This window comes from Pseudomonas costantinii (genome assembly GCF_001870435.1).
Lineage (GTDB): Bacteria > Pseudomonadota > Gammaproteobacteria > Pseudomonadales > Pseudomonadaceae > Aquipseudomonas > Aquipseudomonas costantinii.
The window spans coordinates 113958-227222 of the sequence record NZ_MDDR01000016.1; the positions used below are offsets into that span (position 1 = coordinate 113958).

General features: G+C 59.8%; 110 protein-coding genes and 1 tRNA gene (2 of these 111 running past the window's edge). 50 read left to right on the forward strand and 61 right to left on the reverse strand.

Going from position 1 to position 113265, the window contains the following annotated elements:
• The 3 genes in view from mfd to BFL40_RS08935 are tightly spaced (at most 11 nt apart) and all read left to right on the forward strand, a layout consistent with a single transcriptional unit that may run on beyond the window.
• On the forward strand, nt 1–1911 hold the 3' portion of the coding sequence (mfd, locus tag BFL40_RS08925; protein ID WP_071483619.1) for a transcription-repair coupling factor. It extends 1539 nt beyond the left edge of the window; the window shows 1911 of its 3450 coding nt (coding positions 1540–3450); its start codon lies off the left edge, out of view; the stop codon is at nt 1909–1911.
• A gap of 11 nt (nt 1912–1922) precedes the next feature.
• Nucleotides 1923–2492, forward strand: coding sequence for a CsiV family protein (locus BFL40_RS08930; RefSeq protein ID WP_071483620.1), 570 nt, complete (start codon nt 1923–1925; stop codon nt 2490–2492).
• 9 nt (nt 2493–2501) lie between these two features.
• On the forward strand, nt 2502–5207 hold the full coding sequence (locus BFL40_RS08935) for a DEAD/DEAH box helicase (protein ID WP_071483621.1): 2706 nt from the start codon (nt 2502–2504) through the stop codon (nt 5205–5207).
• Between the two features lie 112 nt (nt 5208–5319).
• Here BFL40_RS08935 and nagZ read toward each other — a convergent pair whose 3' ends face one another.
• The gene (nagZ, locus tag BFL40_RS08940; protein ID WP_071483622.1) at nt 5320–6330 is read right to left on the reverse strand and encodes a beta-N-acetylhexosaminidase; all 1011 of its coding nucleotides are present in this window, start codon (nt 6328–6330) and stop codon (nt 5320–5322) included.
• 153 nt (nt 6331–6483) lie between these two features.
• Nucleotides 6484–7191 (reverse strand): TetR/AcrR family transcriptional regulator, encoded by a 708-nt coding sequence (locus BFL40_RS08945; RefSeq protein ID WP_071483623.1) that lies wholly within the window; start codon nt 7189–7191, stop codon nt 6484–6486.
• A 263-nt stretch (nt 7192–7454) separates the two neighbouring features.
• Here BFL40_RS08945 and lexA point away from each other — a divergent pair, with 263 nt between their 5' ends.
• Complete coding sequence (gene lexA / locus BFL40_RS08950; protein ID WP_003172575.1) at nt 7455–8063, forward strand: transcriptional repressor LexA; 609 nt, start codon at nt 7455–7457, stop codon at nt 8061–8063.
• Nucleotides 8064–8073: 10 nt separating this feature from the next.
• Nucleotides 8074–8547 carry an SOS-induced cell division inhibitor SulA gene (sulA, locus tag BFL40_RS08955; RefSeq protein ID WP_071483624.1) on the forward strand — a complete coding sequence of 158 codons (474 nt, stop codon included), beginning with the start codon at nt 8074–8076 and terminating at the stop codon, nt 8545–8547.
• 222 nt (nt 8548–8769) lie between these two features.
• On the opposite strand, the gene BFL40_RS08960 is transcribed toward sulA, so the two are convergent.
• The 7 genes from BFL40_RS08960 to BFL40_RS08990 form a co-directional block, all read right to left on the reverse strand.
• Nucleotides 8770–9003, reverse strand: coding sequence for a hypothetical protein (locus tag BFL40_RS08960; protein ID WP_032889274.1), 234 nt, complete (start codon nt 9001–9003; stop codon nt 8770–8772).
• Nucleotides 9004–9133: 130 nt separating this feature from the next.
• On the reverse strand, nt 9134–9655 hold the full coding sequence (locus BFL40_RS08965; protein WP_071483625.1) for a DUF6586 family protein: 522 nt from the start codon (nt 9653–9655) through the stop codon (nt 9134–9136).
• 126 nt (nt 9656–9781) lie between these two features.
• Nucleotides 9782–12403 (reverse strand): type I DNA topoisomerase, encoded by a 2622-nt coding sequence (gene topA, locus BFL40_RS08970; RefSeq protein ID WP_071483626.1) that lies wholly within the window; start codon nt 12401–12403, stop codon nt 9782–9784.
• A gap of 114 nt (nt 12404–12517) precedes the next feature.
• Nucleotides 12518–12754 carry a DUF1653 domain-containing protein gene (locus tag BFL40_RS08975; protein WP_071483627.1) on the reverse strand — a complete coding sequence of 79 codons (237 nt, stop codon included), beginning with the start codon at nt 12752–12754 and terminating at the stop codon, nt 12518–12520.
• 97 nt (nt 12755–12851) lie between these two features.
• The gene (gene fadA, locus BFL40_RS08980) at nt 12852–14027 is read right to left on the reverse strand and encodes an acetyl-CoA C-acyltransferase FadA (RefSeq protein WP_024074080.1); all 1176 of its coding nucleotides are present in this window, start codon (nt 14025–14027) and stop codon (nt 12852–12854) included.
• Between the two features lie 29 nt (nt 14028–14056).
• On the reverse strand, nt 14057–16204 hold the full coding sequence (fadB, locus tag BFL40_RS08985; RefSeq protein ID WP_071483628.1) for a fatty acid oxidation complex subunit alpha FadB: 2148 nt from the start codon (nt 16202–16204) through the stop codon (nt 14057–14059).
• A gap of 480 nt (nt 16205–16684) precedes the next feature.
• The gene (locus BFL40_RS08990; protein ID WP_071483629.1) at nt 16685–17122 is read right to left on the reverse strand and encodes a hypothetical protein; all 438 of its coding nucleotides are present in this window, start codon (nt 17120–17122) and stop codon (nt 16685–16687) included.
• 105 nt (nt 17123–17227) lie between these two features.
• On the opposite strand from BFL40_RS08990, the gene BFL40_RS08995 reads away from it, so the two are divergent.
• A complete protein-coding gene (locus BFL40_RS08995) occupies nt 17228–17668 on the forward strand; it encodes a universal stress protein (protein ID WP_071483630.1) in 441 nt (146 codons plus the stop codon).
• Between the two features lie 95 nt (nt 17669–17763).
• Here BFL40_RS08995 and BFL40_RS09000 read toward each other — a convergent pair whose 3' ends face one another.
• Nucleotides 17764–19680, reverse strand: coding sequence for an ATP-binding cassette domain-containing protein (locus BFL40_RS09000; protein WP_071483631.1), 1917 nt, complete (start codon nt 19678–19680; stop codon nt 17764–17766).
• A gap of 213 nt (nt 19681–19893) precedes the next feature.
• On the opposite strand from BFL40_RS09000, the gene BFL40_RS09005 reads away from it, so the two are divergent.
• A complete protein-coding gene (locus tag BFL40_RS09005) occupies nt 19894–21822 on the forward strand; it encodes a transglycosylase SLT domain-containing protein (protein WP_071483632.1) in 1929 nt (642 codons plus the stop codon).
• A 64-nt stretch (nt 21823–21886) separates the two neighbouring features.
• Here BFL40_RS09005 and BFL40_RS09010 read toward each other — a convergent pair whose 3' ends face one another.
• The gene (locus tag BFL40_RS09010; RefSeq protein WP_071483633.1) at nt 21887–23662 is read right to left on the reverse strand and encodes an ABC transporter transmembrane domain-containing protein; all 1776 of its coding nucleotides are present in this window, start codon (nt 23660–23662) and stop codon (nt 21887–21889) included.
• Nucleotides 23663–23917: 255 nt separating this feature from the next.
• On the opposite strand from BFL40_RS09010, the gene BFL40_RS34050 reads away from it, so the two are divergent.
• Nucleotides 23918–24091, forward strand: a complete 174-nt coding sequence (locus BFL40_RS34050; protein ID WP_027604248.1) for a PA1571 family protein — start codon at nt 23918–23920, stop codon at nt 24089–24091.
• Between the two features lie 53 nt (nt 24092–24144).
• On the opposite strand, the gene pdxB is transcribed toward BFL40_RS34050, so the two are convergent.
• Nucleotides 24145–25287, reverse strand: a complete 1143-nt coding sequence (gene pdxB / locus BFL40_RS09015) for a 4-phosphoerythronate dehydrogenase PdxB (RefSeq protein ID WP_071483634.1) — start codon at nt 25285–25287, stop codon at nt 24145–24147.
• Nucleotides 25288–25427: 140 nt separating this feature from the next.
• On the opposite strand from pdxB, the gene BFL40_RS09020 reads away from it, so the two are divergent.
• On the forward strand, nt 25428–26822 hold the full coding sequence (locus tag BFL40_RS09020; protein WP_071483635.1) for an MATE family efflux transporter: 1395 nt from the start codon (nt 25428–25430) through the stop codon (nt 26820–26822).
• On the opposite strand, the gene tusA is transcribed toward BFL40_RS09020, so the two are convergent.
• Complete coding sequence (tusA, locus tag BFL40_RS09025) at nt 26819–27070, reverse strand: sulfurtransferase TusA (protein WP_071483636.1); 252 nt, start codon at nt 27068–27070, stop codon at nt 26819–26821. The two genes, BFL40_RS09020 and tusA, sit on opposite strands and share 4 nt — an antisense overlap.
• Before the next feature lie 27 nt (nt 27071–27097).
• Entirely contained in the window at nt 27098–28174 is a 1077-nt protein-coding gene (gene rlmM, locus BFL40_RS09030; RefSeq protein WP_071483637.1) for a 23S rRNA (cytidine(2498)-2'-O)-methyltransferase RlmM, read from the reverse strand.
• Between the two features lie 190 nt (nt 28175–28364).
• Here rlmM and acnA point away from each other — a divergent pair, with 190 nt between their 5' ends.
• Nucleotides 28365–31106 carry an aconitate hydratase AcnA gene (acnA, locus tag BFL40_RS09035; RefSeq protein WP_071483638.1) on the forward strand — a complete coding sequence of 914 codons (2742 nt, stop codon included), beginning with the start codon at nt 28365–28367 and terminating at the stop codon, nt 31104–31106.
• 90 nt (nt 31107–31196) lie between these two features.
• Here acnA and BFL40_RS09040 read toward each other — a convergent pair whose 3' ends face one another.
• Together BFL40_RS09040 and cysK are read right to left on the reverse strand one after the other, a co-directional pair.
• On the reverse strand, nt 31197–32135 hold the full coding sequence (locus BFL40_RS09040) for an aspartyl/asparaginyl beta-hydroxylase domain-containing protein (RefSeq protein ID WP_071483639.1): 939 nt from the start codon (nt 32133–32135) through the stop codon (nt 31197–31199).
• A gap of 237 nt (nt 32136–32372) precedes the next feature.
• Nucleotides 32373–33347 (reverse strand): cysteine synthase A, encoded by a 975-nt coding sequence (gene cysK / locus BFL40_RS09045; RefSeq protein ID WP_071483640.1) that lies wholly within the window; start codon nt 33345–33347, stop codon nt 32373–32375.
• 211 nt (nt 33348–33558) lie between these two features.
• On the opposite strand from cysK, the gene BFL40_RS09050 reads away from it, so the two are divergent.
• Both BFL40_RS09050 and BFL40_RS09055 read left to right on the forward strand, forming a co-directional pair.
• Complete coding sequence (locus tag BFL40_RS09050) at nt 33559–34404, forward strand: AAA family ATPase (RefSeq protein ID WP_003210690.1); 846 nt, start codon at nt 33559–33561, stop codon at nt 34402–34404.
• Nucleotides 34405–34415: 11 nt separating this feature from the next.
• Nucleotides 34416–35594: a vWA domain-containing protein gene (locus BFL40_RS09055; protein WP_071483641.1), complete on the forward strand. Its 1179-nt coding sequence runs from the start codon at nt 34416–34418 to the stop codon at nt 35592–35594.
• Nucleotides 35595–35741: 147 nt separating this feature from the next.
• Here the strand turns inward: BFL40_RS09055 and BFL40_RS09060 are convergent, their stop codons facing one another.
• The 3 genes from BFL40_RS09060 to BFL40_RS09070 are packed head-to-tail and all read right to left on the reverse strand — an operon-like array spanning nt 35742 to nt 38088.
• Entirely contained in the window at nt 35742–36650 is a 909-nt protein-coding gene (locus BFL40_RS09060) for a 5-oxoprolinase subunit C family protein (RefSeq protein WP_071483642.1), read from the reverse strand.
• A complete protein-coding gene (locus BFL40_RS09065; protein WP_071483643.1) occupies nt 36647–37351 on the reverse strand; it encodes a 5-oxoprolinase subunit B family protein in 705 nt (234 codons plus the stop codon). The genes BFL40_RS09060 and BFL40_RS09065 overlap by 4 nt, the downstream gene beginning before the upstream one ends.
• Nucleotides 37348–38088 carry a 5-oxoprolinase subunit PxpA gene (locus tag BFL40_RS09070; RefSeq protein WP_071483644.1) on the reverse strand — a complete coding sequence of 247 codons (741 nt, stop codon included), beginning with the start codon at nt 38086–38088 and terminating at the stop codon, nt 37348–37350. The genes BFL40_RS09065 and BFL40_RS09070 overlap by 4 nt, the downstream gene beginning before the upstream one ends.
• Nucleotides 38089–38263: 175 nt before the next feature.
• On the opposite strand from BFL40_RS09070, the gene BFL40_RS09075 reads away from it, so the two are divergent.
• Nucleotides 38264–39184, forward strand: a complete 921-nt coding sequence (locus BFL40_RS09075) for a LysR family transcriptional regulator (protein WP_071483645.1) — start codon at nt 38264–38266, stop codon at nt 39182–39184.
• 47 nt (nt 39185–39231) lie between these two features.
• On the opposite strand, the gene BFL40_RS09080 is transcribed toward BFL40_RS09075, so the two are convergent.
• The 3 genes from BFL40_RS09080 to BFL40_RS09090 are packed head-to-tail and all read right to left on the reverse strand — an operon-like array spanning nt 39232 to nt 41129.
• A complete protein-coding gene (locus BFL40_RS09080; RefSeq protein ID WP_071483646.1) occupies nt 39232–39774 on the reverse strand; it encodes a DUF2937 family protein in 543 nt (180 codons plus the stop codon).
• Between the two features lie 11 nt (nt 39775–39785).
• Nucleotides 39786–40562 (reverse strand): class II glutamine amidotransferase, encoded by a 777-nt coding sequence (locus BFL40_RS09085; RefSeq protein WP_071483647.1) that lies wholly within the window; start codon nt 40560–40562, stop codon nt 39786–39788.
• Between the two features lie 30 nt (nt 40563–40592).
• Nucleotides 40593–41129, reverse strand: coding sequence for an MFS transporter (locus tag BFL40_RS09090; protein WP_071483648.1), 537 nt, complete (start codon nt 41127–41129; stop codon nt 40593–40595).
• A gap of 21 nt (nt 41130–41150) precedes the next feature.
• Here BFL40_RS09090 and BFL40_RS09095 point away from each other — a divergent pair, with 21 nt between their 5' ends.
• The gene (locus BFL40_RS09095; protein ID WP_071483649.1) at nt 41151–43205 is read left to right on the forward strand and encodes a S9 family peptidase; all 2055 of its coding nucleotides are present in this window, start codon (nt 41151–41153) and stop codon (nt 43203–43205) included.
• A 10-nt stretch (nt 43206–43215) separates the two neighbouring features.
• Here the strand turns inward: BFL40_RS09095 and BFL40_RS09100 are convergent, their stop codons facing one another.
• Nucleotides 43216–43500 carry a hypothetical protein gene (locus BFL40_RS09100; protein WP_071483650.1) on the reverse strand — a complete coding sequence of 95 codons (285 nt, stop codon included), beginning with the start codon at nt 43498–43500 and terminating at the stop codon, nt 43216–43218.
• Nucleotides 43501–43578: 78 nt separating this feature from the next.
• Between BFL40_RS09100 and BFL40_RS09105 the strand changes: the two genes are divergently transcribed.
• Nucleotides 43579–44265, forward strand: coding sequence for a spermidine synthase (locus BFL40_RS09105; protein WP_058411058.1), 687 nt, complete (start codon nt 43579–43581; stop codon nt 44263–44265).
• A 1025-nt stretch (nt 44266–45290) separates the two neighbouring features.
• Here BFL40_RS09105 and BFL40_RS09110 read toward each other — a convergent pair.
• Nucleotides 45291–46211 carry a ParB/Srx family N-terminal domain-containing protein gene (locus BFL40_RS09110; protein ID WP_071483651.1) on the reverse strand — a complete coding sequence of 307 codons (921 nt, stop codon included), beginning with the start codon at nt 46209–46211 and terminating at the stop codon, nt 45291–45293.
• Nucleotides 46212–46361: 150 nt separating this feature from the next.
• Here BFL40_RS09110 and BFL40_RS09115 point away from each other — a divergent pair, with 150 nt between their 5' ends.
• The 3 genes from BFL40_RS09115 to BFL40_RS09125 all read left to right on the forward strand — a co-directional run bounded on the left by BFL40_RS09115 (nt 46362) and on the right by BFL40_RS09125 (nt 47792).
• Complete coding sequence (locus tag BFL40_RS09115) at nt 46362–46736, forward strand: YajD family HNH nuclease (RefSeq protein WP_003210675.1); 375 nt, start codon at nt 46362–46364, stop codon at nt 46734–46736.
• 170 nt (nt 46737–46906) lie between these two features.
• Nucleotides 46907–47374: an RNA methyltransferase gene (locus BFL40_RS09120; RefSeq protein ID WP_003189607.1), complete on the forward strand. Its 468-nt coding sequence runs from the start codon at nt 46907–46909 to the stop codon at nt 47372–47374.
• Nucleotides 47375–47441: 67 nt separating this feature from the next.
• On the forward strand, nt 47442–47792 hold the full coding sequence (locus tag BFL40_RS09125; RefSeq protein ID WP_071483652.1) for a YgaP family membrane protein: 351 nt from the start codon (nt 47442–47444) through the stop codon (nt 47790–47792).
• A gap of 36 nt (nt 47793–47828) precedes the next feature.
• On the opposite strand, the gene BFL40_RS09130 is transcribed toward BFL40_RS09125, so the two are convergent.
• Together BFL40_RS09130 and BFL40_RS09135 are read right to left on the reverse strand one after the other, a co-directional pair.
• Nucleotides 47829–49049 carry a hypothetical protein gene (locus BFL40_RS09130; RefSeq protein WP_071483653.1) on the reverse strand — a complete coding sequence of 407 codons (1221 nt, stop codon included), beginning with the start codon at nt 49047–49049 and terminating at the stop codon, nt 47829–47831.
• 13 nt (nt 49050–49062) lie between these two features.
• Complete coding sequence (locus BFL40_RS09135; RefSeq protein WP_003172524.1) at nt 49063–49512, reverse strand: YcgN family cysteine cluster protein; 450 nt, start codon at nt 49510–49512, stop codon at nt 49063–49065.
• Nucleotides 49513–49665: 153 nt separating this feature from the next.
• On the opposite strand from BFL40_RS09135, the gene BFL40_RS09140 reads away from it, so the two are divergent.
• Nucleotides 49666–50259, forward strand: coding sequence for a nitroreductase family protein (locus tag BFL40_RS09140; protein ID WP_071483654.1), 594 nt, complete (start codon nt 49666–49668; stop codon nt 50257–50259).
• A 78-nt stretch (nt 50260–50337) separates the two neighbouring features.
• On the opposite strand, the gene BFL40_RS09145 is transcribed toward BFL40_RS09140, so the two are convergent.
• The 5 genes from BFL40_RS09145 to BFL40_RS09165 all read right to left on the reverse strand — a co-directional run bounded on the left by BFL40_RS09145 (nt 50338) and on the right by BFL40_RS09165 (nt 54994).
• Entirely contained in the window at nt 50338–51270 is a 933-nt protein-coding gene (locus BFL40_RS09145) for a D-2-hydroxyacid dehydrogenase (protein WP_071483655.1), read from the reverse strand.
• 108 nt (nt 51271–51378) lie between these two features.
• The gene (locus BFL40_RS09150) at nt 51379–51672 is read right to left on the reverse strand and encodes a YcgL domain-containing protein (protein ID WP_071483656.1); all 294 of its coding nucleotides are present in this window, start codon (nt 51670–51672) and stop codon (nt 51379–51381) included.
• Nucleotides 51669–52802 carry a ribonuclease D gene (gene rnd / locus BFL40_RS09155; protein ID WP_071483657.1) on the reverse strand — a complete coding sequence of 378 codons (1134 nt, stop codon included), beginning with the start codon at nt 52800–52802 and terminating at the stop codon, nt 51669–51671. The genes BFL40_RS09150 and rnd overlap by 4 nt, the downstream gene beginning before the upstream one ends.
• Nucleotides 52803–52924: 122 nt before the next feature.
• Nucleotides 52925–53524, reverse strand: a complete 600-nt coding sequence (locus BFL40_RS09160; RefSeq protein ID WP_071483658.1) for a class I SAM-dependent methyltransferase — start codon at nt 53522–53524, stop codon at nt 52925–52927.
• A gap of 99 nt (nt 53525–53623) precedes the next feature.
• Nucleotides 53624–54994, reverse strand: coding sequence for a glutamine synthetase family protein (locus BFL40_RS09165; protein ID WP_071483659.1), 1371 nt, complete (start codon nt 54992–54994; stop codon nt 53624–53626).
• A gap of 414 nt (nt 54995–55408) precedes the next feature.
• On the opposite strand from BFL40_RS09165, the gene BFL40_RS09170 reads away from it, so the two are divergent.
• The gene (locus BFL40_RS09170; protein WP_071483660.1) at nt 55409–56182 is read left to right on the forward strand and encodes a transporter substrate-binding domain-containing protein; all 774 of its coding nucleotides are present in this window, start codon (nt 55409–55411) and stop codon (nt 56180–56182) included.
• A gap of 50 nt (nt 56183–56232) precedes the next feature.
• Nucleotides 56233–57072: a cache domain-containing protein gene (locus BFL40_RS09175; RefSeq protein WP_071483661.1), complete on the forward strand. Its 840-nt coding sequence runs from the start codon at nt 56233–56235 to the stop codon at nt 57070–57072.
• 786 nt (nt 57073–57858) lie between these two features.
• On the opposite strand, the gene BFL40_RS09180 is transcribed toward BFL40_RS09175, so the two are convergent.
• Both BFL40_RS09180 and pobA read right to left on the reverse strand, forming a co-directional pair.
• Complete coding sequence (locus BFL40_RS09180) at nt 57859–59376, reverse strand: MDR family MFS transporter (RefSeq protein ID WP_071483662.1); 1518 nt, start codon at nt 59374–59376, stop codon at nt 57859–57861.
• A gap of 74 nt (nt 59377–59450) precedes the next feature.
• Nucleotides 59451–60635: a 4-hydroxybenzoate 3-monooxygenase gene (gene pobA, locus BFL40_RS09185; protein ID WP_174555614.1), complete on the reverse strand. Its 1185-nt coding sequence runs from the start codon at nt 60633–60635 to the stop codon at nt 59451–59453.
• Nucleotides 60636–60823: 188 nt separating this feature from the next.
• Between pobA and BFL40_RS09190 the strand changes: the two genes are divergently transcribed.
• The gene (locus BFL40_RS09190) at nt 60824–61702 is read left to right on the forward strand and encodes a helix-turn-helix domain-containing protein (protein WP_071483664.1); all 879 of its coding nucleotides are present in this window, start codon (nt 60824–60826) and stop codon (nt 61700–61702) included.
• On the opposite strand, the gene BFL40_RS09195 is transcribed toward BFL40_RS09190, so the two are convergent.
• Nucleotides 61695–61874 carry a hypothetical protein gene (locus BFL40_RS09195; protein ID WP_071483665.1) on the reverse strand — a complete coding sequence of 60 codons (180 nt, stop codon included), beginning with the start codon at nt 61872–61874 and terminating at the stop codon, nt 61695–61697. The two genes, BFL40_RS09190 and BFL40_RS09195, sit on opposite strands and share 8 nt — an antisense overlap.
• A gap of 100 nt (nt 61875–61974) precedes the next feature.
• Complete coding sequence (locus BFL40_RS09200) at nt 61975–62880, reverse strand: LysR family transcriptional regulator (protein WP_071483666.1); 906 nt, start codon at nt 62878–62880, stop codon at nt 61975–61977.
• Between the two features lie 105 nt (nt 62881–62985).
• On the opposite strand from BFL40_RS09200, the gene BFL40_RS09205 reads away from it, so the two are divergent.
• Together BFL40_RS09205 and BFL40_RS09210 are read left to right on the forward strand one after the other, a co-directional pair.
• Nucleotides 62986–63852 (forward strand): MBL fold metallo-hydrolase, encoded by an 867-nt coding sequence (locus BFL40_RS09205; RefSeq protein ID WP_071483667.1) that lies wholly within the window; start codon nt 62986–62988, stop codon nt 63850–63852.
• 34 nt (nt 63853–63886) lie between these two features.
• A complete protein-coding gene (locus tag BFL40_RS09210) occupies nt 63887–64501 on the forward strand; it encodes an NAD(P)-dependent oxidoreductase (RefSeq protein ID WP_071483668.1) in 615 nt (204 codons plus the stop codon).
• A 95-nt stretch (nt 64502–64596) separates the two neighbouring features.
• Here the strand turns inward: BFL40_RS09210 and BFL40_RS09215 are convergent, their stop codons facing one another.
• A complete protein-coding gene (locus BFL40_RS09215) occupies nt 64597–65469 on the reverse strand; it encodes a LysR substrate-binding domain-containing protein (protein ID WP_071483669.1) in 873 nt (290 codons plus the stop codon).
• A 111-nt stretch (nt 65470–65580) separates the two neighbouring features.
• On the opposite strand from BFL40_RS09215, the gene BFL40_RS09220 reads away from it, so the two are divergent.
• The 4 genes from BFL40_RS09220 to BFL40_RS09235 all read left to right on the forward strand — a co-directional run bounded on the left by BFL40_RS09220 (nt 65581) and on the right by BFL40_RS09235 (nt 71061).
• Nucleotides 65581–67206 carry a 5-guanidino-2-oxopentanoate decarboxylase gene (locus BFL40_RS09220; protein ID WP_071483670.1) on the forward strand — a complete coding sequence of 542 codons (1626 nt, stop codon included), beginning with the start codon at nt 65581–65583 and terminating at the stop codon, nt 67204–67206.
• Entirely contained in the window at nt 67203–68645 is a 1443-nt protein-coding gene (locus BFL40_RS09225) for an aldehyde dehydrogenase family protein (RefSeq protein WP_071483671.1), read from the forward strand. Before BFL40_RS09220 ends, BFL40_RS09225 begins: the two co-directional genes overlap by 4 nt.
• 155 nt (nt 68646–68800) lie before the next feature.
• On the forward strand, nt 68801–69988 hold the full coding sequence (locus BFL40_RS09230) for a CynX/NimT family MFS transporter (RefSeq protein ID WP_071483672.1): 1188 nt from the start codon (nt 68801–68803) through the stop codon (nt 69986–69988).
• 137 nt (nt 69989–70125) lie between these two features.
• Nucleotides 70126–71061 (forward strand): LysR family transcriptional regulator, encoded by a 936-nt coding sequence (locus BFL40_RS09235; RefSeq protein WP_071483673.1) that lies wholly within the window; start codon nt 70126–70128, stop codon nt 71059–71061.
• A gap of 124 nt (nt 71062–71185) precedes the next feature.
• Here BFL40_RS09235 and BFL40_RS09240 read toward each other — a convergent pair whose 3' ends face one another.
• The 3 genes from BFL40_RS09240 to BFL40_RS09250 form a co-directional block, all read right to left on the reverse strand.
• On the reverse strand, nt 71186–71548 hold the full coding sequence (locus tag BFL40_RS09240; RefSeq protein ID WP_071483674.1) for a 5-carboxymethyl-2-hydroxymuconate Delta-isomerase: 363 nt from the start codon (nt 71546–71548) through the stop codon (nt 71186–71188).
• A gap of 69 nt (nt 71549–71617) precedes the next feature.
• Complete coding sequence (locus BFL40_RS09245) at nt 71618–72805, reverse strand: low temperature requirement protein A (RefSeq protein WP_071483675.1); 1188 nt, start codon at nt 72803–72805, stop codon at nt 71618–71620.
• Nucleotides 72806–72831: 26 nt separating this feature from the next.
• Nucleotides 72832–73767, reverse strand: a complete 936-nt coding sequence (locus BFL40_RS09250; protein WP_071483676.1) for a LysR substrate-binding domain-containing protein — start codon at nt 73765–73767, stop codon at nt 72832–72834.
• 129 nt (nt 73768–73896) lie between these two features.
• Here BFL40_RS09250 and BFL40_RS34055 point away from each other — a divergent pair, with 129 nt between their 5' ends.
• Nucleotides 73897–74073, forward strand: coding sequence for a hypothetical protein (locus BFL40_RS34055; RefSeq protein WP_176999756.1), 177 nt, complete (start codon nt 73897–73899; stop codon nt 74071–74073).
• On the opposite strand, the gene BFL40_RS09255 is transcribed toward BFL40_RS34055, so the two are convergent.
• The 4 genes from BFL40_RS09255 to BFL40_RS09270 form a co-directional block, all read right to left on the reverse strand.
• Nucleotides 74028–75353 carry an MFS transporter gene (locus tag BFL40_RS09255; protein WP_071483677.1) on the reverse strand — a complete coding sequence of 442 codons (1326 nt, stop codon included), beginning with the start codon at nt 75351–75353 and terminating at the stop codon, nt 74028–74030. The genes BFL40_RS34055 and BFL40_RS09255 overlap by 46 nt on opposite strands.
• Before the next feature lie 311 nt (nt 75354–75664).
• Nucleotides 75665–76597, reverse strand: coding sequence for a 3,5-dioxohexanoate:acetyl-CoA acetone transferase (kce, locus tag BFL40_RS09260; RefSeq protein WP_071483678.1), 933 nt, complete (start codon nt 76595–76597; stop codon nt 75665–75667).
• 67 nt (nt 76598–76664) lie between these two features.
• The gene (locus BFL40_RS09265; RefSeq protein ID WP_071483679.1) at nt 76665–77453 is read right to left on the reverse strand and encodes an SDR family oxidoreductase; all 789 of its coding nucleotides are present in this window, start codon (nt 77451–77453) and stop codon (nt 76665–76667) included.
• A complete protein-coding gene (locus tag BFL40_RS09270; protein WP_071483680.1) occupies nt 77450–78172 on the reverse strand; it encodes a GntR family transcriptional regulator in 723 nt (240 codons plus the stop codon). The genes BFL40_RS09265 and BFL40_RS09270 overlap by 4 nt, the downstream gene beginning before the upstream one ends.
• Nucleotides 78173–78323: 151 nt before the next feature.
• On the opposite strand from BFL40_RS09270, the gene BFL40_RS09275 reads away from it, so the two are divergent.
• Both BFL40_RS09275 and BFL40_RS09280 read left to right on the forward strand, forming a co-directional pair.
• Nucleotides 78324–78893, forward strand: a complete 570-nt coding sequence (locus BFL40_RS09275) for a hypothetical protein (protein ID WP_071483681.1) — start codon at nt 78324–78326, stop codon at nt 78891–78893.
• On the forward strand, nt 78890–79279 hold the full coding sequence (locus BFL40_RS09280; RefSeq protein WP_071483682.1) for a VOC family protein: 390 nt from the start codon (nt 78890–78892) through the stop codon (nt 79277–79279). Before BFL40_RS09275 ends, BFL40_RS09280 begins: the two co-directional genes overlap by 4 nt.
• A 17-nt stretch (nt 79280–79296) precedes the next feature.
• Here the strand turns inward: BFL40_RS09280 and BFL40_RS34060 are convergent, their stop codons facing one another.
• Entirely contained in the window at nt 79297–79443 is a 147-nt protein-coding gene (locus tag BFL40_RS34060; RefSeq protein ID WP_162843039.1) for a hypothetical protein, read from the reverse strand.
• Between the two features lie 198 nt (nt 79444–79641).
• On the opposite strand from BFL40_RS34060, the gene BFL40_RS09285 reads away from it, so the two are divergent.
• Nucleotides 79642–80946 carry an MFS transporter gene (locus BFL40_RS09285; protein WP_071483683.1) on the forward strand — a complete coding sequence of 435 codons (1305 nt, stop codon included), beginning with the start codon at nt 79642–79644 and terminating at the stop codon, nt 80944–80946.
• A complete protein-coding gene (locus BFL40_RS09290; RefSeq protein ID WP_071483684.1) occupies nt 80946–81704 on the forward strand; it encodes a substrate-binding domain-containing protein in 759 nt (252 codons plus the stop codon). Before BFL40_RS09285 ends, BFL40_RS09290 begins: the two co-directional genes overlap by 1 nt.
• On the opposite strand, the gene BFL40_RS09295 is transcribed toward BFL40_RS09290, so the two are convergent.
• Nucleotides 81696–82598 carry a LysR family transcriptional regulator gene (locus tag BFL40_RS09295; RefSeq protein ID WP_071483685.1) on the reverse strand — a complete coding sequence of 301 codons (903 nt, stop codon included), beginning with the start codon at nt 82596–82598 and terminating at the stop codon, nt 81696–81698. The genes BFL40_RS09290 and BFL40_RS09295 overlap by 9 nt on opposite strands.
• A 344-nt stretch (nt 82599–82942) precedes the next feature.
• Here BFL40_RS09295 and BFL40_RS09300 point away from each other — a divergent pair, with 344 nt between their 5' ends.
• The 3 genes from BFL40_RS09300 to BFL40_RS09310 are packed head-to-tail and all read left to right on the forward strand — an operon-like array spanning nt 82943 to nt 84502.
• The gene (locus BFL40_RS09300; RefSeq protein ID WP_071483686.1) at nt 82943–83224 is read left to right on the forward strand and encodes a ribbon-helix-helix domain-containing protein; all 282 of its coding nucleotides are present in this window, start codon (nt 82943–82945) and stop codon (nt 83222–83224) included.
• Nucleotides 83221–83559: a type II toxin-antitoxin system RelE/ParE family toxin gene (locus tag BFL40_RS09305; RefSeq protein ID WP_071483687.1), complete on the forward strand. Its 339-nt coding sequence runs from the start codon at nt 83221–83223 to the stop codon at nt 83557–83559. The genes BFL40_RS09300 and BFL40_RS09305 overlap by 4 nt, the downstream gene beginning before the upstream one ends.
• Nucleotides 83560–83611: 52 nt before the next feature.
• Complete coding sequence (locus tag BFL40_RS09310) at nt 83612–84502, forward strand: SMP-30/gluconolactonase/LRE family protein (protein WP_071483688.1); 891 nt, start codon at nt 83612–83614, stop codon at nt 84500–84502.
• A 211-nt stretch (nt 84503–84713) separates the two neighbouring features.
• Here the strand turns inward: BFL40_RS09310 and BFL40_RS09320 are convergent, their stop codons facing one another.
• Genes BFL40_RS09320 through BFL40_RS09330 form a run of 3 tightly spaced genes read right to left on the reverse strand, consistent with a single transcriptional unit; the run spans nt 84714 to nt 88299 of the window.
• A complete protein-coding gene (locus tag BFL40_RS09320) occupies nt 84714–85739 on the reverse strand; it encodes a histone deacetylase family protein (protein ID WP_071483690.1) in 1026 nt (341 codons plus the stop codon).
• A gap of 11 nt (nt 85740–85750) precedes the next feature.
• Nucleotides 85751–86980, reverse strand: a complete 1230-nt coding sequence (locus tag BFL40_RS09325) for a Zn-dependent hydrolase (protein ID WP_071483691.1) — start codon at nt 86978–86980, stop codon at nt 85751–85753.
• Nucleotides 86980–88299, reverse strand: coding sequence for an MFS transporter (locus BFL40_RS09330; protein WP_071483692.1), 1320 nt, complete (start codon nt 88297–88299; stop codon nt 86980–86982). Before BFL40_RS09330 ends, BFL40_RS09325 begins: the two co-directional genes overlap by 1 nt.
• 157 nt (nt 88300–88456) lie before the next feature.
• Here BFL40_RS09330 and BFL40_RS09335 point away from each other — a divergent pair, with 157 nt between their 5' ends.
• The 3 genes from BFL40_RS09335 to BFL40_RS09345 all read left to right on the forward strand — a co-directional run bounded on the left by BFL40_RS09335 (nt 88457) and on the right by BFL40_RS09345 (nt 91384).
• Nucleotides 88457–89398, forward strand: coding sequence for a LysR family transcriptional regulator (locus tag BFL40_RS09335; protein WP_071483693.1), 942 nt, complete (start codon nt 88457–88459; stop codon nt 89396–89398).
• Nucleotides 89399–89510: 112 nt separating this feature from the next.
• Entirely contained in the window at nt 89511–90332 is an 822-nt protein-coding gene (locus tag BFL40_RS09340) for an SDR family NAD(P)-dependent oxidoreductase (protein WP_071483694.1), read from the forward strand.
• 26 nt (nt 90333–90358) lie between these two features.
• Nucleotides 90359–91384 (forward strand): AraC family transcriptional regulator, encoded by a 1026-nt coding sequence (locus BFL40_RS09345; protein ID WP_071483695.1) that lies wholly within the window; start codon nt 90359–90361, stop codon nt 91382–91384.
• Between the two features lie 99 nt (nt 91385–91483).
• On the opposite strand, the gene BFL40_RS09350 is transcribed toward BFL40_RS09345, so the two are convergent.
• Both BFL40_RS09350 and BFL40_RS09355 read right to left on the reverse strand, forming a co-directional pair.
• Nucleotides 91484–92035, reverse strand: a complete 552-nt coding sequence (locus tag BFL40_RS09350) for a tetratricopeptide repeat protein (RefSeq protein ID WP_174555584.1) — start codon at nt 92033–92035, stop codon at nt 91484–91486.
• Between the two features lie 237 nt (nt 92036–92272).
• Entirely contained in the window at nt 92273–92521 is a 249-nt protein-coding gene (locus BFL40_RS09355) for a hypothetical protein (protein ID WP_071483696.1), read from the reverse strand.
• 314 nt (nt 92522–92835) lie between these two features.
• On the opposite strand from BFL40_RS09355, the gene BFL40_RS09360 reads away from it, so the two are divergent.
• Nucleotides 92836–94062, forward strand: a complete 1227-nt coding sequence (locus tag BFL40_RS09360) for an MFS transporter (RefSeq protein WP_071483697.1) — start codon at nt 92836–92838, stop codon at nt 94060–94062.
• 302 nt (nt 94063–94364) lie between these two features.
• Here the strand turns inward: BFL40_RS09360 and BFL40_RS09365 are convergent, their stop codons facing one another.
• The 5 genes from BFL40_RS09365 to BFL40_RS09385 all read right to left on the reverse strand — a co-directional run bounded on the left by BFL40_RS09365 (nt 94365) and on the right by BFL40_RS09385 (nt 99236).
• Entirely contained in the window at nt 94365–94748 is a 384-nt protein-coding gene (locus tag BFL40_RS09365) for a 5-carboxymethyl-2-hydroxymuconate Delta-isomerase (protein WP_071483698.1), read from the reverse strand.
• Between the two features lie 61 nt (nt 94749–94809).
• Nucleotides 94810–95640 (reverse strand): phytanoyl-CoA dioxygenase family protein, encoded by an 831-nt coding sequence (locus BFL40_RS09370; RefSeq protein WP_071483699.1) that lies wholly within the window; start codon nt 95638–95640, stop codon nt 94810–94812.
• Nucleotides 95641–95680: 40 nt separating this feature from the next.
• A complete protein-coding gene (locus BFL40_RS09375; protein ID WP_071483700.1) occupies nt 95681–97060 on the reverse strand; it encodes an MFS transporter in 1380 nt (459 codons plus the stop codon).
• A 10-nt stretch (nt 97061–97070) separates the two neighbouring features.
• Nucleotides 97071–98228, reverse strand: a complete 1158-nt coding sequence (locus BFL40_RS09380; RefSeq protein WP_071483701.1) for a hypothetical protein — start codon at nt 98226–98228, stop codon at nt 97071–97073.
• 21 nt (nt 98229–98249) lie between these two features.
• Complete coding sequence (locus tag BFL40_RS09385; RefSeq protein WP_071483702.1) at nt 98250–99236, reverse strand: aldo/keto reductase; 987 nt, start codon at nt 99234–99236, stop codon at nt 98250–98252.
• A gap of 314 nt (nt 99237–99550) precedes the next feature.
• Here BFL40_RS09385 and BFL40_RS09390 point away from each other — a divergent pair, with 314 nt between their 5' ends.
• The 8 genes from BFL40_RS09390 to BFL40_RS09425 all read left to right on the forward strand — a co-directional run bounded on the left by BFL40_RS09390 (nt 99551) and on the right by BFL40_RS09425 (nt 107572).
• Entirely contained in the window at nt 99551–101206 is a 1656-nt protein-coding gene (locus BFL40_RS09390; RefSeq protein WP_071483703.1) for a GH3 family acyl-acid amido synthetase, read from the forward strand.
• Between the two features lie 15 nt (nt 101207–101221).
• Complete coding sequence (locus tag BFL40_RS09395; protein WP_071483704.1) at nt 101222–102100, forward strand: alpha/beta hydrolase; 879 nt, start codon at nt 101222–101224, stop codon at nt 102098–102100.
• The gene (locus BFL40_RS09400; RefSeq protein WP_071483705.1) at nt 102087–103280 is read left to right on the forward strand and encodes an enolase C-terminal domain-like protein; all 1194 of its coding nucleotides are present in this window, start codon (nt 102087–102089) and stop codon (nt 103278–103280) included. Before BFL40_RS09395 ends, BFL40_RS09400 begins: the two co-directional genes overlap by 14 nt.
• Entirely contained in the window at nt 103277–104998 is a 1722-nt protein-coding gene (locus tag BFL40_RS09405) for a thiamine pyrophosphate-binding protein (RefSeq protein ID WP_071483706.1), read from the forward strand. The genes BFL40_RS09400 and BFL40_RS09405 overlap by 4 nt, the downstream gene beginning before the upstream one ends.
• 10 nt (nt 104999–105008) lie before the next feature.
• The gene (locus tag BFL40_RS09410; RefSeq protein ID WP_071483707.1) at nt 105009–105881 is read left to right on the forward strand and encodes a sugar transporter; all 873 of its coding nucleotides are present in this window, start codon (nt 105009–105011) and stop codon (nt 105879–105881) included.
• Nucleotides 105874–106194 (forward strand): Dabb family protein, encoded by a 321-nt coding sequence (locus BFL40_RS09415; RefSeq protein WP_071483708.1) that lies wholly within the window; start codon nt 105874–105876, stop codon nt 106192–106194. Before BFL40_RS09410 ends, BFL40_RS09415 begins: the two co-directional genes overlap by 8 nt.
• Nucleotides 106181–106891, forward strand: a complete 711-nt coding sequence (locus BFL40_RS09420; protein WP_071483709.1) for an SDR family oxidoreductase — start codon at nt 106181–106183, stop codon at nt 106889–106891. Before BFL40_RS09415 ends, BFL40_RS09420 begins: the two co-directional genes overlap by 14 nt.
• 108 nt (nt 106892–106999) lie before the next feature.
• On the forward strand, nt 107000–107572 hold the full coding sequence (locus BFL40_RS09425) for a TetR/AcrR family transcriptional regulator (protein WP_083374592.1): 573 nt from the start codon (nt 107000–107002) through the stop codon (nt 107570–107572).
• A 269-nt stretch (nt 107573–107841) separates the two neighbouring features.
• Here the strand turns inward: BFL40_RS09425 and BFL40_RS09430 are convergent.
• The 5 genes from BFL40_RS09430 to dapA all read right to left on the reverse strand — a co-directional run bounded on the left by BFL40_RS09430 (nt 107842) and on the right by dapA (nt 111530).
• A tRNA-Ser gene (locus BFL40_RS09430) sits at nt 107842–107931 on the reverse strand.
• Nucleotides 107932–108014: 83 nt separating this feature from the next.
• Nucleotides 108015–108728 carry a phosphoribosylaminoimidazolesuccinocarboxamide synthase gene (gene purC, locus BFL40_RS09435; protein ID WP_071483711.1) on the reverse strand — a complete coding sequence of 238 codons (714 nt, stop codon included), beginning with the start codon at nt 108726–108728 and terminating at the stop codon, nt 108015–108017.
• A 27-nt stretch (nt 108729–108755) separates the two neighbouring features.
• Nucleotides 108756–109514: an MBL fold metallo-hydrolase gene (locus BFL40_RS09440; RefSeq protein ID WP_071483712.1), complete on the reverse strand. Its 759-nt coding sequence runs from the start codon at nt 109512–109514 to the stop codon at nt 108756–108758.
• A 4-nt stretch (nt 109515–109518) separates the two neighbouring features.
• Nucleotides 109519–110634: an NlpB/DapX family lipoprotein gene (bamC, locus tag BFL40_RS09445; RefSeq protein ID WP_071483713.1), complete on the reverse strand. Its 1116-nt coding sequence runs from the start codon at nt 110632–110634 to the stop codon at nt 109519–109521.
• A gap of 17 nt (nt 110635–110651) precedes the next feature.
• Nucleotides 110652–111530: a 4-hydroxy-tetrahydrodipicolinate synthase gene (gene dapA / locus BFL40_RS09450; protein WP_071483714.1), complete on the reverse strand. Its 879-nt coding sequence runs from the start codon at nt 111528–111530 to the stop codon at nt 110652–110654.
• 272 nt (nt 111531–111802) lie between these two features.
• On the opposite strand from dapA, the gene BFL40_RS09455 reads away from it, so the two are divergent.
• Both BFL40_RS09455 and BFL40_RS09460 read left to right on the forward strand, forming a co-directional pair.
• Entirely contained in the window at nt 111803–112363 is a 561-nt protein-coding gene (locus BFL40_RS09455) for a glycine cleavage system transcriptional repressor (RefSeq protein WP_071483715.1), read from the forward strand.
• A 10-nt stretch (nt 112364–112373) separates the two neighbouring features.
• Nucleotides 112374–112847 carry a peroxiredoxin gene (locus BFL40_RS09460; RefSeq protein WP_071483716.1) on the forward strand — a complete coding sequence of 158 codons (474 nt, stop codon included), beginning with the start codon at nt 112374–112376 and terminating at the stop codon, nt 112845–112847.
• 36 nt (nt 112848–112883) lie between these two features.
• On the opposite strand, the gene BFL40_RS09465 is transcribed toward BFL40_RS09460, so the two are convergent.
• A protein-coding gene (locus BFL40_RS09465; RefSeq protein ID WP_071483717.1) for an AI-2E family transporter crosses the window boundary here: on the reverse strand, nt 112884–113265 show its end. Its footprint extends 689 nt past the window's final position; only the last 382 of its 1071 coding nucleotides appear in the window; its start codon lies beyond the right edge, outside the window; the stop codon is at nt 112884–112886.

Here is a 113265-nt window from a genome sequence, read left to right on the forward strand (position 1 = left end):
GAATACGCCGAGGGCGCCAAGCTCTACGTGCCGGTGGCCAGCCTGCACCTGATCGCCCGCTACACCGGCAGCGACGATGCACTGGCGCCGTTGCACCGCCTGGGCTCCGAGACCTGGCAGAAAGCCAAGCGCAAAGCTGCCGAACAAGTGCGCGACGTCGCCGCCGAACTGCTCGACATCTATGCGCGCCGCGCAGCCCGCGAAGGCTATGCGTTCGCCGACCCGAAAGCCGACTACGCGACCTTCAGCGCAGGCTTTGCCTTCGAAGAGACCCCGGACCAGCAAACCACTATCGAAGCGGTGCGCGCGGACATGCTCGCGCCCAAGCCGATGGACCGCCTGGTCTGCGGCGATGTGGGCTTCGGCAAGACCGAAGTGGCCATGCGCGCGGCTTTTATTGCCGTGCATGGTGGCAAGCAAGTGGCGATTTTGGTGCCGACCACCCTGCTCGCCCAGCAGCACTACAACAGTTTCCGCGACCGCTTTGCCGACTGGCCTGTGAGCGTTGAAGTGATGAGCCGCTTCAAGTCCGCCAAGGAAGTGAACGCCGCCGTCGCTGACCTCGCCGAAGGCAAGATCGACATCGTGATCGGCACCCACAAGCTGCTGTCGGAAGATGTAAAGATCAAAAACCTGGGTTTGGTGATCATCGACGAAGAACACCGCTTTGGTGTGCGTCAGAAAGAGCAGCTGAAAAACCTGCGCAGCGAAGTCGACATCCTCACCCTCACCGCCACGCCGATTCCGCGCACGCTGAACATGGCCGTGTCGGGCATGCGCGACCTGTCGATCATCGCCACACCGCCGGCACGTCGCCTGTCGGTGCGCACCTTCGTGATGGAACAGAACAAAAGCACGGTCAAGGAAGCGCTGCTGCGGGAATTGCTGCGCGGCGGCCAGGTTTATTACCTGCACAACGACGTGAAGACCATCGAAAAATGCGCCGCCGACCTCGCAGAACTGGTGCCGGAGGCGCGAATCGCTATCGGCCACGGGCAGATGCGCGAGCGCGAGCTCGAACAGGTGATGAGCGACTTCTACCACAAGCGCTTCAACGTGCTGATCGCCTCGACCATCATCGAGACCGGCATCGACGTGCCGAGCGCCAACACCATCATCATCGAGCGTGCCGACAAGTTCGGCCTGGCACAATTACATCAGTTGCGTGGCCGTGTCGGCCGAAGTCACCACCAAGCGTATGCCTACTTGCTGACGCCGCCACGCCAACAGATCACCACGGATGCGGAAAAGCGTCTGGAAGCGATCGCCAACACCCAGGACCTGGGCGCTGGTTTTGTGCTGGCCACCAACGATCTGGAAATCCGTGGCGCCGGCGAACTGCTGGGTGACGGCCAGAGCGGGCAGATCCAGGCCGTGGGTTTCACCCTCTATATGGAGATGCTTGAACGCGCGGTGAAAGCCATCCGCAAAGGCGAGCAACCGAACCTCGACCAACCCCTGGGCGGCGGTCCGGAAATCAACCTGCGCTTGCCAGCGTTGATTCCCGAAGACTATCTACCGGACGTGCATGCGCGGCTGATCCTGTACAAGCGCATCGCTTCAGCCACCGACGAAGAAGGCCTCAAGGACCTGCAGGTGGAAATGATCGACCGCTTCGGCCTATTGCCGGAACCGACCAAGAACCTGGTGCGCCTGACGCTGCTCAAGTTGCAAGCCGAGCAACTTGGAATAAAGAAAGTCGACGCCGGGCCGCAGGGTGGGCGCATCGAATTCGAAGCGCAAACGCCGGTGGACCCGCTGGTGCTGATCAAGCTGATCCAGGGCCAGCCCAACCGCTACAAGTTCGAAGGGGCTACGCTGTTCAAGTTCATGGTGCCGATGGAACGCGCCGAGGAACGCTTTAATACATTGGAGGCGCTGTTTGAGCGCCTCATCCCGAAATCTGCTTGAAGGACGCCCCCATGCGCCTGTTCCGCATTCTGAGCCTGTTGTTGGTGGTACTGGCGCCTTCGGCATTTGCCGATAGCCCATACCAAGTGGAAATGATCCTGGTGCGCCAGAATGCGGAGCCGGTGATCAACAGCCGCGCCGCGCCTGAAAACTGGGATGCCGGCGCAGTGCGCCTGGGCACCGACAAAGTCAGCCCGCCGCGCCTGAACAACATCGTCGAAAAGCTCACGGCCGATAGCAGTTACACCGTGCTCGCACACAAGGCTTGGGAGCAGAACCTCGGCGATCAACCAGTAAAGATCGCGATCACCGACGGCCAGGAACAGTTCGGCCAGTTTCCCCTCGAAGGCGTGCTGAACCTGCAACTGGGCCGCTTCACTGATATCGACGCACATTTCTGGATCAACCAGTTCGACGGCAACGGCAGCGTGATCGCCAGTGAACACCTGAGCCAGACGGACGTTCGCACCAAGAACAACCAACTCAACTACCTGGACGGCGGCCACTTGGCGCTGCTGATCAAGATCACCTCGCTGACCGCCAAGCCACCTACCGCACCACCGCCCGACATTCAGGACTGATCCAACGCCATGCCCCTGACGTCGTCGTTGACCAAACCCCTGGCCCCCTCGTGGGCCAATCGCTTTAAAGAGCAAAGCCTTGAGCGCGGCCGGCGCTACGCCTTGGAAAACCGGGTGCGGATCGTCGAGTCCGGTGACAGCACCATCGTTGCCAGCTGCGAAGGCTCGGGCGGTAACGTTTATCGGCAGACCATCTCACTGCGCGAATCAGCCAAGGGCTCGTTGATCCTGGTGGACAGCCGCTGCACCTGCCCAGTCCACACCAACTGCAAACACATCGCTGCGGTGCTGCTCAAGGTCCAGGAAACCCTGGCCTACCCGGCGGCGGCCCAGGATGCCGAGTTACTGGAAAAACTCCAGGCCGTTCTGGACAACCGTGTAGTACTGCCGCAGGTGGTGATGGAAGATGTCCCGCCGATCCCACGCCTGTGGCTGGCCAGTGTCGAATTCAGTGCGTTTGAACCGCGTAACGGCAAAATGCAGCGCTATATCCAGCACCGCGCGGCGCTGTCGTTCAACTACCTGGACAACTACGTCAGCGGGCAGAAAAACGCCGATATCATCGTGCGCCAGGAAACCCAAAGCCTGAGGATCAAACGGCATCCCGAACGGGAACAAACCTATCGCGAGCAACTGCGTCTGCTGGGTTTCAAAATCGCCACGCGCCAGAGCAAGGCCCTGCCGGAAAGCGCCGGCGAGCTGTTCGAGATGGTCAATGACAGCGCCTGGCTGAACTTCACCCTCAATGCATCGCCCACCTTGCGCGCCGAGGGCTGGGAGCTGCAGATCGATGAAGATTTCGGTTTCGACCTGAGTACCGTCGACGACTGGTACGCGACTGTCGATGAAGGCCCGGAACGCGATTGGTTCGACCTGGAACTGGGGATCATCGTCAACGGTGAGCGGCTGAGCCTGCTGCCGATTCTGCTGAACCTGATGCGCTCCCACACCGAAATCCTCAACCCGGAAAAACTCGCCCGACGCCGCGATGACGAACTGATCCTGGTGAATATTCCCGGCCTGCCCAACGGCCACGGCCCGCTGCAAGTGGCGCTGCCCTACGGCCGACTGAAACCGGTGCTGGCGACCCTCGGCGAGTTTTACCTACAGGAAACCGGCACCACAGCCCTCCGCCTGGCGAAGGCCGATGCGATTCGCCTGAACCCGCTGGAAGACCTGCCCCTGCAATGGGAAGGTGGCGAGAAGATCCGCAACTTCGCCCAGCGCCTGCGGGACATCAAGGATTTCGCTTGCGTGGCTCCCGAGGGCTTGAATGCGACCTTGCGTCCGTATCAGTTGGAAGGCTTGAGCTGGATGCAGTCGCTGCGCCAATTGGACGTCGGCGGGATTCTTGCGGATGACATGGGCCTGGGTAAGACCCTGCAGACCCTGGCACATATTCTCAGCGAAAAAGCCGCCGGGCGCCTGGATCGGCCGTGCATGGTGGTGATGCCCACCAGCCTGATCCCTAACTGGCTCGACGAAGCGGCGCACTTCACCCCACAACTCAAGGTGCTGGCGCTGTACGGCGCGTCGCGTAAGAAACATTTCGCGCCTTTAAATGACAAGCGCCTGCAGGACTATGACCTGCTGCTGACCACCTATGCCTTGTTGCCCAAGGACATCGAACACCTCACCGCCCTGCCCTTGCATGTACTGATCCTCGATGAAGCCCAGTACATCAAGAACCCCAACAGCAAGGCCGCCCAGGCGGCGCGCGAGCTGAACGCACGGCAACGCCTGTGCCTGAGCGGCACGCCACTGGAAAACCACCTGGGCGAGTTGTGGTCACTGTTCCACTTCCTGCTACCGGGTTGGCTGGGCGACGTGAAAAGTTTCAACCGCGACTACCGCGTGCCCATCGAAAAGCGCGCCAGCGATGTGCGATTGCAGCACCTGAACGGTCGGATCAAACCCTTTCTGTTGCGCCGCACCAAGGAACAGGTGGCGACGGAATTACCGCCCAAGACCGAGATTATTCATTGGGTCGACCTCAACGAGGCCCAGCGTGACGTGTACGAAACCATGCGCCTGGCGATGGATAAAAAGGTCCGCGACGAAATCACCCGCAAAGGCGTGGCGCGCAGCCAGATCATCATTCTTGAAGCGCTGCTGAAATTGCGCCAGGTGTGCTGCGACCTGCGACTGGTCAACGACGCCACCCTACCCGCCCGTGGCAGCAGTTCGGGCAAGCTCGATAGCCTGATGGAAATGCTCGAAGAGTTGTTTGCCGAAGGTCGCCGAATCCTGCTGTTTTCCCAGTTCACTTCGATGCTCAGCCTGATCGAGGTAGAGCTGAAAAAACGCGGCGTTGCCTACGCGCTACTGACCGGCCAGACCCGCGACCGGCGCACACCGGTGAAAGACTTCCAGAGCGGCAAGTTGCAGATTTTTCTGATCAGCCTGAAGGCTGGCGGTGTAGGCCTGAACCTGACGGAAGCGGACACAGTGATCCACTATGACCCGTGGTGGAACCCGGCCACGGAAAACCAGGCCACCGACCGCGCGTATCGCATCGGCCAGGAAAAGCCGGTGTTCGTCTACAAGATGATTGCGCGCGGCACCGTTGAGGAGAAGATTCAGCACTTGCAGAAGGAAAAGTCAGACCTGGCGGCGGGCGTGCTGGATGGTCGTACGACCGGGGATTGGCAGTTGGGCAACGAAGATATCGAGGCGTTGTTTGCGCCGTTGCCCCATAAGCAAGACAAGCGCTGACTGTTAGATCACCTTCGCGAGCAAGCCCGCTCCCACACTTGACCGCGTACATCCTGAAGAACTGCGATCGAATGTGGGAGCGGGCTTGCTCGCGAAGGGCGCGACGCGGTTTTCAGTCGATCAACTGGGCATCCCGCAACGCAGTAAGCGCCGCCAACCAGCGCGGATCCTGCTTATAGTCCGTCGAAGCAATCGCCTGACCGCGCATCCGCGCAATCCGAGCCGATGGCGTAACCTTCATCCGCTGCGCAGCGCTCAGCGCCAACTCAGCAGCCGCACGATCGTTACACACCAGGCCCATATCGCAACCGGCGGTCAGCGCAGCTTCAATACGGCTAGCGGCGTCGCCGACCACATGGGCACCGGCCATGGACAAGTCATCGCTGAAAATCACCCCATCGAACTGCAACTCGCCGCGCAGAATGTCCTGCAACCAGCGACGCGAGAAACCGGCCGGCTGTGCGTCGACCTGTGGGTAGATAACGTGCGCGGGCATCACCGCCGCCAACTGCTTGCTCAGTCGTGCGAAAGGCACCAAGTCATTGGCGCGAATCTGTTCCAGGCTGCGTTCGTCATTGGGAATCGCAACGTGGGAATCCGCCTCAGCCCAACCGTGGCCAGGGAAGTGTTTACCGGTGGCGGCCATACCGGCGCTATTCATACCACGGATAAAAGCACCGGCGAGCACGGCGGCGCGCTCGGGGTCACCTTCGAACGAGCGGGTACCGACCACGGCGCTGCGTTGATAATCCAGGTCCAGCACCGGGGCGAAACTCAGGTCGAGACCGACCGCCAGCACTTCGGTGGCCATGATCCAGCCGCATTGTTCGGCCAGGTACTCAGCGTTGGGGTTGTCCGCCAGCGCACGCATGGCCGGCAGGCGCACAAAACCTTGGCGCAATCGTTGTACGCGACCGCCTTCCTGATCGACGGCCAGTAACAGGTCCGGGCGCACGGCACGGATCGCCGCGCTCAACTCCCGCACCTGGCGTGGATGCTCGATATTGCGTGCAAAAATGATCAGCCCGCCCACTTCAGGCTGGCGCAACAGGTGGCGATCCTCGGCCGTCAGCCAAGTACCGGCAACGTCGGCCATCAATGAACCTTGCAGGGCAGCAGTCATAAACCTTCCTTAAATAACGCACACAACCCGTTGCCCTCACGACGCGCCATCCAGGAGGGGCGCGGGGTGAAAACAACGGGTTGCGAGTAAATAGCTGAAATCGGCATGGCGGCTAGCTTAGCGGATGCAAGCGGCGGCGCACACCCGGGTCGATCACACCTTGGCGACGGCCGGTGTCGATTTGCTGCGTGGGCGCAACTGTGCAGCAGCCATGGTTTGGTCGGTCACACCGGTTTCGGCGCGCATGCCGGCGGCGAGGAACGGCACCATCAAGCGCATCACCTGTTCAATCGAGGTATTGACGCCGAAATCAGTCTCGGCAATAGCGCGTAGCGCCTTGATCCCAGACATGCTGAACGCCGCTGCACCGAGCATGAAGTGTACGCGCCAGAAGAGTTCGATCGGCGGAATACGCGGGGCGGCTTCGTTGACCAGCAGCATATAGCGGCGGAACACCTTACCGTACATGTCTTCCAGGTAACGCCGCAGGTGGCCCTGGCTCTGGCTGAACGCCAAGCCCAGCAGGCGCATGAAAATCGACAGGTCGTTACCGCTGCGTGGTTGAACGACCAGTGCTTGCTCAACGAGGATTTCCAGCAGGTCTTCCAGGCTTGGCTTGTTTTCCGGCTTGGTCTGGCGGCGCTCCAACTCACGGTCGAGGCTGGCGCAGAAAGGCCCCAGGAAGCGCGAAAACACCGCCTGGATCAGGGCTTTTTTCGAGCCGAAATGGTAATTCACTGCGGCGAGGTTGACCCCAGCCTTGCTGGTAATCAGCCGCAATGAAGTTTCAGCAAATCCTTTTTCCGCGAACAATTGCTCGGCAGCATCGAGAATGCGTTCAACGGTTTCCGACTGGGCCATGGCTACTCCGCCTGACAAACACTTGTTTGAAACATACGTTTCAGGTTGTGTCTTGTCAAGCCTGCGGGTCCGTTTTCCGGCCGGGCAGTCATCTATTTCGGCGCTATTTAATCACATCCTTCCCGGTCTGTAGGCAGCGCTATCTCTGCTTTGTAGGACGAGTAACAAATGACCGTCCAGCGGAGTACCCAAAAAGGATGATTGCCAAGTTAAGTTCACTGTATATAATCCCAGTCACTGTATAAAAAGACAGAGCGATCAACATGCTAAAACTGACGCCACGCCAAGCTGAGATTCTGGCTTTTATCAAGCGCTGCCTCGATGACAACGGCTACCCGCCGACACGAGCGGAAATTGCGCTGGAGTTGGGGTTCAAGTCCCCCAACGCTGCCGAAGAACACCTCAAGGCCCTCGCTCGCAAAGGCGCGATCGAGATGACCCCAGGTGCTTCGCGCGGTATTCGTATCCCTGGCTTCGAAGCCAAGGCCGACGAATCGACACTGCCGATCATCGGTCGCGTCGCCGCGGGTGCACCCATCCTCGCGCAGCAGCACGTCGAGGAGTCCTGCAACATCAACCCGACCTTCTTCCATCCTCGCGCCGACTACCTGCTGCGGGTCCATGGCATGAGCATGAAGGACGTGGGCATTTTCGACGGCGACCTGCTGGCCGTCCACACCACTCGCGAAGCCCGTAATGGCCAGATCGTCGTCGCCCGTATCGGCGATGAAGTCACCGTCAAACGCTTCAAACGTGAAGGCAGCAAGGTCTGGCTCCTGGCCGAGAACCCTGAGTTCGCCCCGATTGAAGTGAACCTGAAAGATCAGGACCTGGTGATCGAAGGCTTGAGCGTCGGCGTCATTCGCCGCTAAAGGAGGCACCATGCAGTTCATGCACACCCCACAACAGACACAACTCTCGCTGTTCGAGGCCTTTATGGCCCAACCCCTTGCGCCCATCCTCAAGGATACGGTCGAGGCGCCCTGGGGCGCCGAACCAGAGGCGTTCAGTGAATTGTCGTTGCGCGGTGCTGCCGGGAGCTGCCTGAGCCTGCTGGCGCCGATCCTTCGGGAATTGAGCGAGGAACAGGACGCCCGCTGGCTGACGCTGATTGCCCCGCCCGCCAGCCTGACCCAGGCCTGGCTGCGGGACGCCGGCCTCAACCGCGAGCGCATCCTGTTGCTGCAACCACGCGGCACGCAAAGCGCCCAGCAATTGACCTGCGAGGCCCTGCGCCTGGGCCGTAGCCACACCGTGGTGAGCTGGCTGAACCCGCTGAATGCCACTGCCAAGCAACAACTGATCAGCGCCGCGCGTACGGGCGATGCACAGAGCTTGAATATTCGATTGGGGTAATAGGAATAGCGGCAGGCTAGCTCTGCGGAGGTTATTTTGTTGCCTGTGGGCTTGTTGTGGCGAGCGGGCTTGCGCCGCGTTGGGCTGCGAAGCGGCCCCAAAACCAAGCACCGTGGAATACCTGATGCACCGCGTTAATTCTATTTAGGGCCGCTTCGCAGCCCAACGCGGGGCAAGCCCGCTCGCCACAGAAGCTCGCTCGCCATAAAGTCTCACCGGCAATCAGTGAAGAACCCGCGAGCCGTCTTCCTTCTCCGGTTCGCCTTCCGCCAAACGACCTGCCATCTGCACACCAACGCTCAACATGGCTTTAGCCACTTCCACGTGCTGGCCTTGCAGGAACGCTTTTGCGTCCTCTGAAAAATCCAGGATAACCAGAGAACCCTCGTCCTCAGCCCGGCGCAGCTCGATTCGGCCGTCAGGCAGTTCAACAATTTCCAGAAAGGACGTCGGCATAAAAGTCTGTTCTCCACGAAAGGCCGGGATTATATCAGTCATCCACCCAGCCTCGCTGAGGATCTGCACAGGTTTCTTTACGGCTTGATGAATGGTGTTATCTGAATCTACCCAAAACAATGAGGGCGTCTCAGCACTCGTTCAACCCTTCGCGAAACCGCAGCGCCAACTTTTTCAGCTCCTGACGCCAGCTTTCCAGCTCTTTACGGCTCAGTGGCTTGGGTTCATCCTCCTCCAGGGCAACGGCTACAATCAGCGGCTGCGTCACGTCACCCTTGGGCACATGGGGAATGCGTGGCGGTTGGAACATGTCGCCATGAGCCTTGAGCAGACGCGCTACCCAACTGTCAGGGCTTTGGGCCATTTCCACTAACTCGGCCAACTCAGGGATGGCCATGCTCTCCAGCACCTCACGGGTCATGATCAGCTCCGCACGGGGTGAACCGGCCTGCGGCAATCGATAGAACCCGGCGATTTCATGGCACAGCCCCAGCAAAGCGCCGTAGAGGTGAAATAACGCCGCTTCACGCCCAGCCTGGACCAGCGCAATGGCATTCATCTCCTTCCCTTCCTCGGCACGGCCAAGGGCTTCCAGGGACAAACCCGCGAAGTAAATTTTCTGGTTGGTACGGGTATAGAGTTCGTTGGCCATAACGGCAATCTCCACAACGAATAAGCGTGATGCTGGCTCAACAGTGTCACGGATCAGCCGAACGCACTGCAAGCGCAAAAAAAGGCCGCCTATACAGGCGGCCTTTGTCGTTCGTAGATTAGTCGATCAAGCGCCCTGGCGCTTGTCCTCGACCTTCCACTTGCCGCCGTCGTAGAAAGCTTTCCAGCCGGTAGGCTTGCCGTCCACTTCGGTCTGCACGTACTGCTCCTTGGTTTTACGGCTGTAGCGGATCACGGCCGGACGACCGTCGGGATCCTTCTTCGGCGCCTCGCACAAGAAGTGGTACTTAGGATCGATCTCATCCTTGTGCGGCACGATCTCCAGCACCAGCGGTGCACGGGTCTCGCGGTTTTTCGGGAACTGGCTGGCCGCCAGGAACAAGCCCGAAGCACCGTCACGCAGGATGTAAGTGTCGTTGACCTTCTCGCACTTGAGTTCAGGCATCTTCACCGGATCCATTTTCGGTGGAGCCGCATCGCCGCTTTTCAGCAGCTTACGCGTGTTCTTGCAGGTCGCATTGGTGCAACCGAAGAACTTGCCGAAACGGCCGGTCTTGAGCTGCATTTCACTGCCGCACTTGTCACATTCCAGGCTCGGACCTTCGTAGCCCTTGATGCGGTAGGTGCCCTCTTCAATCTCGTAGCCGTTGCAATCCGGGTTGTTACCGCAGATGTGCAACTTGTGCTTCTCGTCCAGCAGGTACGCGTCCATCGCCGTGCTGCAGATCGGGCAACGGTGTTTGCCACGCAGTACCAGCGACTCGGACTCACCCTCGTCATCGGCCGCAATTTCATCACCCGGCACCAGGTTCACGGTAGCCTTGCAGCGCTCTTTCGGCGGCAGGCTGTAGCCCGAGCACCCAAGGAACACACCAGTAGACGCGGTACGAATCTGCATCGGGCGACCGCAGGTCAAGCACGGGATGTCGGTCATCACCGGCTGATTGGCGCGCATGCCGCTCTCAGGGCTTTCGGCCACTTCGAGCTTTTTCTTGAAGTCACCGTAAAACTCGTCGAGCACATTTTTCCAGTCGCGCTCGCCCTGGGCTACGTCATCGAGGTGCTCTTCCATGCCGGCGGTGAAGCCGTAGTCCATCAGGTTGGAGAAGCTCTCGGACAAACGCTCAGTCACGATGTCGCCCATCTTTTCCGAATAGAAACGACGGTTGTGCAGCGCGACGTAGCCACGGTCCTGAATGGTGGAGATGATTGCCGCATAGGTCGAAGGACGACCGATACCGCGTTTTTCCATCTCTTTCACCAGGCTGGCTTCCGAATAACGCGCCGGTGGCTTGGTGAAGTGCTGGGACGGGTCGAGCTTGATCAGCTTCAACGTGTCGCCCTGGGCCATGTCCGGCAGCACATCGTCGTCGCCAGGCTTGGCGATTTGCGGCATGACACGGGTGTAGCCGTCGAACTTGAGGATACGGCCCTTGGCGCGCAACTCGAAGTCAGAAGCCGCCACGCTGACGGTTGTAGACAAGTATTGCGCCGGCAGCATTTGGCACGCCAGGAATTGGCGCCAGATCAGCTCGTAGAGGCGCTCAGCGTCGCGCTCCATGCCACTCAGCTTGGAGGGCTCGGTGTTAGCGTCGGAAGGACGAATCGCTTCGTGAGCCTCCTGTGCGCCTTCCTTACTGCTGTAGACGTTCGGATTCTCCGGCAGGTACTTCTTGCCGAATTCGCTTTCAATATAAGTACGCGCCATCGCGACCGCGTCCACCGACAGGTTGGTGGAGTCAGTACGCATATAGGTGATGTAGCCGGCTTCGTACAGACGCTGGGCCATCATCATGGTCTTCTTCACACCGAAGCCCAGGCGGTTACTCGCTGCCTGTTGCAGGGTGGAGGTGATGAACGGCGCCGACGGTTTGCTGCTGGTCGGTTTGTCTTCACGCTTGACGATGCTGTAGCTGGAAGCCTTGAGCTTTTCCAGCGCGGCCATGGCCTGGGCTTCGTTCAGCGGTTTGAAAGCCTCGCCTTTCTCGCGGGCCACTTCAAAGCGCACGTTGGCGCCCTTGGCGGTGCCGAGGTCAGCGTGGACTTCCCAGTATTCTTCGGGGTTGAACGCACGAATCTCGCGCTCACGCTCCACCACCAGCTTGACCGCTACCGACTGCACACGGCCGGCGGACAGGCCACGGGCGATCTTTGCCCATAGCAGTGGCGAGACCATGTAACCCACGACGCGGTCGAGGAAACGACGGGCCTGTTGGGCGTTGACGCGGTCGATATCCAGTTCCCCCGGCTTGGAGAAGGCTTCCTGGATGGCTTTTTTGGTGATTTCGTTGAACACCACACGCTTGTAGCGGCTGTCGTCACCACCGATGGCTTCCCGCAGGTGCCAGGCAATGGCTTCCCCTTCGCGGTCCAAGTCGGTTGCGAGATAGATGGTGTCAGCATCTTTGGCGAGCCGGCGCAGCTCTTCGATGACTTTTTCCTTGCCTGGAAGGATTTCGTACTTGGCCTTCCAGCCATGATCCGGGTCCACCCCCATGCGCGAGACCAGCTGCTTGCGCGCTTTCTCTTTAGGGGTGAGCACCGGACCTTCGCCCGCAGCCGCCTTGCCGCGCTTGGCGGCAGGCTCCTTGCTGGCGCTAGCCGAACCGCTGGTGGGCAGGTCTCGGATATGGCCGATACTCGACTTCACCACGTACTCGTTGCCCAAGTACTTGTTGATGGTCTTGGCCTTAGCCGGGGATTCCACAATGACCAGCGATTTGCCCATGGATCGGAAAATTCCTGAATTCGAGAAGAGAGAGGCAGTTGGCGCCTGTCGCGGCAACGCTATATATAGTGGCAACAAGGTGAGGTCAAGCGCCGTATTCTGCGCGGCCTGCCGTTATTGCCCTGAAAAAAGACTGGGTTCGACCTGGACCAAAGCAAAGCGCGGGACCTGCTTGCCGTCAACTTCGACGGTCTCCAGGAACATGCTCAAAGGGCGTACCCAAAAGCCGTAATCGCCATACAGTGCTTGGTAGAACACCACTTCTTCTTCGGTCTCGGAGTGCCGTGCCACATTAAAAACGCGGTACTGCGGACCTTTATAATGCTGGTAGAGCCCTGGTTCGACTTTCATGCTTTGGCCCTCTTACAAAATTTGTTAAAAAAAAAATACGAAACCGCAAAAAAACAAAAACCGGGGCACTGGGCCCCGGCTTCCGTCAACTTAACGCTTAGACGCGTTCGAAGACGGTGGAAATGCCTTGGCCGAGACCAATGCACATGGTCGCAACCCCAAGGTTGCCGCCATTTTGCTTCATCACGTTAAGCAAAGTGCCGGAGATACGCGCACCGGAGCAACCGAATGGGTGGCCCAAGGCAATCGCACCGCCGTGCAGGTTAACCTTCTCGTTCATCTTGTCGAGTACTTTCAAATCTTTCAGCACCGGCAGGGCCTGTGCGGCGAAAGCTTCGTTAAGCTCGAAGAAGTCGATATCGGAGATGGTCAGGCCCGCGCGCTTCAAGGCTTTTTGTGTGGCCGGTACTGGACCATAGCCCATGATTGCCGGGTCCACACCCGCCACCGCCATCGAACGGATCACCGCCAGCGGCTGGATACCCAGGTCCTGGGCACGCTGCGCCGACATCACGATCATGCACGAAGCACCGTCGGTGATTTGCGACGAAGTACCGGCTGTCACAGTGCCGCCCTTTGGATTGAACGCCGGCTTCAAGGCCGCCAGGCTTTCCAGGGTGGTGTCCGGACGAATGGTCTCGTCGTAGTCGAACAGTTTCAGGAAACCGTTCTCGTCGTAACCGTTCATCGGGATGATTTCATCCTTGAACTTGCCTTCCACGGTCGCCTTGTGGGCGAGTTGGTGGGAGCGCAGGCCGAACGCGTCCTGGGCTTCACGGGTAATGCCGTGCATTTTGCCGAGCATTTCCGCAGTCAGACCCATCATGCCCGAAGCTTTTGCCGCGTACAGCGACATGTGCGGGTTAGGATCGACGCCGTGCATCATGCTGACGTGGCCCATGTGTTCCACGCCACCGACCACGAATACATCACCGTTGCCGGTCATGATCGCTTGCGCAGCGGTGTGCAGTGCGCTCATCGACGAGCCACACAGGCGGCTGACGGTCTGGCCGGCAGCTGTGTGCGGGATCTGGGTCATCAACGACGCCATGCGCGCGATGTTCCAGCCCTGCTCCAGGGTCTGGTTGACGCAGCCCCAGATCACGTCTTCGACTTCGTTCGGGTCGACCTTGACGTTGCGCTCCAGCAATTTGCTGATCAGGTGCGCCGACATGTCTTCAGCACGGGTGTTGCGGTGCATGCCGCCCTTGGAGCGGCCCATCGGAGTACGACCGAAGTCGACAATCACGACGTCTCTTGGATTCAAGCTCATAAATATTCTCGCTCTAGTCGTCTGGGCACTTAACCGAAGAAGCGCTGGCCGTTCTGGGCCATCTCACGCAGCTTCGCGGTTGGGTGGTACAGCGGGCCCAAATCAGCGTATTGATCAGCCAGGGCAACGAACTCGGCCACACCGATCGAATCGATGTAACGCAGCGCACCACCACGGAATGGAGGGAAACCAATACCGTACACCAGGCCCATATCGGCTTCGGCGGCGGTTTCAACGATGCCATCTTCCAGGCAACGCACGGTTTCCAGGCACAGGGCGATCATCATCCAGTTGATGATGTCTTCGTCGGACACCTCACGTTGCTCGTAGATGACCGGCGCGAGCACTTCGTGAACCGAAGGGTCGGCCACTTTCTTCTGCTTGCCCTTCTTGTCGGTCTCGTAAGCGTAGAAACCCTTGCCGTTCTTCTGGCCCAGGCGCTTGGCTTCGTAGAGCGCATCGATCGCCGAACGGCGGTCGTCTTTCATGCGGTCCGGGAAGCCTTCAGCCATGACGTCGCGACCGTGGTGGCCGGTGTCGATGCCGACCACGTCCATCAGGTACGCCGGGCCCATCGGCCAGCCGAATTTTTCCATGACCTTGTCGATACGCACGAAGTCCACACCGGCGCTGACCAGCTTGGCGAAACCGCCGAAGTACGGGAACAGCACGCGGTTGACCAGGAAGCCCGGGCAGTCGTTGACCACGATCGGGTTCTTGCCCATTTTCTTGGCGTAGGCAACGGTGGTGGCAACGGCCAGCTCGCTGGACTTCTCGCCACGGATCACTTCCACCAGCGGCATCATGTGCACTGGGTTGAAGAAGTGCATGCCGACGAAGTTTTCCGGACGCTTGAGGGCTTTGGCCAGCAGGCTGATGGAAATGGTCGACGTGTTCGAGGCCAGGATGGTGTCGTCTTTAACCTGGGCTTCGACTTCAGCCAGTACGGCCTGCTTGACCTTCGGGTTCTCGACAACGGCTTCGACCACCAGGTCGACGTGGCCGAAATCGCCGTAGGACAGCGTAGGACGAATGCCGTTAAGCACTTCAGCCATCTTCGCAGCGGTCATGCGACCTTTATCAACGCGGCCTACCAGCAGCTTGGCGGCTTCCGCCAGGCCCTGCTCGATACCGTGCTCGTTGATGTCTTTCATCAGGATCGGCGTGCCTTTGGACGCCGACTGATAGGCGATGCCACCGCCCATGATACCGGCGCCGAGTACGGCAGCCTGTTTCACGTCTTTGGCGATTTCATCGTAGGCCTTGGCCTTTTTCTTCAGTTCCTGATCGTTCAGGAACAGGCCGATCAGGCTCTGGGCAGCCGAAGTTTTCGCCAGTTTGACGAAACCTGCAGCTTCCACTTCCAGGGCTTTGTCGCGACCGAAGTTCGCGGCTTTCTGGATGGTCTTGATCGCTTCAACTGGCGCCGGGTAGTTCGGGCCGGCTTGGCCAGCCACGAAACCTTTGGCGGTTTCGAACGACATCATTTGTTCGATGGCGTTGAGCTTGAGTTTTTCCAGCTTTGGCTGACGCTTGGCCTTGTAGTCAAATTCGCCGCTGATGGCGCCCTTGATCAAGTTCAGCGCGGCTTCGGCCAGTTTGTCCGGAGCCACAACAGCGTCGACGGCACCGACTTTCAGCGCGTCTTCAGCTTTGTTTTCCTTGCCGGAGGCAATCCACTCGATAGCGTTGTCGGCACCGATCAGGCGCGGCAGGCGCACGGTACCGCCAAAACCTGGGTAGATGCCCAGTTTGACTTCGGGCAGGCCGACTTTTGCAGTGGCCGACATGACGCGAAAGTCCGCAGCCAGGCACATTTCCAGGCCACCGCCCAGTGCGATGCCATTGATCGCGGCAACGGTTGGCACGTTGAGGTCTTCGAAATCGCTGAAGATCTTGTTGGCTTCGAGGTTGCCAGCCACCAGCTCGGCATCGGGCAGCTTGAAGTTGTCGACGAATTCGGTGATGTCCGCGCCGACGATAAACACGTCCTTGCCGCTGGAAACGATCACGCCCTTGATCGAAGCATCTGCTTTGATGGTGTCTACGGCCTGACGCAGTTCGTTCAGGGTTAGACGGTTGAACTTGTTGACGGACTCACCCTTGAGGTCGAATTTCAATTCGACGATGCCACTTTCAAGAGCCTTAACCGTGATGGCTTTACCTTCGTAAATCATCAACTGATCTCCACGATATGGAAGCTGAACAGTACACATTGGACGCTGGCCTATGGTTAGGCATTGATAATTGGGTCAATGCTCACGCCAATCCGCCAGGCACACCCGCCAATGCGATAGTCGGGTTCTGTATGAACGGTCTGACAGACAAACGATCAATTCATACGCCCGTTTGATTTGGGTACGCCACCTTCATCCAATTCCGAGCAATTGTCAATCGCCCGAAAGGCTAGGAAAAACGCGACTTTCCAGTCATTTCAGAACCGCACCCGTGCGCCTGCGCCTCGTCGATATTCAAATATTCACGAAATCAATAATATAAAAAGTCTGGAAAAAAACTGTACAGGACCGGATATGCCGCTAGGCTAGCGACAACCGTAACGCGCCTGGATGAGCATCCGGCGCAGGAAACACAGGTTTACCGGCCTGCCTGGCCAACTCCAGCCCGATGATGATGTCGGGCTTTTTATTGGCTACGGTTCAAGCCAGGGCTTTAAGCAGCGTATCAATGTCCTTCAAGACACTCGCTTCGCCCTTCTCGCCCCAATACAAGGCGATCATTTGCTTGTCGGCCTCGACCTTGTAGACGTTGGCCGGCAGCGTCGCAAAATGCGGCAACAACTTTTCATCGACGCAGACCTCCCGCCACTGATTGACCCACATCCCCGGTTCAAGCTGCCAGTAGCTCCAGATAGCCGGCATATTGCCGCGTCGTGGCCGATAGTACTGCGCGCACGGGCTCGGCGGCTCCTGCTTGAGCCAATGCGGCCATTCTTGAGGCGCCAGTTGCATGGCCAGGCCAATGCGGCGCGCCTCCATGCGCAAGGCCATGCGCCCGCTCTGATGGCGCGACGGGCGCAGCCATGCCAGAGGGCTCAGAACCACCGCAAGGATTGACACCACTATCCAGACCGTCATATGTGTACTCCCGAATTTCCAGATGAGCGGATTTGATCTGACGCAACCCCATCCGCTTGAAAGCAGCCATACTGAATTTATTGCAGTCCCCTGGAGGAACGCCCCATGTCATACGAACATATTCTGGTCGCGGTAGATCTGACCGAAGAGTGCGATCCAGTGATCAAGCGCGCTCGCGCTTTCGCAGTCGCCAGCAACGCCAAACTGTCGCTGGTGCATATCGTCGAACCGATGGCCATGGCCTTTGGTGGCGACGTTCCCATGGACCTTTCCCAGCTGCAGCAACAACAATTTGATCAGGCCAAAGAGCGCCTTGAACGATTGATCCTCAAATACCCCGAAGTGACCAAGGAAAACTCTCACCTCACTTACGGCCAACCTCGCCAGGAAATCCACCACCTGGCCAAGGAACAGCATTGCGACCTGATCGTGGTCGGCAGCCATGGCCGTCATGGTTTGGCCTTGCTACTGGGCTCAACTGCCAATGACGTGCTGCACGGCGCGCCTTGCGATGTACTGGCAGTGAAGCTGGTGAAAAGCTCGTAAGACCGATGAAGATCAAATGTAAGAGCTGTATTCCCCTATAAAAAACCCGGTGTTCATCCAAGTGAACACCGGGTTTTTTAATGCAGTTGAATCAATCAGGCATCCAGCTCGGCCCAACGCTCAACCAGCACTTCCAGCTCCTGGTTCAATGTCTCCAGGGAGGCGATGACCTTGGCAGTTTCCGCCGCCGGACGCAGGTAGAAACCCGCGCCAGCCATGTCCGCCTCTACCGCAGCGATCTGCTGTTCCTTGGCGTCGATATCGCCCGGCAAGGCTTCCAGCTCACGCTGCAGTTTGTAACTGAGCTTTTTCTTGGCAGCCGGAGCGGCTTCTTGAGCCGGTTCAGCAGCGGCCGGGGTAACCACCGCCGAGGTCAAGTCGGCCTTGCCGGACTTGCTCTCGGTGACGCCCAAAAGGCGCGGCGAGCCGCCCTGACGCAGCCAGTCCTGATAACCACCGACGTATTCACGCACCTTGCCTTCACCTTCGAAGACCAGGGTGCTGGTCACCACGTTGTCGAGGAATTCCCGGTCGTGACTGACCATCAACACGGTGCCGTTGAAGGTTAACAGGACCTCTTCCAGCAGCTCGAGGGTTTCCACGTCGAGGTCGTTGGTCGGTTCGTCGAGTACCAACAGGTTTGCCGGCTTGCTGAACAGCTTGGCCAGCAGCAGGCGCGCACGCTCACCACCGGACAAGGCTTTCACCGGGGTACGCGCACGTTGCGGACTGAACAGAAAATCGCCCAGGTAGCTCAGCACGTGACGGCTCTGGCCGTCGATATCGATAAAGTCGCGACCTTCGGCGACGTTGTCGATCACGGTCTTTTCCAGGTCCAACTGGTGACGCAACTGGTCGAAGTAGGCCACGTCGATCTTGGTGCCTTCTTCGACCTTGCCGCTGGTCGGCTGCAGGCCGCTGAGCATCAACTTGAGCAGGGTAGTCTTGCCGGTGCCGTTGGCACCCAGCAGGCCGATACGGTCGCCGCGCTGCAGGACCATGGAGAAATCCTTGATCAGGAACGGGCCGTCCGGATGATGGAAGCTGACGTTTTCCAGCACCATCACTTGCTTGCCGGACTTCTCGGCGGTATCGAGCTGGATATTCGCCTTGCCGGTGCGCTCACGACGCTCTCCGCGCTCAACACGCAGGGCTTTCAATGCCCGTACACGGCCTTCGTTACGGGTGCGGCGCGCCTTGATGCCCTGGCGGATCCAGACTTCTTCCTGGGCCAGTTTTTTGTCGAACAGTGCGTTGGCGGTTTCTTCGGCCGCCAGCGAGGCCTCTTTGTGCACCAGGAAGCTCGCGTAGTCGCCGTTCCAGTCGATCAGGCCGCCACGGTCCAATTCGAGGATGCGCGTGGCCAGGCTCTGCAGGAAGGCACGGTCGTGCGTGATAAACAGCACGGCGCCCTGGAAGTCCTTGATGGCCTCTTCCAGCCAGGCAATCGCGCCGATGTCCAAGTGGTTGGTAGGTTCGTCGAGCAACAGCAGGTCCGGCTCAGACACCAGTGCCTGGGCCAACAGCACGCGACGACGCCAGCCGCCGGACAATTCGGCGAGGGTCTTGTCAGGCGGCAGTTGCAAGCGGCTCAGGGTGCTGTCGACCAGTTGCTGCAAGCGCCAGCCATCACGGGCTTCGAGGTCCTGCTGAACATGCATCAACTTGTTCAGGTCTTCTTCGGTAACGCAATTCTGCGCCAGGTGATGGTACTCGGCGAGCAACGCGCCCACGCCGTCCAGGCCTTCGGCGACCACGTCGAACACTGTCCGTCCGTCGGCCACCGGCAACTCTTGCGGCAATTCGCCAATCTTGAGGCCCGGGGCGCGCCAAACAGAGCCGTCATCGGGCTTCTGGTCGCCTTTTACCAGCTTCATCATGCTGGACTTGCCGGTGCCGTTGCGGCCGATGATGCACACCCGCTCACCACGGGCGATCTGCCAGGACACCTTGTCCAACAACGGCATAGCGCCGAAAGCAAGGGACACATCGCTGAATTTGAGCAGGGTCATACGCTTCTCCAAAAACTGGGCGCGCATTCTACCTGAGTTGAGGGTGGGATGCGGTCGGCATTTTCACGGCCGACACGTTCTGTAGGACATTTGCAGCGAACTTGAACCAACCGGCCCGCAAAGCTTTCACCGGTTGCGGGCAAAAGGCTAAGCTAGAGGCAATCAGTGTCGGCGGTGCCGGCGCTAGTCGTGATTTCTCTGCACGGACGTCTCATGCGCAGTCGCCTTTTCAACTTTTTATCTTGTCTGCTTCTTTCCGCCACCGCCGTTCAATCTGCCCAGGCCGTGGACCTCACCACCCAACGTCAATATTACGATGAAGCCAAACGCGCCCTGGCCAAAGGCGACAGCGGCCCGTACATGCAATACAGCCAGGCCCTCGCCGACTACCCGCTCACGCCATACCTGGCCTACGACGAGCTGACCGCACGCCTGAAAACCGCGAGCAACGAGGAAATCGAACAGTTCCTCGCCAAAAACGGCGACCTGCCCCAGGCCAACTGGATGAAACTGCGCTGGTTACGCTGGCTGGCCGACCGTGGCGACTGGCAGACCTTTGAAAAGTACTACGACGCCAAACTCAATTTCGTTGAACTGGACTGCCTGCACGCCCAGTACCAGCTCACCCACAACCTGAAGGCCGAAGGCTACAAGACCACCGAAAAGCTCTGGCTGACCGGCAAATCCCAACCGGCCGCCTGTGACGCCACCTTCGGCCAGTGGGCCGCCGACGGCCAACTCACCGAACAGAAAATCTGGGACCGCGCCAAGCTCGCCGCCGAAGCCCGTAACTACGCGCTGGCCAACAGCCTGGTGAAAACCCTGCCGACCCTCGGCGCCCAAGGCCGCTTGATGGTCGACGTCGCGCAAAGGCCCGACATGCTCGGCGACCCGTCCCGCTTCCTGCCGGCCAACGAGGCCATGTCCGACGCCGTAGGCCTGGGCTTGCGTCGCCTGGCGCGCCAAGACCCGGACAAGGCCATGGCCCTGCTCGACGGTTACGCCAGCAGCATGCACTTCTCCCGTGACGAAAAAGTGTCGATCGCCCGTGAAATCGGCCTGACCCTGGCCCGTCGGTATGACCCTCGCGCCCTGGACGTGATGACCAAGTACGACCCGGAGCTGCGTGACAACACCGTCTCCGAATGGCGCCTGCGCCTGCTGTTGCGCCTGGCCCGCTGGGAAGATGCCTACCAGTTGACTCGCAAGCTCCCACAAGACTTGGCCACCACCAACCGCTGGCGTTACTGGCAGGCGCGCAGCCTGGAATTGGCCGAGCCGAAAAACCCACAAGCCATGGTGCTATACAAAAACGTGGCCAAGGAGCGGGATTTCTACGGATTCCTCGCTGCTGATCGCTCCAAATCCCCGTATCAACTGACCAACAAACCGCTGGTAATGAGCCAGGCGCTGATCAACAAGGTCCGTAACACCCCCGGTGTACGCCGTGCCCTGGAGTTCTACGCGCGCGGTCAGGTGGTGGATGGTCGCCGCGAGTGGTACCACGTCAGCCGTCACTTCAACCGCGATGAAATGGTCGCCCAGGCCAAGTTGGCCTACGACATGAAGTGGTATTTCCCGGCGATCCGCACCATCAGCCAGGCGCAGTACTGGGACGATCTGGATATCCGCTTCCCGATGGCCCACCGCGACACCCTGGTGCGTGAAGCCAAAGTACGTGGCCTGCATTCCAGCTGGGTATTCGCCATCACTCGCCAGGAAAGCGCCTTCATGGACGACGCCCGCTCCGGCGTCGGCGCCAGCGGCCTGATGCAACTGATGCCCGGCACCGCCAAGGAAACTGCGCGCAAGTTCAGCATCCCGCTGGCCTCCCCGGCCCAGGTGCTGGACCCGGACAAAAACATCCAGCTGGGCGCCGCCTACCTGAGCCAGGTGCACAGCCAGTTCAACGGCAACCGCGTACTCGCCTCCGCGGCCTATAACGCCGGCCCCGGCCGCGTACGCCAATGGTTGCGCGGTGCTGATCACCTGAGTTTCGACGTGTGGGTAGAAAGCATCCCGTTCGACGAAACCCGCCAGTACGTGCAGAACGTGCTGTCTTATTCGGTGATCTACGGCCAGAAGCTCAACTCGCCACAGCCGTTGGTGGATTGGCATGAGCGGTATTTTGATGATCAATAAGGTGTGAAGCCGACATAAAAAATGCCCGCATTGAAAGATGCGGGCATTTTTTATGGGCGATGATTCAGTGTGAAGCGTGTTCCTCCACCCCATCACTGAACTGCAACGCCGCCAACCGCGCATACAGCGGGTTGTTCGCGATCAACTGCTGATGTGTCCCCACCGCGACCAATTTGCCTTGGTCCATCACCGCAATCCGGTCCGCGTTCTTCACCGTGGCCAATCGGTGGGCGATCACCAGCGTGGTGCGACCCTGCATCAACTGCGGCAAAGCTTGCTGGATCAAGTATTCACTCTGGGCGTCGAGGGCGCTGGTGGCTTCGTCCAGCAACAGGATGGGCGCATCCACCAGCAACGCACGGGCAATGGCCAGGCGTTGGCGCTGACCACCGGAAAGGCCCATGCCGCCATCGCCGAGGTGGGTCTGGTAGCCGTCGGGCATTTGCAGGATGAAGTCGTGAGCGTGGGCGATACGCGCGGCGGCTTCGACCTGGACCGTGGTGGCGGACGGGTTGCCGTAGCGGATGTTTTCTTCGACGCTGCCGAAAAACAATGCAGGGCTCTGGGACACCAGCGCGAAGTGGCGACGCAGGTCCATGGGATCGAGTTCGGTCAGCGGGTGGCCTTCCAGCAGGATACGGCCGTGTTGGGGGTCATAGAAGCGCAGCAACAAATCAAAGATCGTCGATTTGCCTGCACCGGACGGCCCCACCAGCGCCAGGGTTTCGCCAGGGTTGATGGTCAGGTTCAAACCGTCGATGGCGTAGCTGTCCGGCCGTGATGGATAGGAAAAGCGCAGGTCTTGCAGTTCCATGCGGCCACTGACCCGTTCCGGCAATTGCACAGTGCCACTGACGGGCGCCTGGATTTCGTTACTCGACTGCAATAACTCGCCGATCCGTTCAGCGGCACCCGCGGCGCGCTGCAACTCACCCAGTACTTCGCTCAAGGTGCCGACGGCGCTGCCCACGATCAGGCTGTAAAACACAAACGCCGCCAGCTCACCACCGGAAATGCGCCCGCCAATCACGTCCATACCGCCCACCCACAACATCACGCCCACAGCGCCCAGCACCAACATGATCACCAGGGTAATCAGCCAGGCGCGCTGGACGATACGTTTGCGCGCCGTGGCAAACGCCTCTTCCACGGTGACAGCGAAGCGTTGTTCGTCCTGTACCTGATGGTTATAGGCCTGCACGGTCTTGATCTGGCCGAGCGTCTCGGACACATAGCTGCCGACGTCGGCGATGCGGTCCTGGCTCAGTCGCGACAGACTGCGCACGCGGCGACCGAAAATAAGGATCGGCGCCAACACCAACGGCAGCGCCACCACTACGATGCTGGTGAGCTTGGGGTTAGTGACAAATAGCAGCACGATGCCGCCGATGACCATCAAGGCATTGCGCAGGAACAGCGAAAGGGAGGAACCGATCACCGATTGCAACAAGGTGGTGTCGGTGGTCAACCGCGACTGGATTTCCGAGCTGCGGTTGTTTTCGTAGAAACCTGGGTGCAGGTAGATCAGGTGGTTGAACACCTGCCGACGGATGTCGGCCACGACTCGCTCACCGATCCACGACACCAGGTAAAACCGTGCAAACGTGCCGACGGCCAGGCCCATCACCAGGATCATGAACAAGCCGATGGACTGGTTGAGCAGGTGCGGTGACTGGGTCATGAAACCCTGGTCCACCAACAGGCGGATACCCTGCCCCATGGATAAGGTGATGCCCGCGGTGACAATCAGCGCCAACAAGGCACCCAGCGCCTGCCAACGGTAGGGCGCAACGAAGCGACTGGCCAGGCGAATCGCACGGCGTTGACGGATTGAGAACATGGAGAGCATCACCTGCGTCAGGAAGATAGGTACCTACACAGCAACATTGGGGGAACTTGAGTAAATAACAATGAGTCGGGTTAATTATGCCTGCCGATGCTGGCCCCTAGAGGCGATTGGTCTAACGCCTGGCTGGAAAAATGTATCGGTTTCTGGTGGACTGGAAGTCCGAACCGGTGATTTTCTAAGGAGTTGTAATCGCTTGGTCACGCGGGGGAATTAGAGTAGATACACAACCTGATGAGGAGACAGGCCATGACCTTGCAAAATAGCAGCGATGCCAAAATTGAAGTAATCCGCCAGCCGCAGCACCTGCCTTGCTCCGTGATCGACGCCCAAGGCCGCGAAGTGCAGATTACTGAAGAGATGATCCAGCAAGCATGCCGCGAGCTGGAACAGCGATTGGTCAAGCCTGCGCAGCAAGGCTGAAGTGCCCACGCTCTTTGCGACCCGGCCTTGATGGCCGGGTTTTTTATCCGCGCTTAAAGGGTAGTCGCGCCCAACGCCGACACGATGCTCGACAACTGCGCCGACTCGCCATTGATCCGCACTTTCAAGCCATCAATTTCGCGGCGCGGCGGGTAATGCTTGCGCAGCAGGTCGAACGCCACGCGTTGCTCTTCCACGGTTCCCACAAGGCTGCGACGGAAATCCGCATCATCGCGGCGCGGGTCGTACACGCTGCGACACAAGGTCGCCAGCGCCCAAGCCGGATCAGTCGAGGCATTCAAATGCACCTCGGCCAGCCACAGCGGCGGCAGCAGGTCACTGAGTTGAATACTCGGCGCCTGCCCCAGATGCGCACAAAACGCCTGATAAATCTGTGCCGTGCCGCGTTGCCTGCCTTCCAGGCTGTAACCGGCGATATGCGGCGTGGCCAGCACGCAGAGGTCAGCCAGGTCGACATCGACTTCGGGCTCGCCTTCCCACACGTCCAGGACCGCTTGCAGGTCTTCGCGAGCAAGCAACACCTCGCGCAGGGCGGCATTGTCCACCACCGGGCCACGACTGGCATTGATCAGCCAAGTACCAGGCTTGAGCCTGTTGAGGCGCTGACGATCGAACAGGTGCCAGGTGGCGCCGTTGCCGGACTTAGTCAGCGGCGTGTGCAAGCTGATCACATCGCACTGCTCGACAATCTGCTGCAGGCTGACGTAATCACCGTCTTCGGCAACCTGGCGCGGCGGGTCACACACCAGCACCTTCCAACCCAAGCCCTTGAGCACCTTGACCAGACGCCCACCCACTTCACCGGCGCCAACCACGCCATAGGTGCGTTGATTGAGGTCGGCACCTTCGATCTCGGCCAGGGTCTGCAAACTGCCCAGCACATAGTCCACCACGCCACGCGCATTACAGCCGGGAGCGCTGGACCACTGAATACCGGCCTGCTTGAAGTAATCAAGATCCAGGTGATCGGTGCCGATCGTGCAGGTGCCGACAAAACGCACCTTCGTGCCCTCCAGCAAGGCGCGATTGACGTTGGTCACCGAGCGCACCAGCAACACGTCAGCCTGCTCCACCGTGGCGCGGTCGATGGAACGACCGGGCACCCGGCGAATCTCGCCAAACCCTTCGAAGAATGCATCGAGCAGCGGGATATTTTCGTCGGCAACAATCAACATGGCAGGCTCCTTTCGCGGACCCGCAGTGTACAGGCATCACAGCGGTTGCTTACAAATCGCCAACACAGGTTTTTTCCTGACCAGTGCGTCAGAGCGTAGACTCCGCCGTCCTTCGCAACTCTTTTACTGGACACCCGTACGTGAACACTGCCACCGCCACCCTCTCCCGCCCCGCCCGCGTCAGCCGCGAGGTGCGCAGCCTGCTGACATTGGCCCTGCCGATTATGATCGGCCAGCTTGCGACCACCGCCATGGGTTTTGTCGATGCGGTGATGGCCGGGCGTGTGAGCCCCCGAGACCTGGCGGCGGTAGCCCTGGGTAACTCAATCTGGATTCCGGTGTACCTGCTGATGACCGGCACGCTGCTGGCCACCACGCCGAAAGTCGCCCAGCGTTTCGGCGCCGGAAACCACACCGAGATCGGCCCTCTGGTGCGCCAATCCTTGTGGCTGGCGGTGGTGGTCGGGATAACGGCGCTGCTGATGCTGATCAGCGCCGAGCCGATCCTGCACGCGATGAACGTCGACCCTGAACTGATCAAACCCTGCATGGCCTACTTGCACGGCATTGCGTCCGGCATGCCCGCCATCGCCCTGTATTACGTGCTGCGCTGCTTCAGCGATGGCCTGGGCCGTACGCGGCCGAGCATGGTCATGGGGTTGTGTGGGCTGGCATTGAATATTCCGCTGAACTACGTGTTCATCTATGGCCATTTCGGTGTACCGGCCATGGGCGGCGTGGGCTGTGGCTGGGCCACGGCAATCGTGATGTGGGTGATGATGCTCGGCTTGGCCGCCTGGACTCGCTGGGCTCCGGCTTACCAGAGCAGCGAGTTGTTCAAGCGTTTCGACTGGCCGCAATGGGCGGTGATCAAGCGCGTGCTGAGCATCGGCTTGCCGATTGGCATTGCAGTGTTCGCCGAATCGAGCATCTTTGCGGTGATCGCCCTGTTGATCGGCAGCCTGGGCGCCAACGTGGTGGCTGGGCACCAGATCGCGCTGAACTTCAGCTCGCTGGTGTTCATGATTCCCTACTCCCTGAGCATGGCCGTCACCGTGCGCGTCGGGCAAGCGCTGGGCCGTGGCGAGCCGCGTGAAGCACGCTTTGCCGCCGGAGTCGGCATGGGCACGGCACTGACTTACGCCTGCCTGTCCTGCAGCTTGATGCTGCTGTTTCGCGAGCAGATCGCAACGATCTATACGCCTGACCCGTTGGTCATCCACGTGGCGTCGATGCTGATTGTATTTGCGGCGCTGTTCCAGTTCTCCGACGCGATCCAGGTCACCGCTGCCGGTGCACTGCGTGGCTATCAGGACACGCGGGTGACCATGGTGCTGACGTTGTTTGCCTATTGGGGTGTGGGGTTGCCGGTGGGTTACGCCCTGGGGCTGACCGATTGGCTGGGCGCGGCCAGTGGGCCGAGTGGCCTGTGGCAGGGGCTGATTGTGGGCTTGAGCTGCGCCGCCGCAATGTTGGTGATCCGCCTGGCACGCAGCGCGCGCCGACGGATTCGCCACGTTCAGGTGCCGGTTTAAGCGGACTTCTTGCGAATCCAGTACAGGTACGTACCGGCCTGTTCCTGCTGGTCCACCAGTTCGTGGTCAAGGAACACGCAGAACTTGGGGATATCGCGGCGGGTCGACGGATCAGTCGCGATCACCTTGAGCAAGCCGCCGGGCGGCAGGTCACGGATGTGCTGGTGCAGCATCATCACCGGCTCGGGGCAGTTGAGGCCGGTGGCATCTAGGGTGCCGTCGACGGCGGTGTCGAAAATATCGCTCATGGTCTACTCCTGAAACTGGCCGTCAGTTTACCGGGCCTTGGATTTCTTCACATCTACCAGCCGACGCAGGTGACACGTCACTTCCTCACGGTCGTGATAAAGCTGCTTGCAGCCGATCTCCACGCGAATGCCACGTGCCTTGAAGCCGTCTTCGATACGTTCCAGCAAGCGCTTCACTTCAGCGTAACGCTGTTTCATCGGCAACTTTAGGTTCACCACCGCCTCACGGCAATGCCCCTCGCCAATCCAGGTTTCCAGCAATGCCGCGTTACGCGCGGGTTTCTCGACGATGTCACACACCATCCAGTCCACCGGTTGCTTGGGTACGAAGGTGAAGCCATCGGCCATCAAGTGCTGCACCAGACCAGTGTCCATCAGGCTTTCAGCCATGGGGCCGTTGTCGATGGCGGTCACCAGCATACCGCGATTGACCAGTTGCCAGGTCCAGCCGCCTGGGGCCGCGCCCAGGTCAACGCCGGTCATATCACCGTGCAGGCGCTCGTCCCACTGGTCGCGGGGGATAAAGTGGTGCCAGGCCTCTTCCAGCTTCAGGGTCGAACGGCTTGGCGCGTCACGCGGGAACTTGAGGCGCGGGATGCCCATCGGCCACATTGCCGAGTTGTTCGACTCGGCCAGGCCCATGAACACTTCGCGGCCGCTTTTGAAGGTCAGCAGCAAGCGCGGCTTGCTTGGATCGTCCACCAGCTTGCCGGCGCCGAGCAGGGCTTTGCGCAGGTGCACTTCGAATTTCTTGCAGAAGTTCGACAGTTCCTTGCCGTCATTGGTGTCGACCATCTCCAGCCACAGGCTGCCGCACACCGGAAAGCCTTGCAGGTGAGCAAGGATCACGCTGATGCGGTCGGTTTCCGGCAGGTCGATAAACACCCCGCGCGCCCATTGCCTTGGGAAGATCAGCTCGGCAAAGCGCTGGCCGTGCATCAGGCGCTGGGCGCCGTCTTCTTCGGTGCAGACAAATTCGGCGCAGGCGCTGCCGGTCTTGGCCTTGGCGTAGCCGGAAACGTTCAGGCGCGCGGCGTGTTCCGCGATCTCGGAACAGACTTCGCCTTCAAAACCCGGGCGGCAGTGCATAAAAAGGGTGTTCATTGAATCTCCTGGCAACTGGCTTGCTGTAGCGCAAGGCCTGTCATGAAAACGCGCGCATGATAGCCGAGTTCGGAACCTGGGACTTAACCATAGAGTCCAGTTATTAGCCTGCTAATCAAAACAGGGCTAACGTGATAGCTCTGTTCGTCCCGTCAGGTCCGTAGCCGTGCGGACCATAAGGAGTCATGTCATGTCATCGCTTGATAGCCTGAGAACCCTTAAAACACTGGAAATAGACCGCAAGACCTACCACTACTTCAGCCTGCCCGAAGCCGCCAAGAGCCTGGGTGACCTGGACAAGTTGCCGATGTCGCTCAAGGTGCTGCTGGAAAACCTGCTGCGCTGGGAAGACAACAAGACCGTCACCGGCGCTGATCTCAAGGCCATTGCCGCCTGGCTCAAAGAGCGCCAGTCCGACCGTGAGATCCAGTACCGTCCCGCTCGCGTACTGATGCAAGACTTTACCGGCGTACCCGCCGTGGTCGACCTGGCCGCCATGCGCGCCGCCGTGGCCAAGGCCGGTGGCGACCCGCAGCGCATTAACCCGCTGTCGCCGGTAGACCTGGTGATCGACCACTCAGTGATGGTCGACAAATTCGGCAACGCCAGCGCGTTTGAACAGAACGTCGACATCGAAATGCAGCGCAACGGCGAACGCTACGCCTTCCTGCGCTGGGGCCAAAGCGCCTTCGATAACTTCAGCGTGGTGCCACCGGGCACCGGCATCTGCCACCAGGTCAACCTCGAATACCTGGGCCGCACCGTGTGGACCAAGGACGAAGACGGCCGCACCTACGCCTTCCCCGACACGCTGGTGGGCACCGACTCCCACACCACCATGATCAACGGCCTGGGCATACTCGGCTGGGGCGTGGGCGGTATCGAAGCGGAAGCGGCGATGCTCGGCCAGCCGGTGTCGATGCTGATTCCGGAAGTGATCGGCTTCAAGCTCACCGGCAAGCTCAAGGAAGGCATTACCGCCACCGACCTGGTGCTGACTGTCACCCAGATGCTGCGCAAAAAAGGCGTGGTGGGTAAGTTCGTCGAGTTCTACGGCGACGGCTTGGCTGACCTGCCCCTGGCCGATCGCGCCACCATCGCCAACATGGCGCCGGAATACGGCGCCACCTGCGGCTTTTTCCCGGTGGATGACGTGACGCTGGACTACCTGCGCCTGTCGGGCCGCCCGACAGAAACCGTGAAACTGGTTGAGGCCTACACCAAGGCCCAAGGTCTATGGCGCAACGCCGGCCAGGAACCCGTGTTCACCGATACCCTGGCGCTGGACATGGGCAGCGTCGAAGCCAGCCTCGCCGGGCCGAAACGCCCGCAAGACCGTGTCTCCCTGCCTAACGTCGGCCAGGCCTTTACCGACTTCCTTAACCTGCAGTTCAAACCGGCGAATAAGGAAGAAGGCCGCCTGGAAAGTGAAGGCGGTGGCGGTGTTGCCGTGGGCAATGCCGACCTGGTCGGGGAAGTCGACTACGAAGAGGATGGCCACACCTATCGCCTGAAAAACGGCGCAGTGGTCATCGCTGCCATCACGTCCTGCACCAATACCTCCAACCCCAGCGTGATGATGGCCGCCGGTCTTGTCGCGAAAAAGGCCGTGGAAAAAGGCCTCACCCGCAAACCCTGGGTGAAAACCTCACTGGCACCTGGCTCCAAAGTGGTCACCGACTACTACAAGGCGGCGGGCCTGACCCACTACCTGGATAAACTCGGTTTCGACCTGGTGGGCTATGGCTGCACCACGTGCATCGGCAACTCCGGCCCATTGCCTGCGCCGATTGAAAAAGCCATCCAGAAAGCCGACCTTGCCGTCGCCTCGGTATTGTCTGGCAACCGCAACTTCGAAGGCCGTGTGCACCCTCTGGTGAAAACCAACTGGCTGGCCTCGCCGCCGCTGGTGGTGGCCTATGCCTTGGCCGGTACCGTGCGCATTGATATCAGCAGCGAGCCGCTGGGTAATGACAAGGACGGCAAGCCGGTGTACCTGAGGGACATCTGGCCAAGCAGCAAAGAAATCGCCGACGCGGTGGCCCAAGTCAGCACCGGCATGTTCCACAAGGAATACGCCGAGGTGTTTGCCGGTGACGAGCAGTGGCAAGCCATTGAAGTGCCGCAGGCCGCGACCTACGTATGGCAAAAGGACTCCACCTACATCCAGCACCCACCGTTCTTCGATGATATTGCAGGCCCCCTGCCGGTGATCAAAGACGTCAAGGGCGCCAATATCCTGGCTCTGTTGGGCGACTCGGTAACCACCGACCACATCTCCCCCGCCGGCAATATCAAGACCGACAGCCCCGCCGGCCGCTACCTGCGTGAGCAAGGCGTGGAACCACGCGACTTCAACTCCTACGGCTCACGCCGGGGTAACCATGAAGTGATGATGCGCGGCACCTTCGCCAACATCCGTATCCGCAATGAAATGCTCGGCGGCGAGGAAGGCGGCAATACGCTGTATATCCCTACCGGCGAGAAGATGGCGATCTACGACGCCTCGATGAAGTACCAGGCATCGGGTACGCCGTTGGTCGTGGTTGCAGGCCAGGAATACGGTACGGGTTCGAGCCGCGATTGGGCGGCCAAGGGTACCAACCTGCTGGGAGTCAAAGCGGTGATCGCCGAGAGTTTCGAGCGGATTCACCGCTCCAACCTGGTAGGCATGGGCGTGCTGCCGTTGCAGTTCAAGCTGGATCAGAACCGCAAGGTGCTCAAGCTGACCGGTAAGGAGAAGGTCGACATCCTCGGGCTGACCGATGCCGAGATCGAGCCTCGGATGAACCTGACGTTGGTGATTACGCGGGAGGATGGCAGCAGCGAGAAGGTCGAGGTGCTGTGCCGGATTGATACGCTCAATGAAGTGGAGTATTTCAAGGCGGGTGGCATCTTGCACTATGTGCTGCGCCAGTTGATCGCTTCCTAAGCACGACGCAGCGTCCACAGTTTTGATCGCATTACAGGCATAAAAAAAGCGCCGTATCTCTCGATACAGCGCTTTTTTATTTAGCGTGATTTAGCCGAACAACCAGCGCCACAACAGCACCAGGACAACGACAGCCAACACCGGCCGAGCAATCCGATAAGCCTTGGGATACTTGCGCTTCCACTGTTTGACCTTGCCGCTGAACTTGTCGCTGAAGGTTTTGCTCCAGGCATACGCCTGGTTGATCCCGCCAACACGTTCGTCGTCCAGGTTCTGCGGCGCGGTAGCGCGACCCAACTGCTTGCTGACCCAGCGATTGATGCGCGTCATCAGGCGGCTGCTCAGCGGGCGTTCGATGTCGCAAAACAGGATCACGCGGGTGTGCTCGGTTTCGTTCTTGACCCAGTGCACATAGGTTTCGTCGAACATTACATCTTCACCGTCGCGCCAGGCGTAGACCTGGCCGTCGACGAAAATGCGGCAGTCATCAGAGTTCGGCGTGGACAGCCCAAGGTGATAACGCAGGGAACCGGCAAACGGGTCGCGGTGCGGGTTGAGGTGGCTGCCGCCCGGCAATAGCGCGAACATCGCGCCCTTGACGTTGGGGATGCTGCTGACCAGGGCTACGGTTTTCGGGCACAGCGCCTCAGCCGATGGCAGCGGTTTGTCGTACCACTTAAGGTAAAAACGCTTCCAGCCTTTCTTGAAGAACGAACCAAAACCGGCATCGTTGTTCTTTTCCGCGGCGCGAATGTAACCCTCGTCGAACAGGTGCATGGCCTCTTCGCGGATCACTTCCCAGTTGTCCTTGAGCACGTCCAGTTCCGGGAACTTGCTGCGGTCCAGGTACGGCTTGGACGGCACGGCCGAGAACAGGTACATCAGGGCGTTGTAGGGGGCGAACAGCGCCGAATGGTTGACGAACTGACGCAGCAACGGCAAACGGGCCTTGCCGCGCAAGTGCACGTACAGAATGCTGCCGATAAACAACAGCAACACCGACAGTTTGGCGGCCAAAGAAAAGGTCATGCAGCAACTCCTGGAAATAAGCGCCTGGCCAACAGCAGACGTAGCAGCAGGCCATAATAAACACTTGGGCCATTATGCAGAAGGCCTGGGGAGACTGGCTGACACAAATCAAACCGACCGATCGTTCCCACGCTCTGCGTGGGACTGCATCCCGTGACGCTCCGCGTCACCACAACCGTAGGACGCGGAGCGTCCAGGGCGGCATTCCCACGCAGAGCGTGGGAACAATCACGATCGTCAAGCCTGGTTTTCTTGCTCGGTAAACAAATCGCTGAACAACATGCTCGACAGGTAGCGCTCACCGGAGTCCGGCAGAATCACCACGATGGTCTTGCCCTGCATTTCCGGCTTCTCGGCCAGGCGCACCGCCACGGCCATCGCGGCACCACAGGAGATACCGCACAGAATCCCCTCTTCCTGCATCAGGCGCAGGGCCATGGCTTTGGATTCGTCATCGGTCACCAGTTCAACGCGGTCAACCATCGACAGGTCGAGGTTTTTCGGTACGAAACCGGCTCCGATGCCTTGGATCTTGTGGGCGCTGGGCTTGATCTCCTCACCGGCCAGCGCCTGGGTAATGACCGGCGAAACCACCGGTTCCACCGCTACCGACAGAATCGACTTGCCCGCAATGTTCTTGATATAGCGCGACACGCCAGTGATGGTGCCGCCAGTGCCCACGCCTGCCACCAAGACATCCACTGCGCCATCGGTGTCGTTCCAGATTTCCGGACCGGTGGTTTTCTCGTGGATCGCCGGATTCGCCGGGTTTTCAAACTGCCCCGGCATAAAGTAGGTGGCCGGGGCGCTGGCGACGATCTCGGCGGCTTTTTCGATAGCGCCTTTCATGCCCTTCGTCGGCTCGGTCAGCACCAGCTCGGCACCCAAGGCCTTGAGCACTTTACGCCGCTCGATACTCATGGACGCCGGCATTGTCAGCAGCAGCTTGTAGCCACGGGCGGCGGCGACAAACGCCAGGCCGATGCCGGTGTTGCCCGACGTCGGTTCCACAATGGTCATGCCCGGTTTGAGTTTACCGGTGCTTTCCGCGTCCCAGATCATGTTTGCGCCAATGCGGCACTTCACCGAATAACCCGGGTTACGCCCCTCGATCTTGGCCAGGATGGTCACGCCACGCGGTGCGATGCGGTTGATCTGAACCAGGGGCGTGTTACCGATGGAGTGCGCGTTGTCTGCAAAGATACGGCTCATGACGGGTCCTTAAGGCAATTTCAAGAAGGTCCCAAGGGTATGCCTCGTCTTCCGAAGCGTCCAGTCAGAGAAATGTTGCGTCCCGCGTCTATACCGTTGGAGAACCCAACCAAAGTGACCGGCCATTCAGAGACTGAATAACCCGTCTGCGTTCACAGTCGCCGGGGCCGCGCGGTATAGTCGGGCATTGCTGATTTTCGAGGAATGACCGATGAAGTTCGAAGGCACCCAGGCCTATGTTGCCACCGATGACCTGAAACTGGCCGTCAACGCCGCCATCACTCTGGAGCGGCCGTTGCTGGTCAAGGGCGAACCCGGCACCGGCAAGACCATGCTCGCCGAGCAACTGGCCGAATCCTTCGGCGCCAAGCTGATTACCTGGCACATCAAGTCCACCACCAAGGCGCATCAAGGCCTGTACGAGTACGACGCGGTCAGCCGCCTGCGCGACTCGCAGCTGGGCGTCGACAAAGTGCACGACGTGCGTAACTACCTGAAGAAGGGCAAGCTCTGGGAGGCGTTCGAGTCCGAAGAGCGGGTGATTTTGCTGATCGATGAAATCGACAAGGCCGACATCGAGTTCCCCAACGACCTGCTGCAAGAGCTCGACAAGATGGAGTTCTACGTCTACGAAATCGACGAGACCATCAAGGCCAAGAAACGCCCGATCATTATCATTACCTCCAACAACGAGAAAGAGCTGCCGGACGCCTTCCTGCGCCGCTGCTTCTTCCATTACATCGCCTTCCCCGACCGCACTACCCTGCAAAAAATCGTCGATGTGCATTACCCAGACATCAAGAAAGACTTGGTCAGCGAAGCGCTGGACGTGTTCTTTGACGTGCGCAAAGTGCCGGGCCTGAAGAAAAAGCCTTCAACGTCCGAACTGGTGGACTGGCTCAAGCTGCTGATGGCCGACAATATCGGCGAAGCCGTGCTGCGCGAACGCGACCCTACCAAAGCCATCCCGCCGCTGGCCGGTGCGCTGGTGAAGAACGAGCAAGACGTGCAGTTGCTGGAGCGCCTGGCGTTCATGAGCCGTCGCGGTAACCGATAAGGGCACTTGCCATGTTGCTCAACCTGTTCAATGAAATGCGTGCAGCCAAGGTGCCGGTGTCGGTGCGCGAGTTGCTGGACTTGATCAACGCGCTGAAACAGCGCGTGACCTTCGCCGACATGGACGAGTTTTACTACTTGGCCCGGGCGATCCTGGTGAAGGACGAACGGCATTTCGACAAGTTCGACCGAGCGTTCGGTGCCTATTTCAACGGTCTGGAAAAACTTGACGATCACTTGCAGGCGCTGATCCCCGAAGACTGGCTGCGCAAGGAATTCGAACGTTCGCTGACCGATGAGGAACGCGCACAGATCCAGTCCCTTGGCGGCCTGGACAAGCTGATCGAAGAATTCAAGAAACGCCTCGAAGAACAGAAAGAACGCCACGCCGGTGGTAACAAGTGGATCGGCACCGGTGGCACCAGCCCGTTTGGCTCCGGCGGCTACAACCCGGAAGGCATTCGCGTCGGCGATGCCGGCAAGCGTCAGGGCAAGGCGGTGAAGGTCTGGGACCAACGCGAGTACAAGAACCTCGACGATCAGGTGGAACTGGGCACACGCAACATCAAGATCGCCCTGCGCCGCCTGCGCAAATTCGCTCGTCAGGGTGCGGCCGAAGAGCTGGACATCGACGGCACCATCGACCACACCGCCCGCGATGCCGGATTGTTGAATATACAAATGCGCCCGGAGCGGCGTAACACCATCAAGTTGTTGCTGCTGTTCGACATCGGTGGCTCGATGGACGCGCATGTGAAGATCTGCGAAGAGCTGTTCTCCGCGTGCAAGACCGAGTTCAAGCACTTGGAGTATTTCTACTTCCACAACTTCGTGTACGAGTCGGTGTGGAAGAACAACCAGCGCCGCACGTCGGAACGCACCTCTACCCAAGACCTGCTGCACAAGTACGGCGCGGATTACAAAGTGATCTTTATCGGCGATGCGTCGATGGCGCCGTATGAAATCACCCAGGCCGGCGGCAGCGTCGAGCACTGGAATGAAGAGGCGGGGTATGTGTGGATGCAGCGCTTCATGGCCAAGTACAAAAAGCTGATCTGGATAAACCCGTATCCGAAGGACACGTGGGACTTTACGGCGTCGACGGGGATTGTGCGGGAGCTGGTTGAAGATCAGATGTATCCGCTGACGCTGCGCGGGTTGGAAGAAGGCATGCGCTTTCTCTCCAAATAAACACAGGTCTACATGTGGGAGCGGGCTTGCTCGCGAAGGCAGAGTGTCAGTCGCTGAATTTTCTGACTGATCCACCGCATTCGCGAGCAAGCCCGCTCCCACATTTTGAATTAGATCGTTCCCACGCGGAGTGGGAACGATCAAGGCTCAGCGAAACCGCTGTAGAAATTCCATGTGCTGCCGATAAGCCGTCTCCTGCACCACCGGTGCCAACCGCACTTTCTCCCCCGGCAGACACTGCGCCAGCCGCGCCAACGCCAACGGCGTCAAAGCGCCCAGTCGCGGATATCCCCCAATCGTCTGCCGATCATTGAGCAACACAATCGGCTGCCCATCCGGCGGCACCTGGATCGCCCCCAACGGAATCCCTTCGGAAATCAACGACGGGCCCAGGTACTGCAACGGCGTGCCCAGCAGGCGCATGCCCATGCGGTCCGCGCGGCTGTCCAAGGCCCACTCGGTGTTGAACGCATCGAACAGGCTTTGGCCGCTGAACTGGCCGATTTGTGCGCCGACGATAACGTCCAACGGTGCCTTGGCAGGCAGGCTTGGATCCCTCAATACCTTCATCGCCCCGCCAGTGCCGGAATACGCCAAGCGCCCGCCTTCGGCCAGCGCCTTGCCAAAACCATCAACCCCGCCTAACTCCTCACGCACCACCGTGGCACAACTGCCCAGCACATCCGGCGCATCAAACCCGCCCGGCGCCGCCAGGTAAGCCCGCGCACCGCTGAACGGCTGGGTAAAACGCAAACGCTGGCCCTTTTGCAGGATAAAACTGCGCCCCGGGCTGATGGCACGCTCGTCGATGTACGCGCCCAGATCCGCACCGGCCAATGCCAGCAAACAATAGTCCTCGGCCTGCACGGTAAACCCGCCCAAGGTGATTTCCACCACAGGCGCATCCAGCGTATTGCCCAGCAACCAATTGGCCCAGGACATCGACACCCAATCCAGCGCCCCGCCCTGGGTTACGCCCAAGTGACGCACGCCAAAGCGACCAGCGTCTTGCAGCAGGCACAGCGGGGTGCTGGCCTCGATGATCAAGCGGCTCATGCCTGCGCCTCCAACGGCGTGTCATCGCCACCCAGGTTGATAAATTCGGCGTGGCTGACTGCCTCAAAGCGCACCGTATCGCCGGGCTGCATCAGGCTGTAGCCATCGCGCTCGCGGTCGAACAGTTTGGCCGGGGTGCGGCCGATCAGGTTCCAGCCGCCCGGAGACACCACCGGGTAGGCGGCGGTTTGCCGCTCGGCGATACCCACGCTGCCAGCGGCCACACGCTTGCGCGGGGTGTTGAGCCGTGGTGTGGCGAGAACTTCATCCACCAACCCCATAAAGGCAAAACCGGGGGCGAAACCGAGGGCGAACACCTGGTATTGGTGGGCGCTGTGACGGCGGATCACTTCGTCTGCCGTCAGGCCACTGCGTTGGCTGAGCAAGGTCAGCTCCGGGCCGACGCTCACGTCGTACCACACCGGCAGCACGTGGCACTGGCCGCTGCCCTGGGCCTGGGGTTGCAGGTCAGTGAGCGCCTGGTCGATCAGTTCCCGTGCCTGGGCCGGGCTCAACGCGGTGAGGTCGTAATGCACCATCAACGTGGTGTAGGACGGCACCAGATCCACCAGTGCTGCGCCAAAACCATTACGCAGGCTCTGAGTGGCAGCGAGCATCCACGGCATATTGTCTTCGGCAATCACATCAAACAGGCGCACCATCAGACAGTCGATGGCCACCACTTCGATCCGTGGCTTCATGCTGACTTCAACGCCTCGCGGATGCGCTGCACGGCGGCGATCGAGCTGGCGTTGTCGCCATGCACACAGAGCGTGTTGGCCTGTAACACCAAGGCGCTGCCATCGCTGGCGGTCAGAGGTTCGCCAAGGGAAATGGTCAGGGCTTGCTGGACAATGGTCTCGGCGTCGTGATGCACGGCGCCCGGCAACTGCCGGGAGACCAAATGCCCCTTGTGGTCATAGGCACGGTCGGCGAAGGCCTCAAACCACAGGGTTACACCGTATTCATCGCCCAAGGCCTGAGCCGCGCTGTTGTCGCGGGTGGCCAGCAACATCAAGGGCAAGTCGCCATACGCCGCCACGGCCTGGATCACCGCTCGCAGTTGAGTGGGGTTGGCCATCATGTCGTTGTACATCGCGCCATGGGGTTTGACGTAGCCGACCCGCCCGCCTTGCGCCCGGCAGATGCCGTCGAGGGCGCCGATCTGGTAATGCAACAGGTCCTGGATTTCCTGGGGCGTGTAAGTCATGGAGCGGCGGCCGAAACCTTGCAGATCCTGGTATGCCGGGTGCGCGCCCACTTGCACGCCGTGCTTGAGGGCCAGGCTGACAGTCTTGCGCATGATGCTCGGGTCGCCGGCATGGAAACCGCAGGCCACGTTGGCGCAATCAATGAACGGCATGACCTCGGCATCCAGACCCATGGTCCAGTTGCCAAAACTTTCGCCGATGTCACAGTTCAATAAAAGACGGCTCACGGTGGTGCTCCTGCAGGCTTTGTATTTTTTGTAGTGTGGGATTTTTTACGCAGAACTCGCAACTTGTCCTTACACCCCAACGACGCTTATCGTGGAATGGCTCGATTTTTGGCGTTTGCCCGGTGCGGCGTCCAACTAATAAAAACCGATCCATGCATAAGAAAAAGTTGATCCCATGAATTTGAAGTTCCTCGAAACCTTCGTCTGGGTGGCCAAGCTCAAGAGCTTTCGCCTGACCGCCGAAAAGCTGTTCACCACCCAAGCCTCGATCTCCAGCCGCATCGCCGTGCTCGAAAGCGAGTTGGGAGTGAAGCTGTTTCTGCGCGACTCACGCGGTGTGAGCCTGACCCCGGAAGGCTTGAAGGTGCTCGATTACGCCGAGCAGATGATGGTGACCATGCAGGGCCTGAAGCAGTCCCTGGAAACCACCAGCAGTAAGGTCGGGCGGATTCGGATCGGCGCAATGGACACAGTGATCCACACCTGGCTCAGCCCGCTGGTGGCCGAATTGATGGACCACTTCCCGCTGGTGGAAATCGAGTTAGTCGCCGATACCGCACTGAACCTCAGCGATCAGCTGCAAAAAGGCTTCCTTGACCTGATCCTGCAAACCGACCTGCTGCGCCTGGAAACCGTGCGCAGCCTGGAACTGGCCAGCCACCCCATGGCCTGGATCGTCGCCAGCCAATCCATCTACAACCGCGACTACGCCTCCCTCGCCGAACTGGCCCAGGAGCGCATCATCACCTACTCGAAAAACTCCCACCCGCACCAGGACGTACTGAGCCTGATGCAGGCTAACGGCGTGGCTGCGCCGCGGATGAACTGTGTGAACTCGGTGTCGGCGATCACCCGCTTGCTGCGCGATGGCTTTGGGATCGGTGCACTGCCGCCGGTGCTGGTCATCGAGGAGTTGGCACGCGGGGAATTGGTGATGTTGCCGATGACGCAGCGATTGCCGAATTTGCAGGTGGTGGTGTCGTGGCGTGTGGGGGTGGAGTTGGTGGAGGATATTGTGGGGCTGTGCCAGAAGGTGGTGGCACGGTATGCCGAGGAAGTCGGTGAAGACCGGATAGTGCTAAGCCAACCAACATAAAACTGTGGGAGCTGGCTTGCCTGCTCCCACAGTTGACCGAGTCAGGCTTAGAGCCCCTTCAGGTCACGCTCTTCAATCGGCCGGCTCTGGCGCAGGCGCTTGCCGCCCAACACCACCCAGTCGATCAATCGGAACAGGCATTCGATGCCGAATGACAACAGCATCGCACCGCCCAATCCCCAGCCCATGGCTTCGGGGGTCAGCAGGATCTGGTAGCTGTAGCCGTTCCAGGTTTCCTGGCGAATAGCCGGGTCAGCGGCCACCGCCACTTGCAGGGCGCGGATGTACCACGGGCCTTGCATCGCCTGGAATTGCTTGTCCAACGCCACTTGGCGATCAAGCAAGGTGCCCAGGCTGTTGGCATCACTGCGAAACACCGGGTCATCGCTGGCGCGGTAATGGGCGACCAGGGCCTGCAAATCGCCGTTGAAAAATTGCTGTGCCGTGGCGTCAAAGCCGCGCAGGCCGGTCTGGGCCTCAATCAGATGGGCCTCGACGCGCTTGGCGTAGTCGTTGATAAACCCCGGCACCTGCACGCCAACCAACAAGCCAATGGCAAACAGCACCAACCGCAGATAGCTAAGCAACATGGACGATATCCTTACTCGGTGATGCCCTGGCTGACGCATTCACCGCGTCGCCACAGGCTCCATTGGCCCGGTTCGTAGCGGGTCCAGTTTTCGTTGTCGGTCAAAGGCTCGGTGGCAATGACCGTCACCACATCATTTGGCGTGGTTTCGGCCTGAAAATCGACGATCACGTCGACATCTTTCAAGCGCGCCGGGCCAAAGGGTGCGCGCCGGGTAATCTGCGCCAATTTGGTCGAGCAGTAGCAAAACAGCCAGTCGCCATCACTGAGCAGGCAGTTGAACACGCCTTTGCTGCGGTATTCGGAACAGGCGGCGATCAGGTCCGGCAGCACGTGTTCGATGTCTACCGGCTCCGGGAAGGCTTCGCGCACACGGTTGAGCAGGTCACAGAACGCCGCTTCGCTGTCGGTATCGCCCACCGGGCGATAGAACGTGGCGCGCGGGTTGAAGTCCGCCAATTGGCCGTTGTGCGCGAAGCACCAGTTGCGGCCCCACAATTCGCGCACGAACGGATGGGTGTTGGACAAGCACACCTTGCCCACATTGGCTTGGCGGATATGGCCAATCACCACTTCACTTTTGATGGGGTAACGCTGCACCAGCAGCGCGACTTCCGACTCGCTGCTGGCGGCCGGGTCCTGGAACAGACGCAGGCCACGGCCTTCGTAGAAGGCGATGCCCCAACCGTCGCGGTGGGGGCCGGTACGCCCGCCCCGCTGCATCAGACCGGTAAAGCTGAACACAATATCGGTGGGGACGTTGGCACTCATGCCCAATAATTCACACATGCCAGGGCTCTCGCTGCAGGGCGGACAACGTTAAAGGCGCGGTTCGACCCGCATACCGCCGACAGGCGCCGGGCGACGAAAAGGCTCATCTTCATCGTCTTTCGGCTCGGCAGCCAAGGCTGCATCAGCAGCAGCCTTACGCTCACGGCGGGCCTTGGCGGCACGCTCGATGGGCCAGCGGATCAGCACGATCACGATGTAAACGCCAAAGGCGATCATCGTGTACATGAACAGATCGGAAATGGCCCGCCAGGCGTTATTGCCGACCTTAAGCACCAAGTCCAGGGCAGTAATGGCGACAGCCGGTGCAAACTGGGTCTTGACCGGGTCGACGATGGTCGGGCTGAACAGCAGCACCGCCACCAGCAATTGCAGCGGCTCGCGCAGCCAGCGCCAGATCCAGCGGGTCATGCGGCACCACACCAACAGGCAGCCCAAAGCGGCAAAGGCGTAAAGGCCCCAAGCGATCAGATAGTCGTTCTCGGTCATGGTGTCCATGGCAAGGTAGGCAAACAGGCCGCTATGATAACGGCTTTTGCGTGTCGCGGCTGCAATGCCTGCCACCATCCGCCAGACAGAGAGTGATCCATGCCTTCATCGACCCACATCACTGCCGCCCCGATTGCCCGCAAAGCCCCAGGCCAGGACCCGTACGCCTGGCTGCAAGAGCGTGACAGCCCTGAAGTGCTGGATTACCTCAAAGCCGAAAACGCCTGGCAGGAAGCCCAACTCGCCGATCAACACGCGCTGCGTGAGACCCTCTTCGAAGAGATCAAGGGCCGCATCCTCGAAACCGACCTGTCCCTGCCCTCCCCTTGGGGCCCTTATTTGTATTACACGCGCACCACTGCCGGTGACGAATACGCCCGCCACTACCGCTGCCGCCGCCCGGCCGACGACAGCAACCGGGTAGACGAAAGCAACGAAGAGCTGCTGCTGGACCCGAATGTGCTGGCCAATGGCGGATTTTTCTCCCTCGGCGCGTTCAGCATCAGCCCCGATCACCAGCGCCTGGCCTACAGCCTCGACACCAGTGGCGAAGAGATTTACACCCTGTACGTGAAGGAGTTGGCCACCGGCAAGGTCAGCGAACTGGCGTTCGAAGACTGCGACGGCAGCATGACCTGGGCCAATGACAGCCTGACCCTGTTTTTCGGCGAACTGGACGACACCCATCGCCCCCACAAGCTGTATCGCTATCGTTTGGACGGCACGGCGGCGCAGGAAGTGTTCCATGAGCCCGACGGCCGTTTCTTCCTGCATTGCTACCGCTCAAGCTCCGAGCGCCAGTTGCTGCTGGCCCTGGGCAGCAAGACCACCAGCGAAATCTGGGCCCTGGACGCCGACCAGCCGCACCTGGACTTCGCCTGCCTGGCGCCACGGGTCGAGGACCATGAGTACGATGTCGACCACGGTAAACTCGATGGAGAGTGGACCTGGTTTATCCGCAGCAACCGTGACGGCATCAACTACGCGCTGTTCGTGGCCGCCGACACCGGCAACGTGCCGAGCCAGGATGACTGGCAAAACCTGATCCCCCACAGCGATGAGGTGATGCTCGACGGCGTGACCCTGAACGCCAGCGCCATGACCTTGAGCCTGCGCATCGGCGGCCTGCCGGTGATCGAAGTGCATCCACAAGGTGTGCCGGCCTATCGCGTGGAATTGCCTGACGCCGCTTACAGCCTCTACGTGCAGAACAGCCTGGAATTCCCCAGCGACAACATCCGCCTGCGTTATGAAGCCCTGAACCGCCCGGCCCAGGTGCGCCAGCTGGAACTGGCCAGCGGCGCGCAACAGGTGCTCAAGGAAACCCCGGTACTCGGCGTGTTCAACGCCGACGATTACGTCAGCCAGCGTTTATGGGCCACCTCCGCCGATGGCACCCAGGTGCCGATCAGCCTGGTGGTCAAGCGCGATCAACTCGGCAAGCCGACGCCGCTGTACCTTTACGGTTACGGTGCCTACGGCTCGAGCCTCGACCCGTGGTTCTCCCACGCGCGCCTGAGCCTGCTGGACCGTGGCGTGGCATTTGCCATCGCGCATGTACGCGGCGGCGGCGAGCTGGGCGAAGCCTGGTACCGCAACGGCAAGCAGGAACACAAACAGAACACCTTCAGCGACTTTATCGCCTGCGCCGAGCATTTGATCGCCGAGGGCCTGACCACGGCCAAGCAACTGGCGATCAGCGGCGGCAGCGCCGGTGGCCTGTTGATCGGCGCCGTACTGAACCAGCGTCCGGAGCTGTTCCAGGCGGCGATTGCCGAAGTGCCGTTTGTCGACGTACTCAACACCATGCTCGACCCGGAACTGCCGCTGACCATCACCGAGTACGACGAGTGGGGCAACCCTGAGGAGCCTGAGGTGTACGCGCGCATCAAGGCGTACGCGCCGTACGAAAACGTCAGCGCCCAGGCTTACCCCGCCACGCTGGTGATCGCCGGTTACAACGACAGCCGCGTGCAGTACTGGGAGGCGGCCAAGTGGGTGGCCAAACTGCGTGCGACCAAGACAGACGACAACCTGCTGCTGCTCAAGACCGAACTGGGCGCCGGCCACGGCGGCATGAGCGGTCGCTATCAGGGATTACGTGACGTGGCGCTCGAATATGGATTTGTTTTCAAGGCGCTGGGTTTGATCTAACAACGCCGTTTTAACCGCCAGGCGTCTTCGGCTTGCTGTCATTTTGCAGCAGGCCGGGCACCGTCTGATCTTTCGGTGGCGTCGGCAACACGATCGGCACCAGCGCAGGCGCGCCGTTAGCGGTGGCCTTGGGCGCCACGGGCGGAGTGACTTGCGGATACAACGTCGGTGTCGGCGTGCCCGGCGCACCGGGGGTGGGTGCGGGCGCGACCGGTACGGTTTGCGCCTCCTGAGCCTGCGCCGTGCCCAATGTGAGCGCGCCGAGCACAATGACCGTTAGAATGCTGCACTTCATCGATGGCTCCATGGCCTGACTGGAATACCGTAAGGCTACTCCCAACCGCGCAAGAATGCCCTTCTCAATGAGATTTCCATGAAACGTTTCGTTCTGCTGGACACCACCCCGATCCCCGACAACGGCGGTGCCTTGTGCCTGTTCGAATACGGCGAGGACTTTGTGATCAAGATCCAGGGCGGTGATGGCGGCCAGTTGATGAACACGCGCATGCACGGTTCCGAAGACGCCCTAGCGGAGATCCCTTGCCGCAAAGTCGCCGGGCGCCCGGGTTCGCGGGTGTTGATCGGCGGGTTGGGCATGGGTTTTACCCTGGCCTCGGCGCTCAAGCATCTGGGCAAGACTGCCGAAGTGGTGGTGGCGGAATTGGTGCCCGGCGTTGTGGAGTGGAACCGTGGGCCGTTGGGGGAAAAGTCCGGGCGCCCATTGTTGGACCCGCGCACGGTAATCCGCATGGAGGACGTGGCCAAGGTACTGCAGGCGGAGCCGCAAGGTTTTGACGCGATCATGCTCGACGTCGACAACGGCCCCGAAGGCCTCACACAAAAGGCCAACAGTTGGCTGTATTCCGCCGGTGGCCTGGCTGCCTGCGCCAAGGCCCTGCGGCCCAAGGGCGTGCTGGCCGTGTGGTCGGCCAGCGCCGATAAGCTGTTCAGCGACAAACTGCGCAAGGCCGGTTTCAAGGCCGAGGAAGTGCAAGTGTTTGCCCATGGCAACAAGGGCACTCGGCACACCATCTGGATTGCCGAAAAGCTCAAGGGCTGATCACCTGAAGACCCCATGTGGGAGCGGGCTTGCCCGCGATAGCGGTAAGCCAGTCACTCTGTAGCTGACACTGCCATCGCAGCATAGGTATCTACACATCTCTTTATGGCTTGGGCCCTGTGGTTGTCGCGGGGCCGCTGAGTACATATCCGTTTTTGGGGTAATGGCGGCTTATGGTTTCGCCCTTACGGCGACTCACTTTGGAAAAGCCCCAAAGTAAGCAAAGGGCTCTTGCCCCACCACTCGGCACCTCGCCTAGGCTCGGTGTGCCCGCACTCCGGCACGGCTGCGCGGGTCGCCGCGATGGGCCATCCCTGGCCCAGCGCGGCTAAACCGGCATCCTTGCCGGTTTACCCGCTCCACCGTGCCTACTTGCGGCCAGCGTGGTTTAACGGGGCGCCTAAGATCAAGATCAACAGCAGATCAAAAGCAGAGCACGGCGGCCTGAAAGCCGACCTGAGTGGTGTAGATCAAAAGCGGTAAAACATGTGGGAGCGAGCAAGCCCGCTTCCACATTTTCAATATCCATACATCAGGGATGACTGCATTCTGCCCTGCTTCTGATCTGGCTTTTGCTCCACACCACTCAGGTCGGCTTTCAGGCCGCCGTGCTCTGCTTTTGATCTGCTTGTGATCTTGATCTCAGGCGCCCCATTAACCACGCTGGCCGCACGCAGTCTTGAATCCGTGGGTAACCCGGCAGGACGCCGGGTTAGCCGCGCTGGGCCAAGGATGGCCCATCGCGGCGGCCCACGGATTCAAGACTGCGTGCGGGCACACCGAGCCACAGCGAGGTGCCGAGTGGTGGGGCAAGAGCCCTTTGCTTACTTTGGGGCTTTTCCAAAGTGAGTCGCCGTAAGGGCGAAACCATAAGCCGCCGTTACCCAAACAACGGATATGTACTCAATCTACCTAAGGAAAGTGCCCCACCCGAAGCTCCCTCCCCACGGTTTAGCGCCATTCCAAGAGATGTGTAGATACCCATGGCCATCGCAGGCAAGCCAGCTCCCACATTGTGTCCTGCACTAGTTCAGAGAATTGCGGTAATCGATCACGTACGGCACTTTTTTGTCGAAGGTCTTCTCAAGCTCCCCACGGTCAAGCTTTGTCATGCCACCCAGTTGATGGGCGGTGAAACCGCTGTCGCCAACCTGAGAGCCCGGCGCCAGGCTGACCATGCGTTTGGCGACGGCTTCGATGGCGTTTTTGTAGCCGCCTTTCTTATTCAGATTGAAAGCGCTCAGATCAATCTGCGTGCGCAGCCAGTTACCCCAGTAAAACTCCAGAAACTCCGGCGCGATCGCGCCATCGTCCGGCTTGCCATAGGCGGCCTTGCGAGTGAAATACACCAGGCTGCGGAAGGTGTCGTCCTGCAAGCTCTTGAAACCCAAGTGCGTCGGCAGCTGTTCAGGTGGCAGAGTCTGGCCCTGATTGTCCTTGAGCCAGACCTTGCGCGCCGCCTCCATGCGATGCCAGAAGGTGGCCAAGTCCGGGCTGTTGCTGAAGTCATCGGTGACCTTCACCCACATTTTCAACTGAGAGCCACCGCCGGGCACTTCCCACAAGGTGGTGAAGCTATGGTGACCATCGGTCAGGTACAACTGGCCGCCAGGGCCGACCACCACCGTTTTCATGTCATCGGGGTGGGTGCCCACCGGGTCCTTGCAGGTAAAGCTGGCAGGTTTGTGCAGATCAGCGTTTTTAGGCACTTTGTCGGCGTCACCCTGGCCGTTGGTTTCACAGTATTCGTCGAAGACCTTGGCGGGCTTGTCGGCGAACAGCCCCAGGCTGTAGTAAATCTGGTCGAAGCCCACCACGGCTTGAGTCGGATGCAGTTGTTCGAGGGACACCTCGATCATTTGCCCAGGCTTGGGCGTCGAGAATGCCTGGGCTTGTGCGGCCAGTACGCAGAGTAGAAGTGCAGCGGTCCATGTGTGCAAACGCATAGGTTTCAGATCCTTATGAATGGAGTGAGCCGATACTACAAACGATCACCGATGCCAGGCAGTACCGTTGTTTAAAAAGCCAGCGGTCATTTGCAGCGCGAGCGGCTAGAATCAACCCTATCCGTGAACCCCAAATAGCCAGGAGCCATGATGAGCTCGACCAACCCGCCCTCCCACACCGCCAAGCTGGACCGCATCCTCGCCGATGCCCAGCGCGACCGGGAAATGGGCTACCGCGACAAAGCCTTGAAGATGTACCCCCACGTGTGCGGCCGCTGCGCCCGTGAATTCGCCGGCAAGCGCTTGAGTGAACTGACCGTACACCATCGTAACCACAATCATGATGACAACCCCCAGGACGGCTCCAACTGGGAGTTGCTGTGCCTGTACTGCCACGACAACGAACACTCACGCTACACCGACCAGCAGTATTTCGGCGAAGGCTCCACCAGCAGCCCGACGATTGCCAAGGCCACGCATAACCCGTTTGCGGCGTTGGCTGGGTTGATGAAGAAAGACGACTGAAGGTCTTCGCTGCCTGTCAGGACCTCATCGCAGGCAAGCCAGCGCCCACAGGGGAATGCATTCCAAATGTGGAACTGGCTTGCCTGCGATAGCGATCGCCCAAACAACACATCTCTCGATACCGGCCGCATCCCGTATAATTGCCGTTTTTCTCCAAGGCACCCTTCCCCGTGGGCAATAAACGCTACAGCTGCATCGGTCTGTATAACCCCAAATCCCCCGAAAACGTCGGTTCGGTGATGCGTGCCGCCGGTTGCTACGGCGTGGCCTCGGTGTTCTACACCGGCGTGCGTTACGAGCGCGCCCGGGATTTCATCACCGACACCAAGAAGGTCCATCACGACATTCCGCTGATCGGCATCGATGACCTGAAAAAGATCCTGCCGCTGGGCTGTATCCCGGTCGCAGTGGAATTGGTGGAGGGCGCCCGTCCGCTGCCCGAATACACTCATCCTGACCGTGCGCTGTATATCTTCGGCCCCGAAGACGGCTCCCTCGATAAAGAGATTCGCGACTGGTGTGAAGACGTGGTGTATATCCCGACCACCGGCTGCATGAACCTTGCCGCCACCGTCAACGTGGTGCTCTACGACCGCCTGGCCAAGGGCAACAACACCCGCTCGGGCCCCAAGTACTGATTTTTCGGGAACATCCGGCGCCTGCAAACAGTCAGCTACTTACACTTGCCTTTGTTGGAGACAGATCATGAGCGACAGCAAAACCCTGCGGCCTATCATCGAACACACGCCATTTGAAACCCAGCCCACGCAAAACGTGCAGGGCTGGGAACGTATCGGCTCAGTGGCTGGCGGCGTGATGATGGTTGGCAAAGGCCTGCGCCGTGGCGGGATTTTCGGGCTGATCCAGGTGGCGATCGGCGGCGTGGCACTGGTGCGCGGCGTCACCGGGCACAGCTCGTTCAAGGACAAGCTGGACCAGGGCCGCCAGGAAATGAACAGCGTACGCACGAAGATCGAACGCGCTGGCGAAGAGTTGAAAAACTTGAAAACCAAGGCGGAAGTAGCCGCTGAAAAGGCCACCAAAACCACAGCCTGAATACGATGCAAAATGTGGGAGCTGGCTTGTTTGATGTCAGTGCAGGAGCTTGTTATCCAGCACCACCGATGACTCGCCGATGATGCTCTCAGCCAACTGCACAAACTCTGGGGTGGTGGTGCTGTTCGCCCGCATCACCGCCTGCGCCAGATCATCCAGTGAGCGCTTGTTGTGGGTTTTCACGCGGATCTCGCGATCCAGCTCCTGCAGCACCAGCACCGCCCGCGCCACGGTTGCAGCGCTGACGTGCTCGCCCCTTAGCGTGGTGACGTCCCTGCCCTCCTTGGTTAACCGCGCCTGTATTGCCGCATACCGCTCATCGGTAATGCCACCGGCACGTCGCACCAGCTCAATAGCGTAATACTCCCCCAAGCCCTCGCCGATCCAATCACTGCTGTCGTGATCGTTGAAACGGCCGATGGCTTGTACCACTTCGCGAATCAACGGGCTGCTGCCGTTTTCGCTGACCAGCGGCGTGCGACTGTTGAGGTAGATCGAGTCCCGCGACGAAAACACGCCACGGCGCATCGGGTCGCTGGCACCCACCACTAATAGCTTCGCCGGGTGACGCGGGAACGCGGCCTCGACTTGGGGCCAAACGAACGTCAGCAACGTGATCACCTCCATTCGGTGCATGGCCTGCCCCTTGGGCGAGGCCACGGTGACTTCGGTTTCGCCCAGGCGCACGCGACGGCTGCCGAGGGTGCCGGCGAGCATCCAGCCGGTGGGGCGGTCGAACAGACGGGAGACGTTGTCGATGCGAAATTTGTTTTTGCCGATGCGCGGCCAGGCGGTTTCGACACTTTTCCAACCCGAGGGCAGTTCGAACACCAAACGTGACACCAACTCGACGCCATCCTGCTGATCGAGACGGGCAGTCGGCACCAGGTCTTCACCCCGAAACAACGCCCAGTTCGGGGTCATGCGGGCTTCATAGATGCCTGGCTTGCGCGCATGGGTGAGGCGTACACGGTAGGTCAGGCTGGCCTTGTCGGCGCTGGGCTGCCACAGGCCACGGCTGCCGGTGACTTTCCATTGCCCGTCGGCCTTGAAGTCGCTGTAGTCACCGCCACGCCCCAGGTCGAAGTTCAAGCTGCGCACTGCCGAGCCTTGGGACAGGCTTACGCGCACTTCGGCCTGATCGCTCAGGGGCAGCAGTTTGACGTGATAATCCAAATCGACTTTCTTCGCGCACCAGCCAGGCGTGCTCAGCACCAGCAGCACCAAGATCGCCGCCAGCTTGGTTCCCCCCCTCATACACACTCCTCTTTCAGCCCGCGCGGAAGATCAGGTAATCCTCCCAGTCGTCTTCGGGCACGCTGCCTTCGCTGAGCATGCGCCCGGACTGGGAAATGCGTTCGTGGTGCACGGCGTCGCGGTCACCGCAGACCAGGTGATGCCATAGCGGCAGGTCCTTGCGCTCGCTGACCAGGCGGTAGCCGCAGGTCGGCGGCAGCCATTTGAACTGGTCGGCCTGGCCCGGGGTGAGTTGGATACAGTCGGGCACTGAAGCACGGCGGTTAGGGTAGTCGGTGCACTGGCAGGTTTTCAGGTCGAGCAGTTTGCAGGCGATGCGCGTGTAATAAACGCTGTTGTCGTCCTCATCCTCAAGCTTTTGCAGGCAGCACAGGCCACAGCCATCGCACAACGACTCCCACTCCTCCTGATCGAGGTGTTCAAGGGTTTTGCGTATCCAGAAAGGTTCGACTTTGGCGGCCATGGCTCTACATCAGTATCGGTAGGTGAAAAGGCCGCCAGTCTAGTGCCACAGGCCCTTGGGGCCAAGCGCTTACGACTGGCGGTGTAACAACACTTGTCAGTCTAGTGGGCGCGCAGTAGCTTTGAACGCCGAATTGACCCTCAGGAACAGCTCATGAGCACCAACCCACGCGTTGCCGATCATCCGATCCACACCCAATTCACTGAGCGCTGGTCGCCTCGCGCTTTTACCGGCGAGAGCATCCCACAAGACACGCTGCTGAGCTTCTTCGAAGCGGCACGCTGGGCACCGTCGGCCTACAACTCGCAGCCATGGCGTTTTCTCTACGCGCGCCGTGACACGCCGAACTGGGAGCGTTTCCTGGGCCTGCTGAATGAATTCAACCGTGGTTGGGCGCAACACGCGTCGGCCCTGGTGATCATCGCCTCGAAGACCGACTTCATCGCCCCCGGCGCCACCGAAGAAACCCCGGCGCTGTGGCACACCTTCGACACCGGCTCGGCCTGGGGCCACTTGGCGCTGCAAGCCAGCCTCAGCGGCTGGCACACCCACGGCATGGCCGGTTTCGATCAGGAGCTGACCCGCAAAGAGCTGAAGATTCCAGAAGGTTATGCGCTGCACGCGGCTGTGGCCGTGGGCAAGCTGGGTGACAAATCGACCTTGCCTGAGTACCTGCAAGGCCGTGAAGTACCAAGCCCGCGTCAACCGTTGAGCGAGTTGGTTTCAGAAGGTGACTTCAGCCTGTAAGACTTGCTGAGATCCCATGTGGGAGGGGCGGTGCGACGATTCGACTTGCCCGCTCCCACATTTTGATTAGCAGTGGCTTCAGTAGCCGCGCTCGAAGCTCACTTCCCCGCGCAACGCTTCCTTGGCCTGATACGCCCGCAGGTTCTGCACAAACAACTCCACCATCATCCCCGGCGAGGTCGGCGCCGAGCTGTGCCCGGTCAGCAGCAAGCCCCAGGCAGTCCAGAACGGATGGCGCTGCGGCAGCGGTTCCTGGCGGCACACGTCGATGACCGCACCAGCCAAGTGCCCTTCTTTCAAGGCTTCAACCAGGTCGGCATCGACCACGGCCACGCCGCGCCCGACGTTGATAAACAACCCGGTCGGCTTGAATTGCTTGAACAACGCTGCATCGTACAAGTCATGGGTGTTGGGCGTGTTGGGCAGCAGGTTGATCACGTAGTCCACCTCCCCCACCAACCGACCCAGTTGATCGAGCCCCGCCACTTCGATAAACGGCGCCTGCTCCCGCGCTTCACTGGCGATGCCGTACAGCTTGACGCCAAACGGCAGCAGGAAATCGGCAACCGTCTGGCCAATATCGCCGGTGCCTACCACCAGCACCTTGCGCCCAGCCAGGCTCTGGCCCAAACGGTTGTCCCATTTGCGCTCGACCTGGCTGACCAGCCGCGCCAGCACTTCGCGCTCGTGGCCCAGCATGTAGGTGAGGACAAACTCGGCCATCACCTGGCCAAAGATGCCGACCGCACGGGTCAGGCGATAGTCGCGGGGCAAGCCTTCGGCCAGCAGCGGCGTGATACCCGCCCAGGTCGATTGCAGCCATTGCGGCTGATGCCCTTGGCGCAACAGGGTGGCGAGTAGATCCGGCTGGCCCAGCCAGATCGGACAATCAGCGGCCAAGCGCGACAATTCGGCCGAGTCGCCGCTGGTCAACACTTCAAGGTCCGGTGCCGCTTCGCTCAGCAGTTGGGCGTACAGCGGGTGATCCTGTTCAGCAATCAGAACACGCATGGTTCAAACCTTTCAAAAACAGTGCAGACGGCCGCCCGCATCCTTACGGCCACCGCCCACTCATTACGATTGCATTGAAGAATGTGCCCTGAACAGGGCACTGACCGATCACATTGGGTCGTTGCGTCGCAGCAGCTCTTCGGGCAAGTGTTCGATGTACTCGTCCTCGGCCGGCGGCATTTGCAGGTGGTAGCCCTGCTTTTCGAGGTTTTCCAACACCACGGTGATGTCTTCGCGCGACAGCTTGCGCTCAGGCGTCAGCACCATATCAAACGCGTGATGCGCCTTGCCGAATGCGATCATCAGGGGTTCCGGCACGCGCTCCAGGGCATCGCTTTTGAGCACGTAGAGGTACATTCCGTCTTTTTTCAAGCTGCGATAGATGGAGCAAATACGTTTCAAGGCTGTTCTCCGGCAGTGGCCAGGCTGTCGAGCAGCGCCTGGCCCATCAACTCACGGCGCCAGCCACGCAGCGAGTCTGGCAATTTATAAGGCCCATCGGGGTAGCCACTTTTAACCAAAGCTTCGAGGGTTTTCTTGCGCAGCATCAGTTCCGGTGCCATCTCCAGGCGTTCGGCTTCGGCTTGCCCCAAGGCGCGCAGTTGCTTGATCAGCGTGGCGGCGTCCACCGGCAACGGCTCAGCAACGGCAGGCGGCCATTGGTCCATCGACACGCTACCGGCACGTTTGATCAGGTCCAGCAGAAACTGGCCATCCTGACGCACGGTGCGTGGGTGCATGTCTTCGATCTTGCCCAGAGCGGCCAGGTTATCCGGCTGGGATTTGGCCAAGGGCCACAACGAGTGCTCGCGAATGATGCGGTTACGCGGCAGGTCACGGGCACGGGCTTGCTGTTCACGCCAGGCACACAGTTCGCGCAGCACGGCCAGTTGGGCGCGGGACAGTTTCCACGCCAGCTTGGCGTCGCGGTACACCTCGTACGGGTCGACTTCGCGGCGCAGGTTGGCCACCAGTTCGGCGCCGTCTTCCAGGACCCAGGCGTACTTGTCGTCCGACAGTTGCGGACGAAGTCGGGTGTAGACCTCGGCCAAGTGCACCGCGTCTTCAGCGGCGTAGCTTACCTGCGTCTCGGACAATGGCCGCTGCAGCCAGTCCGAGCGGGTTTCACCCTTGGGCAACTCGATATCGAGCACGGCTTGCACCAGGCGCGAGTAACCCATGGAGAAACCAAGGTTCAGGTAGGCCGCGGCCAATTGGGTGTCGAACAACGGCACCGGCAGGCTGCCAGTGAGGCGCAGCAGCACTTCGAGGTCTTCGCTGCAGGCGTGCACCACCTTGGTCACCGCCGGATTTTCCAGCAAGGCGGCCAACGGTTGCCAGTTGTCGATGGTCAGGGGGTCGATCAGGTAAGCGCGGATGCCATCACCGATCTGGATCAGCCCGGCAATGGGATAAAAGGTGTCGACCCGCATGAATTCGGTGTCGAGGGCGACGAATGGCAACTGCTGCCATTCGGCGCAATGCTGGCCGAGGCTATCGTTGTCGCAGATCCAGTGAATATCGATGGCCACACGGCTCTCCCTTGAAGAATGGCGCGCAGTATATATCGCGAAAGGGGCTTGCGAGCATTCGCAGTGCACACGCCATCATGAAAACTCCGACAAGAGATGAAGAATAGTCCGACAGGCGGGAGTTATCCTCTCTTACGCAGAACGTAGACCCGCCACAGCTTGGAGCCTGGCAGGAATTCCTGGTGATTCAGGATTTTGAAACCGGCTTCGCGAAACTCGTCTTCCACCGCCAAACGAGAATCCACCGAGACAATCACCGTGTCGCGACTGACCCGATGAAACTCGCGAAGCAACGTCAAGCGCACTTCACTACTGGGCACATGGCGAAACAACTCCAGGCAGAAAATGCAGTCCACCGCATTCGCCGACAGGCCGATGGAAAACGCCGAACCTTGGAAAGTTTTGACACGCTTGAGTAACGCCGCCGGGTGATGAATGCGGGCGTGGTCAAGTATGTCCTGGGAGTTGTCCGACGCCAGGATCACCCGGTTGACGTGTTCGGCCAACACCGGCCAGAACCGACCCAAGCCACAAGCCAGGTCCAGGATCAGCCCCGGCTCACCCGCCACCTTCAGCGCATGGCGCACCAGGCGCTTGTCTCGCCACACCGACAGGCGCTGCAACAGCCCCGGTGGACGCGTGTCACCGCAAACCCTGGCATGCTCACGGTCATAGCGTTCGGCGAATTCAATCTCGATGGAGGATGGAGGTTGTGACGACATCACGGGCTCATGTGAATGGAACGGTAGTGAACGACCTTGAATCACAGCTTAACCACTGCAACGTGAAAAAAAGGTCGAAGCCGTCACCAGCAAAAACCGTCACGCCTGATGCAGGTACCAACGCCAATCCTGCTCGCTGACTTCGCCCATGAACTGGCGGTATTCGGCACGTTTCACCGCCAGGTACACGCCGAGGAACTCACCGCCAAACACATCCCGCGCCCAACGTGAACCTTCCAGGGCGCGCAGGGTGGTGAGCCAGTCGGTGGGCAGCAGTTCCTTAGCCTGGGCGTAGCCGTTGCCTTCCACCGGGGCGCCGGGGTCGAGTTGCTCACGGATGCCTCGGTGGATACCGGCCAGAATGGCCGCAGCCGCCAGGTAAGGATTGGCGTCGGCGCCGCAGATACGGTGTTCGATATGGCGGGAGTTCGCCGGCCCGCCGGGCACGCGCAGGCTGACGGTGCGGTTGTCCACGCCCCAGGTAGCCGCCAGCGGCGCGTAGCTGTTGCTCTGGAAGCGGCGATAAGAGTTGGCATTGGGGCAGAACATCAGCAGCGAATCGAGCAAGGTACTGAGCATGCCGCCCACCGCCTGGCGCAGCAGCGGCGTACCGTCGGCGGCCTCGCTGGCGAACAGGTTATTGCCCTGGGCGTCCGCCAGGCTGACGTGCATATGCATGCCGGTGCCCGCCAAATCGTCGAACGGTTTGGCCATGAAACACGCAGTCATCCCGTGTTTATGGGCCACGCCCTTGACCAGACGTTTGTAACGCACCGCTTCGTCCATGGCTTGCAGGGCGTCGGCGCGATGCTCCAGGGTAATTTCCACTTGGCCTGGGGCATATTCGGAGATCGCCGTGCGCGCCGGGATGCCTTGCAGTTTGCAAGCGCTATAAAGGTCGGCAAGAAACGGCTCAATCTGTTCCAGCTCGCGCAGGCCATACACCTGGGTCGAGCGCGGGCGATTGCCATCCACATCCCGCGCCGGTTGTGGGCGACCCTTGCTGTCGGGCTTCTGGTCGAGCAAGTAGAACTCCAGCTCCGCCGCCATCACCGGGTAATAGCCATCCGCCTTAAGCCCGTCGATGACCTTGACCAGCAAATGCCGGGGGTCAGCCACGGTGGCGGGCAGGCCTTCGGTGGGGTGCATGCTGACTTGCACCGCCGCCGTCGGGATCAGGCGCCACGGCATACGCTGCAAACTGCCACTGACCGGGTAGGCACGGCAGTCGATATCACCCACCTCCCACACCAGCCCGGAGTTTTCCACGTCGTCGCCATTGATGGTCAGGCCGAGGATGGTGCTGGGTAACGGCCGACCACTTTCGTACACCGCCAGCAGTTCGTCGCGGTGCAACAGCTTGCCGCGCGGCACGCCGTTGTTGTCGAGGATAAACAACTCGAACATCTCGATGTCCGGGTTCTGGTCAAGGAAGGATTGGGCTTCGTGCAGGCTGGCAAAAACACTCATGGGAATTCTCATACGTTTGCGTCAGGCAGGCGCGCAGGCGCCGCCGGGCGGATGCGCACAGGTGCGCGTCATCCATGGGGCAGATCAACGTAAGAGAAAGGTGTCTGGTGGGCGTGCGTGTCGGCAGTGAAACAGGGCCCAGAAGGCAAGCTCGGAAGGTAAAGCCTCGACAACCGTCGGACAGCTCGGCGCTAAAACGCCAGGCGAAGTCTCGGGGTGAGTGTCGGGGGAACCGTCCATGGGGGAATCACAGTGAGGTCGATGTCCGGCAGCGTCACACGCCTGGATAGGTGGTTAAAGTCAGGGTTGACGGAGTTTGGTTACGACGCGGCTAAACATTCGCTGCCCCTTGCTACCTTGTCGTACTGCTGGAAATAATGATCGCCCCCGATCATGCCCCAAGGATTCGACTGCATGAAAGCTCCTCTAGCCCTGTGTGTACTGGCAAGTTTGGCGACATCCGTCCTGGCCGACCCCCTCCCCTCGCGCCTCGACGAAGTGCTCCAACGTGGCACGCTTAACGTCTGCACCACCGGCGACTACAAACCCTATACCTCGCTGCGTGCCGATGGCCGCTATGAAGGCATCGACATTGCCATGGCCGAGTCCCTGGCCAAGAGCCTCAACGCGAAGATCAACTGGTTGCCCACCACCTGGAAAACCCTGATGCCGGACTTCCTCGCCCAACGCTGTGATATCGCCGTGGGTGGTATTTCCGTGTCGTTGGAACGCCAGAAAAAAGCCTTCTTCAGCCAAGCCCTTGGCGTCGACGGCAAGATCCCTTTGGTGCGCTGCGCCGATGTACAGCGCTACCAGACCGTCGAGCAAATCAACAGGCCCCAGGTGCGGGTGATCGAACCGGCGGGCGGCACCAACGAAGTGTTTGCCCGCGCCCACCTGGGCCAGGCGCAAATACGCCTGCATGACAACGTGACCATCTTCGACGAACTGCTGGCGGGCAAGGCCGATGTGATGATCACCGACGCCAGCGAGGCGCGTTACCAGCAGAAGCTCAAACCTGGGCTGTGTGCGGTCAACCCGGAGCGGCAGATGCAGTACAGCGAAAAAGCCTTCCTGCTTCCGCGCGATGATGTGGCGTGGAAAAGCTATGTCGACCAGTGGCTGCACTTGAGCGTGGCTACCGGGGTGTATGGCGGCATCGTCAATCAGTGGCTGGCGGCGCCCTGAGCCACGGCGGTCTACGCTGTTGTCACATCAATAAGAACGAGGGACGGGCCATGAAGGGACTGCTGCGACTCACTGGGCTGCTGCTGTTGTGTTTCAGCCAGGCGCATGCCGCCACGGCTCAGGATGCGGACGCCCAGGCGGCCAAGGCCCTGCTGGAAAAAGCCTTGGCGTTTTACCAGAGCAACGGTGACAAGGCGTTTGCTGCGTTCAGCCGCCAGGGGGACTTTATTGACCAGGACCGTTATGTGTTTGTGGTCGATACCCAGGGCGTGTTGTTGGCCAGTGGCGGGCCCTCCTCGGCCTTGATCGGCCGTGATGTGTCCGAGGTGCTGGGGCCGGATTTGCGTCAGTCGTTCAAGGACGCGCTGAAGGTGCCGGAAGGTCAGGGCATTCAGCAGGCTGATTACCGCTGGCAGAACTGGAACGACGGCAAGGTTGAACACAAGCATGTGTTTTATCAGCGGGTGGGGGAGCGGATTCTGGCGGTGGGGTATTACTTGCCACGGGCGACGCCGGAGCAGGCGCGGTCGTTGCGGGACACTGCGGTGAAGGCGCTGGTGAAGGATGAGGCTGGGACGTTGAAGGCGATTAACTCGTTGCAGGGCGGGTTTCTGCAGGATGATCTTTATGTGTTTGTGGTGGACCTGAATACCGGACGCTATGTGGCGCATGGGACTAATTTGCGGCTGGTTAATACTGACTTTGGCAAGGTTCAGGACCCGGATGGGAGGCCTGTCGGGGAGCCGATCTTGAAGCTGATGGCTGAGCAGGATCAGGGGGAATATAAGTATCGCTGGAAGAACCCGGTGACTGGGCGGGTTGAGAATAAGCACGCGTATTTGCGTAAAGAGGGGCATTTTATGGTGGCTGTGGGGTATTACAGTCCCTGAGATGGGTTGGGTTGGGTTGGGTACATATCCGTTATTTGGGTAACGGCTGATATGGGTTCCGCTCTTACAGCGGGTCACTTTTGAAAGAGCCCAAAAGTAACCAAAAGGCTCTTGCCCCACCACTCGGCACCTCGCCTAGGCTCGGTGTGCCCGCACTCCGGCTTGAATCCGTGGGCCGCCGCGATGGGCCATCCTTGGCCCAGCGCGGCTAACCCGGCGTCCTGCCGGGTTACCCACGGATTCAAGCCTGCGTGCGGCCAGCGTGGTTAATGGGGCGCCTGAGATCAAGATCAAAAGCAGAGCACGGCGGCCTGAAAGCCGACCTGAGTGGTGTAGATCAAAAGCGGTAAAACATGTGGAGCGAGCAAGCCCGCTCCCACATTTTTAATCTCCATCCATCAGGGAGACTGCAATCTGCCCTGCTTCTGATCTGGCTTTTGATCCACACCACTCAGGTCGGCTTTCAGGCCGCCGTGCTTTGCTTTTGATCTTTTTGATCTTGATCTGCGGGCCCCATTAACCACGATGGCCGCAAGTAGGCACGGTGGAGCGGGTAAACCGGCAAGGATGCCGGTTTAGCCGCGCTGGGCCAGGGATGGCCCATCGCGGCGACCCGCGCAGCCGTGCCGGAGTGCGGGCATGCCGAGCCTAGGCGAGGCACCGAGTGGTGGGGCAAAGACCTTTTGGTTACTTTTGGGGCGTTTGCCAAAAGTGACCCGCTGTAAGAGCGGAACCATAAGCAGCCGTTACCGCAGCAACGGATATGTACACAAACAAACAAACAACCTACCGAGCCTTATCCTCCCGCCCCCGCAAAACCCGGTTAGGCATAGCAACAGCCGCCACCAACCCCAACAGCGAAACCCCAGCACTCACCATCAACAAATGCCGAAACGTCACCGCCAACTCTCCCCGCAGAGCATCCTGCGCCGGGCCGGGAGCGGCGTTCAGGCCATCGAGCAATACATTCCCGGAACTACCCTCGGCCACCAACGACCCACTCGCCAAATGCGCAAAACTCGAATCCTGCAACAACGCCAGTAGCAGCGCCGACATACACGCCACCCCCACCGCCCCACCCAACGAACGAAACAGATTAGTGGTGCTGGTAGCCACCCCAATATCCCTCTGCTCCACGGAATTCTGCGTCCCCACCAACGACGTAGGAAACTGCATGCCCGCAGCAATCCCACACAGCAGCATAAACACCGCCGTCATCCCGACATCCTGAGGCGCGCTGAACGCCATCCCCAGAATCGCCAACGGACTCAACACAGCACCCGTCAAAATCATCGGTTTATAACGCCCCGTCACCGACGTCATACGCCCGGCAAAATAAGCCCCCACCGGCAGGCCAAACGCCAGCGGCAGCAGATGCAGTGCGGCACTGTCGGCCCCCGAGCCAGTCACCGTCTGATACCGCAGCGGCATCAGCACCGTCAGCGAAATCGCCTGGAAGCTGGTAAAGAAAATCGTACACCAACACAGCACCGCGCTTCGGTTGGCAAATAAGTGCATCGGCAGCAAAGGCTCCCGCGCACGGCGTTCGTGCCAGACAAATACCGCCAATGCCACCACCGCGCAGGCCAAAAGCCCGAGTACTTGATCATCACGCCAATGATGACCCTGGCCAATTTCGGTAATGCCCAGCAACAACGCCGTCAGGCCGATAATCATCAACACGGTGCCGAGGTAGTCAATGATCGGCTTGCGTTGCGGCACCGGCAGCCCCACCAGAGTGCGATGAGCCACGTACCAGGCACCCGCGCCCAACGGCAGGTTGATCAGGAACACCCAGCGCCAGGACAGGTACTCGGTCATATAACCGCCCAACACCGGCCCGGCCACGCTCGCCACCGCGTACATGCTGCTGAAATAACCTTGATAACGCCCGCGCTCACGGGGAGGAATGATGTCGCCGATGATCGCCTGGCTCACCGAAATCATCCCACCGGCACCAATGCCCTGGAAAATTCGCGCCAGCACCAGTTGTTCCATGCTTTGCGCCATGCCGCAAAACAGCGACGCCAGCGTGAACAGCCCCATGCCGATCAGCATCATCGGCCGCCGCCCATACAGGTCGCCGAGCTTGCCGTAGATCGGCACCGCCACCGTCATCGCCACCATGTAGCCGGAGATCACCCAGGCCAGCAGGTTGACGTCGTGGAATTGCGCAGAGATGGCCGGCATGGACACGGCGACAATGGTCTGGTCCAGGGCCCCAAGGAAGATCGCCAGCATCAAGGCGACCAGCACACTGCGTACGGCGGGAGCGGGTTGAACGGGCTGATTGAGGTTAGTCACGGCAGAACCTTCGAGCAGGCCCCGCAGGAAAGGAAGGGCCCGCGGGAATGCTCACCATCTTACTTGATAGCTGGCTATTCGATAGCCTCGTAAGGAAGTCCGACGTAATTTTCTGCGATGGTCTTGCGACCGGCTTCGGAGTGGATGAAGTACTCAAGCTCACTCTGGGCAATGCGCTGGCTGAAGCCATCCGCTTCCGGGAATTGGTGCAACATCGACGTCATCCACCAGGAAAACCGCTCGGCCTTCCACACGCGGCGCAGGCAGATCGCCGAATACTTTTCGAGCAAGTCCACTCGCCCCTCGCGATACACCTTGAGCAGGATCCGAAACAGCGTACTCACGTCGCTGGCCGCCAGGTTCAAGCCCTTGGCCCCGGTAGGCGGCACAATGTGCGCCGCATCACCCAGCAGGAACAGGCGCCCATACTGCATCGGCTCGACTACAAAGCTGCGCAGTGGCGCGATGCTTTTCTCGATCGAAGGACCGGTAACCAATTGTTCCGCCAGTTGGCTGGGCAAACGGGTTTTCAGCTCATCCCAGAAACGTTCGTCCGACCACTCATCCAATGGCTCTTCGACCGGCACTTGCAGGTAATACCGACTGCGGGTCGGCGAGCGCATGCTGCACAGGGCAAACCCGCGTGAGTGCTTGGCGTATACCAACTCCTCGTGAACCGGCGGGGTGTCGGAGAGAATGCCCAGCCAGCCGAAGGGATACACTCGCTCGAAGACTTTCAGCGAATCGGCCGGAATCGACTGGCGCGCCACGCCGTGGAAACCATCACAGCCAGCAATGTAGTCACACTCCAGGTGAAAGGCTTCACCCTGATGTTCGAAGGTCAGCCAGGGTCGATCACTTTTGAGGCCGTGAGGCTGCACATCGCGCACTTCATATAAGGTGGTGGCACCAGCGGCCTCGCGCGCGGCCATGAGGTCGCGGGTGACTTCGGTCTGGCCGTAGATCATTACTGACTGCCCGCCGGTCAGCGTCTTGAGGTCGATGTGGGTGAGTTGGCCATTCAACGCCAGCTCAAAACCGTTATGCACCAAACCTTCGGCGTCCATACGTCGACTGACGCCCGCCTCGCGCAACAGATCGACCATGCCTTGCTCCAACACCCCGGCACGGATACGGCCTTGCACGTAATCGGCGCTCTGGCGCTCTAGAATAAGGGTCTGGATACCGGCGTTATGCAGCAGTTGGCCGAGCAGCAGTCCGGAAGGACCGGCGCCAATGATGGCGACTTGGGTTTTCAGCGTTTTCATTATTTTTATCGCCCGCAAGCTTCACCGAACGGATTCTGTGAAAGAGTTGTCATTGATCTTGTTGCTGACATTTTTCACTTGAGTGGCCGGCATAAGAAGGTGAAAACTGAGCCAAAGCCTGCGCTTTTTGCCAATCGGGGCGATTACCGCACCACTATCCTGAGTATCGGATTGAAACCATGACCAAAACCGCGATTCCGGTCTTCAAGCTTTACGGGGAAAGCCAACAGTGGCCGACCCCCGATTTGTTGCACTGCGAAACCATCTCCCGGCGTAGTCGGGAGTATCAGTGGGAAATCCAGCCCCACCGGCACGCGGATCTGTGCCAGTTGCTGTACGTGCACAAAGGCCAGGCGCAACTGGAAATCGAAGGCCAGCGCACCACGCTCAACGAAGCAACCTTGCAGGTGCTGCCACCGTTGTGTGTACACGGGTTTCGTTTTTCCGAAGATGTTGAAGGCTACGTGGTGACCTTATCGGCGCCGCTGGTCAGCCATTTGCAGGCGCAACTGGGCACCACGGTCGAGGGTCTGCAAACCCTCGGCAATTACCCGGCAGGCAAGGACAGTAGCTACCTCAACGCGCAGTTCGCCCGCCTGCAGGACGAATACGCCGATGAACAACCGGCGCGCGACATGATGATGCACGCCCTGGTCAGCGTGCTGCTGGTGTGGATCAGCCGCCAGGCCATCCAGCGTCGCCATCCACGGGCACCGCGGGGGCGCGAATATTTCCGGCGCTTCACCCAATTGGTCGAACAGCATTACCGCGAACACCCAAAGATTGAAGATTTGGCCCACAAGCTGGGTATCTCGGTCTCACACCTGAATGGTACGTGTCGGGAATTAGGTGGGCAGCCGGCGCTGCAGATCATGCATGACCGCCAGTTGCTGGAAGCCAAGCGCTTGCTGACCTACACCAGCATGACCATCAATGAGATGTCCGAGGTGTTGGGGTTTTCCGACCCAACCAACTTCTCACGGCTGTTCCGCCGACGAGTCGGGTTCTCACCCAAAGCGTTTCGCGAGCAGTTGAAGGCTGAGCAGCCGGTTACCTGAGCGCGCTGAAACTGCCGGTGCGCGGAATGCATTGGTCTTGATGGCAACCGATCGCGAAGGCCGCCGGTTGCATACGCGTCTGTTCAACCCGGTAGGCGGCCGTGCCGTACAGCCCGGTCGCCAAGGCGCTCAGGATAAAGATCATCAGGTACTTTCTGATTTTTAGAGTCATGGCACTGACCTCTGGACGGATCTAAACGGTGCTGTTTAAAGCATAGGTCAGACAGAGCGAGTTGCCATTATTGGGCGACATTCAACAGGTTTATGTCGGTTTAAAGACCGATGTCCCACGTAGGCGCCTCTGGAAACCTCAGCACCAGGAAATCCAGGAGGCTGCGCAATGCCGACGGCATGTGCTTGCGCGAGGCGTAGACCGCATAGATGTTCATCTGCCGGGGCTCCGCTTCGGGTAACAACCGCACCAACTCTCCACGCCGAATGTGCTCACCGGCCTGGTAAGTCGGCAGCATCGCCACCCCTGCCCCGGCCAACGTCAGACGTAGCAAGGTGCTGGCCTCGTTGGCGGTGATATTGCCGTGCACCGGCACCGAGACATGCTCACCGTGTTCTTCGAAATGCCACAGGCTTTTGCCGAAGTAGGAGTGGGTCAGGCAGTTGTGTCGGCCAAGGTCTTCCACTTTCTGCGGGGCAGGATGCTCCAGCAGATACGCAGGTGTTGCACACACCACTGAACGACAGACGGTCAGACGCCGAGCGATGAGGTTTGGATCCAGGTCATTACTGGTGCGGATGGCCAGGTCGATACGTTCGTCCACCAGGTTTACCGTGCGGTCGAGCATTTGCAGGTCGACAGTCACCAGCGGGTAGCGCGTGACGTACTCGGCAATCGCTTCGGCCAACTGCGCCTGACCGAACGAAGTACTGACACTCAAGCGCAGCAGGCCACGGGGCGCGTCATCGGGCTCGCTGACGGCGGCTTGCATATCGCCGCACAACTCCAATAGCTGTCGGCAGCGCGGCAAAGTTTCGCCGCCGGCGGCGGTCAGGCTGAGTTTGCGCGTGGTGCGGTGCAGCAGGCGGGCGCCAACCCAGTCCTCCAGCTCGGCCAGATAGCGCGAGACCACTGGGCGTGACAGGTCCAGGTGGTCGGCAGCGGCAGATTGGCTGCCCAAGTCCACCACGGCCACAAACACTCGCATTGCTTGAAGACGATCCATGATCTGCCCGATTTTAGAAACAAACTATGTCCCAGCATCGCATTTTTTGTTGTGTTTGGTGCAACTAAGCTCTGTGCATCCCTTAACAACTGTTGGAGCTGCCCGATGTTATCCACCCTCAAGCGCCTGACCCTGGCAACCGCCGCCCTGGCCTTCGCCGCCCACGCCTCGGCGGCAGACCTGAAACTCGACGTGTACAACCCAGGTGAGGCCGCCATCTTCCCGGTCAGCTCGGTGCTGGTCAGCGGCGCGAAAGACGCCATCCTGGTCGACGCGCAATTCGGCAAAAGCCAGGCCGAGCAGTTGGTGCAGAAAATCCGCGCCAGCGGCAAACACCTGACCACCATCTATATCAGCCATGGTGACCCGGACTACTACTTTGGCCTCGACACGCTGACTGCTGCCTTCCCCGATGCCAAGGTGCTGGCACCGCAACCGGTGGTCGACCATATCAAAGCCACCGTCGCCGGTAAGCTGGCGTTCTGGGGCCCGAAAATGGGCGCCGACAAACCGGCTAAAACCATCGTGCCGCAAGTACTTGAAGGCCACAGCCTGACCCTCGAAGGCCAGCAACTGGACGTGATCGGCCTGGACGGCCCACAGCCGGATCGCAGCTTTGTGTGGATTCCATCGATCAAGGCCGTGGTAGGCGGTGTAGTGGTCGCCGAAAACATCCACCTGTGGATGGCCGACACCCAGAGCGCGCAGTCCCACAAAGATTGGTTGGCTACGCTGCAACGTATCGAACAGCTGAAACCACACACGGTGATTCCAGGTCACTACCTGGGTAACCCGTCGCTCAAATCCGTGGCCTTTACCGCCGATTACATCAAGGCCTTCGATAGTGAGACCGCCAAGGCCAAGGACTCTGCCGCCCTGATCGCGGCCATGAAAAAGCGTTACCCCACCCTGGCCGACGAAAGCTCGCTGGAACTGAGCGCTAAAGTCGCCAAGGGCGAAATGAAGTGGTGATTGGTTTTAAACCCTAACCGTACTGGAGAGCGTCATGAGCAAGATCGCAATCATTGGTGCCACCGGCCGTGCCGGTAGCCAACTGCTGGAAGAAGCCCTGCGTCGTGGGCATACCGTTACCGCCATCGCGCGCAATACCGACAAACTGGCTGTGCGCCCGGGCGTCACCGTCAAACAAGTCGATGCACTCGACGCCAACGCCCTGCAACACGCCATCAGCGGCAGCGATGTGGTGATCAGTGCAGCGCACTTCTCGTCCCTGCCTGCCAGTGCGGTGATCGGCCCGGTAAAAAAGGCCGGTGTGAAACGCTTGCTGGTGGTCGGCGGTGCAGGTTCGCTGTTGCTGCCAGGAGGTAGCCGAGTGATCGACAGCCCGGGCTTCCCTGCTGAATACAAGGCAGAAGCCACGGCTGGTGCGGAGTTTCTCGACACGCTGCGCCAGGAAAAAGAGTTGGATTGGACCTTCCTGTCGCCGTCGGCAGAGTTTGTTGAGACCGAGCGCACGGGTAAATTCCGCCTGGGCCAGGACGATTTGCTGGTGAGCAGCGAAGGCCGCAGTTGGATCAGTTTTGCCGACTTTGCGATTGCGTTGATTGATGAGGTGGAAACACCGAAGCACTCGCGCCAGCGCTTCACCGTCGGTTACTGATGACCTCTGCATAGCAACTGTCGAGCCTTGGCGAGGCTGCGTTCGCGGTGTGCCTGACACGCCGTCAACGCAGCCTCGCCAGGGCTCGACAACTGCTACGTGGGTTTTGCCTGATCGACCAGCCAGCTCATCAGCGCCTCAAGCCCAGCCGACGGCTCTGTCCCCGGCGGATACACCAGGTAATACCCCATCCCCGTCGGCACCCGCAGTTCAAACGGCGTCGCCAAGCGCCCAGCCTTCAGATCCTCGCCAATCAACGCACTGTCGCCAATCGCCACGCCCGAACCTTGGGACGCCACTGTCATCGCCAGATCCAGCGTCTCGAAATGATGCCCTTGGGCCAAATTGCTCAAGCGCGTATTGGCCGCCTTCAACCAAAACGCCCAATCCCGCTCATCCCGCGCGGGGTGCAGCAGCACCTGTCGCTGCAAATCTGCCGGGGTGTGCAAACCGCTGAGCAACGCTGGCGCGCAGACCGGCGTGAGCTGTTCATCAAACAAATGTCGCGCCTCAGTCGATTGCTCGGCGATGGGCGCATAGATCACCGCCGCATCGAATTGCTCGCGACGAAAGTCCACGGTGTAGGCCACGGTAGTGGTGAGTTCCACCGGTACATCCGGGCGTTCCTGTTGCCATTGCATCAGGCGCGGCAGCAGCCAACGCATCACGCAGGTGGAGGCCTTGATTTGCAGGGTCTCGCGCCGGTCGCCGATCTGCTCCACCGCATCAAGGATCAGGCCGAACACTTGTTGTGCGCGCAACGACCATTCGCGGCCTTCCTCGGTCAGGCTCAAGCCCCGTGCCTGGCGCTGGAACAAGGCGTAGCCCAAATGACTTTCCAGCCCGGCAATCTGCCGGCTCACCGCGCCTTGGGTGATGTGCAATTGCTCGGCGGCGCGGGTGAAGTTGCAGCACTGGGCCGTGACCCAGAAGGTGTGCAACGCGGGCAGCGGCGGAAGGCGTTTCATAGGGGCTAAGCCATGACGTGAGGACATGGCTAGTATGACTTTTTATCGATTGTTGGCGCTACCGGCCAGCCGGTCCAATACCGCCTCGAATCAATAACAAGAGCGACATGTATGGCGACCTGCGGCGAAGTATTGGTCAACCTCCTGGAAAGCTACGGCGTGGACCAGGTGTTCGGCATCCCCGGCGTGCACACCGTGGAGTTGTATCGCGGCCTGGCCCGTTCCAGCATCCGTCACGTCACTCCGCGCCACGAACAGGGCGCCGGTTTCATGGCCGACGGTTATGCACGCACCCGCGGTAAACCCGGCGTGTGTTTCATCATCACCGGCCCCGGCATGACCAATATCACCACTGCCATGGGTCAGGCCTATGCCGACTCGATTCCGATGCTGGTGATTTCCAGCGTGCAATCGCGCAGCCAATTGGGCGGCGGGCGCGGTAAGTTGCATGAGTTGCCGAATCAGGGCGCGATGATCGCGGGCGTAGCGGCGTTCTCCCATACCTTGATGTCGGCGGCGGAATTGCCCGGCGTACTGGCACGGGCATTCGCGCTGTTCCAGGCCGGCCGACCGCGCCCGGTGCATATCGAGATTCCACTGGATGTGCTGGTGGAAAACGCCGATGCACTGCTCGGCAGCGAGCCGGTCAGTGTGGCCCGTGCCGGTGCCGCGCCGTCGGCGGTCAAGCAGATGAGCCAGTTACTGGCCGCGGCCAAACGGCCATTGATCCTCGCTGGTGGCGGCGCGATTGATGCCGCCCCTGAGTTGACCCGCCTGGCCGAAACCCTCGGCGCGCCGGTGGCCTTGACCATCAATGCCAAAGGCATGCTGCCCTCCACACACCCGCTGCTGATCGGCTCGACCCAGTCCCTGGTCGCCACGCGCGCCTTGGTCGCCGACGCCGACGTGGTGCTGGCCATCGGCACTGAACTGGCGGAAACCGACTACGACGTGACCTTCGCCGGTGGCTTCGAGATCCCCGGCACGTTGCTGCGTATCGATATCGACCCCGACCAGACCGTACGCAACTACCCGCCGCAAGTGGCGTTGGTGGCCGACGCGCAGATCGCAACCGAAGCCCTGCTGGCCGAGCTGAACAGCAAGCCATTGCCTGATCGCAGCAGCGATTGGGGCGCTGAACGCGTCGCCCGTTTGTGGGCCGAATTGACGCCTGCTTGGGACGCCGCCACCCGTGCGCAAACCCTGTTCCTCAATACCGTCCTGGAAGAACTTCCCGGCGTTGTGCTGGTGGGCGACTCCACCCAACCGGTGTACAGCGGCAACTTGACCCTGAACCTCGATCACCCACGCCGCTGGTTCAATTCCTCGACCGGCTACGGCACCTTGGGCTACGCCTTGCCAGCCGCCATCGGCGCCTGGCTGGGGCGTGGCGATGGGCAACCGGTGGTGTGCCTGATCGGCGACGGCGGGCTGCAATTCACCCTGCCGGAACTGGCCAGCGCGGTGGAAGCGCGCACGCCGGTCATCGTGCTGCTGTGGAACAACCAAGGCTACGAGGAGATCAAGAAATACATGGTCAACCGCGCCATCGAGCCGGTGGGCGTGGACATCTACACCCCGGACTTTATCGGCGTGGCCAAGGCCTTGGGCTGCGCCGCCGAGAGTATCCAGGGCATCGAGCACCTGCGCGCTGCATTGCGTGCCGCCGTCGACCGCCAGGGGCCGACGCTGATTGAAATCGACCAGGGCCTTTGGATGAAGGAGGTAGCGGTATGAGCGCAGTCTTGAACGGTGTGTTTATCGGTGGTGAATGGCGTGCAGGCCATGACGTGTTGGAAGTGATCAACCCTGCGACCGAGGCCACCTTGGCCCACGTCAGCGTCGGTGATGCGAATGCCGTGACACAGGCGGTCGACGCGGCCAGCGCGGCCTTTATCGATTGGTCGAAAACCACCGGCCGGGATCGCGGCGCCCTGTTGCGCAACATTGCCCAAGGCGTGAGCGAACAGCGCGAACAACTGATGCAGTTGCAGTCGAGCAACAATGGCAAGCCGCTGTTTGAGGCGGGTATCGATGTGGACGACGTGATCGCCACGTTCGAGTATTACGCAGGCATCGCCGAAGACATGGACGCCGGGCAAGATCGCCCGGTGGCGCTGCCCAGCGATGATTTCAGCGCGCGCCTGCGCCGCGAACCGTGCGGCGTGGTGGGGCTGATCGTGCCGTGGAATTTCCCGATGGTCACCACCGCGTGGAAGCTTGCCCCGGCCCTCGCAGCGGGTTGTTGCGTGGTGCTCAAGCCGTCGGAAGTCACGCCATTGGCGGAACTGCAACTGGCGCGAATTATTGCCGAGGCAGGGTTTGCGCCCGGGGTATTCAACCTGGTGTGCGGTACGGGTTTAGCCGTTGGAGCGCCGCTGGCAGCGGACCGTCGAGTCGCCAAAATTTCCTTCACCGGCAGTAACGCAGTCGGCGTGCAAGTCATGCAGCGCGCCGCCGAAACCATCAAGGGCGTGAGCCTGGAATTGGGCGGCAAATCCTCACTGCTGGTACTGGCCGACGCCGACCTCGACCTGGCGGTGGAACTGGCCTGTGGCGGTGGTTTTTTCAACGCCGGGCAGATGTGTTCCGCCACCAGTCGCGTGCTGGTGGCTGACAGCCTTGCGGACGAATTCCTGCAACGTTTGCAGGTGCGGGCTGAAGGGATTCGCGTGGCTGACCCGTTTGCCGAAGCGGTGGAAATGGGCGCGTTGATCAACCGTGCGCAGTATCAGCGGGTGCTGGGGCATATCCAGCGCGGCGTTGAGAATGGCGCTCGGTTGGTGTGCGGCGGCGAGCGTCCGGCGGACTTGTCGAAAGGCTATTTCATTCGCCCGACAGTGTTCACCGATGTGCCGTTGGACAGCGCGTTGTGGAACGAAGAAATCTTCGGGCCGGTGCTGTGTGTACGACGGTTCAGCACTGAGGGCGAAGCCATCGCCCTGGCCAACGACAGTGATTTCGGGCTGGTGGCCAGTGTGGTCAGCCGCAGCGCCGAAACCGCCGAGCGTGTGGCCAATGCCTTGCAAGTTGGGCTGGTGTGGATCAACGCGCCGCAGGTGATCTTCCCGCAAACGGCGTGGGGCGGTTACAAGCAGAGCAGCATCGGCCGCGAGCTGGGGCCGTGGGGGTTGGCGGCGTTTCAGGAGATCAAGCATGTGATTCGGTCTAACTAACAACAAAGCCCAATGTGGGAGCTGGCTTGCCGGCTCCCACAGCTGTTAGGTGTCACATTCAAGCCTGCAATTTTTCAATAGCGCCAACGACTTTCTCATTTGCCCCCCTCCCCCGTGCGTGGCCTGATTCGCCCTTGTTCACTCAAGGCTCGCCCATGGAAAACGTTCACGCAAAACCCACCACCGCCATTTGGCTGATGATCAGCGTTGTACTGGTCGCGCTTAATCTGCGCCCATCGATGGCGGCAGTCGGCCCGCTGCTGTCATCGATTCGCGGCGATGTGCCGTTGAGCTTCAGCGGCGCAGCCTTGCTGACCATGCTGCCGGTCATGGCCATGGGCCTGGCGATGTTCTTTGGCATGGGCCTGGCCAAGCGCTTTGGCGAGCACCGCAACATTGTGGTGTCGCTGGTGGTGATTGGTGTGGCGACGCTGTCGCGGTTGTTCCTGGACTCGGCGTTGGAATTGATCGTCAGCGCCATCGCTGCCGGTGTGGGTATCGCGATGATCCAGGCCCTGATGCCGGCGCTGATCAAGTCGCGGTTCAGCGACAACGTTTCGCTGTTCATGGGCCTGTACGTCACCGCCATCATGGGCGGCGCGGCGCTGGCTGCTTCGTTCTCGCCGTTCGTGCAAGTGCACACCGGCAGTTGGCGCATCGGCCTGGCGATCTGGGCGGTGCTCGCGCTGTTGGCCGTGGTGTTCTGGTATGCGCAACGTTCGATACTGCCGCCGCTGCCTCAAGCCGGTTCAGGCCCGCAAGAGTCGTTTTTCGGCAATCGCCGGGCCTGGTTGCTGGCACTCTTTTTCGGCCTTGGTACTGCGTCCTACACCTGTGTGTTGGCGTGGCTGGCGCCGTACTACGTGGAGCAAGGCTGGAGCGAACAGAATGCCGGTTTGCTGCTGGGGTTTCTGACGGCGATGGAAGTGGTGTCCGGCCTGGTCACCCCGGCCATTGCCAACCGCCGCCAGGATAAACGCGGGGTGGTCGCCGTGCTGCTGGTGTTGATCATCCTCGGTTTCTGCGGCTTGATCCTCAGCCCCCAACACTTGAGCCTGCTATGGCCTTGCCTGCTGGGCCTGGGTATCGGCGGCCTGTTTCCGATGAGCCTGATCCTCTCCCTCGACCACTTGGACAACCCGCGCCGCGCCGGTGGCCTGACGGCATTTGTGCAAGGCATCGGTTACTTGATTGCCGGTCTTTCGCCATTGATCGCCGGGATGATCCGCGACCAATTAGGCAGCTTCGAATGGGCCTGGTGGTCGCTGACGGCAGTGATCGCGGTGATGTTGCTGATCGTCACGCGCTTCAATCCAAAGCATTACGCGCAACATATCCGCTGACGTCGTGTTACCAACACTTTTTGTCCCACGCCAAACATAGAAACACCCTACAGAGCTTTCTATTGGCACGACCGTTCCGTTAAGCTTTTGCCCTTGTCGCGCGCTGCCTCAGTGCCAAGGCTTACCGGACGGAACGGATGCTAAACAGTAATTTGCTCAGAAAGCTCGATATGCAGGACTTGATGGTGTTTATCGCCGTCTATGACCAGAGCAGCGTTACCGACGTGTCCGAGACGCTGTTCGTCAGTCAGTCCACCGTGAGCTACAGCTTGAAGAAGCTGCGCACCAGCTTTGAAGATGAGCTGTTTATCAACACCCGGGCGGGCATGCGGCCGACGTACAAGGCCACCACCATGTACGGCCATGTGCAGAAAATTCTGGAAAGCATCAACCTGTGCCACGCCGGTGGCCAGGCCTTTGACCCGATGCAGAAGGCTGTGACCTTTAATGTCTGTGCCCCGGAATACTTCGAACAACTGATTCTGCCGCGCCTGCTGAAGAACTTCGACCGCGCCGACCTGCCGGTGATCGTCAATGTGCAGAAGCTGGAAACCGACATCCCCGCCGACGACCTGCGCGAAGGCCGTCTCGACCTGGTGATTTGCTTCGGCCCGCACTTTCATCGCGCCCACAAAGACTTCAAGACCCAGATGCTGCTGGAGGACGACCTGGTGTGCGTGTTCGACAAACGTTCGGCGCCCCGCGAGCCCGCGTTCAGCCTGCAATCCTTCGTTGAACGACGCCATGTGTTCCCTACGCCTTGGACCTCAGACACCAACATGATCGACGGCTGGCTGGCGCGTCAGGCCCATAAACGCCAGGTGATTGCCCGAGCCAACAGCTACAGCGCGGCCTTGAAGCTGATCAGCGGCACCGACTTCATCGTCACCCTGCCCCGCCGCGTGCAAAAACTGCTGGCGCCGGCAACGGTGTTCGGCCATTGCGAAGCGCCCAATGGGTTGCCGGGGTTCACCCTGGATATGCAGTGGAACGAAACCAGTGGACAGGACAGCGCCAATACCTGGTTCAGGGAACAGGTGGTAAAAGTCTGCGCTGACCAGGGATTACTCTAACCTCCCGACCATGCGTAGCAGCTGTCGAGCCTTGGCGAGGCGGCGTCAGCGGTGCGTCAGCGGTGCGTCAGATACACCGCAAACGCAGCCTCGCCAAGGCTCGACAGCTGCTACGGGAGATACCTTAGCCGATTGCGACTTTGCTGTAGGAATCGCGGTCCATGTCTACCAGCAGAACACTGAGTTGAACCTGTAAATCCGCCGGCCAGTCACCCAGATCCTGCAACGCCGCCAACAGGCTTTCCGACAACTGCTTCTTGACCTGTGGCGACCGTCCGCTGAGCAGCGACAACGTCACCGCGATAAAACCGCGCGGGCTGAGGGATGTGCCTACCTGGAAACTCTCCACTTTCACTGCCCGGCTTTTGATATCGAACTCGGAACCGAACTGCCCGGATGCCATCAGCACATTGTTGAGCCGCAACAGGGTTTTCTCGACGGCCAGGTCCGGCAGGTTAGCGGTGTATTCCAGGTGCAGGTGCGGCATGAAAGCTCCAAATTGTTGTAGGAAAAGAGTCCTACATATACCACGTGGCCGAACTGAATCAGACCGTTTTCAATGTGAAGCGTCGGTCAGGCTATGCAGCGAACGATGTTCCCAAAACGCCACGATCACCAATACCGTTGTGGTCAGGGCACCCAGCACCAGCGCCGAAAACACCTGCTGTAACCCCAGCGGCAACAACACCAGTAACATCAGCAACCCGCCCAGGTGCGAGAGCGGTGGCAATGGCCGATCACTCATCACCCACTTGAACAACGCACTGCCCAACAGAAACAACCAGGGGCCGGCGATGATCGCCACGATGCCCACCTGGCTGGCATGCCCCGGATGCACGAGCACCAACTCGTCCGCCACCGCACTGACAATGATCCCGGCGACGATCAGCACGTGCAGGTAGGTGTAGGCAATCCGCGCCTGACGGCCAGGGTCGACAGAGCTGGCAATACGGTGATGGGCGCGCTCGGCGCCGCTGTCGAAATAGATCCACCACAGGGCGATGCTGCCCACTACCGCCACCAGGAATGCCGCCAGTCCGTCCACGCTCCAGGGCAACTCGGCAAAGGTGGCGCCCGTCACCAGCAATGACTCCCCCAGGGCGATGATTACAAACAGGCCGCAGCGTTCGGCCATGTGGTTACCTTCCACATTCCAGTCCGCAAGCGTCGAACGCCCGAGACCCGGGACCCAGAAATACACCGACGGGGATATCAGCTCAATCAATAGAGCCAGGGCCCAGAAGGCCAGACGCTGCTCGCCTTCGAGCATCGCGCCGGTCAGCCAGAACACTGCGGAACAGAGCATCCACGCCAGGATCCGCTGGAAATTACGGGTCATGTTCAACGACTCGCCGCGCACGGCCCACAACGCGAACAACGTGCGTCCTACCTGCATAAATACGTAGGCGCCAGCAAACAGCAAGCCTCGATCGGTAAACGCCTTGGGGATCGACGAGGACAACAGCAGGCCGGCCACCATCAAGCCGAACAGGCCGATGCGAACCGGTATTTTTTCCGGATCAAGCCAGTTGGTGACCCACGAGGTGAAGATCCATACCCACCACACAGCGACCATCATCAGCGCCACCTGCACCGCGCCGCCGAGGGTCAGGTGGGCAAGCAGTGAATGGGACAATTGGGTCACGGCAAACACGAACACCAGATCGAAAAACAGCTCGACCATGCCAACCTTGCCGCTGTCATGATTGCCACGCCCACGCAGCAAGAAACGAGATGAGGTCATCGGTGGATCTCCCTGAAAAGGCTATCTCAAGATTTTGGCGCCAGTACCGGCAGCATGTCCCGCTCACTCATGAATGCCTCCAGCCGCGAGCGCATCCAGCGCTCCGCCGGGTCTGTATCGACATGACTGAGCCAGACCATAGATAAGTCCAGGGTCGGGGTTTCGAACGGGAACGGTTCGCAGAACAGATGCCCGCTGGCGGCCATGGCCTGGGCGGTGTAGTCGGGCAAGCTGGCGATCATGTCGGTACCTGCGAGCAACGCCGGCAGCGCACTGTATTGCGGCACCGACAGCACCACATGACGCTTGCGACCAATCTCCGCCAGCCATTCATCGGCAAACCCGGACACGTTGGCAGTGTGGGACACCAGCACATGGGGCCGTGCGCAATATTCATCGAGGGTCAGCGGTTTGTCCGACGCATCGGCGCGCAGGATGCACGGGCGTATATGCCGCAATAACTTGCGCTTGGCATTTGCGGGCAGACCGCGGGTTTGGGTGATGCCGACGGTGATCTCACCAGACGCCAGCAGGTCGGGGATACGCCAGTAATCCACATGCTGAACCACAAACACCACCAGCGGCGCTTCCTGGCGCAAGGTGCGCAGCAAGGGCGGCAACAGGCCAAATTCGACATCATCGGACAGGCCGATGCGAAAGGTCATGGTGCTGATGGACGGGTCGAAGTCGTGTGTCAGGCTCAGGGCCGACGACAATGAATCCAACGCCGGCGACAGGTGCTGAATGATTTCCTCGGCCCGCGCGGTAGGCTCCATACGGTGACCGACACGAATGAACAACGGGTCGTTGAACAATGTGCGCAAACGGTTGAGGGCCGAACTGATGGTCGGCTGGCCAAGAAACAGCTTCTCCGCCACCCGCGTCACATTGCGCTCGAGCATCAGTGCTTCGAAGACCACCATCAGGTTGATGTCGGCCTTGCGTAATTCATTACGATTCATCGGCGCCTGCCCCTTTCCCCAAGACAAGCCGCAGTTTAGAAAGCCCGCGGGGCTGCGTCTATGCGCACACTGTTCATCCGGGGCCTTTGGGACTATAAATCAGCTTCCCAGGGTTACAGGAACACTGCCGTGCTGGTCATTCTTGCCTTAAGCGTCCTGCTCAGCGGGATTTTGCTCTGGGCCATCAAATTCATCGCCAACCCCACCGCCAGGACACTGCTGCGCGTTTTTGTCGGTTTATGCCTGGCGGCAGTGGTGGCTTATCTGGTGCTGGCTTCAGGGTTCCCGACCTCGTTACTGGTCTGACCCGCCTCTTGACCCTGGCGCAGCCGCAGCGCTGCCAATGCGGCTATGACCAACACCACCGCAATCACTTTCAAGCCGTTCATCGCGTTGCCGGTGCTCATTTCAATCACGCCCATCACCGACGGCCCGACAAACCCGCCCAACAACCCGCAGGCGTTGACGAAGCCCAGCCCGCCTGCCAGTGCGACGCCCTTGAGGCGTGAGGCCGGGTAGAGGAACACGATTGACTGCACCACAAAAAACATCACCGCTGACAGGCAAAACCCCAACAGGCTGAACACCGGCCCCGACACCGACGCGATGCCCAACCCCAACGCCATGGTCAACAACCCGGTGACCAGCAGTCGACGCGCACGCCCCGGCGTGGTCGCAAATCGTGGCAGCCACACCGCGCCCAACGCCGCCGCAATCCAAGGCAGTGAGGTCAGCAAACCGACGCTCATGGTACTCAGCTCACCGTATTTGCTGATGATGCTCGGCAGGAAAAAGATCACGGTGTAGACGGTGATCTGATGGCAAAAATACACAAAGATCGCCAGCAGGATTTGCGGGGTCAGCCAGTTTTTCAACGAGTGCCCGCCCTCGCCTGCGCCCTCTTCGGTTTCCAGGGCGATGCGTTGTTCGATACCGCGCGCTTCTTCAGCCGTCAGCCACGGCGCTTTGCTCGGGCGGTCCGGCAACTTGCGCCACACCACCCAGGCGAACGCCACAGCCGGCAGCCCTTCGAGCAGGAACATCCATTGCCAGCCGTGCCACCCCATAATCCCGTCCATGCGCATCAGGGCCGCGCCCACCGGGCCGCCGATGATGTTGGCAAAGCACACGCCGAGCAGGAAATAACCGGTGGCCCGCGCCCGTTGCTCACGGTTGAACCAGTAAGTCAGGTACAGCATCACGCCGGGGAACAGGCCGGCTTCGGCAATGCCCAGCAGCAGGCGCAACACGTAGAACGAGGTCTCACCTTGCACAAAGGCCATGGCAGCCGAAATCAGGCCCCAGGTCACCATGATGCGCGCGATCCAGAACCGCGCGCCGACCTTGTGCATGATCAGGTTGCTGGGGATTTCCGACAGCGCGTACGTCAGGAAAAACAACCCGGCGCCCAGCCCGTAAGCGGCGGCGGAAATGCCCAGGTCGACGTCCAGGTGATGCTTGGCCAGGGCAATGTTGGTGCGGTCCAGAAAACTCAGGATGTAGGCGATGATCAGCAAGGGCATCAACTTGGCGAACATCAGTTTGTTCAGCGCCTGCGGTTCGCGGGCCGGGGTGGCGGTATTCATCGACAGTTCCTCTTGGCGCCCCGCCAGCCTGGCTGGGGAGCACATCAATGTTGTTCTAGGGTTGGAGTTGCACAACCAACGCCTGCGGGCGATGGGAGAACAGTTGCAGCAGCGCGCCGCACTCGCGCTGCTAGCCGTTGGCGCTGTCGATCCAATACCGCCGTTGTTGGTCGACGTCCCACACCGGGCCTTTGCCCGAGGTCGTCTTGACGTCCACAAGTACTTCGATACGCATGGTGATCCCCTTATTGTTGTTGTGCGGGATGCAAGCCGCGCCAAGACGCAGCCCCGTTGTTAATGAAAAGGCAGGGTTAGAAATTTACTTGGTCACGCCCCTTGAGCCCGAGAATTTCCCGCGCTTCATCCGGTGTGGCGACCTTCAGGCCAAGGGCTTCGATCACCAAACGAATACGCCGCACCTGGTCAGAATTCGACGCCGCCAGTTTGCCCGGGCCGTCCCACAGCGAATCCTCCAGGCCCACCCGCGCGTTGCTGCCCATGGACAAGCCCATGGTGGCCAACGGAATTTGCCCACGCCCGGCACCGAGGATCGACCACACATAATCGTCGCCAAACAGGCGGTCGGCGGTGCGACGCATGTGCGCCAGGTCTTCCGGGTGCCCACCAATGCCGCCACGCAAGCCGAATACCGACTGGATAAACAGCGGCGGCTTGAGCAGGCCACGCTCCAGGAAGTGCGCCGCCGTGTATAAGTGCCCAATGTCGTAGCACTCGATTTCAAACCGGGTGCGGTTCTCGGCGCAGGAATTGAGGATGTGGGTGATGTCGCGGAAGGTATTGCGGAAGATCCGGTCGTCGCTCTCTTCCAGATAGGGGCGCTCCCAGTCGTGCTTGAACTCGGTAAAGCGGTTGAGCATTTCGTACAGGCCGAAGTTCATCGAGCCCATGTTCAGCGAGGCCAATTCCGGCTTGAACTGCATCACCGGCTGCAGGCGTTCTTCCACGCCCATGGTCGGGGCGCCACCGGTGGTGATGTTGATCACCACGTCGCTGGCGGCCTTGATCTGCGGCAGGAACTCGGCGAACAGCGCCGGGTCTTGGCTTGGGCGGCCGTCAATCGGGTCGCGGGCATGCAGGTGAACAATCGCTGCACCGGCTTCGGCGGCACCGATAGCAGCGTCAGCAATTTCCTGCGCGGTGATCGGCAAATGCGGCGACATTGAAGGCGTATGAATCGCACCGGTGACGGCGCAGGTGATGATGACAGGACGATTTTTGGACATGACGATTCTCCGACTTTTATTCTTATGAAAAAAATCCTGGGTGCAGCGCGATGTGTTCTTCCGTGGCTTACAGGTACTCGACGTTACCGTCGACACTGATCGCTTGGCCGGTCACGTTGCGGGCGGCGGGCGAACAGAGGAACAAGGCCATGGCCGCGACGTCTTCGGCGGTGACCATGCGTTTGAGGGAAATCTTGTTGAGGTATTCCTGGCGCATCTCGGCTTCAGGTACGCCGACCTGTTCGGCACGGGCACGAATCACACCGTCCATACGCGGGCCTTCGACGATGCCGGGCAGCAAGGCATTCACCCGGATATCGCTCTCGCCCAGCTCCGAGGCGAGGGATTTCATCAGGCCGACGATGGCCCATTTGGTCGCGGCGTACGGTGTGCGCCACGCGTAGCCCAGTCGCCCCGCTACCGAGGCGATATGCAGCAAATGGCCGTGGGGCGATTCCTTGAGCATCGGCACCGCATGGTGGGCAAAACGGTATTGCGCCGTCAGATTGATATTGATGGTGGCTTGCCATTCGACGTCGCTGATCGCGTCGATACCACCGGTGGGCCCGGCGATCCCAGCATTGTTGACCAGCACATCGAGGCCGCCGAAATGCTCGCGCTGGACCTTGAACACCGCCTCGATCTGCGCGGCATCGCTGACGTCGGCACGGGTGGCGACAGTGCCCGGGTACTTGTCGCGAAAGGCCGCCAGGGCGGGTTCGCTGACGTCACACACATGCACCTTGGCACCGGCCTCCAAATAGGCCGCCGCCAACACTTCACCGATGCCGGCAGCCCCGCCGGAAATCAACACACGTAACCCAGGATAGGGCTGCAGCCGCTGTAGGACACTCATGCACGTTTACCTCCTGAAGCAGACGACCGCGCACGGTCGTTCTTGACGAGCAGGCGCGCCAGGGAGTCGGCGGCCTGCATGATGTCATCGGTCACCGCCGCGCGGGCGCCGGCACCATCGCGGGCGGCCAGGGCTTCGACAATTCGCGTGTGCGCCTCCATCGAGCGTTGCAGGTGAGCTTTATCGGGGGCGACCAGGGCAAAACACGGCCCCATGTGCAGCCAGAAGTTTTCCACCGCGGCCATGGTCAAGTCGGCCTGGGCGACTGCGTAAATGCGCCGGTGGAAGGCGAAGTTGGTCCACAGGTAGCGGGACACGTCGACTTCATCGGCGGCGTGCTGCATCTGCCGACACAGGTCGGTGATTTCGTCGAGGTCGGCTTTTTGCAAGAGCAAAACGGCCTTTTCCGCCAGCAACCCTTCGAGGGCTACCCGCGCATCACGAATTTCGCGCAGGCGGTCGACTGTCATCAGGCGTACACGCAAACGAGAGGTTTCGGTGACTTCAAAGGCGTTTTCGGCGCTGAGGCGTTGCAGCGCTTCGCGAACCGGCATCGGGCTGGAGCCGAGGGCTTCGGCGAGGCCGCGGATGGTGAGTTTCTGGCCAGGTTGGAAACGGCCACTCATCAGCGCTTCGCGGATCTGGCGATACACCTGGTCTTGCAAGGTATCGCGGGAAACCTGACGCAGGGTGGGCAGGAGGAGCGGACCATCTGTCATGAGTCAAACCTGTGTTGTCGTTCTTATGGCTTCAATATGTGATCACAAATCAAATATGTCAAATAATTTCCCGGAGACACAAGAGAGCCCTTGTCACCAAGTCACTGCCTGCCGATCATGCATGCCTCCAGGAACGGACGCCGCATATCCCATGAAAATCCGCTGCATTGCCCTACCGCTGTTACTCGCTGGATGCGTGCCCCTGACGCCCTACAAGGCACCGGTCGAAGGCCCGCTGGCGCAGATAAAAAGTGAACTGAGCACCCACGACAGCTACAACGAATGGCTGAGCGTCAGGGTATCGACGGACGTTGATTGTCTTGAAGGCAGGCAGGCGACACGGAATAAGGAAACCGCATTGTTCTCGGTGCACAGCACCACTTCACGTCCGGCCGGCTACGTGGATATCGCCGCCAACCAACCGCTGCACCTGGTGATGGGTGGCCTGGCAAGCGCCGATCAACGTTGTACGATTGAGTTCGTCACCGAGTTCGCGGCCGGTAGGCGCTACGTGCTAAAAGGCGGGATTGTTGACACCGCCTCTGCGCACGGCCGCCTGTGTCGGATTGACGTGGTCAATGCCGATACCGGAACCTCGCTCGTTCAATTCGAAACACCGACCCAAGTGACTCCCGCCCCCACGGAAAGCTATGCCAGGAGGCAATTTATGGCTCACCAAGGCTGCTATGTGCCATCACCCAACAAGGATCGCCAACCATGAAATTCGCCTACACCATCATCTACGTTCCCGACGTCGCCGCCTCCCTGGAGTTCTTCGAACAAGCCTTCGGTTTCAGTCGCCGTTTCCTGCATGAATCAGGCACCTATGGCGAGTTGGAAACCGGCGAGACCACCCTCTCGTTTGCCGCGCATGAATTGGGCGAAATGAACTTCAAAGGTGGCCATATTGAGGCGCACACCTCCGGAAAACCCTTGGGAATGGAAGTGGGATTTGTGACAGAGGATGTGCTCGCCGCTCATGCCAAGGCACTTGCACAAGGCGCAACAGAACTCTCGGCGCCGAGCACCAAGCCTTGGGGGCAAGTCGTGTCTTATGTGCGCTGCCCGGATGGAACGCTGGTGGAGTTGTGCACCCCGGTCCATTGATCAGGGCAACACAATTTTCAAGGTTTCAGCGGACGTTCCTGATCCAGCTCGGAAAGCTCTGTGCCATCGTCGGGATGCTTCCAGGTCTGCGGTTTTTCCTCCTCACGTGGTTGCCGGGGTTTCTCATTCTCCGGCTCATCCCGCCGTTTCTGTTCGTTAGCCATTGCCACCTCCCATCCGTAAGAATTGGTCACACCTTTAAGCATAGAACAGGGCCGGGATTTTGGTCGCGCCTGGCGATTGATAACCTTCACGCATCAATACATCCAAATAACTCACTTATCATTTCTAAATGTGTCAGCCACTATCCGCGGTCTTAAGCGAAACAAGCACTTTAAAAAGAACGCTGGAGACACAAAACCATGACTAGCCCTTCTCGGCCCGACTCTGCCCGCTCGAAAGTTGGCGCGGTATTCCGCGTTACTTCGGGTAACTTCCTCGAACAGTTCGATTTCTTTCTGTTCGGCTTCTACGCCACCTATATCGCTGCCGCGTTCTTCCCCGCCGCCAATGAATTTGCGTCATTAATGATGACCTTCGCCGTATTCGGCGCAGGCTTCCTGATGCGTCCGTTGGGCGCAATCATTCTGGGTGCCTACATTGATGACGTCGGTCGCCGTAAAGGGTTGATCGTGACCCTGTCGATCATGGCCAGCGGTACGCTGCTGATCGTGCTGGTGCCGGGTTATCACACCATTGGCCTTTGGGCCCCGGCGCTGGTGCTGCTGGGTCGTCTGTTGCAAGGCTTCTCGGCCGGTGCGGAACTGGGCGGTGTGTCGGTGTACCTGGCTGAAATGGCCACCCCGGGCCGCAAGGGTTTCTACACCAGCTGGCAATCGGGTAGCCAACAGATCTCCATCGTGGTCGCTGCCGCATTGGGCTATGGCCTGAACCAGTGGATGGAACCGGCCGTCGTTGCCGATTGGGGATGGCGCATTCCGTTCGCCATCGGTTGCGTGATCATCCCGTTCATCTTCGTGCTGCGTCGCAATCTGCAGGAAACCGAAGAGTTCGCCAACCGCAAGCATCGCCCGACCATGCGCGAAGTACTGGCTACGCTGGCGAAAAACTGGACCATGGTCATCGGCGGCATGCTGATGGTGGCCATGACCACCACCGCGTTCTACCTGATCACCGTGTACGCGCCGACCTTCGGCAAGACTGTATTGCAACTGAGCACCTCGGATGCCCTGCTGGTGACCTTGCTGGTGGCCGTGTCGAACTTTGTCTGGCTGCCGATCGGCGGCACCCTGAGCGACCGCTTCGGCCGCAAGCCGGTGTTGGTCGTGATGACCGCCCTGACCGTCATCACCGCCTACCCGGCGCTGTCGTTCGTGGTCAACGCCCCGAGCTTCGCCCATATGCTGGAAACCCTGCTGTGGTTCTCCTTCCTGTATGGCATGTACAACGGCGCGATGATCCCGGCCCTGACCGAAATCATGCCGGTGGAAGTGCGCGTGGCAGGCTTCTCCCTGGCCTATAGCCTGGCGACGGCGATCTTCGGTGGCTTCACCCCGGCGATCTCCACCTGGTTTATTCACATTACCGAAGACAAGGCCTCGCCGGCCTATTGGATGATGTTCGCTGCGCTGTGCGCCCTGTGCTCGACCCTGGCCTTGTATCGTCGTGCCGGTAACCGTGGGCAGGTAATGCAGGAGGCTGCGTGATGAAGCCGCTGTTCAAAACCCTGACGGCCCTGGCCCTCGGCGCCCTGGCGCTGACGGCCCAGGCGGAAGAGCTCAAGGTGATGACCTCTGGTGGTTTCACTGCCGCCTATAAACTGCTGGGCCCGCAGTACGCCCAACAAAGCGGTGACACCCTCGACACCATCCTTGGTCCGTCGATGGGCAAGGCGCCGGAAGCGATTCCCAACCGTCTGGCCCGTGGCGAACACGCCGATGTGGTGATCATGGTCGGCTACGCCCTGGATGACTTGATCAAGCAAGGCAAGGTCGACAAGGCGTCCCGTGTGGAACTGGCGGATTCGCGGATCGGCCTGGTAGTGAAGGAAGGCACGGCGAAACCTGCGATCGGTACCGATGCAGAACTTAAGGCCGTGCTGCTCAAGGCCAAGTCCGTGGCGTACTCGGACAGCGCCAGCGGTGTGTATGTCGAGAAAGAGTTGTTCAAGAAACTCGGTATACCGGCCAAGGGCAGCATGATCGAACGCATCCCGGTGGCCTCAGTGGTCGCCAAGGGTGATTACGAGGTGGGCTTGCAGCAGGTGGCGGAATTGTTGCCGGTGCCGGGCGTGACTTACGTCGGCAAGATCCCGGAAGACGTGCAATCGGTGACGCGCTTTGCGGCGGGCATTCCGGTTAACGCCGAACACCCGGCCCAGGCCAAGGCACTGCTGCAGTTCCTGGCCTCGCCCCAGGCACAACCGGTGGTGCAATCCACCGGCCTGGACTCGGTGTCACACTGACCGAAACGGCATCTCCCGCACCAATCGTTCCAACTCCAGCGCCGCTGGCGGCAGTGTCCGCCCGCGGCGTTTTATCAAGCCCACATTGCGCATCACCTGAGGTTCCACCAGCGGCACACTCACCAGGATCGGGTGCGTGCCCGCCGGCATCGCAATCGACGGCACCATCGCCACGCCCAACCCCGCCTCCACCAGCCCGATCATCGTGGTCACGTGGTGGGTCTCGCAGATGCTTTGTTTTTTCACCCGTACGCCACGCAACGCCTGGTCCAGCAGGAAGCGGTTGCCGGAGGTTTTGTCCACGGTGATGTAGTCGTGCTCATAGGCCTCGGCCCAGGTCACGCTGTCGCGCTCCGCCAACGGGTGATCACGGCGACAAGCCAGCACATAACGCTCCTGCAACAGCAGCTCGAACTCCACCTCATCAGCCAGGCTGCCGCTGAAACTCACTCCGAAGTCCGCCTCGCCACTCTCCACCGCATTGCACACCTCACCGGCGCTGGCATCCAGCACCCGCAAGCGAATCTTCGGGTACAGCTTGTGGAATTCGGAGATCACGTGGGGCATGAAGTAGTAAGCGGTCGACGGTACGCAAGCGATGGTGACGTTGCCCATGCGTGTAGACGCGACGTTGCTGATGCCCATCAAAGCGATGTCGAGGTCGTCGAGCATGCGTTCGACTTGGGGCAGGAACGCACGCCCAACCATGGTCAGGCTGACTCGTCGTGTCGTGCGTTCGAACAGTTTGACCTCGAGGGCGGACTCAAGCTTTTCGATACGTCGGCTCAAGGCCGGCTGCGAGATACGGATCGCCTCGGCGGCACCGCGAAAACTGCCCTTGTCTACCACGGCGCGGAAGGCTTGGAGGTCGTTGAGGTCAAAATTGATGATCACGGTGATGGGCCAGTGTGGTCGATTTGGAGGGCATTATCGTATGGGAGGTGATGGGGCGCCATGCATGCCGAGACAGGTTTGCCCTAATAACCTTGCAACAAATATGAAGTCATACATATCAGTGGGTTATTTACCCGCTGGGACCACGCGACCGCAAAAATGCGTCAATACTTCCGGCCTGACTTACTCAACAAGAGATAAAGACACTCATGGAAACCTGCCAGAGCCCACGCCCTTTTTGGTCAGACGACGAGACACCGGATATCGACGTCGAGCAGTTGCTCCTTGCATCACGCCAGTGGTCAAGTAGGATTGAATCCTACTCATCGTCGGCGGACTTCAAAATGCGCTCAACCCTGCAAATGAGCATTACCTTGCCAATCGAAATGGCTGCACTGGTCAAAGCCAAGGTTGCTGCCGGTGAATACGCTACCGAAAGTGAAGTCATTCGCGACGGCCTGAGGGCATTGCTGGCACGCGACCGTGCCATGGAGGACTGGTTGCGAGACGAGGTAATTCCAGCGGCGGCCGCCCTCAAGGCTGACCCTGGCCGAGCACTGTCCGCCGGACAGGTTCGCGAACACATGGCGGCCAAACGCCAACGAAAAGGCACTGAGAAACCGTGAGCCATTCGGTAGCCTTTTCGCCTGAGGCGTTGGCACAACTTGACGCCCTTGAAGACTACATCAGAGACACCGGTTCCCCGCTAGTCGCTGCGCGCTTTATCGACAACCTCGTCAGCTACTGTGAAAGCCTTTCCCTGTTTCCCTTACGTGGCACCCGCCGAGACGACCTGCTACCCACTTTGCGTATCACTCATTATCGGCATACCACCGTCATTGCATTCATGGCGGGCCCCGAGACTGAAACGGTGTCGATCCTGGGGGGGTTTTACGGCGGGCAAAATTACGCGGCGCTGTTACAGAATGGCGAGGAACAACCTCCTCCGGGAGACGCGTGAGAACATCACCAAAATCGACCCATACAGTGATCAATAAACAAGGAAGATAAAAATGAATGGAACCGGATCTCTGTATCGAGCGCTACGATTGGGGTTAAGCCTATTCGGTTTGATAGGTGTAGCAGCTGGGGGGTTCTTCGCCTGGCAAAGCTTCTATCCCGTGAGCGCGGCGGGTGGCTGGAGCGTTCAGACCGTGCACCGCGATGTACCGAAAGCCGCCTCGCTGATGCCTTTGCCGGACGGCTCGCTGATGATCAGCCAGGAGCTCGGGAATGCAAAAGGCAGCATCGTGCGCATCCTCCCCGACGGTACACGCGAAGTCGTGGTGGGCAACCTGTCCAAACCTGACGGCATGTTCGCTACCCACGGCGGCTGGGTGTTCAGCCAGGAAACCGGCGATGCCCCCGTCAGCTTTCTCAAGGATGGCGTCGTTACTGAGCTGTTCCGAGGCGAAAACGTACAAGGCCTGTGGGTCGAGGGCGACGACCTCTACGCCATCGAAGACCGTAAGGAAAATGGCCGGATATTGCACTATCGCTGGAGTGATCAGTCCCTGACCGTAGTACGTGACCAACTCTACGAAGGCGAGTCCATCACACGCTGTACCGATGGGCGAATGCTCTACACGGAAAAGAAAAAAGGCGTGGTGCGTGAGCTGACCGATGACGGCAGCGATCCGGTGGTGCTGGCGGGCCTGAACAAACCGACGTTCTTGATGTGTGATGAGCGTGGGCTATGGATCAATGAAGACTCGACGCATCGGGCACGGTTGCTGTTGATCGATCAACAGGGGCAGCAACAAACAATTTTGTCGTTCTTGAAGGCGCCACAGTCGATTGTGCGCACTGGAGACGGTACTTACTTGCTGGCCGAAGGTGGTCGTAACCGAGTACTGAAACTCGTGAGCAAATCGCTGGCAGTTGCCAGCGATGACGTGAAGTAAACAAAGACTACTGGCAAGTCCCACCCTTGTGGTGAGACCCCGTGCCCCCAACCGGGTGCGTGCCCTTTGGGCACGCGGCCGCAAACATCGGGTTAACGGCCAACATCACCAGCAACCCCACCAATGACAGCTTCCTCATAACATCCTCCGTGATCATCACGACGCGTGATAGCACAAAGACATCACGCATCCACGGGTGCTTATCCTCCCGTTAGATTGCCCACGCCTGCGGACTGCTGAAAAACGCCTGCGCATTACTGTCCAATGTCTCGAGGTGATACCCGCCCTCCTGCACAATCACACACGGCAACCCCAGCCCGCGTATGCACTCCCCCAGCCGCGCAAACCCTTCCCGCGTCACCGCGACTTTGCTCTGCGGGTCCAACTCATAGATATCAAAACCCAAGGACAACACCAGCACATCCGCCGAGAAGCCCTTCACCGCCGCCAGGGCCAGTTCCAGCTTCTCGAAGAACACCGCTTCACTGGCGCCGTGGGCCATCGGCAGGTTTAGGTTAAAGCCCTCACCAGCAGCCACTCCGCGTTCTTCGGTAAAGCCCGCGACGCCAGGGTAGAAGTTGGTGGGGTCGCCGTGGATCGACACATACAGCACGTCATCACGCTCGTAGAAAATCTCCTGGATACCTTGCCCGTGGTGCATGTCGGTATCCAGCACGGCAACGCGCTGGAATCCTTCGCGCAGCGCCTGCGCCGCCACCGCCGCATTGTTGATGTAGCAGAAACCGCCTGCTGCATCGTAGCGGGCGTGATGGCCCGGCGGGCGGCACAACGCGTAGGCGGCGGGCGCACCAGCGAGGATGTCTTTGGCGGCGGCGACGGCACTTTGGGCCGACCAGTAGGCCGAGCGCCAGGTGAGTTCGCCCACCGGGCAACTGCCATCGGCCAGATAGCGCGCGGCTTGAGCGAGGATACCGCGCAGGGCATTGGGTTCGCGCACGAAGATGTTGGACATGACTTCGTCGCCCCAGTCCTCCGGGATTTCCTTCCAGCGTTGGTGTGCTTCCTGAAGGAAGGTCAGGTAAGACGCACCGTGCACAGCCAGCAGTGGATCGAGGCCGCAATCATCCGGTTGTTGAATGTCGAAACCCAAGTTTTGTGCGGCTAACAGCAGGTTACGCGCGCGCTCGGGGACTTCCTGCGGCGTGCGCATCTGCCCGCGGGAGTAGTAGCTGCGTGGGTAATGCAGGAGTTGTTCGGGGTGGAAAAACGTACGCATAGAAACTCTCCTTACTGAACGTGGCCGGCGCGTTTCAACACGGCGTTGAGCAATACATCAGTACCCTGACGCACATCCTCAGGCAGCACGTCTTCGGCCTCGTTATGGCTGAGGCCGCCGACGCAAGGGATGAAGACCATTGCGGTCGGGCAGTACCGCGCCAAGTGGATGGCATCGTGACCAGCGCCACTGACGATGCGTTGCTGGCTGTAGCCCAAGGCATCTACCGACGCTTGCACGCAGGCGACGCAGTCGGCATCGAATGGCGTGGCCGGGCTGACCCAGTGAGGGCTGATGGTGACAGTCAGGCCGCGCTTTTCAGCGATGGCCTGCAAGCGTGCCCGTACGTGTTGCTCCATGGCTTCAATATCGGCGTCACGGTGATGGCGCAGGTCAACGGTGAAGTTCAGCAAACCGGGAATGGTGTTGCGCGAGGACTTGGCAATGCTCAACTCGCCCACCGTCGTCAGGCCTTCAGGCGCAAAATCAGCTGCAAGATTTTCCAGGGCCTGGATCATTTGGGCGGCGCCATACAGTGCGTCCTTACGCAGCGGCATCGGCGTGGTACCGGCATGCGCGGCCATGCCTTCGACACGCACGTCGAGCCAGCGAATTGCCTGACCGCCGGTCACCACGCCGATGCTCTTGGCATTGTCTTCCAGGATCGGGCCTTGCTCGATATGCGCTTCGAAGTACGCGTCCACCGCGCCCCCCAATGGGCGCTCGCCGGTGTAGCCGGTGGTGCGCAACGCCTCGGCTACGCTGATGCCGTCGGCATCGGCTGTGGCCAAGGCCTTGTCCAGGGCCAAGGTGCCGGTGAACACCGCCGAGCCAAGCATGGCGGGGGTGAAACGGGCGCCCTCCTCGTTGGTCCACACTGCAATCTCCAGCGGCTTTCGGGTCTGAATGCCGTGGTCGTTGAGGCTGCGGATGACTTCCAAGCCAGCCAGCACACCATAGACACCATCGAAACGCCCGCCTTCCGGTTGAGTGTCGAGGTGGCTGCCCATCATCACTGGGGCGGCGTCGCTATCGGTACCGGCGCGACGGGCAAACAGATTGCCGATGGCATCCACGCTCAGGGTCAAGTCGGCCGCTTTACACCAATGGCTGAACAGCTCGCGACCCGCCTTGTCTTCGGCACTCAAGGCCAGGCGGCAACTGCCGCCGCGCACGGTGGCACCAACCTCGGCCATGGCCATCAAACTGGCCCACAGGCGTTCACCATTAATCTTCAACATTACGCAATCTCCATCATTTCAAGGCGGTGGGCAGCGGCGTGGCGGCGTGACAACGCCAATACGCACACCAGCGAGACCGCCGCGATCAGGCTGTAAAACACTGCCATCGGCCACCATTGGCCTTGGTATTCATGGGCCAGCCAGGTGCCGATCAAAGGTGTCAGGCCACCGGCCAGCGCGCCACAGACCTGGTAGGCCAGAGAGATCGCGGTGTAGCGCACGCGGGTTTCAAACAGGCCGCTGACAAAACCGGCTATCACGGCATAAAACGAGGCCATGCACACCACTGCCAAGGCGATTCCGAGAATGATTAACGGTGCCTGCCCGCTGCTGACCAGCACGAACATCGGATAAGGCGAGGCCATTGCCAGCACCGTCATGGCGCACAGGAAACGTGTGGCACCGACCTTCTCGGCCACCCAAGCCGCCAGGGGCTGAACGCAGAATTGGATGATGGCGACGAAGAACAGGCACTCAAGAATCAGCGAGCGTGGTAGGCCCAATTGCTGAGTGCTGTAGGCAATCATGAAGGTGTTGGTGAAATACACACCGGCGATGCCCAGGGTGTTGGCGCCGATACACAGCAACAGCGGGCGCCAGGCGGTTCTCAGCACTTCGATCACTGGTGCCTGGTCTTTCTTGATGGCGCGCGCCTTTTCCGCAAGGGCTTTGTCTTCAAGAAATTCAGGCGATTCGTTCACGCCCAGGCGAATGGCCAAGCCGACGATCAACAGCAAGGCACTGGCCAGGAACGGCAGGCGCCAACCCCAGCTCAGCAGGTCTTCTTCCGGCATACGAGTGACCGCGCTGAACGCCAGCAGTGACAGGATCAAACCCGCTGGGCTGCCCAACTGAGCGAAGGATGCAAAGAAATTACGCCGTCCCTTCGGCGCGTGTTCGCCCGCCATCAGTACTGCCCCGCCCCACTCGCCACCGACGGCAATACCCTGCACCACGCGCAATAGAACCAGCAGGACCGGCGCCAAAACGCCGATCTGTGCATAGGTCGGTAACAGGCCGATGCACACGGTGACCACGCCCATCATCACCAGGGTGATCACCAGGGATTTCTTGCGCCCGATCCGGTCGCCGATGTGCCCAAACACAATGCCGCCCAACGGCCGCGCAAAGAAGCCCACGGCAAAGGTGCCGAACGCGGCCATGGTGCTGAATAGCTTATCTTCGGAGGGGAAAAACAGTTGGCCAAATACCAGCGCGGCGGCGGTGGCGTAGATGTAAAAGTCGTACCACTCAATCATGGTGCCGATAAAAGCGGCGGCCGCAGCACGGCGAGGCTGCGGCGAAGCGGAAGGCTTCATGGGGCTGGCTCCTTTGGTTATTTTTTTGGCAGGAGAGGAACAACGAGCTGCGCTCTGATGGCGCTTGTTAAGGGTGATTTATCGTCTCGAGGCTATGATTAGTCAATTTTCTATTTATTATTCCAATTATTAATTCTGCTTATTATTGAGCCGCGCCATGTCTGAAACTCGCCGCGATATTCACCCACTGCTTAACGATCGCCTGGACTGGAATCTGCTGCGCACCTTCCGCGTGATCGGCCAGGAACTGAGCATCAGCCGCGCCGCCGCCCGCCTGCACCTGACTCAACCGGCCATCAGCCAGGCCCTCAAACGCCTGGAAGAACAACTCGACTGCCAACTTATCGCCCGCCGTGGCCCGCGATTCGTGCTGACCGAAGCCGGCGAACAGATCTTCGCCATCGCCGGCGAGATGTACGGCCAGGTGTCGCAGATGAGCAACGCCCTGCAAAAGCCCGGTGATGAGGTGATCGGCAAAGTGCGCTTGCTGATGATCAGCCGCATCAACTCGGACACCTTCGACGACTTCCTTGCCGACTTTCATCGCGAGCATCCCCGAGTCGATCTTGAGGTAGAGGTGATGCGCAGCTCGGACATCGTCGCCGCCCTCCTGGAAAAAACCGCAACCCTGGGCCTGAGCCTCAATCGCCGGCCACAACCCCGCCTGGAACAGCACCTGTTTCTGCGCCAGCGTTATGCGTTTTTTTGTGGCCGGCACCACCCTCTGTTTGGGCGCAGTGGCTTGGCTGAGGGGGATTTGCAGTCGGAAAACTTCGTGAGTTTCACCAGCGACCAGATCGGCGGGATGCTGTCGCCGTTGACGATTTTTCGCGATCAGCAGGGGTTCAGCGGGCGGATCGTGGCGTCCTCCTCCAGCCTGGAAGAGGTGCGGCGCTTGGTGATCGCCGGGTTTGGCTTGGGCTGCCTGCCGATCCATGTGGTGGCTGAGGACGTAAAGAACGGGTTGCTATGGCGCTTGCCGCCGGATGAAGGGATTACCGATGTGGATATTCATCTGCTGTGGAATCGGGAGCAGAAGATGAGTCGAGCAGAAACCGTATTTATCGATAGTCTTTCGGCTCGACTGGCTCGCCAATAATTGGCGTACTTTGCAAGTCACTTGGCACCCTCTTGCTAGTGTAGGAACAACGCCCATCGATCACTCTTCACTCACTGGCTGCTTCAGCCGTCCCACACGAAGAGGTGTTCACATGTCCAAGATCTGGTTTATCACCGGCAGCTCCCGCGGCCTTGGCCGCGCCATCACTGAGGCGGCCTTGCGTGCCGGGGATCATGTGGTTGCCACTGCGCGCAATCCTCGCCAGTTGGATGATCTGGTCGCCGAGTACGGTGATGCGGTCTACCCGCTACAGCTGGACGTCACCGACAACAGCCAGGTCCTGCGGGTTGTCGACGCTGCGGTGACGCATTTTGGCCGACTGGATGTCGTGGTCAACAACGCGGGTTATGGTGATCTGGCTTCCGTAGAGGACGTCACCCTGGAGGATTTTTCGGCGCAAATCGACACCAACTTCTATGGTGTAGTGCACGTCAGCAAGGCCGTGATACCGGTTCTGCGCGCCCAAGGCAGCGGGCATATCTTTCAGGTATCGTCCTTGGGTGGGCGCATCGGCATGGCAGGCCTGGCGGCTTACCAGAGTGCAAAATGGGCAGTCGGTGGCTTTTCGACGGTGCTGGCGCAAGAAGTGACGCCATTGGGAATCCAAGTGACGGTGCTGGAGCCTGGCGGCATGAGGACTGATTGGTCGGGCACTTCCATGACGATTCCGCCGATCAGCGAACCCTACCAGCAAACCGTCGGGGCATTGGTTGAGCTGCTCAACTCCCCGGGCATTCTGCCGACCGGCCCGACACGCGTTGCCGAGATCGTGCTTGAGCTGGCCCTGAGCAAGGATGCGCCCCTTCGCCTGCTGATCGGCAGTGACGCCGTGCAATACGCAGCACGGGCGGCGGCGGATCTGGCTACCTCCGACGAAAAATGGCATGACCTCAGCGTGTCAGCCTCTGATTAATTTGACCGATTGAAAAAAGGTGGTCCATGTCTGACGCGCGCCAACCCCGTTTCAACATCCCGGACGTTTTTTGGCAGGCCCTGAAAACCATCGGGCTGGAACCGTCGACGGTGTTGCGTCAGGCACGGCTACCCGTGACGCTCAACCTTCACGAGCGCCGAGATCGCCGCCAAGTCAGTACCGAGGAATTCTTCCGCCTGTGGGAAGCTGTAGGCGTGCTGAATCCTGATCCAGCTGCCGGTGTCCTGCTGGTCACCCAGCTGGATAGCGTGTCACTACCGCCTTCCAGTTTTGCAGCGTTTATTGCTCGCGACTTCAGGGATGGTTTGCATCGCCTCGCCCGCTTCAAACAACTGTGTACGCCCGAGCGTGTGCGGGTGACTGAGGAACGCAACACCTGCACCGTCACCATCGATTGGCTGCGCACCCAGCAGCACCCACCCGCGTTATTGATCGACGCAACATTTGCCACGTTCGTTGAGCTGGGTCGACGTGGCTCAGGCGTGCGCATCATGCCTCGCCGTGTCGAATTAACCCGCCCGCAGAGCGATAACACCGTATTGGCCGACTTTTTCGGCTGCCCTGTACGCTTCGGCACTGAGCGTAATGCCTTGATATTTGATGCAGCAGATTTAAACCGGCCCTTCCCAGGTCACAATCCCGAGCTACTCGAAATATTGAACCCGTCCCTGATAGCGGCATTGGCCGAAGCGGCTGCGTCGCCCACAATCAGCCATCAGGTGAAAAGCACCCTCAAGCGTATCCTCGCCAGCGGTCGACCCGAGATGGTCGAGGTTGCACAGGAAATGGGCATGAGCGAGCGCACGTTGCAGCGGCGCATTACCGAGGAAGGCAGCAGCTTTCGCCTCCTAATGCTGGAGACGCGTCAGGAGATGGTACGCCATCTGCTGACTGAGTCTTCAATCGAGATAGACGAGATCGCGTGTTTGCTCGGCTACGAAGATACCAATTCGTTTTATCGCGCATTTCGCACTTGGGAAGGCACCACACCGGCGCGCTGGCGGGCAGCGCAGACGGCCTCTACCCACTGAGCTCAGACCGACAATATCCTCTCGACGCTGTTGGCCATGATCTGCAAATCCTCGAAAGGTTTTCAACCTATCAGCATCAGCCTGACTGCCCCTATCTGTTCAAGCCTGTGGCGCGGCGGCGATGGCTTCAGACAGGTCTTCGTACTCCTCGCAGGTGGTGCCGCACAAGGCTTTGATTTTCACCAATTGCTCCTGCGCCAAGTCGACTCGACCTTTGATCACATAAGCCTCGCCCAGGTACTCACGAACTTGGGCGTAGTTGGGATCCAGCGCGACCGACTTCAGGTAATAACTGATGCCTTCATCGGTGCGGCCCAGTTTTCGGGTGGCATAGCCGCGATAGTTGAGGGCTTTGGCAGTGTTCGGATTTTGCAGGGTGTCGAGCAAGGCCAGGGCCTCTTCGTAGCGCCCGTCTTTGGCCAAGCGGTAGGCGTAATCGGTACGGTCGGCGTCTGACGTGGCGTTGCTGGTTTGCAGTACGCACTTGCCGGTCTTGGCGTCCCAGACCTGGCCTTTAGGGCAATTGGGCTTGGCCGGTTCGGATTCGTCACCGGAGGCGCGGGCTTGGCCGGTGAGCAACGCGGCAGCCAGGCAAGCGCCGAAAATGAGGCCGGCGCGGTAACTCACGGCGTGTTCGTGGTGGTGCTTCATGGTTGTGATGCTCCGTAATGATAGGGAGATACAGCAACAGGTATAGGCAACCATGCACCATTTTCGCCAGTAGTTTAAGCGCCAGCTGACTGTCGGACTTTGGGCGATTGCCGCCGACGGTGGGGTTGCTCATAGGCGTTTCCTGGGTGGTCTGTGAGGTGAACACTCGGAAACGAAAAAGCCCCGTGGCCTGTTCGGCTACGGGGATTCTTCTATCTAAGGCTGGTCCACTCAGCTTCAACGCTCTTTGTTGGCTTGGGAAAGAACCGAGGCGGCAAGGGCTTTCGTCTCCTCGCTGTATTTATCGCTGCCCAACACCTTTCCAGCTTTCTCCTCCATCTCTGCACTCGTCTGCTTGTCGGTGCCTTTCTGGGCCAGCGCCGAAGCAGCGAGGCTTTTGGCAACGGCTGAGGACGTTGGATTATTGAGCGTTTGCGCCGCCAACGCTGCGATCTTGCCGGAGGTTTTTTTCGTGTTCTTGCTCATGATGCAATTCCTTTGCAGTTGGACGCGCACGATCTCGTGCGCAACCACAAAGTAATGAGTTGTTGGGGGTATCGCAACGCGCTGCCTGTAGGCAACGGCTGGGAAGTAGGTGCGAAAGGTGCATCTGTCGCATAGTGCGCACCAGAACACCGCGACGCCCCAGGCCAGTTGACCTAGAGCGTCACATCGATTGCACTGATGATTACTATCGAAACGAGCGCCTGCTCGATTTTCAACACTGATTCCTATAATCGCCTCCAAATTCCCTCCCCCTCGCCTGGCTTCAGGCGACGTTCACCCTGGAACCCAACACCATGCCAAGTGCCAGCCAGGTCCCTCGCGGCCTCCCCGAACATAATCAACAGAGTGTCAAACAGCAGTGGCTGGCGATTCTCTCGGTCGCCGTGGGTGCCTTCGCCTTGGTGACCAGCGAATTTCTGCCGGTGGGCGTGCTCAACGACGTCGCCAGCGACCTGGGCATCAGTGCCGGCCACGCCGGTCTGATGGTGACCCTGCCCGGCATCATGGCCGCCCTCGCCGCCCCCTTGCTGTCGATCATCATTGGCGCCATGGACCGTCGCTATCTGCTGATCGGCCTGACACTGATCATGATCATCGCCAACATGGTCGTGGCCTATGCCAGCGACTTCAGCCTGCTGTTGTTCGGCCGCGTGCTACTGGGCATCAGTATCGGCGGCTTCTGGGCGACGGCCATCGCCCTCAGCGGCCGCCTGGCGCCCAAGGGCGTAGGCGTAGCGAAGGCCACCTCGATCATCATGATGGGGGTGACCCTGGCCACCGTGCTGGGCGTGCCCGTCGGCACCTGGCTCAGTGGCCTGATGGGCTGGCGCATGACCTTCCTGGTCACCGCGCTGGTGGGCATACCCGTGCTAATAGCTCAGGTCTTGCTGCTGCCAACGCTTAAACCGGAAAAAGCCATTCTCGTCAGAGACCTGCCGGCCTTGTTTATCAACCCACGCGCTCGGGTCGGGTTAATCGCTGTATTGCTGATCGGCCTGGCGCACTTTGCCGCGTACACCTATGTTGCACCGTTCTTCAAAAACAGCTCCGGCTTCGACGGCCCGACGATTGGCTCACTGCTGCTGATGTTTGGCGTGGCGGGGGTCGCAGGTAACGTTTTCGCCGGTTTCGCCGCCAACCGCAGCGTGCGTTATACCCTGCTGCTGGTCGCGCTGATGATCGGCACCAGCACCGCCCTGTTCCCCTACTTCGCCACCGGCCTGACCGGCGCAACGATGCTGATCGCACTCTGGGGCTTTGCCTTCGGCGCCTTCCCGGCCTGCGCGAGCATTTGGATGTTTGTGGTAGCGCCCAAGGATGTTGAACGCGGCATGCCGCTGTTCGTCGCGTTGTTCCAGGTGATTATTGCGCTGGGCTCGTTCTTCGGCGGGCGGATCGTCGACCAAATGGGCAGTTCGGTCCTGTTGAGCCTGGCCACGGTTCTGGTGGGCTGCGGTTTTGTTACGGTGCTTGTGCTGGGGCGTAAGGTCAGTAATAGCTTGGTGGCGCAACCCGCCTGACCAGACAGTACCTGCTAAAAAGCCTGCTGAGCATTGAGCTCGGCAGGCTTTTTCAGTTTCAGATACAGCTCGTCATTGGCCTGGTTTATCTGCCGAAAAAGTACATTCAAACAGTCTCTAATGGAATGCTTAGGCTTTCATTTACGACGATCCAGGTTGTCGCAGAAATAAAGTAATTAGAAAACCCACAATGACCGAAGCGCAACAGATGGCGGTGGCTCACCCCTGCTTTCATCCACGCCTCAAAAAGTGTCCGCGCATCCCAACTGGAGCAGCTTTTAAGCCCCGGACGATGAAGTGCATCACGGAGTCAAGGCCGTCGATCGCCTGCGTACGTACCCACTAGCGGGGACCTCGGTGACCTGCACAGAGAGATCAACTTTTTGTTGCAGCATCACCGACTCGAAGATCTCGACCATGACATCGAGCAGGGCACTGCTGATCGCGTGTCGTTTCTCATCATCACCCGCCTTTCCGGTCACCGTAGATACGTTCAGGTGGATGAATTGCTGGCGCTCGTCACAACTGCCAACGAAATAGTCCTCATAACGAACGAGCCGAGTCTTGACCAAATCCAGTCGCAATCCGGACACCTCGACAAGTGCTTGATGAAGTCGCTGGCAGGCGTCCTTGAAATCAACGTTGTCACCCACCCCAGCAGTGTACTCAAGATAAACATGTGGCATGTTCAGCTCCCTTAGAGTAATCGAACGCCGACCGGCAAACGCCGGCCGGAGGACGGGCCGATCAACGGGTTGAGATAATGGGGAACTTGGGGTGCTCCATTGGCATGTCGAGCGTTAACCCAAGCGGATCGGTACGATGATTCGAGGCCCCCGTATAGCGCGCCGAAACAGGCAACCACAACGTCGAATAAACCCAGCGTGGCGTATTGGAGCTGTTGGCGGGCGCTGCATGAATGACGTTCATATCATGCACGGTGGCATCACCGGCCTTGAGTGAAGTCGGCGGCGACATCTCGAACTCATCCAGCACCCATGGATGTTCGTCGAGCAGGGTCACGTTGTCGCGTCGATTAAAATAGCGCCCCAGCATACCCGCCCGATGGCTGCGGCTAAGAAACTGCATAGTGCCCATCTCCGGCGTCAGATCGACCAATGCGATCCAGATATTCAACGCGCCTTGCCGATCCAGTGGGTGGTGGGGAAAATCTTGGTGCCAGGGGGTATCACCACCGGCCTCGGCTTCAGGATTCTTGGCGAACACATGGTCGGAATAGAAACGCACTTCCTCACCCACCAGTTGCGAAGCGATGCTCGCGAGTTGGGGCGAATGGCTGAGCGCCTTGATTTGCGGGCAGGTGTTGGAAACCTCATCCCAGCGCGCATACCAACGGTAGGCATTCTCGATCTGCTTGCCTGGATCATTGCGATCTACCGTACGCGCGACCTCGCCCATCCGCGTCTTGGCCTCGTTGAGGAGCATCTGCACCGTTTCAGCATTGATCACACTTTCCAGCTTCATCCAGCCGTTGGCCCGATAATCCAGGATTTGCTGTGCATCCAGCTGGCGCGGCGCGTAGCCGGCATTTGCCTCGGTCTTCATGACTGCTTGCATGTTCAATCTCCATTGTTTCCAGGGTTTATTGAGCACTGCTTCAGGTGGCCGATTGCGCGGCCAAGGGTTGCTTGCGCAGCAACAGGAGCGTCAACGCCCAGCCCACTGCTAACAACAGCGAGGACAAGACGATAACTTGGGCGAACCCGTGACCGAATTGGGCAGCATCGGTCACGTTGATCAACAGGCTGAAAATTGCCACCCCGACCAGCCCGCCAACCTGGCGCGAAGCATTGACGATGGCCGAGGCGACCCCGGATTTATCGCTACTAACGTGGTTGACCGCGGTGGTGGTCAATGTGGGAACGGTCAGAGATATACCGAAGCCGATTACAAACATTTGTACGGCTATATTGCTGTAGGGCGCGCCCCCCACGAACGGTGCCAACGCAATGACGCCCAGCAATGCGATGGCCAGCCCTAACGCCAGCAAACGCCGCTCGCCCAATGTGGGCAACCAGCGGGCAGCCAGTTGATTGCCGAAAAACAGCACTCCAGTCATCGGGATAAAAGCCAAACCGGTGTTGACGACGGTGTAGTGATTGACCTGCTGCAAAAAGATACTGAATACGAAGATCAGCCCGTAGAACACAAAGTTCACGATCACACCCAGTATCGAGGCCAGGCTGAATGCGGCATTGTTGAACACAGAGAGCGGCACCATCGGCCGTGCAGTGCGGGATTCGACCCATAGAAACCCGAGTAGCCCGCCGACAAAGCACGCCACGTGCACTGCGACACGCAGGTCAACGCCGCTGGCGCGGCCTAACTCGATAACCGCATAGGTCAGGTTGGCCAAGGTAAACAACGCCAGCAACTGACCCCACAAGTCGAAACCGCCGTTGTGGTTAGCCGGAATTTTTGGTGCATTGGCCAGACACAGCACAATCCCGATCAGGCCAATGGGCAGGTTGATGAAAAAGATGCTGCGCCAGCCAAAGATACCAATCAGCAACCCGCCAACCACTGGACCGGCTGCCAGTGCGATACCCGCCACACCCGCCCACAGAGCAATTGCCTTGCTGCGCTCGGCAGGCACTTCGAAAGTAATGCGCACCAGCGCCAGAGAAGTCGGCACCAACAGTGCGGCGCCGATACCTTGCAGTGCCCGAAAGCCGATCAGCAAGGGCAAGGTGTCCGCCAGGCCGCAACCGAGGGAAGCCAGAGTGAATACCGCATACCCCCACAGAAAAATCTTCTTGTGGCCGAACCGATCACCCAGCGCACCACCGGTGAGTAGGAACGAGGCAAACAGCAGGGTGTAGGCGTTGACGATCCACTGCAGTTGCAGGATGTCGGTGGCGAACTCGGCCTTGAAGCTTTCGAGCGCGACATTGACCACGCTCACATCGAGCAACACCACCACGAAACCAAGGCAGGTGGCGAGCAGCGTCAGTTTCTTATTGCTGAAAGTATCCATTACAAATTCCTCATGGGATGTTGAACACAACGGGCAGAGCCTCAAGCACCGCCTCGATCTGCGCCTTGAACGCCAGGGCCGTCGCCCGCTCGACTTTCAGCGAACTGAAGGCCAGCGCCGCGTGCCAGGCGCCATTGAACCGACCAAGGTGCAGGACGAAGTCGTAGTTGCCGCCGGAACGGTTGACCAGTGTTGAAAAGCCGAGGACCACCGGCGCGGGCTGAGTCAGGAAACGATCCAACTGCCCTGTGTTGGTAAAGGCCAATGCAGGCCGCGGAGTGTCGTCGGCAAGATTGGCTTCACGTACGCCCAGCCGCGCCTTGTCCTCGGCCACCACCTGCGCATAACGCTCGATACACCCCAGCAGGTCAGGATCCTGTCCATTCAAGGTGGCCCTGCGCACTTCGATCAGACACGCCTTGGTCAGCGGCAAGCAGTGACTGCCCGACTCACGCAGCGAATAGGCCGTGAATAAGTCGAACGCCGACACACCGGCATGCAGGAGATAGCTATAAGCCAAGACCCCACCCCAAATCGTGTTGGTGGTAAACCTCGACGCTGTACGCAACTGATCGATGCGTTGCGCCGCCTGGCCGCTGACCTGCAACCTGACAAAATCGGCGTAACTGGCTTTGCCTGTGTCTACGGGGGACGCGTCCCAATACGCCAAGCGGATATGGAACGCACGCGACGCGCGACTATCGGGACCAGAAGGGTTCTCGCCAAGATAACCAGCCAGACTGTCGACCAGCCTGGCGGTGCTGTAGCCGTCGGAAATCGCGTGGTTGCGCGTCAGCAGAATATGCGTCTGGTTGATTTCAGCATCGGCAACGATCAACGCACGCCAGCCCTCCTGGTCCCCTAACAATCGGTTCAGCTCAAGCTTGAGCAACGCATCGACATGCAACGACGCTGGCGCTATGCAGTCCGCCGACTGCACACGCTCTTCCACCGGTACAAACCCATATTCGCCGGTGCCGACAGGGACGATCTTCTGTCGCAAGAACGAATAGTCGGCAACCAACTGCCCGAATGCCTTGCACGCTCGCAAAGGGCTGACACACCCAGGCACCGTCAGCAACGTGGTCACTTGCGTGTTGCCGTTACAGTCCAGGAAATTCTGGTGGAAGCGCTGTTCGGTTTCGTCCAGCAAGCGGTGCGATTGCATGTCCTGCCTCCCTGGCCTTGCCTAGCGGTCGATGAACTGCATCATTCGCTGCTCATACCGCTCACCGGCGACAGCCCACTGACCGAGCAGCGCCTCGATCGCCTGCGCTTGCTCGTTATTGAGCGTGCAGTCGTCGGCGGCCACGTTTTCTTCCAAGTAGGCGATGCGCTTGGTCCCGGGGATCACTGCCAAGTGCGGGCTGCGCGTCAGCAGCCAAGCCAGTGCCAGTTGCGCGGGGGTCATCGACCACGAAGCTGCCAGCGCGAGGATCGATTCAGTCAGAAAGGTATTCGCGGCAAAGTTCTCCTCTCGAAAACGCGGGTCCTGTTGACGGAAGTCATTGGCGTCATAGTGGGTGGCACTGGCTGCCTTGCCGGTCAGGAACCCACGGCCCAAAGGGCAGAACGCGACGTAGCCGATGCCCAGGCTATGCAGCAGCGGCAGGATCTCTTGCTCGACGTTGCGCTCCCATAACGAGTACTCACCCTGGATCACGGAAATCGGGTGGGTTGCATGGGCACGCCCGATGGTGCGTGTGCCCACCTCGCAAAGACCCAGGTATTTCACTTTGCCCTGCTCGACCAGGCGCCCCATCGCGCCCACTACCTCTTCGATGGGAATTGAGGGATCGAGTCGGTGTTGATACAGCACATCGATATAGTCCGTACCCAAACGCTTGAGTGATGCTTCGACGACTTTCTGCAGATTGGTTTCGGAGCTGTCGACCCCGACGATCTGGCCATCGATGATGCGAAAGCCGAATTTAGTGGCGATCACCACCTCTTCGCGTCGCCCGGCAAAAGCGCGCTGCAAAAGCCGCTCATTGGTATACGGCCCATACGCCTCGGCCGAGTCGAAGAAATTCACGCCTAGCTCCAACGCTCGATGCAGGGTACGCACCGATTCGGCGTCATCCGTTGCGCCATACCACTGGCTCATTCCCATGCAACCCAGCCCGATGCGGCCTACGCGCAGCCCTTGAGTACCCAACGTGATCCTGGAAACCATGGAATCGCCCTCCTTGTGATACTGATCGTTCTACATCTTTTTCAAATTATCGTTCCGCCGTCAATCAATGTTTCAAAATATTTTGTTTTATTTTTTGCTGCTATAAGCCGTTTTGAATCAAACAAAACCTTATAAAAACCTTATAAAACAATAACTTAATGACAAATTTTTAGGACTTTAATCCTTGCCCAACCAAACAAAATGATTGAACGCAATAACTAGAAACACCTTGACACACAAATTTCGAAAAGATAAACACCTTAAAAAGAGACATATCAGTCTCTTTTTACTTCCCCGAGATCGAGGACGAACGCATGGGCAAGATGGACTCTTGGATCGGCCATTGGCAGCGCAGGGTGCCGACCTTCAAAGCGGAATGCGCCCAAGCGCAAGCTAACTATTTGGAAAGCCTCGACAACCCCCTTCGGACGCAGGAACAAGTGCTGGAGGACATCATTCATGTGTGCCATAAGTCTCTGTTCTGGAAGGAAAATGGCTTTCAGGTCAGCCACTGCAAAGGCAGGATCACCCGCACTAACATCCCGGTGATGACCTATGAGGGGTTCAGGGAAATCCTGGTGCGTGAAGGCCAGCAAAAAGGCGGGATACTCAGTTGCAGCCCCGTGGTGCGCTGGCTCAAGACCAGCGGCACAACGGGGCAGTCCAAGCGTATTCCTTACACGTTGCACTGGATCCGCCAATACCGGGTCCCCGCCATCCAGGCGATGTGGGGGTTCTTCGGCCATGATTACCCCGCACTGCACGCCAACCCCTGGGCCACGCTGGACACCCAGACCGTGCGCGATCCGAGTAACGAGTACGTTGAGGGGCTGCCCTATCAAGCGATCAGCAACCGCCACCCCCAAGTCGGCAGTGGCGACTGGAACCCCCCCTGGTATGAAGCCCCCTGGTTCACCCCAACTCTGGATGCCAGCCATGAGCAGAAGATGTATGCCCGGCTCTTATGGACGCTGGGCGAAGATGTAAGGCTGCTGACCGCCATCAACCCCAGCACCCTGCTCTCCTTGCACCATTGCCTGCTGGAAAACCGCGAACGCCTGCTACGCGATCTACATGATGGCGCCTATACAGGCGTCAACTTGCGCGGGGCCGATCCTGCTGCCGCTCGCCGACTCGAAGCAGTGTTAGCTTCTGACGGTGTTTCGCTGACAGATGTATGGCCAGGGCTGGAGCGCTTCAGTTGCTGGACGGCCGCGTCGGCCAAGCTCTACAAACCTCAATTGGACCGCATCATGGGGTCGGCAAAGGTGCTGCCCTTCATGTCGTGCGGTACCGAAGGCGTGGTGACCCTGCCGGTGGACGATGATCAGGACAGCCAGCCGCTGGCAGTGGATCAGGCCTTCTTCGAATTCATCCCCGCGTCAGTAGACATGGATGCACTGGTGCGCGACCGGGTGCAGCCGGAAACCGTTGCAATGGACCAGCTCAAGGACGGCGACGAGTACCACCTGATCATGTGGCAAGGCAATGGCATGGTTCGCATGTATACCGGCGATATCTACCGCGTGCATGGCTACTACCATGGAGTGCCACGCATCAGCTTCAGCCGACGCAACGGTGTCATGCATTCGTTCACCGGCGAAAAGATCACCGAGACCCAACTGCACGAAGCAGTGCAAATGTGCGGCATCCCCAATGCAGGGCTGTATCTGTGCGCTCCGGTCTGGCACGAAACGCCTTACTACGCCGTCGCTATAGAAGCGGGAGGCGCGCCGTGCGGTGAGTCGGAGACCCTCAGCCAATTACTCGATGGGCACCTCCAGACGATCAATATCGAGTACGAGTCCAAACGCACCAGCAAGCGCCTGGGGCAAATCAAGGTCATCACTGTACCTGGCAACGCGATCTCGCTGGCCATCGAGCAGCAGAAAGCCGCCAGGAAAACCCTTCAGATCAAATACAAGCCATTTCAGCCGGACCTGTCCCTGCTGGGCATCCAGCAATTCTGACCTTGAGAGGCACTCATGAATATGCACTTGCTTCAGCACAGCATCGCCCGTGAGGTTCATTATTTGGCTCAGGCCGACCGGCGAATGGCCTTGCATGCCTGGCGCCCACAGCGCCCGCGAGGCGCCATTTTGTATTTTCATGGACTGCAGAGCCACGCCGGTTGGTTGTGGTCGGTGGGCAATGCCTTCGCTAACCTGGGCATCGCTTTTTACGCCTTGGATCGTGAAGGATGCGGCATCAGCAGCGGCCAGAAGCATGGGTTCCCGGACGTTCGCACGCTGCACGACGATGCCGCGGCGGCCATTGATCACATTCGCCGTGAAGTGCCCGACGACGCTCCACTCTGCCTGTTCGGACACTGCCTGGGCGGCTCGGTGCTGGCGGCCATTGCCAGTTGGCCCCAGGGCCAACTGGCCTATGACAATCTGGTCATCTGCTCGGCGTGGCTGGGCAAGATGCACGACCGGCTCAGTGAGCAGGAGCGCGCGAACATAGTGCTGGACGACAGGCAAAGTCTTTGGGATCCAGGGCTCAACGCCGACGATTTCACGGCCAACGCCCATCTGGCGGAATTTATCCGCAACGACGCGCTGGCCAGCACACACCTGCAGCACGGTGAGCGCAAAAAACTGCTGGAGCTGGAAAGGGTCTACCTGGCAGCCGACGCCCTGACCATAGACGCGCCCAGCCTGTTTATCTGTGCCGACAAAGACCCGCTGGTGGATGTAAGCGCTACCGTGGGTCACTTCCAGCGCTTGTGTCGCAACGGCTCGACCCTACTGGTGAATCAGGAAAAGCACTACCTGTTCTTCACGCCTGCGATGGGCCAGGTTGTGCAGTTCACTGCGGACTTCGTCAAAGCCAACGGACGCTACGCCTATGACGCAGCCTGAGGTCTACCTCGTGCGCCAGCCCATGGCCAACCCGTTCGTTCACGGCGCCCACCGACGACAAACGTCAGACAGTGTGGTGCTCAGTTGGACGCGCGACACCTTTACCGGCATCGGTGAATGCGCGCCGCGCCGCTACGTGACCGCCGAAGACTGCGAATCGGTGCTGACAGAGCTGCGCAACATAGACTTCGCCCACCTGGCACACGCACTGGCCAGTGGCGATCCTGTCGACCGTGGTCGTGCACTCTATGAGCATGGCCTGCCGTCGCTGTCCGAGCAGGACGTGGGCAACAATACCCGTTGCCTGGTGGAGATGGCGGTGCTGGATACGCTGGCCCAGCAGGCCGGCCTGCCGTTGTCCGACTACCTGCTGCGCATTACCGAGTCAGCCGCGACGGCGAGCCGCACCCTGCCCGCCCAGGTCAACATCACCCAGGTGCTCGACCTGTCGCAACCGGTGCAGGCGTTTCTCGAACAACGCAAACCGTTGATCTCGCTCAAGCTCAAGCTGGCTGGCGAGCCGCACGCCAATCAGCAACGCCTGGAAGCCATCAGGGCGTTGGCACCGAACCTGGCGCTGTATGTGGACCCGAACATGAGCTGGTCGCCCGATCAACTCCACACCAGCGCCCGGAAGTTTCGCGAACTGGACGTCGCGTTGTTCGAGGAGCCCTTGCCCCGGGGCAGCCTGGAGGATTACCGCCAAGCCCGTCTTGAGCATGGCGTGGCGATCATGCTTGATGAATCGGTCACCTCGCCGGCCAGCCTGGAGCAGGCCTGGCAACACCAGGCGCTGGATGCAGTGAACCTGCGCATCGCCAAATGCGGAGGGTTGCTCACCACCACCAAAATGATCGAGCAATGCCGCCGCTGGGGTCTGCCCGCTTATCTGGGCGTACAGGTTGCCGAAGTCGGCCCACTGATCGCGGCGCACCGTGCGCTGCTGTCAATGTATGACGGTTTCATGGGTGTGGAGGCCGGGCAGCACGACCACTTTTTCGACAGCAACATGCTTGAGCCGATGCCGGCAATTGATCGACTGCACAACGCCATTGACTTGCCAGTCCCGACACATCCAGGCCTTGGCTGCCAGCTGACGTCCCACGTCTCGACCTATCGATGTGCAATCGATGCAGGCCACCTACCCAACAAGCCCCTTCACATGGAGCGTGTGCAATGAAGTATTTTTCCGATTTGCTTGTCGACCTTCTAATCAACCAAGGCATCGAGTACGTCTGCTTCAACCCCGGCGCTTCATTCCGCGGCATTCATGACTCGCTAGTGCACCACCCAGACCCCGCAGTGCCGGCCATCCTGATGTGCTGCCATGAGGAAATTTCCGTGGCCATGGCCCACGGTTATTACAAGGCCAGCGGCAAACACATGGCCGTGCTGGTGCATGCCAATATCGGTTTGCAGCACGCGAGCATGGCCATCTTCAACGCCTGGTGCGACCGGGTGCCATTGCTGGTATTGGGCGGCAACGGCCCCATCGATGCGGCGCTGCGCCGCCCTTGGATCGACTGGATCCATACATCCCAGGGCATCGACAAGTTGCTGTCCGGCTATACCAAATGGACGGATATGCCAATTTCCCAGGCCGCCACCCTGGAGTCCGTGCAACGCGCGCTGAAACTCTGTGCGGCTGAGCCTCACGCCCCTTGTTACATCGCCATCGACAGCGCCGTACAAGAGGAGTCACTGGCCGACGGGCTCTCCCTGCCGAGTGGGCCGGTGCGACCGGAACGCCTGCCAGCGCTGGACGACTCGCAATTGGCCGAGCTGGTGACCCGCCTGATGGCGGCGCAACACCCGGTCATCGCCGTCGACTATGCCGCACTGAACGACGAACAGGCCGAGCAACTGCTGGGCATCGCCACCCTCGCAGGTGCGGCAGTGATTTCACGCAATGGCCGCTACAACGTGCCCAATACCCACTCCCTGGTATTTCAGGACCACGATGCGCACCTTCTGGGCGAATGCGACTTTCTGTTGGCCCTGGAAGTCCAGGACCTTTATGGACTGCTCGCCAACTCCGGACAGCAGCCCCACCCAGATCTCTACATCGCGACCCTGGGCACCCACTCACTGCTGATCAGTAGCTGGGTCGCCGACAGCCAGAAACTGGTGTGCGCTGACTTGGCGCTGCACGCTAACGTCGTGGCCTCCATCAAGCGTATCGCCCAGGCGGTGGAGGCTTCCGCCGAATTGCGCCACCGCCCGGCGCAAGCCCAAGTCGACGCACGCATCGAACGCATCACCGCCTACAAACAAGCACGTCGCCAGGCACTGCTGACGCAGGTCACACAACCTGCCGACGGCTTGACCATCGCCCAGGCGCTGATCGCCATTCATGAAGCCATCGGGCACCAACGCTGGGTGCTGACCAACACCGGCAGCGTGACAATCGACACCTTGGTACGCCAACTCTGGCCTATCGAGCGCAGCGAGGCCTATATCGGCATGAGCGGCGGCGCCGGGCTCGGTTATGGCCTGGGAGCGGCCATCGGCGCGGCTGTTGCCCATAAAGGCACAGGCCGATTGTGCGTCAACCTGCAATCGGATGGCGACCTGCTCTATACCCCGAGCGCTCTTTGGACCCTGTCGGCCTACGACATTCCCTTGCTGGTGCTGGTGATCAATAACCGGCTTTATCTCAATTCCAAGCAGCACGCCGAACGGATTGCCGACCTGCGCCAGCGGCCAAGCGACCTGTCCAACCTGGGTACCAGCTTCCATGACAACGAGGTGGACTTCGTCGCCCTGGCAAAAACCTTTGACCTCTATAGCCCCGGCAGCGCCGATACCCCAGCGGCGATCCAGGAAAAAATCACGGACTGCCTGGCCTACATGGAAACCCATGGCAAGCCCGCCCTGCTTGAAATCAAGACTCTCTAGGAGCTTTCCAATGTCGATCATTTTCGAATGCGAGCGGGACGGCCAGCGCTATGTGACCAGCCCCAGCGTCGCCGGGCAGTACACGCTCTATCCGGTGTCCAGCTTGTACGCACTGCTGCGCGAGACAGCGGCGGGTGAGTACCCCGAGGGCCCCCTGGAATACCTGCGCGAGCATATCCCCACGCCATTGGCCGTAACCGACCTTGCAGGCTTTGAGCTGCTGCCCTGCTTGCAGCCCCCGGACCCGCGTCAAGGCGTGGTATGCGGCTTCGGCCTGACCCATAAGAGCAAAGTCGCGATACCGCCGGAACACGACGAGCGACCGGCATTTTTTATCAAGGGATTTGCCGACACCCTCAAACGCAGTGGTGACGTACTGCGCATGAGTCACGGCGCGCTGTCGGCGTGTGAAGAAGCGGAAGTGGTGGCGCTGTTTCTGGTGACCGAGAACGGCCGGCCAGACTATCTGGGCTATACGCTCGGCAACGACCTTACCGATATTGCCCTCGCCAAATCCAAGCGCAACTACCTGGCCTACGCCAAGTTGCAGCCCAGTGCCATCTCCCACCTACTTTACTGGCAGCCCCTGCCCGACCTGATACAAGGCAGGACGTCCATCTACCGAGCGGGCGACCTTCACTGGGAACAGGGTTTCAACACCGGCCTTTCCTGCCTGTGCTATGACGCCGGCGACCTCTTTGACACCCTGTGGCAACACCCTTCGTTGCGGCTGCCCGGCACACTGATCTACCTCTATTTGGGCGCCGATCGCAACAGTGCCGACGCCGGCATTCACCTCAGCCACGGCGACACTGTGGTGTGCGATTTCGACAGCGGCCCGCGCCTGAGCAACCTGATTGAATGGGAGAACGTCCATGTATAAGCGCATCGTTTTGCTGAAAAGCCCCGACGCCGCAGCCGTATCGCGGCTGCTGCAGGAACTGCACGGCTTTCCCGGTCGCGTGCCCGGCCTGGTCTCGGTGGAGGTGATTGCCGACAGTGGCGACCGTTCGCTGGGCTATGACTTAGGCTTCATCCTGACATTTACCGATGAGTCGGTGCTTCCAGGCTGGCGCGAACACCCGCTGCATGCCGGGTTCCGTCCCAGGTTGCGCGCGCTGTGCCAGATGCTGATTTTCGATTACCCGTTCACCACCCCGCTGCCACAGGAGGAAGATCGCCATGCCTACGCTTGAGCCCACCACCCAGGTCCTGGTTATCGGCGGCTCCGCCGGTATTGGTTTTGCGATTGCCAGGCTGTTTCACCAACAGGGTGCAACAGTCACCCTCGCCGGACGCAGCGCGGCACGCCTCAGCCAGGCGGCGCAGGACATCGGCCCGAACGTCGCCACCGTGCCACTGGACGTCACCCAACCGGCAGAGCTGGAGCGTTTTTTCGCCCACCCCACCCGCTGGAACCACATCGTCGTCACCGCAGCATCACTGACGTTCGGCCCGCTGCGCAGCGTTTCCCTGAAAGATGCGCAGCGCATCTTCGACAGCAAGTTTTGGGCGGCCTACCACATTGCCCGGCTCGCATCGTTCGACGCCCAAGGCTCACTGACCCTGATCTCGGGACGGTTTGCCCAGCGCGCCGGCCCGCAGACGGCCTTGATCAGCGCGGTCAACGCCTGTGTCGAAGGCTTGGCACGCGGACTGGCCAGCGAACTGTCACCGGTGCGGGTCAATGTCCTGTCGCCTGGCTTTGTCGACACCGGCATGCATCCCGAAGCACTGGTACAAAAAATGCGCCAACGCAGCGAATCGCTCCCCGTCAAGCGCATCGCACGGCCTGAAGACATCGCGTCGGCCGCCCTGCTGCTGGCAACCAACTCGATGATCAGCGGAACAGTACTGACCGTAGATGGTGGAGATACCGTCACGTTCACGTAGGGGTTACCACATCAGCGCAAAAAATCGACCCGATACTGAGATAGACTGGTCTATATCAAAATGTTACGGTTTTCGCCCATTACCAATTCTAAAATCTGGAGTTCTGAGTTGTCAGTATCGAAGAAGCAGCATGTCGTCGACACTGCTACCAGCCTGTTTTCCCAGTATGGCTTTCACCCTGTGGGCGTTGACTGGATCATCGAAGCCTCGGGTGTAGCCAGGATGACGATGTACCGTAACTTCAACGGTAAAGAAGACTTGGTAAAAACAGTCCTGAGGCAGCGCTCCGATCATCTGATCGAGCAACTGAAGCAGCGCATGGACGAAATGCCCAGTCTGGATGAAAAGATCATTTCGATCTTCGATTGGCGTGGGCAGTGGTTCTGCTCGAAGAGCTTCGCAGGCTGCCTATTCGGTCGAGCCGTCGCTGAGTTTCCGGAACACTCAGACATCCGTGAGATTGCCCTCGATTACAAGCGCAAGCTGCACGGGCTTGTAGAAGAAGAGATTGCCCGGCACCACACCCAGGAGACCGCCAAGACCCTCGCGACCTACATCATGATGTTGCTCGATGGGGCTACGGTGAGTGCACAGGCTTTTGGCGAAAGTCACTTTGCAGGGGATGCATGTGATGCTGCGTTAATGTTGCTTCGATTTAATATAGGCAAGCAAATCCGTTAAACGCTTTACCTGTGTACTGGACGTCTGAGTCGCGTACACGCCCCTCCATGCTGACCTCCAATCACTAAATCCGCGCAGCTAAGCAGGCTGATCGAGTGGATACGGGTGGCAGGGCAGAGTGTAATTTCTCGCAGCATTCCATCCAAGACTCAGCCTAAAACGGTCCGTAGCGCAGAAAATATGCCTTAGATTTTCCCTAAACTAAAACTCAGAAACGAAAAAGCCCCTGTAATCTCTAACAATTACAGGGGCTTAGTCTTATTCAATAATGGCGGAGAGATAGGGATTCGAACCCTAGGTACCGGTGAAGGTACAACGGATTTCGAATCCGTCCCATTCGGCCACTCTGGCATCTCTCCAACGGCGCGCATCATAACAGTGTGTATCGCGAAAGCAAACCCAAAAAGCGATTTTTTTCCGTGCTATCAGATGCTTGCGTCGATTAAAGCGGTACGCCCAGACGGTTGGCGACTTCTTCGTAGGCTTCGATAACGTCACCGAGGCCCTGGCGGAAGCGGTCTTTGTCCATCTTCTTCTTGGTAGCCTTGTCCCACAGACGGCAGCCGTCCGGGCTGAACTCGTCGCCCAGGACAATGGAGCCGTCGTGGAACACGCCGAATTCCAGCTTGAAGTCCACCAGCAAGAGGCCGGCATCGTCGAACAGCTTGCTCAGCACGTCGTTGACCTTGAGGGACAACTCCTTCATGCGGGCCAGTTGCTCAGCGGTGCCCCAACCGAACGCCACAACGTGGGATTCGTTGATGAACGGGTCACCCTTGGCGTCGTCCTTCAGGAACAGCTCGAAGGTGTAAGGGTTGAGCTTGAGGCCCTCTTCCACGCCCAGACGCTTGACCAGGCTGCCGGCTGCGTAGTTACGCACGACGCATTCGACCGGGATCATGTCCAGTTTCTTGACCAGGCACTCGTTGTCGCCCAGCAGCTTGTCGAATTGAGTCGGAATGCCGGCCGCTTCGAGTTTCTGCATGATGAAGGCGTTGAACTTGTTGTTCACCATGCCTTTGCGATCAAGTTGTTCGATGCGTTTGCCGTCGAACGCCGAGGTGTCGTTGCGAAACAGCAGGATCAGGCGGTTGGCGTCGTCGGTCTTGTACACCGACTTGGCTTTGCCGCGGTAGAGTTCTTCACGTTTTTCCATGATGGGCTCCGCTTGCTAAATGGTGGGCTAGGCGATGTGTCGCCAGTCGAGCCCTGAATCTTGATCGGCCAGTTGCAGCCAGTCCGGGTCGCACCCAAGGGTGTCGACAAAACATTGCCGGGCAAGCGCCGGCAGGTTGTTCTTGCTGCTCAGGTGGGCCAGGACCAGGTGTTGCAGGTCTTGCCAGCCCAACTCATACACCAGGTACGCCGCCTGGTGGTTGTTCAAATGTCCCAGCTCGCCGCCTACCCGTTGCTTGAGAAAGTACGGGTAATGACCACGCGCCAGCAGGTCTCGACAGTGGTTGGACTCGATCATCAATGCATCGAGGTCACGGTAACCGTCCAACACCTTGGAGCAGTAGGAGCCCAGGTCGGTGAGCACACCGAAACGCCGCTCCCCGCCACTGAATACGTACTGCGTGGGTTCCTGGGCGTCGTGCGCTACGGCAATCACATCAATGCTCAAGGCACCGATTTGCAGTTGCTCACCACCGGCCAGGAAACCTGCGGGTTCAATGGGTTTGCGCATCCCGCGCAGAGTGCCGCGACTCAAGTACACCGGCAGATTGTAGCGCCGAGACAGCAAACCCACGCCATGCACGTGATCGGCATGTTCGTGGGTCACCAGAATCGCGCTCAGCTGCGAGGGGTGAACCCCCAATCGCAGCAGGCGCCGCTCGGTTTCCCGCAAGGAGAAACCACAATCCACCAGCACGTACGTGTCGTCATGGGCGACCAGCGTGCCGTTCCCTTGGCTACCGCTGCCGAGAACGGCAAAACGCATCCGATCAGCCCAGGTTGTCCTGAATCACGCCCAACACTTTGCGCGCTGTTTCAGCTGGCGCAACGGTGTTGATGTTCTTCTCGACGGTGACTTGTACGCTTTCGCCAACCTTGCTCAAACGAACCTGATAACGCTCGGCGCGGGTTTCGATCTCTTCCTTGGTCGGCTTGCTGCCGAACAATTTGCCGAAGAAACCTGGCTCGTCGTCTTTCTTCTCGGCCTTTTCAGCCACGTTGATGTAGTACAGACCCAGGCTGCGGTTGATGTCTTCAACGCGCCAAGGGCCTTGCTCCAACGCGCGGCCAACACTGGCCCAGGCGCGGTCGAGGTCTTCACCCAGGTTCAGCACCACGTTGCCGCTGCCGTCTTCGGTGAGGCTGACGCGGTTAGGCGTGTCGTAATCACGTGCGGCGAGCAGGGAAACGGAACCGCCCTTCTCGGAGATACGGCTCATGCTGGCCAGCATTTCGTCGACCAGCGCAGCGTCCACACCGGTGTTGACCGAGCGTGGGGTGAAGTCGACGTTGGCGGTGCTGCCGGCAGGACGCTCGGCGCTGACCACGTAGACTTCACTGGTATTGCGCTGCACGCCTGGCTCGATGCGTACACGCACTCGAGCTTCGCTGTCGGCCGCTACACCACCGGCCTGCAGGCGCTTGGCCATGCTCGCGGACAGTTCACTGCCGTGCTGCCATGCAGTGGTGAACTCACCGGTCTGCGGGCGTTGCTGGTCAAGGCGGAAACCGTTGTCCTGGAAGAACTGCACTGCCACCGGCCAGACTTCAGCAGGTGGGCGTCGAGCCACGATCCAACGGTTGTCGCCGCTCTTCTGCAGGCTGTAGTCGCTGGCATCCGCCACCGCCGAGACCGGCTGCGGACGTGGCACCACGAACTCCCCCTTGGCAGTGTCGTCGGCAACGTTGCGCGGGATCGGTAGCAACGGGTCAAGGCGCTTGGCGACATTGACGTCCGGTGGCAATTGCATCGGTTTGGTTGCTTGTGCTTCCAGGTAATCGCTGCCGCGGTCACGGAAGTAGCCTTCCGGGCCCCAAATCCAACCGCAGCCACTGGTGCTGGAGATAATCAAGGCAAGTGCGGAAAGTCCGGCCAATCGCTTCATGCGTAATGCTTCCTCAATTAAACCAGGACGCCGGACTGGCGCAGGGCCTGTCGCAGCGGTTCGTGACAGGCTTCGCTGAGCCGGGTGAGCGGCAGACGAATACCGTCCGGCATCAGGCCCATTTCAAACAGCGCCCATTTCACGGGAATAGGGTTGGATTCGATAAACAGTGTCTTGTTGAGCGGCATCAGCTTTTCGTGGATCGCTCGCGCGGTCACGGCGTCACCGGCGATGGCGGCTGCGCACATCTCGCTCATGGCACGCGGTGCGACGTTGGCGGTCACGGAGATGTTGCCTTTACCACCCAGCAGGATCAATTCGACAGCCGTGGCGTCGTCACCGGAATACACCAGGAAATCGCTGCTCACGCCGGCCAGGATGTCCTTGGCGCGCTGCAGGTCGCCGGTGGCTTCCTTGATACCGATGATGTTCGGCACGGTGGACAGGCGGATCACCGTCGCGGCTTGCATGTCGCAAGCAGTGCGGCCGGGTACGTTGTAGAGGATCTGCGGGATATCAACGGCTTCGGCGATGGTGCGGAAATGCTGGTACAGGCCTTCCTGGGTCGGCTTGTTGTAGTACGGGGTCACCAACAGGCAGGCATCGGCGCCGGCTTTCTTGGCGTTTTTGGTCAGCTCGATCGCTTCGCGCGTCGAGTTGGCGCCCGTACCGGCGATCACGGCAATACGGCCCGCAACGCGCTTGACCACGAACTCGATCACCTGGATGTGTTCTTCCACATCAAGGGTGGCCGACTCACCTGTGGTGCCGACCGCCACAATGGCGTTGGTGCCCTCTTGCAGGTGGAAGTCCACCAGTTTGCCCAGGCTATCCCAGTCGAGATGACCTTGTGCATCCATGGGTGTGACCAGTGCCACCATACTGCCCGCAATCATGCAACCGCTCCTGCCGGAAAAAGAGAGCCGTAATGGTACTGGCGCCAAGATGCTTGTACAAGCGAAGTACCGCGTGAGGATGCGTTCTGGCCCAACTAAACGACAGGCAATGCCATCATTGGGCCAAAGCATGGCTTGAGGCAGGATGAAATCAGGCTGATCACGCAATGAAAACGCCACCTCCTAGCCCTTGGCGACGCTTTTCGCTACCCTTCATCCTTTGATCGATACAGCCACACGGTATCGACCGCTCATCGCTTTAGGAAGGCTGCATGTCCACCCCCACAGTTCGCGAACAATTCCTTGTTATCAGTGCCCTCGGCGCCAACCCCATGGAGCTGACCAACGTCCTGTGCCGCGCCAGCCATGAGAACCGCTGCGCCGTCGTAACCTCCCGCCTGACCCGCCATGGCGAGTGCAGTGCGCTGGTCTTGCAGATCTCCGGCAGCTGGGATGCCTTGGCGCGCCTGGAGACCGGCTTGCCGGGTTTGGCAAAGAAGCATGCCTTCACTGTCAACGTGGTACGCAGCGCCGCCTTGGAGAATCGTCCACAGGCGCTACCTTATGTAGCCTATGTCAGCTCGGCCTACCGCTCGGACATCGTCAACGAACTCTGCCAGTTCTTTATCGACCATAACGTCGAGTTGGAAAACCTGACCTGTGACACCTACCAGGCACCACAAACCGGCGGCACCATGCTAAATGCCACGTTCACCGTGACTTTGCCGGCCGGCGTGCAGATCAGTTGGCTGCGTGACCAGTTCCTGGATTTCGCCGATGCCCTGAATCTCGACGCATTGATCGAGCCATGGCGCCCACAGAACCCAATGTAAGGAAGTTTTCATGGCTGTAGTCATCGACAAACCGGTAGCCGACTTCGAAGCCCAGGCCACCAGCGGGCAGACCTTCAGCCTCGCTGCCCTCAAGGGCAAGCAAGTGGTGATCTACTTCTACCCGAAGGACAGCACGCCGGGTTGCACCACTGAAGGCCAGGGTTTTCGTGACCAGTACGCCGCATTCAAGGCTGCCAACACCGAGGTGTTCGGCGTGTCGCGCGACAGCGTGAAATCCCACGAAAACTTCAAGGGCAAGCAGGAATTCCCTTTCGAACTGATCAGCGACAAAGACGAAGCGGTTTGCCAGCTATTTGATGTGATCAAGCTGAAGAAGCTGTACGGCAAGGAATACCTGGGCGTTGATCGCAGCACCTTCCTGATCGACAAGGATGGTGTGCTACGCCAGGAATGGCGTGGCGTGAAAGTACCAGGGCATGTGGACGCCGTTCTGGCGGCAGCTCAGGCCTTGCACAAAGCCTGAATGTTTGGGGCGAACGCAGAGCGTTCGCCCCAGTCGTTACAACAAAGGCGCAACAACCGGCTCTTGTCGTGGCCACGCATCCAACACGGCCTTGAACAGCGTCGCCAAGGGGATCGCAAAGAACACCCCCCAGAATCCCCACAGCCCACCAAACAACAACACCGCGCAAATGATCGCCACCGGGTGCAGGTTGACCGCCCCCGAGAACAGCAGCGGCACCAGTACGTTGCCATCCAGGGTCTGGATGATGCCGTACACAGCCATCAGGTAGATGAACTGGTCGCTCCAGCCCCACTGGAACAACGCGATCAACATCACCGGCACGGTCACCACCACCGCGCCGACATACGGCACCACCACCGACACACCTACCAGCAAAGCCAGCAGCGCCGCGTAGTTCAGCCCGAGTGCAACAAAC

Coding starts and splice junctions, on each gene's coding strand:
- BFL40_RS08930 (WP_071483620.1), top strand. CDS start 1,923: ATGCGCCTGTTCCGCATTCTGAGCCTGTTGTTGGTGGTACTGGCGCCT.
- BFL40_RS08935 (WP_071483621.1), top strand. CDS start 2,502: ATGCCCCTGACGTCGTCGTTGACCAAACCCCTGGCCCCCTCGTGGGCC.
- nagZ (WP_071483622.1), bottom strand. CDS start 6,330: ATGACTGCTGCCCTGCAAGGTTCATTGATGGCCGACGTTGCCGGTACT.
- BFL40_RS08945 (WP_071483623.1), bottom strand. CDS start 7,191: ATGGCCCAGTCGGAAACCGTTGAACGCATTCTCGATGCTGCCGAGCAA.
- lexA (WP_003172575.1), top strand. CDS start 7,455: ATGCTAAAACTGACGCCACGCCAAGCTGAGATTCTGGCTTTTATCAAG.
- sulA (WP_071483624.1), top strand. CDS start 8,074: ATGCAGTTCATGCACACCCCACAACAGACACAACTCTCGCTGTTCGAG.
- BFL40_RS08960 (WP_032889274.1), bottom strand. CDS start 9,003: ATGCCGACGTCCTTTCTGGAAATTGTTGAACTGCCTGACGGCCGAATC.
- BFL40_RS08965 (WP_071483625.1), bottom strand. CDS start 9,655: ATGGCCAACGAACTCTATACCCGTACCAACCAGAAAATTTACTTCGCG.
- topA (WP_071483626.1), bottom strand. CDS start 12,403: ATGGGCAAATCGCTGGTCATTGTGGAATCCCCGGCTAAGGCCAAGACC.
- BFL40_RS08975 (WP_071483627.1), bottom strand. CDS start 12,754: ATGAAAGTCGAACCAGGGCTCTACCAGCATTATAAAGGTCCGCAGTAC.
- fadA (WP_024074080.1), bottom strand. CDS start 14,027: ATGAGCTTGAATCCAAGAGACGTCGTGATTGTCGACTTCGGTCGTACT.
- fadB (WP_071483628.1), bottom strand. CDS start 16,204: ATGATTTACGAAGGTAAAGCCATCACGGTTAAGGCTCTTGAAAGTGGC.
- BFL40_RS08990 (WP_071483629.1), bottom strand. CDS start 17,122: ATGACGGTCTGGATAGTGGTGTCAATCCTTGCGGTGGTTCTGAGCCCT.
- BFL40_RS08995 (WP_071483630.1), top strand. CDS start 17,228: ATGTCATACGAACATATTCTGGTCGCGGTAGATCTGACCGAAGAGTGC.
- BFL40_RS09000 (WP_071483631.1), bottom strand. CDS start 19,680: ATGACCCTGCTCAAATTCAGCGATGTGTCCCTTGCTTTCGGCGCTATG.
- BFL40_RS09005 (WP_071483632.1), top strand. CDS start 19,894: ATGCGCAGTCGCCTTTTCAACTTTTTATCTTGTCTGCTTCTTTCCGCC.
- BFL40_RS09010 (WP_071483633.1), bottom strand. CDS start 23,662: ATGTTCTCAATCCGTCAACGCCGTGCGATTCGCCTGGCCAGTCGCTTC.
- BFL40_RS34050 (WP_027604248.1), top strand. CDS start 23,918: ATGACCTTGCAAAATAGCAGCGATGCCAAAATTGAAGTAATCCGCCAG.
- pdxB (WP_071483634.1), bottom strand. CDS start 25,287: ATGTTGATTGTTGCCGACGAAAATATCCCGCTGCTCGATGCATTCTTC.
- tusA (WP_071483636.1), bottom strand. CDS start 27,070: ATGAGCGATATTTTCGACACCGCCGTCGACGGCACCCTAGATGCCACC.
- rlmM (WP_071483637.1), bottom strand. CDS start 28,174: ATGAACACCCTTTTTATGCACTGCCGCCCGGGTTTTGAAGGCGAAGTC.
- acnA (WP_071483638.1), top strand. CDS start 28,365: ATGTCATCGCTTGATAGCCTGAGAACCCTTAAAACACTGGAAATAGAC.
- BFL40_RS09040 (WP_071483639.1), bottom strand. CDS start 32,135: ATGACCTTTTCTTTGGCCGCCAAACTGTCGGTGTTGCTGTTGTTTATC.
- cysK (WP_071483640.1), bottom strand. CDS start 33,347: ATGAGCCGTATCTTTGCAGACAACGCGCACTCCATCGGTAACACGCCC.
- BFL40_RS09050 (WP_003210690.1), top strand. CDS start 33,559: ATGAAGTTCGAAGGCACCCAGGCCTATGTTGCCACCGATGACCTGAAA.
- BFL40_RS09055 (WP_071483641.1), top strand. CDS start 34,416: ATGTTGCTCAACCTGTTCAATGAAATGCGTGCAGCCAAGGTGCCGGTG.
- BFL40_RS09060 (WP_071483642.1), bottom strand. CDS start 36,650: ATGAGCCGCTTGATCATCGAGGCCAGCACCCCGCTGTGCCTGCTGCAA.
- BFL40_RS09065 (WP_071483643.1), bottom strand. CDS start 37,351: ATGAAGCCACGGATCGAAGTGGTGGCCATCGACTGTCTGATGGTGCGC.
- BFL40_RS09075 (WP_071483645.1), top strand. CDS start 38,264: ATGAATTTGAAGTTCCTCGAAACCTTCGTCTGGGTGGCCAAGCTCAAG.
- BFL40_RS09080 (WP_071483646.1), bottom strand. CDS start 39,774: ATGTTGCTTAGCTATCTGCGGTTGGTGCTGTTTGCCATTGGCTTGTTG.
- BFL40_RS09085 (WP_071483647.1), bottom strand. CDS start 40,562: ATGTGTGAATTATTGGGCATGAGTGCCAACGTCCCCACCGATATTGTG.
- BFL40_RS09090 (WP_071483648.1), bottom strand. CDS start 41,129: ATGGTGGCAGGCATTGCAGCCGCGACACGCAAAAGCCGTTATCATAGC.
- BFL40_RS09095 (WP_071483649.1), top strand. CDS start 41,151: ATGCCTTCATCGACCCACATCACTGCCGCCCCGATTGCCCGCAAAGCC.
- BFL40_RS09100 (WP_071483650.1), bottom strand. CDS start 43,500: ATGAAGTGCAGCATTCTAACGGTCATTGTGCTCGGCGCGCTCACATTG.
- BFL40_RS09105 (WP_058411058.1), top strand. CDS start 43,579: ATGAAACGTTTCGTTCTGCTGGACACCACCCCGATCCCCGACAACGGC.
- BFL40_RS09110 (WP_071483651.1), bottom strand. CDS start 46,211: ATGCGTTTGCACACATGGACCGCTGCACTTCTACTCTGCGTACTGGCC.
- BFL40_RS09115 (WP_003210675.1), top strand. CDS start 46,362: ATGAGCTCGACCAACCCGCCCTCCCACACCGCCAAGCTGGACCGCATC.
- BFL40_RS09125 (WP_071483652.1), top strand. CDS start 47,442: ATGAGCGACAGCAAAACCCTGCGGCCTATCATCGAACACACGCCATTT.
- BFL40_RS09130 (WP_071483653.1), bottom strand. CDS start 49,049: ATGAGGGGGGGAACCAAGCTGGCGGCGATCTTGGTGCTGCTGGTGCTG.
- BFL40_RS09135 (WP_003172524.1), bottom strand. CDS start 49,512: ATGGCCGCCAAAGTCGAACCTTTCTGGATACGCAAAACCCTTGAACAC.
- BFL40_RS09140 (WP_071483654.1), top strand. CDS start 49,666: ATGAGCACCAACCCACGCGTTGCCGATCATCCGATCCACACCCAATTC.
- BFL40_RS09145 (WP_071483655.1), bottom strand. CDS start 51,270: ATGCGTGTTCTGATTGCTGAACAGGATCACCCGCTGTACGCCCAACTG.
- BFL40_RS09160 (WP_071483658.1), bottom strand. CDS start 53,524: ATGTCGTCACAACCTCCATCCTCCATCGAGATTGAATTCGCCGAACGC.
- BFL40_RS09165 (WP_071483659.1), bottom strand. CDS start 54,994: ATGAGTGTTTTTGCCAGCCTGCACGAAGCCCAATCCTTCCTTGACCAG.
- BFL40_RS09170 (WP_071483660.1), top strand. CDS start 55,409: ATGAAAGCTCCTCTAGCCCTGTGTGTACTGGCAAGTTTGGCGACATCC.
- BFL40_RS09175 (WP_071483661.1), top strand. CDS start 56,233: ATGAAGGGACTGCTGCGACTCACTGGGCTGCTGCTGTTGTGTTTCAGC.
- BFL40_RS09190 (WP_071483664.1), top strand. CDS start 60,824: ATGACCAAAACCGCGATTCCGGTCTTCAAGCTTTACGGGGAAAGCCAA.
- BFL40_RS09195 (WP_071483665.1), bottom strand. CDS start 61,874: ATGACTCTAAAAATCAGAAAGTACCTGATGATCTTTATCCTGAGCGCC.
- BFL40_RS09200 (WP_071483666.1), bottom strand. CDS start 62,880: ATGGATCGTCTTCAAGCAATGCGAGTGTTTGTGGCCGTGGTGGACTTG.
- BFL40_RS09205 (WP_071483667.1), top strand. CDS start 62,986: ATGTTATCCACCCTCAAGCGCCTGACCCTGGCAACCGCCGCCCTGGCC.
- BFL40_RS09210 (WP_071483668.1), top strand. CDS start 63,887: ATGAGCAAGATCGCAATCATTGGTGCCACCGGCCGTGCCGGTAGCCAA.
- BFL40_RS09215 (WP_071483669.1), bottom strand. CDS start 65,469: ATGAAACGCCTTCCGCCGCTGCCCGCGTTGCACACCTTCTGGGTCACG.
- BFL40_RS09220 (WP_071483670.1), top strand. CDS start 65,581: ATGGCGACCTGCGGCGAAGTATTGGTCAACCTCCTGGAAAGCTACGGC.
- BFL40_RS09225 (WP_071483671.1), top strand. CDS start 67,203: ATGAGCGCAGTCTTGAACGGTGTGTTTATCGGTGGTGAATGGCGTGCA.
- BFL40_RS09230 (WP_071483672.1), top strand. CDS start 68,801: ATGGAAAACGTTCACGCAAAACCCACCACCGCCATTTGGCTGATGATC.
- BFL40_RS09235 (WP_071483673.1), top strand. CDS start 70,126: ATGCTAAACAGTAATTTGCTCAGAAAGCTCGATATGCAGGACTTGATG.
- BFL40_RS09240 (WP_071483674.1), bottom strand. CDS start 71,548: ATGCCGCACCTGCACCTGGAATACACCGCTAACCTGCCGGACCTGGCC.
- BFL40_RS09245 (WP_071483675.1), bottom strand. CDS start 72,805: ATGACCTCATCTCGTTTCTTGCTGCGTGGGCGTGGCAATCATGACAGC.
- BFL40_RS09250 (WP_071483676.1), bottom strand. CDS start 73,767: ATGAATCGTAATGAATTACGCAAGGCCGACATCAACCTGATGGTGGTC.
- BFL40_RS09255 (WP_071483677.1), bottom strand. CDS start 75,353: ATGAATACCGCCACCCCGGCCCGCGAACCGCAGGCGCTGAACAAACTG.
- kce (WP_071483678.1), bottom strand. CDS start 76,597: ATGTCCAAAAATCGTCCTGTCATCATCACCTGCGCCGTCACCGGTGCG.
- BFL40_RS09265 (WP_071483679.1), bottom strand. CDS start 77,453: ATGAGTGTCCTACAGCGGCTGCAGCCCTATCCTGGGTTACGTGTGTTG.
- BFL40_RS09270 (WP_071483680.1), bottom strand. CDS start 78,172: ATGACAGATGGTCCGCTCCTCCTGCCCACCCTGCGTCAGGTTTCCCGC.
- BFL40_RS09275 (WP_071483681.1), top strand. CDS start 78,324: ATGAAAATCCGCTGCATTGCCCTACCGCTGTTACTCGCTGGATGCGTG.
- BFL40_RS09280 (WP_071483682.1), top strand. CDS start 78,890: ATGAAATTCGCCTACACCATCATCTACGTTCCCGACGTCGCCGCCTCC.
- BFL40_RS34060 (WP_162843039.1), bottom strand. CDS start 79,443: ATGGCTAACGAACAGAAACGGCGGGATGAGCCGGAGAATGAGAAACCC.
- BFL40_RS09285 (WP_071483683.1), top strand. CDS start 79,642: ATGACTAGCCCTTCTCGGCCCGACTCTGCCCGCTCGAAAGTTGGCGCG.
- BFL40_RS09290 (WP_071483684.1), top strand. CDS start 80,946: ATGAAGCCGCTGTTCAAAACCCTGACGGCCCTGGCCCTCGGCGCCCTG.
- BFL40_RS09300 (WP_071483686.1), top strand. CDS start 82,943: ATGCGCTCAACCCTGCAAATGAGCATTACCTTGCCAATCGAAATGGCT.
- BFL40_RS09310 (WP_071483688.1), top strand. CDS start 83,612: ATGAATGGAACCGGATCTCTGTATCGAGCGCTACGATTGGGGTTAAGC.
- BFL40_RS09320 (WP_071483690.1), bottom strand. CDS start 85,739: ATGCGTACGTTTTTCCACCCCGAACAACTCCTGCATTACCCACGCAGC.
- BFL40_RS09325 (WP_071483691.1), bottom strand. CDS start 86,980: ATGTTGAAGATTAATGGTGAACGCCTGTGGGCCAGTTTGATGGCCATG.
- BFL40_RS09330 (WP_071483692.1), bottom strand. CDS start 88,299: ATGAAGCCTTCCGCTTCGCCGCAGCCTCGCCGTGCTGCGGCCGCCGCT.
- BFL40_RS09335 (WP_071483693.1), top strand. CDS start 88,457: ATGTCTGAAACTCGCCGCGATATTCACCCACTGCTTAACGATCGCCTG.
- BFL40_RS09340 (WP_071483694.1), top strand. CDS start 89,511: ATGTCCAAGATCTGGTTTATCACCGGCAGCTCCCGCGGCCTTGGCCGC.
- BFL40_RS09345 (WP_071483695.1), top strand. CDS start 90,359: ATGTCTGACGCGCGCCAACCCCGTTTCAACATCCCGGACGTTTTTTGG.
- BFL40_RS09350 (WP_174555584.1), bottom strand. CDS start 92,035: ATGAAGCACCACCACGAACACGCCGTGAGTTACCGCGCCGGCCTCATT.
- BFL40_RS09355 (WP_071483696.1), bottom strand. CDS start 92,521: ATGAGCAAGAACACGAAAAAAACCTCCGGCAAGATCGCAGCGTTGGCG.
- BFL40_RS09360 (WP_071483697.1), top strand. CDS start 92,836: ATGCCAAGTGCCAGCCAGGTCCCTCGCGGCCTCCCCGAACATAATCAA.
- BFL40_RS09365 (WP_071483698.1), bottom strand. CDS start 94,748: ATGCCACATGTTTATCTTGAGTACACTGCTGGGGTGGGTGACAACGTT.
- BFL40_RS09370 (WP_071483699.1), bottom strand. CDS start 95,640: ATGCAAGCAGTCATGAAGACCGAGGCAAATGCCGGCTACGCGCCGCGC.
- BFL40_RS09375 (WP_071483700.1), bottom strand. CDS start 97,060: ATGGATACTTTCAGCAATAAGAAACTGACGCTGCTCGCCACCTGCCTT.
- BFL40_RS09380 (WP_071483701.1), bottom strand. CDS start 98,228: ATGCAATCGCACCGCTTGCTGGACGAAACCGAACAGCGCTTCCACCAG.
- BFL40_RS09385 (WP_071483702.1), bottom strand. CDS start 99,236: ATGGTTTCCAGGATCACGTTGGGTACTCAAGGGCTGCGCGTAGGCCGC.
- BFL40_RS09390 (WP_071483703.1), top strand. CDS start 99,551: ATGGGCAAGATGGACTCTTGGATCGGCCATTGGCAGCGCAGGGTGCCG.
- BFL40_RS09395 (WP_071483704.1), top strand. CDS start 101,222: ATGAATATGCACTTGCTTCAGCACAGCATCGCCCGTGAGGTTCATTAT.
- BFL40_RS09400 (WP_071483705.1), top strand. CDS start 102,087: ATGACGCAGCCTGAGGTCTACCTCGTGCGCCAGCCCATGGCCAACCCG.
- BFL40_RS09405 (WP_071483706.1), top strand. CDS start 103,277: ATGAAGTATTTTTCCGATTTGCTTGTCGACCTTCTAATCAACCAAGGC.
- BFL40_RS09410 (WP_071483707.1), top strand. CDS start 105,009: ATGTCGATCATTTTCGAATGCGAGCGGGACGGCCAGCGCTATGTGACC.
- BFL40_RS09415 (WP_071483708.1), top strand. CDS start 105,874: ATGTATAAGCGCATCGTTTTGCTGAAAAGCCCCGACGCCGCAGCCGTA.
- BFL40_RS09420 (WP_071483709.1), top strand. CDS start 106,181: ATGCCTACGCTTGAGCCCACCACCCAGGTCCTGGTTATCGGCGGCTCC.
- purC (WP_071483711.1), bottom strand. CDS start 108,728: ATGGAAAAACGTGAAGAACTCTACCGCGGCAAAGCCAAGTCGGTGTAC.
- BFL40_RS09440 (WP_071483712.1), bottom strand. CDS start 109,514: ATGCGTTTTGCCGTTCTCGGCAGCGGTAGCCAAGGGAACGGCACGCTG.
- bamC (WP_071483713.1), bottom strand. CDS start 110,634: ATGAAGCGATTGGCCGGACTTTCCGCACTTGCCTTGATTATCTCCAGC.
- dapA (WP_071483714.1), bottom strand. CDS start 111,530: ATGATTGCGGGCAGTATGGTGGCACTGGTCACACCCATGGATGCACAA.
- BFL40_RS09455 (WP_071483715.1), top strand. CDS start 111,803: ATGTCCACCCCCACAGTTCGCGAACAATTCCTTGTTATCAGTGCCCTC.
- BFL40_RS09460 (WP_071483716.1), top strand. CDS start 112,374: ATGGCTGTAGTCATCGACAAACCGGTAGCCGACTTCGAAGCCCAGGCC.